A 110,729-nucleotide genomic window follows, 5' to 3' on the forward strand; every position below is an offset into this window, starting at 1 on the left:
AGATCGAGATCCGAGATCTTCATGCCGCTGTCCTTCAGGATCTTTTCGGTCACCGGAACCGGGCCGGTCAGCATGATCGTGGGGTCGGTGCCGATCTTGGCGGTGGCGCGGATGCGGGCGCGGGGTTTCAGCCCGTGCGCCGCGCCGAATTCCTTGTTGCCGATCAGCACGGCGGCCGCGCCATCCACGATGCCCGAGCTGTTGCCGGCATGGTGGATGTGCTCGATGGCCGACAGGTGCGGGTATTTCAGCATCGCCACCTTGTCGAAGCCGGGCATCACCTCGCCCATGTCCTTGAAGCTGGCCTTGAGCGCGCCAAGCCCCTCGACCGTGGTGCCGGGGCGCATGTATTCGTCGCGCTCCAGGATCACCACGCCGTTCTGGTCGACCACCGGCACGATGGATTTCGCAAAGCGGTTCTCGGCCCAGGCCGCGGCGGCGCGGTTCTGGCTTTCGACCGCAAGCGCGTCGGCCTGTTCGCGGCTGAAGCCGTATTCGGTGGCGATGATATCGGCCGAGATCCCCTGCGGCACGAAATAGGTCTTCATCGCAAGGCTCGGGTCCACAGCGATGGCGGCCCCGTCCGAGCCCATCGCCACGCGGCCCATCATCTCGACCCCGCCGGCGATATAGGCCTGCCCGGCGCCGCCCTTCACCTGGTTGGCGGCAAGGTTCACCGCCTCCATTCCGCTGGCGCAGAAACGGTTGATGGCAAGGCCGGGGATGCGTTCGTCCAGGTCCGACAGCAGCACGGCCGAGCGCGCAAGGCAGCCGCCCTGTTCGCCCACCTGCGTGACATTGCCCCAGATCACGTCCTCGACGGCGTGGCCCTCAAGGCCGTTGCGCGCCTTCACGGCATTGAGCAGCCGGGCCGACAGCGCGACCGAGGTCACTTCGTGCAGCGCCCCGTCCGGGCGCCCCTTGCCGCGCGGCGTGCGGCAGGCGTCATAGATATAGGCTTCGGTCATCTTTCCTCCTCAGGCCCGGTCGGCAGGGCTGCCGGGCATCATGTCGTAGGGATGTTTCCAGCCGGGCAGGGCCGCGATCCGGTCCAGCCAGCGGTCGATATTGGGCAGCGCCTTGCGCTCGAAGGTGAAGGGCTCGGGGTAGAACAGGTATCCGCAGCACGCCGTATCGGCGAGCGTCGGCCCGTTGCCCACGATCCAGTCGCGCCCTTCAAGGTGGCGCTCCAGCGTCTTCAGCGCGACGGTCAGCCGGCCCGAAAGCCAGGCGATCACCTCCATCGGGCGCTTTTCCTCGGGCAGGAAGTTCATCAGGAACCGCAGCGTTCCGGCCTGGGCCGACATCTTGTGATTGTCCCAGAACAACCAGCGCAGCACCTCGTCCCGCTCGTCGGGCGCGCCCAGAAGGCGGCCGGTCTTCTGCGCGACATGCAGCTGGATCACGCCCGATTGCGTCAGCCTCAGATCGCCCTCTTCGAAAACCGGTGCCTCGCCCATCTCGTTCAGCGCAAGGAATTCCGGGCTGCGGGTCGCGCCGTGGAAAAAGTCGACATAGATGGGCTCCCACGCATAGCCGGCCAGCGACATTGTCAGCGCCGCCTTGTAGGCATTGCCGCTTTCGCCGAAGCAATGGAGTCTGGCGGTCATCCGGTTCCCTCCCTGAATCCTGGTCCGGCGCGGCAGGCGCGCGGGATCGTCATGGCTGTGATCTTGCCACAAAGTGACCTTCGCGTAAGGCCCTTCGCCCCGGAATTGCGCAACGTCACAAACGCGCTGACCACACGTCGCGCCCCGGATCAGGCCTTGCGCTCGCCCAGTTCGGCCTTGAACAGCCGCAGCCGGTGGTTGAGGTTCTCGTGATGCGTGACCGAGCCGAAATGCTCGAACAGGAAGGTCAGCGCCTCGTCCGGGGTGATCCCGGCCTCTTCGGCAAAGCGGTGCAGGCTGCGATAGGCATCGTTGGTCATCGCCACGGGAAAGCGGCGCGTCAGGCGCAGGCGTTTGGGCATCAGTCTTCCTTCGATTGGTGCGAGACCACGACGGCCAGCAGCTCTGGCCGGGTGGTATGGGCGGGCAGGGCGGACAGCGCGTCAAGCCAGCCCATGCGCGATTCCATCCCGCCCTGATCCTGTGGTGCGAAGGGGAAATCGGGGCTCAGGCATCCGGCCATGAATTCGAACGTGTCCCCGGTGCGCAGGTAAAGGGGCGTGCCGCAGGTGGCGCAGAACCCCCGGACCGAGATGTTCGAGCTTGCCCATTCCGCGGGTTGCCCCGTTATCGTGACGCGCGCGCCCGGCACCTCGTAAAGCGGGGCGAAGGCGTTGCCGGTGGCACGCTGGCACATCCGGCAATGGCAGACCCCGGCGCTGCCCGGACCGGGGGCGACGGCAAAGCGCACCGCGCCGCACTGGCAGCCGCCGCGGGCCTCGGGGAAATCGCGTTCGGGGCTGGTGGGCATGGGCGTGCTCCTGCATGTGCATCGGGCGCAGCGTAGTGGGGCGCGATCCCTCTGGCCAGTGGAAAGCGGTCATCTTGCCCTTGAACCCAATGGGGCCGAGGGCCTATGTCGGTCTGGCAACGGGCGACACCTTCCGGGAGGCAGACAGAATGCGCAACGCGGCATTGGTGCTTGGGATCATTGGCGGATTGATCGCCATGCTCGTGGGCTTTTTCAGCTTCGGCTATACCGAGGTCGTGCGGGTCCATGCCGAGGTCGGCCGGGTCTTCGGCGAGGTCGAGAATACCGGCCTTGTGCGCATGGCAAGCTTTCTTGCCCCGCTGATGGCGATCGCCGGGGGGGCGATGGCGAAGATCCGGGCACTTTGGGGCGGCGTGCTGATGCTGCTGGCCGGCGTGTTGATGTATTATGCGTTCGGCTTCGGGGTGTTCACGATGTTCCCGATCGGGTTTTGCCTTCTGGGCGGCGTTCTGGCCATTGCGGCCGGCCGGCCGGACGCCCCGAAGACCCATTTCTGAGCCCTGCTACGGCATGAAAAAAAGGCGCGGGTTTTCCCCCGCGCCCTTCGTGCGTTCCTGTCACCGCGTGATCAGAACTGATCGGCGGTCAGTGCCATGACCGGCTCGGCGCCGCTTTCGATGCGGGCCAAGTGCATCCCCGTCGCGGGAAGCTGGCGCGCCATGTAGAAGCGGCCCGTGGCGATCTTGGCGTCATAGAAGGCCGTGTCCGACGCGCCGCCATCCAGCGCGGCAAAGGCCGCGCGGGCCATGCGCACCCACATCAGGCCAAGGCAGACATGGCCCATCAGATGCATGAAGTCATAGCTGCCCGACAGCGCGGCATTCGGGTTCTTCATGCCGTTCTGCATGAAGAACATCCCCGCCGCCTGCATGTGCTTCGAGGCGGTCTTCAGCGCATCGGTGAAGGGCTTCATGCGCGGGTCGTCGTCATGGGCCATGCACTCGGCCTTGACCATCTCGAAGAAGGCCATCACATGCTTGCCGCCATCCGCCGTCAGCTTGCGGCCCACAAGATCGAGCGCCTGGACGCCGTTCGCGCCCTCATAGATCATGGCGATGCGGGCATCGCGCACGAATTGCGACACGCCGGTTTCCTCGATGTAGCCGTGCCCGCCGAAGACCTGCTGGGCGGCCACCGTCATGTCGAAGCCCTTGTCGGTCAGGAAGCCCTTGATGACCGGCGTCAGCAGCGACACAAGGCCCTCTGCGGCGGCGTCATCGGCCCTGTGGCTGCGGTCGATCAGATGCGCGCCCCAGAAGGTGAAGGCCCGCGCGCCCTCGACGAAGCTTTTCTGCTCCATCAGGTTGCGGCGGATGTCGGGATGCACGATCAGCGGATCGGCCGGTCCGTCGGGGTTTTCCGTTCCGGTCACGGCGCGGCCCTGCAGGCGTTCCGTCGCATAGGCAAGCGCGTTCTGATAGGCGGCCTCGGCCACCGCATACCCCTGAAGCCCGACGCCCAGACGGGCCTCGTTCATCATGGTGAACATGGCCTTCATGCCCTTGTGCAGCTCTCCCAGAAGGAAGCCGGTCGCGCCGTCATAGTTCATCACGCAGGTGGCATTGCCGTGAATGCCCATCTTCTCTTCGATCTTGCCGCAAGAGACCGCGTTGCGCTCCCCAAGCGTGCCATCGGCATTGACCATGAATTTCGGCACGATGAACAGGCTGATGCCCTTGGTGCCCTCGCCGCCGCCGGGGGCCTTGGCGAGAACCAGATGTATGATGTTCTCGGCCAGGTCGTGTTCGCCAGCCGAGATGAAGATCTTCTGGCCGGTGATCCTGTAGCTGCCATCCTGTTGCGGCTCGGCCTTGGTGCGCAGCATGCCCAGATCGGTGCCGGCATGCGGCTCGGTCAGGTTCATGGTGCCGGTCCAGTCACAGCTGACCATCTTCGGCAGATAGGTTGCCTTCTGTTCGTCCGTGCCATGGGCATGGATCGCCGAATAGGCGCCATGCGTGAGGCCCTGATACATGTTGAATGCCATGTTGGCCGAAACGAACATCTCGCCCACGGCGGTCGCCAGGACATAGGGCATGCCCTGTCCGCCATAGTCGGGATCGCAGTCCAGTGCGGTCCAGCCGCCTTCCTTCATTGCTGCAAAGGCCGCGTCAAAGCCCTTGGGGGTGCGCACGACGCCGTTTTCCAGCACGCAGCCCTCGGCATCGCCGCTGGCGTTGATCGGGGCCAGAACCTCGGTGCTGACCTTGCCCGCCGCATCCAGAACGGCTTCGGTAAAGTCGCGTTCCAGTTCTTCGTAGCCGGGAATGCCGGTTTCGGTCACCTTGAGGAGTTCCTGCAGGACAAATTGCATGTCCTTGGCGGGGGCGGCATAGATCGGCATTGTCTTCTCCCTTCTGACAAGCGGTCAGGCGGCAGGGACCGTTGCCTTCTTGTCGGCCAGTTCCCGTTCGCCCCAGGCTATTTGTTCGCTCAGCTCGGCAATCGCCTGACCAAGCTCTTCGCGCTGGCGCTGCATCTCGGCCAGTCTTTCCCGGGCAACCTCCAGCGTCTTGGCGATCTGCGCCTTCTGCTGGTCGCCCATCGAATACATATCCAGAAGCTGCCGGATATCCTCGAGGCTGAACCCGAAGCGCTTGCCGCGCAGGATCAGCTTCAACCGCGCCCGGTCGCGCCGCGTGAACAGGCGCTTTTGTCCAAGGCGGATCGGAAACAGCAACTCCTTCGACTCGTAAAACCGGAGCGTGCGGGGCGTTACATCGAATGCATCGCACATCTCGCGGATCGTCATTACATCATCACTCATACCCTTCACCTTTCGAGTGTCTGTCCTTGCGTCACCCAGAGGCAAATCGGTATCTGCCACGAGTTTACAAGGGAAGTTGACGTTCACGTCACTGTAACGTGACGTCACGAAATCGCTGACGTAATGTCAGGAAAAGTTGACCTAACGGTAAAGAAATAAAATGACCCGTGATCCGTGGCGGATTGTCACGGTTCCGGCCGTTTCAGGGGGCTTCGCCGGGAAGCGAATCTGCCACCTGATCGCGCAGCGCGCGCAGATCGTCGATGGTCACGTCCAGTTCTGCGCGCTGCTGCCTGAGCACTTCGAGCTGACGGTCGGCCAGCTCGATCCAGACGCGATTTTGCTCTTTCGTGCCCTTCTGGTCGTAGATCAGCAGCCACTGGCGCAGTTCCTCGAGGCTGAAGCCGAAACGCCGCCCCCGCAGGATCAGCGTCATGCGCGCAATCTCGCGCGGGCCGTAGAACCGTGCGCGGCCTTCCTTCTGCGGGGAAAGCAACTCGATATACTCGTAATAGCGCAGCGTGCGCGGTGTGACGTCAAAGCGCGCGCACATTTCCTTGAAACTGAGCGTATCGGACATTCGGGCCTCCATGCCGCGCAACGCTAGCGCGTGCGCGACGCGATCTCAACACGCTAGATGGGGTGATCGTGGCGGCGATGCCGGGACCGGGCGTCGCAAGGGGGGCTTGCAGTGCGCCCGGCTTGACGGAATAGTCGGGGCGCAGGCCGGCGATGTCCGGCCCCGACCCAGGCGGAGAGTGACGATGCAGGATGGCGACGGCAAGGCCGGCCAAAGCGACAAGCAGATGCGCCAGTTCGCGCGTCAGTTCATCGAGGCGATCCCGCATTCGCGCGCGCTCGACATGCAGCTCGATGAAATCGGCCAGGGCGAGGCGGCGATCTCGATGCCCTATGACCTGCGCCTGATCGGCGATCCGCGCACCGGCGTGATCCATGGCGGCGCCGTCTCGGCGCTGATGGATACCTGTTGCGGCGCGGCGGTGCTGTGCCACCCCAGCGCCCCCTCCGGCACGGCGACGATCGACCTGCGCATCGACTACATGCGCGCCGCGACGCCGGGGCAGCGGATCTCGGCGCGGGCGGTCTGCTACCACGCCACCCGCACCGTCGCCTTCGTGCGCGCCACCGCCCATGACGAGGAAGAGGGGGCGCCGCCCGTGGCCACCGCGACGGGCGCCTTCACCCTGGAACGGCCGGAAGGAAAGCAGGCATGAAGCGCGCGCGCCCCGAACCCGTCCAGGTGGTCAAGCAGCGCCGCGACGCGGCCCTGCGCGCGCTCGTCTCGGGTGTGCCCTTCATCCAGTTCCTCGGCATCGAGTTCGAGCGTCGCGGGGATGAGCTCACAGCCGTCCTGCCCTTCGATGAAAAGCTGATCGGCAATCCGATCCTGCCCGCCCTGCATGGCGGCGTGACGGCGGGGTTCCTTGAGGTCACGGCGATCATCGAGCTGAGCTGGAGCATGCTGTGGGAAGATATCGAGCAGGGCCGGATCGACTTGACCACGCTTGACCCGCTGCACCTGCCGCGCCTGCCCAAGACCATCGACTTCACCACCGACTACCTGCGCTCGGGCCTGCCGCGCGACGCCTATGCGCGCGCGCGCGTCAATCGCTCGGGGCGGCGCTATGCCAGCGTGCATGTCGAGGCATGGCAGGACAACCGCAGCCGCCTGTTCGCCCAGGGGACGGGGCATTTCCTGATGCCGCCGCCACCCGGCAGCGATGGCTGAGGCCAGCCACCGCCGCGTCATCGCCATCGCCCTGCCGATCGTCATCTCGAATGCGACGGTGCCGATCCTGGGGGCGGTGGATACCGGCGTCGTTGGCCAGATGGGCGAGGCCGCCCCGATCGGCGCGGTCGGAATCGGCGCAATCATCCTCGCCTCGCTCTACTGGATCTTCGGCTTCCTGCGCATGGGCACATCGGGGCTGGTCGCGCAGGCCCACGGGGCCAGGGACCGGGCCGAGGTCTCTGCCGGGCTGATCCGCGCGCTCCTGATCGCCATGGCGGCGGGGTTGGCACTGATCGTGCTGCAAATCCCGCTTTTTGCCGCCGCATTCCGCATCGCGCCCGCATCGGCGGCGGTCGAGGCGCTTGCGCGCGACTACATGGCGCTCCGCATCTGGGGCGCCCCGGCCACCATCGCGCTCTACGCGCTGACCGGATGGCTGATCGCGCTGGAACGGACGCGGGCGGTTCTGGTGATCCAGCTCTGGATGAACGGCCTGAACGTGGGGCTGGACCTGTGGTTCGTGCTGGGGCTGGGACTGGGGGTCAAGGGCGTCGCCTCGGCCACGCTGATCGCGGAATGGACGGGCGTGGTGCTGGCGCTCTGGCTTGCGCGCGATGCCTTCGCCGACGGCTACTGGCGCAGCGCCGCGCTGGTGCTCGACAAACGGCGCCTGCTTCAGATGGCGCGGGTGAATACCGACATCATGATCCGCTCGGTCCTGCTCCAGGCCAGCTTCACCACCTTTCTCTTCCTGGGGGCGGGGCAGGGCGACGTGCGCCTTGCGGCCAATCAGATCCTTCTGCAATTCCTCGAGATCACGGCCTATGCGCTCGACGGCTTCGCCTTCGCGGCCGAGGCGCTCGTGGGCCAGGCGGTGGGCGCGCGCTCGGCCTCGGGCGTGCGACGCGCGTCGCTGATCACCTCGCAATGGGGCGCGGGCGGGGCGCTGCTTCTGGGCGTGGCCTTCCTGCTGGCCGGGCCGCAGATCATCGACCTGATGACCACCGCCCCAGAGGTCCGCGAAACCGCACGCCACTACCTGCCATGGCTGGCGATCGCGCCCCTGATCGGCGTGGCCAGCTGGATGTTCGACGGCATCTTCATCGGCGCCACCCTTACGCGCGAAATGCGCAACGCCATGTTCGTCTCGGTCACCATCTACATCGCCGCACTCGGCATCCTCGTGCCGGCCTTCGGCAATCACGGGCTCTGGGCCGCGCTCATGGTCCTCAACGCCACGCGCGGGCTGACCATGGCCCGCCTCTATCCCGAAGCGGAAGCCCGCGCCCGCGCCTGAGCGCCCTTCATCTTCGCGGAAATATCCTGCGGGGGTGCGGGGGTGCAAAACCCCCGCTGCCCGCCCCTACCGCGAGCGCACCATCCCCATGATCTCATAGGTCTTCTCAAGGATCGGCCGCGCGATCGCGTCGGCCCGTGCCGCCCCCGCACCCAGGATCCGGTCGATCTCGGCCGGGTCGGCCATCAGCCGCTTCATCTCGGTGCTGATCGGCTCCAGCTTGGCCACCGCAAGATCCGCAAGCGCGGGCTTGAACGTGCCGAACTGGGCGCCCGCGAAATCGCGGACCACCTGGGCGGGCGTGTGCCCGGCAAGGGCCGCGTAGATGTTCACAAGGTTGCGCGCCTCGGGGCGGTCCTGCAACCCCTCGACGGTATCGGGCAGCGGCTCGGGATCGGTCTTGGCCTTGCGGATCTTCTTTGCGATCGTATCGGCATCGTCGGTCAGGTTGATGCGGCTGGCATCGGAGGGATCGGATTTCGACATCTTCTTCGTCCCGTCGCGCAGCGACATCACGCGCGTCGCCGCGCCCTCGATCAGGGGCTCGGTGATCGGGAAGAAATCCGTTCTGTAGTCGTGGTTGAACTTCGCCGCGATATCGCGCGTCAGCTCAAGGTGCTGCTTCTGATCCTCGCCCACCGGGACCATCGTGGCGTGATACAGCAGGATGTCCGCCGCCATCAGCGAAGGATAGGCCAGAAGCCCGAGCGAGGAGTTCTCGGCGTTCTTGCCCGCCGTCTTGTCCTTGAACTGGGTCATGCGATACATCCAGCCGATCCGCGCCACGCAGTTCAGCAGCCAGGCCAGTTCGGCATGCGCGCCGACCTGGCTCTGGTTGAACAGGATCGAGCGCGCCGGATCCACGCCCGAGGCGATGAAGCCCGCCGCCGCCTCGCGGGTCTGGCGGCGCAGCGCCTCGGGGTCCTGCCAGACGGTGATCGCATGCAGGTCGACCAGGCAATAGATCGTCTCGATCCCCTCGTCCTGCTTTTCGGCAAAGCGCTTGAGTGCGCCCAGATAGTTGCCAAGCGTCAGCCCGCCCGAGGGCTGGATTCCCGAAAAGATCCGCGGCTTGAAGGCGGCATTGGGCGTGGGGGTGGCGTCGGTCATCGTCTTGCTCCGCTTGGCAGGCTGGAAATCTGCGTCCCGCTCGCTTATCGCTAAAGCGCGCGGGGCGTCAACCGGACCCCGCAGGACCCCGGGGGCAAGATGCGCGAAGGCTTCGACGAACATCCGATCAATCCGCTGCCGCCGGTGGTGTGGCTTCTGGCGCTGCCGGTCATCCTGGGCGAGCTGGCCTTCGGCCTTGGCCAGGCGGGCTTCGCCGGAGAGCTGGCGCGGGGCTGGCGGCTGGATGCGTTGCAGCGCTATGCCTTCGCCCCCGACATCTTCCGCGCGATGCTGGATCAGAACATCTGGCCCTGGCATCATGTGCTGCGGATCGTCAGCTATCCCTTCGTGCATGGCAGTTTCACCCATGCGCTGATGGTGCTGGTCTTCATCCTCGCGCTTGGCAAGATGGTGGGAGAGCTGTTTTCCCTGCCCGCCGTGCTGGCGGTGTTCTTCGGATCGGCGATCGCGGGGGCGGTGGTCTATGCGCTGGTTCCGGGCACGCAGGCGGCGATCTATGGCGGCTATCCGGCGGTTTACGGGCTGGTCGGGGCCTTCACATGGATCCTGTGGACGCGGCTCGGCATGGCCCATGCCAACCGCGCGCGGGCCTTCACGCTGATCGGGTTCCTTCTGGGGATCCAGCTTGTCTTCGGCCTGCTTTTCGGGGCGCGGCCCGACTGGATCGCGGATGTGACGGGGGCGGGGGCGGGCTTTGCGATCTGCTTTCTGGTCGCGCCCGGCGGCTGGCGCCGCGCGCTGGAGCGGTTGCGCCAGCGTTAGGGTGCGCGCGGCCTACCGGCGCCGCAGCATCCGGCCCAGATCGCCCGGCCGGAAGGCGCCGATCAGGGCGCCCAGCCCGAAATAGACCGCGATCCCGCCGCCGCACATCAGGGCAAGCGCCCCGAAGCGGGCATGCCGCTCGGCCAGCATCCCGGCCAGTGCCCCGTTCAGGAACCACAGCGCCGCCCCCATCGCGGCCGAGGCCGCAAGGATCCGCCACAGCCGGCGCCAGAAGCGCGCATCCGGCCGCGCGGCCGCCCCCATGGTGCGCGCGCCGAACCAAAGCTGCGCCACCATGACCCATCCCGAGACCGAGGTTGCAAGGGCGGCGGCCATGAACCCCATGATGGGCATCATCCCCACGGCGAAGCCCGCGTTCACGATCATCGAGACGACGGCATAGAAGAAGGGCCTGCGCGTATCCTCGCGCGCGTAGAACAGCGGCTGAAGCACCTTTTGCAGCACGAAGGCCGGAAGGCCCAGCCCATAGGCCGCAAGGGCAAGCGCCGTGGCGTCGGTGTCGCCCGCCGTCCAGGCGCCGCGCCCGTAGAGAACCGAGATCAGCGGCTCGGCGATCACCACCAAGGCCACCGCCGCGGGCACGGTCAGAAAGAGCGCGAATTCCGCCCCGCGCGAAAAGCTTTCGCGCCCGGCCTCCGCGTCGCCCGCGCGCAGCTGGCGCGACAGGGCGGGCAGCAGCACCGTGCCGATGGCGATGCCCACCACCCCCAACGGCAACTGATAAAGCCGGTCGGCATAGGACAGCCAGGCCACGGCGCCCTCGGTGAACGAGGCGACCTGCCGCCCGACCAGAAGGTTGATCTGCACCACCCCGCCCGCCAGCACCGCCGGCCCCGCGATGATCAGAAGGCGCTTGAGGTCGGGCGTCATCCTGGGCCAGCCGGGGCGCAGGCTGTAGCCAAGCCTGCGGGCCGCGAACCAGGTGAAGGCCAGTTGCGCGATCCCGGTCAGCGGCACGGTCCAGGCCAGCGTCAGCCCCATGTCCCAACCTGCCCGCGCCGCGATCCACATCGCGGCAATGAACATCAGGTTCATCAGCACCGGCACGAACGAGGCTTCGGTAAAGCGCCCGAAGGCGTTCAGCACCCCCGACAGCAGCGCCACCAGCGAGATGAACAGGATGTAGGAAAACGAGATCCGCCCGAACAGCACCGCCATGTCGAAGCGCGCATCGCCCACGAACCCCGAGGCCATCAGCCAGACCAGCCCCGGCATCGCCAATGTGCCGATCAGGGTGAAGGCCACCAGCACCGACGACAGGCCCGCGAATGCGTCCTGGGCGAAGCCGCGCGCGTCCTCGCCCGATTCCAGCTTTTTCGAGAAGATCGGCACGAAGGCCATGTTGAACGCGCCCTCGGCGAAGAAGCGGCGGAACATGTTGGGCAGCGAGAACGCGATCAGGAAGGCCTCGGCCACCGGGCCCGCGCCCAGATAGGCCGCCATCATCACATCGCGCGCAAATCCCACGACCCGGCTGACCAGCGTCCAGCTGCCCACCGTCAGGAACCCCCGCATCAGCCGGATCGGTGCCATCAGCGTCCGGCCCTTGCCGCGCCGGCCGAGATCGCCTCGCGCAGCTTCTTCTCCAGCGCCTCCTGCTTGGGCCGGGAATGCATCTTCAGCCCGAACATGTCCTTGACGTAGAAGGCGTCGACGACCTGCGCGCCGAAGGTGGCGATCACGGCCGAGGCGATGTAGATGTTGTTGGCCGCCAAAGTCCGGGTCAGATCGTAAAGCAGGCCGGGGCGGTCGCGGGTATCGACCTCGATGATCGTGTAGATCTCGGAGCCTTCGTTGTCGAAGGTGATATGCGTGGGAAAGCGGAATTCGCGCTCGCGTTTCTTGACCTTGTCACGGTCCTTCAGCGCATCGCGCGCGACGACCTCGCCGCGCAGCGTCTTCTCGATCATCTTGCGCAGGCGCGGCAGCTTGTCGGATTCGTAGGGGTGCCCTTCGGCGTCCTGCACCCAGAAGACGGCGGTCGCGTAGCCGTCCTTCGAGGTATAGGTGCGTGCGTCGACCACATTGGCCCCCACCAGCGCAAGCGCGCCCGCCAGCCGCGAGAAGATGCCCGGATGATCGGCAAGCGCGAAGGCCGCGCGGGTTGCGTCATGGTCGGCATCGGGATGCAGGTCGATGCGGATCTCGTCATTGGAAAGCCCGCGCAGAAGATGCGCGAAGATGCGCTGGGTCGCGGTGGAAAGGCCCTGCCAGTAGGGCGCGTAATGGCGCCCCAGCTCGGTGCGGATCTCTTTCTGGTCCCATCCGGCAAGCGCTTCGCGCAGGGCCTTCTTGGCCTCGCTTTCGCGCTTGGCGCGGTTGACGGCCTCGGCCCCGTTTTCCAGGAAATCGGCGGTTTCGGCATGCAGCCGGCGCAGCAGCATGGCCTTCCAGTTGTTCCAGGTGCCCGGCCCCACGCCGCGAATGTCGCACACCGTCAGCACCGTCAGCAGATCGAGCCGCTTGCGCGTCTTCACCGCCTTGGCGAAATCGCGCAGCGTGCGCGGGTCGGCCAGGTCGCGTTTCTGGGCCACGTCGGACATCAGCAGGTGATAGCGCACCAGCCATTCGACCGTATCGCATTCCTCCGCGCTCAGCCCCAGCCGGGGGGCGACCTTGCGGGCGATCTGCGCGCCGAGGATCGAATGGTCCTCGGGGCGGCCCTTGCCGATATCGTGCAGCAGCAGCGCCACATAAAGCACGCGCCGGTTCACGCCGTCCTTGAGGATGCGCGAGCTGATCGGCAATTCCTCGATCAGTTCTTCGCGCTCGATCTGCGCCAGCGTCGAGATGCACTGGATCGTGTGCTCGTCCACCGTGTAGTGGTGATAGACGTTGAACTGCATCATCGCCACGATCGGCTCGAATTCGGGGATGAAGGCGGACAGGACGCCCAGCTCGTTCATCCGGCGCAGTGCGCGTTCAGGGTTGCCGTGCTTGAGAAGCAGATCAAGGAAGATGCGCGTGGCTTCGCGGTCTTCGCGCATGTCCTCGTCGATCAGGTCGAGATGGGCGGTGACCACGCGCATCGCATTGGGGTGGATCAGCATGCCGGTGCGCAGCGCTTCCTCGAACAGACGCAGAAGGTTCAGCGGATCGGCCAGGAAGGTGGCCTGGTCGGTGATGTTGATGCGCCCGTTATCGTCGTGCCACGGCCCCTTCAGCTTGCGCCGGCGGCGGAAGATGCGCTGCAACATGGGCGCGCGCTTGACGTGGCGGGCCTCAAGCTCGGTCAGGAAGATGCGGGTCACCTCGCCCACGCGGGTGGCGTGGCGGAAATATTCCTGCATGAAGATCTCGACCCCGCGCCGCCCGGCGGTGTCCTCATAGCCCATGCGCCGGGCCACTTCGACCTGCATGTCGAAGGTCAGCTGATCCGAGGCGCGGCGCGCGATCAGATGCAGATGGCAGCGCACCGCCCACAGGAAATCCTCGGCGCCGCGGAAATGCTCGTATTCCTCGCGCGAGAAGACGCCAAGCGCCACCAGTTCCGCGGCCCGGTCGACCTGGTGGATGTATTTCGCAATCCAGTAAAGCGCCTGAAGGTCGCGCAGGCCGCCCTTGCCTTCCTTCACGTTGGGTTCCAGCACATAGCGCTGGCCGCCCTGGCGTTCGTGGCGCAGATCGCGCTCGGCCAGCTTGGCCTCGATGAATTCGGCGCCGGTGCCGCGGAAAAGATCGTTGCGCAGGCGGTCGCGCAGGTCTTCGGCAAGGGGCTCGTATCCGCCGATATAGCGATGTTCGAGAAGGGCGGTGCGGATCGTGTAATCCTCGCGTCCCAGGCGCAGGCAATCCTCGATCGTGCGCGAGGAATGCCCGACCTTCAGCTTCAGGTCCCACAGCATGTAGAGCATGCTTTCGATCACGCTTTCGGCCCATGGCGTGACCTTCCAGGGCGTCAGGAACAGAAGATCGACATCCGATGCCGGCGCCATCTCGGCGCGGCCATAGCCACCTACGGCGAGAACCGCGATCCGCTCTGCCTCGGTGGGGGTGGGCAGCGGGTGCAACACGTCTGTGGCGATCCGAAGCACGCTTTGGACGATGCCGTCGGTCATCGTGGAATAGCTGCGCACCGTGTCACGCGCGGCGCGGGGGTGGGTGGCGAAATCGCCTTCGATCGCGCCCGCGGCCTCGTCGCGCGCGCGGGCCAGGAACTGCACGGTGGCGCTTCGGATTTCGCGCCCGTCGCTCAGCCCTTCGATGGCCTTGTCAAGCGCGGCATCCAGCCCGGTCCTGTCCAGAAGCAAGGGCGCCCCGGCTTCGGCCGGGGCGGATGGGGTGTTATCGTCCACGGTGTTCTCTTGCCCCGTCGGTGAAAGTGCTGGCCATGTCGCAAAGCGGGATCAGAAGCCGGCGCCCCCGAAGCCGCGCGGCGCGGCATCGACCACGACAACCTGCGAGTTGCGCACCTCGGCCACGGCGAGGCCGCGTTCGTTGGTGCCGTCGGGGCGCAGCCGGAACACGCCGTTGACGCCCACGAAGCCCGAGGATTGCGTCAGCCCCGAACGGGTCAGCGCGTCGGGGCGCCCGGCCCGGACCAGCGCGCCGACCGCGGCGATCCCGTCATAGGCAAGCCCTGCGATCGGGTGCGGCGGCTCGCCGAAGGCGGCCTGATAGCGCGCGCGGAACTGCTGGCTCAGCGCCGGATCAGGCAGCGCGAACCAGCCGCCCTGCACGCCCGGCAACGCCAGCGTGGCGGGCGGAATGTCCCAACGGGTCAGGCCGATGAACTTGGTCGCCGAGGTGTCCACGCCCTGTTCGGGCAGCATCTGCGCCAGAAGCGGCAGCGCCCCGGCGGTATCGGCCGTCAGGAACAGCGCATCCACATCGCCCGACCTGGCGCGCGCCGCGATCGAGGGCACCGCCTCGATCACGCCTTGCTGCGAGAACGGGAACGAGGCCTTGCCCACCAGCGTCGCGTTGGAGCGGCGCGCCGCAGTCTCGATGGCGCGCGCGCCGGTCTCGCCCGCGGGGGTCTGCTCATGCACCAGAAGGATGCGCCGCTTGCCCTGCGAGGCGGCATAGGACATCAGCCGGTTCGCGGTATTCGGGAAGGTCGGGCCCAGCACGAAGACGTTGCCGCCCGCGATGTCGGTGTTGTTCGAGAAGGACAGCACGTTCACATTGCTTGACGCGACCGCAAGGCCCGCCGCATTCGCGGCCTCGGCAAAGACCGGCCCGAGGATGATCTTGGCCCCTTCGTCCACCGCCTGCCGCGCGACATTGGCCGCCTGGGACGCATTGCCGTTGGTGTTGTAGACGCGCAGGTCGATATTCGCGCCCTGCAGGTCCGAGATCGCAAGCTCGGCCGCCTGCCGCAGCGAGCGCGCCAGCGTTTCATCCCCCGAGGCGCCCGATCCGCCCGGAACCAGCAGCGCGACCTGCACCGCGGCGCCGGGGTCGATGCGCTGTCCGCTGTTGCCGCCGGCCATTCCGACGGGCTCGCACGCGGCAAGCCAGAGCGCCGAGAAGACGGCGCCGATTCGAAGCAATGGGTTGCGGGAGCTACGGAAAGAAGCAAACATAACGGCATCCTCTGGTCATGGCGCAGGGGGTCAATACGGGCAGACACTATGCGTTTCCCGATGCGAAGTAAACTTTGCTGCGGCAGGGAAGGGCGAACATGGCGGAAGATGCGCGGCGATCCGGCGGAACCTTGCCGGGACGGTTGGCACCGGGGTTGCACTTCGTGTCGACCCCGATCGGGGCGGCGCGTGATATCACCCTGCGGGGGCTGGATATTCTGGCCACGGCCGATGTCATCGCGGCCGAGGACACGCGCACGCTGCGCCACCTGATGGAGATCCACGGCATCGCGCTGAACGGCCGCCCGGTGATCGCCTATCACGACCATAACGGAGAGGCCGCGCGTCCGCGCCTGCTGCGCGCGCTGGATGAGGGGAAAAGCCTGGCCTACGCCTCCGAGGCGGGAACGCCGCTTGTCGCCGATCCGGGGTTTCAGCTGGGCCGCGCGGCCATCGCGGCGGGGCATCCGGTCTTTGCCGCGCCCGGCCCCTCGGCGGTGCTGGCCGCGCTGACCGTGTCGGGCCTGCCGACCGACCGATTCCTGTTCGCGGGCTTCCCCCCCAATACCGACACCGCGCGGCGCAAATGGCTGCGCGAATTCGCCACCGTGCCCGCAACGCTGATCTTCTACGAATCCCCCAAGCGTGTTGGCGATTTGTTAACGGCCATGGTGGATGAATTCGGAGCCGGGCGGCAGGCGGTGGTCTGCCGCGAACTTACCAAACGATTCGAGGAGGTCAGGCGCGGAATGCTCGGCGATCTGGCGCAGGATTATGCCGGCCAGCCGGTCAAGGGCGAGATCGTGGTTCTTGTCGATCGCCCCCATGGCCGTCAGGCAAGCGCCGAAGATGTCGCGCAGGCGCTGCGCGAACGGCTCGGGCACATGCGCGTCAAGGAAGCCGCCGCCGAGGTGGCCGAGATGTTCGGCCTGCCCCGGCGCGAGGTGTATCAGGCCGCCCTGACGATCGGGCGGGACGAATGAGCGGGGCCGCCTCGTATCACGGCGGGCTGGCCGCCGAGGCGCAGGTGGCGCTTGCCTATGAACGCGCGGGCCATCCGATCATCGCGCGCCGCTGGCGGGGCCGATATGGCGGAGAGATCGACCTGATCGCGCGTGACGGCGCGGGCGTGATCGTCATCGAGGTGAAACACTCCGCCACCCATGCCCGCGCGGCCGAGCGCCTGTCACCGCGCCAGATGCAGCGCATCCATGCCGCCGCCGCCGAGTTCATCGGCGCGCAGCCGCATGGCCAGCTGACCGAGCTGCGCTTCGATCTGGCGCTGGTGGATCGGGACGGGCGCATCGAAATCCGCGAAAACGCCTTCGCCCCGGACTGAGGGGTAATTGCATCGCGCCGCGCTCTGCGCCATCAAGAGGGCAACGAAAGGGGGCAAGCATGGCCTTGAAAGTTGCGATCCAGATGGACCCGATCGACGCGGTCAACATTGACGCCGACAGCACGTTCCGGCTTGCCGAAGAGGCGCAGAAACGCGGGCATGAGCTGTTCTACTACACGCCCGACAAGCTGATCTACCGCGAAGGGCATGTCTATGCACGCGGCTGGCCGCTGCATGTGCGGCGCGAGAAGGGCAACCACTTCACCCTGGGCGACGAGGCCGAGATCGACCTGTCCGACTGGGACGTGGTCTGGCTGCGCCAGGATCCGCCCTTCGACATGGGCTATATCACGACGACGCATATCCTTGACCGGATCCACCCGCAGACCCTTGTCGTGAACGATCCGTTCTGGGTGCGCAACTCGCCCGAAAAGCTTCTGGTGCTGGATTTTCCGGACCTTACGCCGCCCACGCTGGTCGCGCGGGACCTGGCCACGATCCGCGAATTCAAGGCGCGGCACGGCGACATCATCCTCAAGCCGCTTTACGGCAATGGCGGGGCGGGGGTGTTCCGGCTGGACCCGAACGACCGCAACCTCGCCTCGCTGCACGAGCTGTTCTCGGGCATCAACCGCGAGCCGCTGATCGCGCAGAAATACCTGCCCGCCGTGACGCAGGGCGACAAGCGCATCATCCTTGTGAACGGCGATCCGGTGGGTGCGATCAACCGCGTTCCGGCGGCGGGCGAGACGCGCTCGAACATGCATGTGGGCGGGCGCCCCGAGAAGGTGGGGCTGAGCGCGCGGGACCACGAGATCTGCGCGGCCATCGGCCCGATGCTGCGCGAGAAGGGCCAGATCTTCGTGGGAATCGACGTGATCGGCGACTGGCTGACCGAGATCAACGTGACCTCACCCACGGGCATCCAGGAACTGGAACGCTTCGACGGCACCAACGTGGCCGAGAAGATCTGGCAGGTGATCGAGGCGAAATGCGCCGCGCTGCACGCCTGAGCTAGCGCCCCGGCGCAAGGCGGTATCCGATCGCCTCGGCCACATGGGGCGCGCGCACGTCCTGCGATCCGTCCAGATCGGCAATGGTGCGCGCGACCCGCAGAACCCGGTGATAGCCGCGCGCGGACAGGCCGAACCGCTCGGCCACCTTGCCAAGCAGCGCGCGCCCTTCGGCATCGGGGGTGGCGATGGCTTCCAGAAGCGCGCCCTCGGCCTCGGCATTGACGCGCAGGCGGGGCGTGTCGGCGAAACGCGCGGCCTGCCGCGCGCGCGCCTGCGCCACGCGGGCCGCAACCGTGGCCGAGCTTTCGCCCCCCGCGGGCATGTCGAGATCGGCATAGCTGACGGGCGGCACGTCGATGCGCAGATCGAAGCGGTCCATCAGCGGGCCCGAGATCCTGCCCAGGTAATCCTCGGCGCAGCTGGGGGCGCGGGCACAGGCGCGCCCGGCATCGCCCAGATGGCCGCAGCGGCAGGGATTGGCGGCCGCGACCAGAAGGAAGCGGCAGGGATAGCGCACATGGGCATTGGCGCGCGCGACCACGACCTCGCCGGTCTCGATGGGCTGGCGCAGGGTTTCCAGGACGGCGCGGGGAAATTCGGGCAGCTCGTCCAGAAACAGCACGCCGTTATGCGCCAGGCTGACCTGACCGGGCTTTGCCCCGCGCCCGCCCCCCACGATCGCGGCCATCGAGGCGGTATGATGCGGCTCGCAGAACGGCCGCGCGCGAGAGATGCCGCCATCGCTCAGCAAACCGGCAAGCGAGTGGATCATCGAGGTTTCCAGCGCCTCGGCCGGGGAAAGCGGCGGCAGGATGCCCGGCAGGCGCGCGGCCAGCATCGACTTGCCCGATCCGGGCGCGCCGATCATCAGCAGGTGGTGGCGCCCGGCGGCGGCGATTTCCAGCGCGCGTTTGGCCCGTTCCTGCCCCTTCACGTCGATCAGGTCGCGCGTGAAGGGTGCGGCCAGCACCTCGCCCGGTGTTGCGGGCGCAAGCGGTGCCTGACCGCTCAGATGCCGGATCGCCTGGTTCAGCGAGGCGGGGGCAAAGACGGTGGCCGCCCCCACCCAGGCCGCCTCGGCGCCGCAGGCCTCGGGGCAGATCAGCGCATGGCCCGCCTCGGCGGCGGCCATCGCGGCGGGCAGCGCGCCCGCGACGCCCACAAGCCTGCCGTCAAGCGAAAGCTCGCCGACCGAGACGGTCGCCCCGACCTCTTCGCGCGGCAGGATGTCGATCGCCGCCAAGAGCGCAAGGGCGATGGGCAGATCGAAATGCAACCCCTCCTTGGGAAGGTCCGCGGGCGACAGGTTCACCGTCACCTTGCGGGACGGCAGGGCGATCGACAGCGCGCCAAGCGCCGCGCGCACCCTTTCGCGCGCCTCGGAGACGGCCTTGTCCGGCAGGCCCACGATGGAAAAACCGGGCATTCCGGCGGTGGTCGAGCATTGCACCTCGACAAGGCGCGCCTCGACCCCCTCGAACGCCACTGAATAGGCCCGTGCCACCATCTCAACCTGCCCTGCCGTTTCCGGAAGGGGTAGGCGGTCATGGTTTAGGAAAGGTTAATGCGCGAAGCCGCCCTGTTCCTCGACCATCGACAGGAAGGCCGGCCATGCCTCGGGGTCGGCCATGGTCTTGTCGCGGCAGAAGGGATTGCAAAACCCCCAGACGCGCCCGCCGCATTCCATGAAATCGGTGACCGGATCGCCGGAATAGGGGCAGGCGGCGTTGACCGAGGGGCCATCGGCCGGGCTGGCGGGCCGCGGCGCGGGGCCGGGCCATGGCCGCGTCGGCCAGTCGCGGCGATAGAATTCCTGATCGTAGTTCTGCGCCTTGCCCATCGCGCGCCAGCGGCGGAACGAGGGATCGGCAAGCTGCGCCGCGACATAGGCGGCAGCCTCGGGGCCGGTGGGCAGGTTGTAGCCCGCGATGCGGCCCGCGACGGGGGCAAAGAAGGCGTCGGCGATGCTCCATCCCCCGAAAAGCCACGGGCCGCCCGCGCCGAAACGGTCCCGCGCCATCGCCCACAATTCCTCGATGCGGGCGACATCGGCCAGCACCGCGCGATCCGGCCCGCAATCGGTATAGCTGACGCCAAGGTTCATCGGGCAATGGGTGCGCAGGGCGGAAAAGCCCGCATGCATTTCGGCGCAAAGCCAGCGGGCCATTGCACGGGCCGAGGGATCTGCGGGCCAGAGCCCGGCCTCGGGGTGGCGTTCGGCCAGGGTTTCCGCGATGGCCATGGTTTCGGCAATGACGGTGCCGTCGGGCAATCGCAGCGCGGGAACCAGCCGCGCGGGCGCGAAATCACGCAGGAGGCGCGCGAAATCGTCGGTGTAAAGCCGCCCGGTCTCGACCTTCACGGGGATTCCCGCGTGATCGAACAGCAGCCAGGCGCGCAACGACCAGCTTGAATAGGTGCGGTCCGCAATGGCGAGTCGGTAGCCCAAGTCCATCTCCTGACGTGAGGCCGCGGCAAATCCGCGGGGCCATGGCATAAAAGACGAGTCCACGATTGAACAATTCTGTGAGCGGACGGGGATCCGCAAGACAATTTGCACGTTATCATGCATAGTTGTCCAGCAGAGCACGCCGTCAGATGGGTGGGAGACCCGGGGAGACTTCGAATGGCTCTCGATGGAATGACAGATGAGACGCTGCCGCGCCGGGCGATGCGCGCGGAGCTTCTGGATGCCCAGACCGAGGTCGAGCTGGCCCGTGCCTGGCGCGACCGGCGCGACGAGGCCGCGATGCACCGCCTTGTGCAGGCCTATATGCGGCTGGCGATCTCGATGGCGTCGAAGTTTCGCCGCTACGGTGCCCCGATGAACGATCTGATCCAGGAGGCGAGCCTGGGCCTTCTGAAAGCCGCCGACCGGTTCGACCCTGAGCGCGGCGTGCGGTTCTCGACCTATGCGGTCTGGTGGATCAAGGCGAGCATTCAGGACTTCGTGATGCGCAACTGGTCGCTTGTGCGCACCGGATCGACCTCGTCGCAGAAGGCGTTGTTCTTCAATCTGCGGCGGGTTCAGGCGCGGCTGGAGCGCGAGGCCGAGGTCGAGGGCCGGCATCTGGACGGCGCCGAGATGCGCGCCCGCATCGCCGAGGTGATCGGCGTGCCGCTGAACGATGTGGAGATGATGCTGGGCCGGCTTTCGGGCTCGGACTATTCGCTGAACGCGATGCAATCCTCGGAGGACGAGGGGCGCGAATGGATCGAGTCGCTGGAGGATGACGCGGCCGGGCCCGAGGATGTCGTGGCGGATCGTCACGACACGGTCCTTCTGCGCGGCTGGCTGGGCGAGGCGATGGGCCGGCTGACCCCGCGCGAGCGTTTCATCGTGACCGAGCGGCGCCTGCGCGATGCCCCCCGCACGCTTGCCTCTTTGGGCGAAGAGCTGGGCCTGTCGAAGGAACGGATCCGCCAGCTTGAGGCGCAGGCCTTCCTCAAGCTGCGCAAGAACCTTGAAAGTCACGGGGCGGAAGTGCATCACTTCCTGTCATGAAGATCCGTCTTGCCGCGCTGTTGTGTTTCGCGCTTCCCGTTCAGGCCGTCGAGGTCGATCCGGAGGCGCTTGATACGCTGCGCGCCGATATCGTGATCCTGGGCGAGGTGCATGACAATCCCGCGCATCATCTGAACCAGGCGCGCGCTGTGGCCGCCATCGCGCCGAAGGCGCTGGTGTTCGAGATGCTTACCCCCGAACAGGCCGCGCGTGCCACGCCCGGATTGCGGGCCGACCCGGCCGGGCTGGGGCAGGCGCTGGAATGGGAGGCCTCGGGCTGGCCCGATTTCGCGCTTTATGCGCCGGTATTCGCCGCGGCCCCCGAGGCCGCGATCCATGGTGCCGCGCTGCCCCGCGCCGAGGTGCGCCGCGCCATGACGGACGGCGCGGCCGCCGTCTTTGGCGCCGAGGCCGGGGCTTACGGGCTGGCCGAGGCCCCCGCCCCGGACGAACAGGCGGCGCTTGAGGCCGAGCAGATGGAGGCCCATTGCAACGCGCTTCCGCCCGAACTTGTGCCGGGCATGGTGGCCGCGCAACGCCTGCGCGATGCCGCCTTCGCCCGCGCCACGTTGCGGGCGCTGGAAGAGACCGGCGGCCCGGTCGTGCTGATTACCGGGTCGGGCCATGCGCGCACCGATCGTGGCGTGCCGGCCGTGCTGGCCCGCGTGCAGCCCGGCGTGTCGGTGATTTCGGTCGGCCAGCTTGAACGCCCGGCGGGGCCGGAGCAGCCCTTCGACCACTGGCTGGTGACCGATCCGGCGCCGCGCGAAGATCCCTGCGCGACGCTGCGCTAGCTTGCACTGTGCGGCCCTCGTGCCTAAAGCTTGGCCAGGCGCAGAGGAGTCCGGAATGCTGGCGGGAAAGAAGATACTTCTGATCATCGGGGGCGGGATCGCGGCCTACAAGACGCTTGAGCTGATCCGCCGCCTGCGCGAGCGGGGCGCCGAGGTGACCCCGGTGCTGACCCGCGCGGCCGAGGAATTCGTGACCCCGCTGAGCGTGTCGGCCCTGGCCGGGCAGAAGGTCTACCGCGATCTGTTCGATCTGACCGACGAGGCCGAGATGGGCCATATCCAGCTGAGCCGCGCCGCCGATCTGGTGGTGGTGGCACCCGCGACGGCCGATCTGATGGGCAAGATGGCCGCGGGGCTTGCCAACGATCTGGCCTCGACGCTGCTGATGGCGACGGACAAGCGCGTGCTGCTGGCGCCCGCGATGAATGTGCGGATGTGGATCCATCCCGCCACGCGCCGCAATCGTGACCGGCTGGCCGGTGACGGGGTTCTGTTTGCGGGGCCCAACGATGGCGACATGGCCTGCGGCGAATTCGGCCCCGGCCGGATGTCCGAGCCGCTGGAGATCGTGGCCGCGATCGGGACCGCCTTCGGTGCGGGGCCGCTGGCGGGGCGTCATGTCGTGGTGACCTCGGGTCCCACGCATGAGCCGATCGACCCGGTGCGCTATATCGCGAACCGCTCGTCCGGGGCGCAGGGAAGTGCGCTTGCCGCGGCGCTGCGCGATCTGGGCGCGCGGGTGACCTTCGTGACCGGACCGGCCAGCGTGCCCGCCCCGCAGGGGGTGGAGGTGGTGGCGATCGAGACCGCCGCGCAGATGCTGGCGGCGGTCGAGGCCGCGCTGCCCGCCGATGCGGCCGTCTTCGCCGCCGCGGTGGCCGATTGGCGGGTGGCCAATGCGGCGCAGCAGAAGATGAAGAAGGATGGCTCGGGTCAGGCGCCGGCGCTGGTATTCGCCGAAAATCCCGACATCCTGGCCCGGATCAGCGCAATGAAGACCGGGCGCCCGGAACTTGTGGTGGGATTTGCCGCCGAAACCCATGACGTGATCGCCCATGCGAGTGCCAAGCGGGCGCGCAAGGGCTGCGACTGGATCGTGGCCAATGATGTCAGCCCGGCAACGGGGATCATGGGCGGGGCCGAGAACGCGGTGACGCTGATCGACGGAAATGGCGCGGAAAGCTGGCCGCGCATGGGCAAGGACGAAGTTGCGCGGCGGCTGGCCGCGCGCATTGCCGAAGCGCTGCGCGCGCGGTGAGGGCGGAAGCCTCCGGCGGGGATATTTGGGCGAAGCTGAAAGGGTTGTCGTGGTCTTGATCAAGGTGATGCGCGAGGAGTGGGCCGACCCGGACGTGGCCCTGCCCGCCTATGAGACGGCGGGCGCGGCGGGGGCCGACCTGCGGGCCAATCTGCGCCCGGAGGATCGCGCGCGGGGGCTGGTGCTGGCGCCGATGGAGCGGGTTCTGGTGCCGACCGGGCTGCGCGTGGAGATCCCCGAAGGCTATGAGATGCAGGTGCGGCCGCGGTCGGGGCTGGCCTTCAAGAACGGGATCGGGCTGCCCAATGGTCCGGGCACGATCGACAGCGATTATCGTGGTCCGCTTGGGGTCTTGCTGATCAATTTCGGTCAGGAGCCTTTTGTCGTCCTGCATGGCGAGCGTATCGCCCAGGCCGTGATCGCGCCGGTGGTGCAGGCGCGTTTCGCGCCTTTCGCAGAGCTTGAGGAGACCGCGCGGGGGGCGGGTGGGTTCGGCTCGACCGGGCGCGGATAGGGCGGGGCGATGGTCTTTCTGATCGCGGCGGTTCTGGTGGGATTGGGGCTGGTGCTTCGGGTGCCTGTGCGCGGGATCGGCGCGATGCTGGCGGTGCTTTGGGCGGCGGTGTTGCTGGTGCATCTTCTGTTGCCCGTGGACAGCGCCTTGCCGCGCGCGATTGGCGGGCGCGCGGTGCACTGGGTGCTTCTGGGGGCGGTGGTGGCGATCGTCCTGGGCTATCGCGCGGTGCTGCGGCACCTGCGGGCGCGGGCCGTTCCGGCGGCGCCCAAGGCCCCTGCGGACACGTTTTCGGGGGCGGAGCTGGAACGCTATGCCCGCCATATCGTTTTGCGCGAGATCGGCGGGCCGGGGCAGAAAAAGCTTCGTCAGGCGCGGGTCCTGGTGATCGGGGCGGGGGGGCTTGGCTCTCCGGTGCTGTTGTATCTGGCGGCGGCCGGGGTCGGCTCGGTCGGGATCGTGGATGACGACGTGGTGTCGAATTCGAACCTGCAACGCCAGGTGATCCATACGGATGCGCGGATCGGGATGCCCAAGGTGTTTTCCGCGCAGGCCGCGATGCTGGCGCTGAATCCCTACATCACGGTGCGGCCCTATCACCGGCGGCTGGCGGCGGAAGACGCGCCTGCGCTGTTTGCCGATTACGATCTGATCCTGGACGGGACCGACAATTTCGCTACGCGCTACATGGTGAATGCGGCGGCCGTGGCGGCGGGCAAGCCGCTGATCGCGGGTGCGATCGCGCAGTGGGAGGGGCAGCTGTCGCTTTATGACCCGGCGCGCGGGGCCCCCTGTTTCGCCTGTGTCTTTCCCGAGCAGCCCGCCGAGGGGCTTGCCCCGTCCTGTGCCGAAGCGGGGGTTGTGGGGGCGCTGCCCGGGATCGTGGGGGCGATGATGGCCGCCGAGGCGATCAAGGAGATCACCGGCGCGGGCCAGACGGCGCGCGGGCGGCTGATGATCCATGATGCGCTTTGGGGGGAAAGCCGCCAGATCGCCGTGAAGCGTCGGCCGGGCTGTGCGGTATGCGGAAAGGCGGGCTGAACCGGCGGTCTGCCTCCGGCGGGGATATTTCTGCGAAGCTGAAACAGGGGCTGGCGATCCCTTTCGTGCCATTCTAGCTTTGCGCCAAAGGAGAGCCGTGATGACCAACCCGCTTTTGCAAGACTGGACCGGGCCGTTTGCCCTGCCGCCCTTCGCGGCGATTTCGGATGCGGATTTCGCGCCGGCCTTCGAGGCGGCCCTGGCCGAGGCGCGGGCGCGGATCGCCGCGATTGCGGCCGATCCCGCAGCGCCGGGTTTTGCCAATACCATTGCGGCGATGGAGCAGGCGGAGGGGTTGCTCGACCGGGTTGCGGGGGTGTTCTACAACCTTTCGGGGGCGGACAGCACGCCCGCGCGCGAGGCGCTGATGCGGGATCTTGCGCCGAAGATGGCGGCGTTTTCCTCGGAAGTGACGATGAACACGGCGCTTTTCGCGCGGATCAATGCACTTTGGGAGGCGCGCGACAGTTTTGGGCTGGCCCCAGAGGAGGCGCGGGTTCTGGAGTTGTATCATCAGATGTTCCTGCGTGCGGGGGCAGCGCTCAGCGGGGATCAGGCGGCGCGGATGGCCGCGATCAAGGAGCGCCTGGCGGTTCTGTCGACCGCGTTTTCGCAAAACCTTCTGGCGGATGAGCGGGACTGGTTCCGCCCGCTGGCCGAGGAGGAGCTTGAGGGCCTGCCCGAATTCGTGGTGCAGGCCGCGCGTGCGGCCGGGCAGGAGCGCGGCGCGGAGGGGCCCGTTCTGACGCTGAACCGTTCGCTGATCGTGCCGTTTTTGCAATTCTCGCCCCGGCGGGAATTGCGCCGGATCGCCTATGAGGCCTGGGTCGCGCGCGGTGCGAATGGCGGCGAGACCGACAACCGTGCGCTTGCCGCCGAGATCCTCGCGCTGCGCGAGGAACGCGCAAAGCTTCTGGGCTATGAGAGTTTTGCGGCCTTCAAGCTTGAGCCGGAAATGGCGGGCGGCCCCGACAAGGTGCGCGATCTTCTGATGCGGGTGTGGGTGCCCGCCAGGGCGCGCGCCCTGGCCGATGCCGAGGTGCTGACGCGAATGATGCGCGACGACGGGATCAACGGCGATCTGGAGGCATGGGACTGGCGCTATTATTCCGAAAAGCGCCGCATGGCCGAGCATGATCTCGATGAGGCGGCGTTGAAGCCCTATCTGTCACTCGATGCGATGATCGGGGCGATGTTCGATGTGGCGGGGCGGCTTTTCGGGCTGGAGTTCCGGCCTATCGAGGGGCCGTTCTACCACCCCGACGTGCGCGGCTGGGAAGTGCTGCGCAAGGGCCGCCATCTGGCCGTGTTCCTTGGGGATTATTTTGCACGCGCCTCGAAGCGGTCGGGCGCGTGGTGTTCGGCCATGCGTTCGCAGCGCAAGCTGGGGGGCGACGTGCGCCCTGTCGTCGTCAATGTGTGCAACTTTGCCAAGGGCGATCCGGCCCTGCTGAGTTGGGATGACGCGCGCACGCTGTTTCACGAATTCGGCCATGCGCTGCACCAGATGCTGTCGGATGTGACCTATCAGTTCATCTCGGGCACCAGCGTGGCGCGTGATTTCGTGGAACTGCCAAGCCAGCTTTACGAGCACTGGCTTGAAGTGCCGCAGGTGCTGGAGAAACACGCCCGCCACTGGAAGACCGGAGAGCCGATGCCCGCCGGTCTGCGCGATCGCCTGCTGGCGGCGGCGACCTATGACCAGGGCTTTGCGACGGTGGAATATGTCGCCTCGGCGCTGGTCGATCTGGCGTTTCACGAAGGCGCGGCGCCGGCCGATCCTATGGCGCGGCAGGATGAGGTATTGGCCGGGATCGGCATGCCGCGCGCGATCCGCATGCGCCACGCCACGCCGCATTTCGCACACGTCTTCTCGGGCGACGGGTATTCGGCAGGGTATTACAGCTACATGTGGTCGGAGGTGATGGATGCCGACGCCTTCGCCGCGTTCGAGGAAGCGGGCGATGTGTTCGACCCGGTCACCGCCGAAAAGCTGGAGCGGTTCATCCTGTCGGCGGGCGGATCGCGCCCCGCGGAAGAGCTTTACCTGGCCTTCCGCGGCCGGATGCCCGGCGTCGAGGCGCTGCTGAAGGGGCGCGGGCTGCTGGACGCGGCCTAGCCTGGACCCGTGCCGGACCCGTGCCAGACATCCTTGTGGATGATGACATCGGCCAGCGGATAGCGTTGCGTAATCGCGCGCTTGAGGCTGGCGCCGATGGCATGGGCCTCTTGCAGGGATTGCGCGCCGTCCAGCTCGATATGCAGGTTGACGAAGATCCGTGATCCGGCGGTGCGCGTCTGAAGGTCGTGAAAGCCGTGCACGCCGGGCCAGCCTGCGGCAATCCCTGCGATGCCCTCGACGATCTCGGGGTCGGCGGCGCGGTCCATCAGGGCATGCCACGCGCCAAGCCCGATATTGAGGGCCGCGCGCAGCATGAAGGCGGCGGCGATCAATGCAAGGATGCTGTCGGCCTGCCCGATGCCGTATTGCGCCGAAAGCCCAAGGGCGATGATCGCGCCAAGGGTCGGAAGCAGGTCGCCCAAATAATGCACCATGTCCGCCGCGACGACGCGGTTTCCGGTCAGCCGCGCAACGCGCCGTTGCCACAGCACCAGCGCGCCGGTCAGCACGGCCGAGGCCAGCATGATGGCGATCCCGGTGCCTTCGTCGGCAAGCTGCCGCGGTGCGGGGGAGATCAGCCGGTGCACGGCGCCGTAGCCGATGGCAAGCGCCGATCCGGTCACGAAGATCGCCTGCGCGAGCGAGACCAGATCCTCCACCGATGTATGGCCGAAGGTGTGATCCTCATCCGCGGGGCGTGCGGCATAGACGATGGCGGCAAGGCCCGCGCCCGAGATCAGCATGTCGACCGCACTGTCGGCAAGTGCTGCGGCGATTGTTAGCGATCCGGTTTGCACGAAGGCCCAAAGCTTCAGCACGACAAGCGTGGCCGCGACCGCGACAGCCGCGATGCCCGCGGATCTGTTCAGGCGTTGCGAATGTTCCATCGGAGCTGCCGTTCCTTGCCATTCCGCATCGGTCGGGCAGGGTTAGTCGCGGATCTCGTCGGGATCAACCCCCCAAAGCGCGGCCTTGGGCACCCAGCCCTTTTCGCCGCCCGCGGTGATCTGGCACCAGTCGATCTGGCACGCGCCAAGGCGGGCGATCGCGCCGGCCTCGGCCACGGCGGCCACGGTCGCCTTGGTATCGGGGCGCACCTTCAGCTCGGTCATGTCGGTCTGCACGATCACGCTGCGCACCCCGGACAAAAGCGCGTAATGCACCCAGCCCCCCGCGCCGTCGCGGTCCTCGACGCGCCGCCAGTGGCCGAACTCGGCCGTGATGCGCAGAGGCATGCCGCTGTGCCGGAAGACCCAGTCGATGCGGTGCGACAGCGAGGGGCCGCGCCGCGCGTTGCCTTCGGAGCCCTTGAGGGAAACGTAGCGCGGCAGGGGCAGGTTGGTTACAGGCCCGCGCCCCGCGGGGGCGGCCGGGCGGGCCGCAACGGATTCGGGCGCGGGGTCGGGGGCGTTCTGCGCGGCCGCCCCGCCCGGCGACAGGCCCACAGACAGCGCAACCCCAAGGATTACCGACCGTATCATCATGCCGTGTTCCATCCGCCTGTCCACTCGCCGCATCGGCTGCGCAAGAAAATTGCGCGAATATGCCGTTTACGGTGCTTTCTGCTCTTGCGGGGCCTTGTCCCTCGGCCCGTTGCAGGTCACTTTGCACCTAACATGAGGCATTTGGAAGATAGGAGACCCCCGCCATGCCCGCACCGCGGCTGAGTGTTGTCGTGACGCGACGGTTGCCCGAGGCCGTCGAGACCCGGATGAAAGAGCTGTTCGATGTCGAACTGAACGAATCCGACACCCGGATGAGTCGCGAAGAGATCGTGGCGGCGATGCAGCGCGCCGATGTTCTGGTGCCCTGCGTCACCGATCATATCGATGCGAACATGCTGGCCTCGGCAGGCGAGAAACTGAAGCTGGTGGCCAATTACGGCGCCGGGGTGGACCATATCGACGTGGCTTCGGCACGCCAACGCGGGGTTCTGGTGTCCAACACGCCGGGCGTCGTGACCGAGGATACCGCCGACATGGCGATGGCGCTGATCCTTGCGGTGACGCGCCGCATCCCCGAGGGGCTTGCCGTCATGCAGGCGGGCGACTGGCACGGCTGGTCGCCGACGGCGTTCATGGGCGGGCGCGTGGGCGGCAAGCGCCTTGGCATCCTTGGCATGGGCCGTATCGGGCAGGCGCTTGCCCGGCGCGCCCAGGCCTTCGGGATGCAGATCCATTACCACAACCGCAAGCGCCTGCGCCCCGAAGTCGAGGCGGATCTTGAGGCGACCTGGTGGGAAAGCCTCGATCAGATGGTGGCGCGCATGGACGTGATCTCGGTCAACTGCCCGCATACCCCCTCGACGTTCCACCTGCTCAATGCGCGGCGCCTGAAGATGCTCAAGCCCTCGGCGGTGGTGGTCAATACCTCGCGCGGCGAGGTGATCGACGAAAACGCCCTGACGCGAATGCTGCGCGCCGGAGAGATCGCGGGCGCGGGGCTTGATGTGTTCGAGCATGGCCACGAGATCAATCCCCGCCTGCGTGAACTGCCCAATGTCGTTCTGTTGCCGCATATGGGCTCGGCCACGGTCGAGGGCCGCGTCGAGATGGGCGAGAAAGTGATCATCAACATCAAGACCTTTGCCGATGGCCACAGGCCACCGGATCTGGTGGTGCCTGGGATGTTGTGACGCGGGCTGCCGCACCATATTGCCCGAACGGGACCACATTTTTGTCGAGTTTTGCCGCCAGATCGTCGTTGTACGAAGATGAGGTGTTCTGGTGGCCAAGCCAACGGGGATGTTCAGAAAAGTCGCTATTCTCATTGTGGCGATCTGCCTGGGTATCGTGGCGTTCGATTATGCGCAGCACGCGCGCACGCCTGATGGCGAGCTTGTTGATATCTCGCAATATGTCGGCGGCGTATCGGACCGTTTCATGGCGCAGAAGCAGGCGATGGAGATGACCAGCCGGCGCAGTGAGCTTCTGGCGATGAGAGAGCGCGACCACCTTCCCGCCGCGCCGCAGGGATGGAAGCGGCGCGACTGGAGCGACGGGGACAGGGCGCTCTTGTTTCCGCCTTCGGACCCCTTGCTGTCGCTTCCCGAAGACCTGCGTGACCGCCCGCAGATCAAGGCGCTCAAGACGCTGGAAGAAACGGCACGCCTCGCCGGGCAGAAATCCGAGGTCTATGTCTACGAGAACCGCGACAACGTGATCGCGATCCGGTTGCAGATCCGGCGCGAAGATACCGAAGGCATTCAGGGCATGGCCAAGGCCGTGATCGAAAGCAACCTTGAATCCCTGAGCGAGAAGGAAGGCTTCGCCGTTGTGCGCGGCGTGACCTACCGTCACGAAATTCCGGCAGGAGAAAGCGCGGATAGCCCCTCGGGCTATCGTGTGTTCAGCGCGCGCCTGGGCGATACGATCACCATCGGGGTGCGGGCGCGGGCGTCCGATGAGGCGCTTTATGCGCTGCTCGATTCGATCGACTATGACAGCCTGAACATGCTGCTGCCCCAACCGCTTCCCCGGATCGGCAGCGCCGCCCCCGAGATTGCCTTCGAGGATCAGAAAGAAATCGCGGATGCGCGCGTCAAGGCCGAAGTGGCCGAGCAGGCCGCGCAGGCCCGCGCGGCCAGCCTGCGGCTGCAATACTGGGCGGACAAGGTAAACCGCCTTAACGGTCAGGACATGCCGGACGGGCCGGGCTTCTTCGACCCGGCCGCCGCCGTCGCCACGGCCGAGGCCATTGCAGTTGCCGCCGCCGCCGCTGCGGCCGAGGCCGCTGCCGTGGCCCGCGCAGCTGGCGTCGATCCGAAGGATGTGGTCTTGCCCGGCCTTGGTGCACCGATCCGACCCGGCCGAGCTTCCGAGCAGAAGTCGGCCTCACTGTTCTCCTCTTTCTGGGATGTCATGAAGAACGGGGCAGGGCTTGCCGAAGGCGGCTTTGGCAGCGACACCGCCGGCAAGGAGGCTGGGCCTGTCATCTTCACCTGCTCGACCAAGAGCGGCTTCAAGCGTTGCATCGCGGGCAGCGACTGACCTGCCTTTCCGCCTGTGAAAAGGCGGCTGGCGGGGCCATGTCGCTTTTCCGCGTTTATTGGTCGGGCTGACCCCCACGCCGCCGTCCCGATCTGGCAGATATGAATCCAGATCACGGGACAGGAGTCAGCCGATGAAAACGCATGTGAAAGCCCTTGTTGTCGGCGGCGGGGCCGTCGGTTGCGGTATCGCCTATCACCTGGCCAAGGCGGGCTGGGATACGATGCTGGTCGAACGCGACGAGCTGACCTCCGGCTCCACCTGGCATGCCGCCGGGCTCTTGCCGCTGTTCAACATGTCCTACGCGACGACCCATATCCACAAATACTCGGTCGATTTCTACAAGTCGCTCGAGGCGGAAACCGGCCTCAATGCGGGCTTTGCGGTCGTGGGCAACCTGCGCATGGCGCAGACGCAGGACCGGATGGACGAATACATGCTGTATTCCTCGGTGGCCGAAACCGCCGGCGTCTATCACGAATTCCTGACCCCCGCGCAGATGAAAGAGCGTTGGCCGCTGATGCGCACCGAGGATCTGAAGGGCGCGCTGTTCCATCCGCAGGACGGCTATATCAACCCCGCCGACGTGACCCAGGCCATGGCCAAGGGCGCGCGTCAGCGCGGCGTCGAGATCGTGCGCAAGCTTCAGGTCAACAGCTACAAGTGGACGGGTTCCGAATGGATCGTGACGCTTGAGAAGATGATCGAGAAGGGCGGGAATCTTGTCGGCTCGGGCGAGCTGGTCGAGGTGCGCGCCGAGCATGTCGTCACCGCCACGGGCAACCATGCGCAGCGCACCGCGCGCCTTCTGGGCGTCAAGATCCCCGCGATCCCGGTCGAGCATCAGTTCATCGTGACCGAGCCCGACCCGGCCTTGCAGGCATGGCGTGCGGCCGGCAACCCCGAGCATCCGGTGCTGCGCGATGCCGATGCCAAATGGTATGTGCGCGAAGAGCGCGGCGGCTGGATCCTTGGCCCCTATGAACGCAATGCCCCCGCGCGCTTCCTTTACGACGTGCCCGAAACCTTCCGTGCCGATCTTTTCCCGCTGGATCTGGAGCGCATCGAAGAGGAATACATGTCGATGATCCACCGCCTTCCCAGCTCGGAGACGGTGGGGCTGAAGGACGATTTCAACGGCCCGATCTGCTACACGCCCGACGGCAACCCCCTAGTCGGCCCGGTGCCGGGGCTGCGCAACATGTGGCTGGCCGAAGGCTTCTCGTTCGGGATCACCGCGGCGGGGGGCACGGGCTATTACCTTGCCCAGATGATGACCGAGGGCGAGGCCGAGATCGACATGGCAAGCCTTGACCCCAAGCGCTACGGCAGCTGGATGACCACCGAATATGCCGCGCGCAAGAACGAGGAATGCTACGAGCACGTCTTCATCCTGCACCACCCGGATGAAGAGCGCGAAGCCTGCCGCCCGCTGCGCACCTCGCCCGCCTATGACCGCCAGAAGAAACACGGCGCGCAATTCGGGCAGGTGAACGGATGGGAGCGGCCGAACTATTATGGCCCGCTCGACGCGCCGGCCAGCTTCGACCATGACTCGCGCAGCTTCCGCCGGGGCGCCTGGTGGCAATATGCCGAGGCCGAGGCCCGCGCGATCCGCGAGACCGCCGGCCTGATCGACGCCACCGCCTTCACCAAGCATGTGGTGCGCGGCCCCGGCGCGACGGAGTTCCTTGACTGGTTCACCACCAACAAGCTGCCCAAGGTCGGCCGGATCAACCTGACCTATGCCCTGACCCCGGCGGGCACAACGCGCACCGAATACACGATCGTGCGTTTGTCGGAAAATGAATACTACCTGATCTCGGCCGGGGCATGGACGGCCTATGATGCCGACTACCTTCGCAAATGCGCCGAAGACAAGATGTCCGATTTCGGCTGGATCGACATTCACGACATCACCACGCAATGGGGTGTCTTCGCGCTTGCCGGGCCGAACAGCCGCGCCATCCTGCAAGAGATCGTGAAGGATGCGCAGCCCGATACCGTGCTGTCCAACAAGCGCTTCCCGTGGCTGAGCTACCGCGATATCGAGCTGGGCATGTGCCCCGTGCGCGCCGTCCGCGTTGCCTATACCGGCGAGCTGGGCTGGGAGCTGCATCACCCGATCGAGATGCAGAACTACCTGTGGGATCTGTTGCAGGAAGCGGGCGCGAAACACGGCATGAAGCTGGTGGGCGCACGGGCGCAGAACTGGCTGCGCCAAGAGAAAAGCTACCGCGCCTTCGGCACCGAGCTTGGCCGCGACGCGACGCCGCTCGAGGCCGGCCTCGACCGCTTCGTCGACCTGGAAAAGGACTTCCAGGGCAAGCAGGCGATGCTTGATACCGGGATCCGGGCGAAATGCGTCACGCTGCTGATCGACGGGCCGGCCGATACCGACCCCTGGGGCAAGGAGGCGCTGCTGCTGGACGGCGAAAAGATCGGCCGCCTGACCTCGGGCGGGTATTCGGTGGCGTTCGGCAAGCAGATCGGCATGGGCTATGTGCGCCCCGATCTGGCCGAGGTGGGCCAGAAGCTCAAGGTCAGGATGCTGCTTGGGGAATGGGATGCCGTCGTCGCCGAGGACAGCCCGCATGACCCGACCAACCTGCGCATCCGCCAGGACGGCTGAGCGACCCCCCGTCAGGCCCGCTATTGCTTGCGGGCCTGATACCAGGCCGCCCAGCCCTTGGCCGAGCCTGCAAAGACATTGATGTCGACCTTGCCCCGCACGCCGGGCACCAGCCCCGTTCCGGTATATTGCCAGAAGCTCCAGTCGGCGCCGGGATAGGTGCTGGCGGGGTGTCCGGCGACCGAGCGCAGCCAGAACTCGTAGCCCTGCAACTGCCGCAGATCGTTGTCGCGCCAGAAATCGACCGTGGTGTAGATGATCGGCCGCTGCCCGTAATGCGCGGTCAGCATGCGCAGGAAGGTGCGCGCCTCGGCGCGGACATGCGCGGCATCGGGGCGATGGCGGCAGGTGCGCGACAGGTGGTTCCATTCCAGATCCAGAACCGGGGGCAGCGCGCCCGGCGCGCGCGGCACATTGGCGATATACCAGCGCGCCTGTTCTTCGGCGGTGCGGCAGAAGTAATAGTAGTGATAGGCGCCGACCGGCATGCCCGCGGCGAGGGCGCGGCGCCAGTTGGTGGCAAACATCTCGTCCTTGTGATCCGCCCCTTCGGTGGCCTTCAGGAAGGTGAAGGCCACGCCCGCCGCTTCCGCCTGGCGAAAGTCGATCTCTCCCTGATAGCGGGCGGCGTCGATGCCGTGGACCGGATAATGCACAGGCGCGCGCCCCGACCAGCTGTGCGGATCGGCGTCGCCGAAGGCGGCCGGAAGGCCCGGCGCGCCGCGATGCGGTGCCCTGCCGCCGCAGGCCGCAAGGCTGGCCAGCATCAGGGTGACAAGCACGAGAGAGGTTGAGAATCGCATCGGCCGCTCCTTCCGGACTGGGGCAGTCTGTCGGGAATCGGCCAGGGTGTCATCCGCATGCCGGAAGGGTCGGTGGGTTTCCGCCCGTCAAAGGAACACCGCGCGGGTGGCGGGCAATCTTGATGCAGGTCAATGCCTTGGCGCCCCCGTCATGCGATGGGGCTGGCAAGGGATGCAACAGGAGATACCCATGAGCTATCAGGAAAAGATCGACGAGATGCGCGCCGAGCTGCGTGTTCTGAACAAGACCGCGCCCGAGGCGATGAAAGGGTTCGGCGCGCTGTCCAAGGCCGTCAAGGACAATGGCGTGCTTTCCGTAAAGGAAAAGGAATTCGTGGCGCTTGGCATGGCCGTCGTGCTGCGCTGCGAGCCCTGCATCATGTTCCATGTCGAGGCGCTGATGAAAGCGGGTGCCAGCCGCGAAGAGCTGAGTGATGTTCTGGCCATGGCGATCCAGATGGGCGGCGGACCCGGCGTCATGTATGCCGGTCACGCGCTTGCCTGCTGGGATGAGCTTGCAGCCAAGGCCTGAGTGCCGCCGACATGCGACAGATTGTCCGGCCCGCGACGGAAGTTGCGGGCCTTCGCGTTTCATGGATGAACAAGCGGATGAAAGGAGCTTTTCATGCAACGCTTCCTGCCTTTCTGCGCAGCCCTGATCCTTGCGGCCGGCGCCGCGCAGGCCCAGACGCAGCCTCCGCGCGGTGCGGAGTTCGTTCCGGGTGAGAACTTTCTGGCAATGTGGGATCAGAACGAAGACGGCCGTGTGACGCTGGACGAGGCGCATGCGCGCCGGGCCGATATCTTCGACATGTTCGATTCCGATGGCGACGGACGGCTTTCTGATGACGAGTTGCGCGGCATTGACGAACACAAGGCCTTGCAACGCGAGGCGGGCATGGGGCCCGGCCGGAACCGGCCGCAAGGCATGCCCGGCGGCAAAGGGGCGGGTGGGGGAGCGCGCGATTTCAACCGCTCTGCATTCGCGGGCATGGCGCGGTTCGATGCCGATGACGACGGCCGTGTCGACAGGGCGGAATTCGTCGCCGGAACGGATAGCTGGTTCCGGCAACGCGACCGGGATGGCGACGGTGTGCTGACCTCTGGTGACTTCGGCCGCCGCTAGGCGGGGAGGCCCGCTTCAGGCCTGAAGCGGGCGCACGCCGATCTCACCTTCCGCGCGGCTTTTCATGGCCGCCACGGCGGCGACGCTGGCAGCGGCGGTGGTGAAATAGGGGATCTTGTCGTAAAGCGCGACCGCGCGGATATCGCGGCTGTCCGAGATCGCCTGGCTGCCATCGGTGGTGTTCATCACCAGGTGGATGTCGCCGTTCTTCAGCCGGTCCACGATGTTCGGGCGGCCCTCATAGACCTTCAGCACCTCTTCGGCGGCCACGCCGTTTTCCTTCAGCCAGGCCGCCGTGCCGCGCGTGGCCACCAGTGCAAAGCCCATGGCCAGAAGGTCATGCGCGGCCTGCGCCAAATCGGCGCTTTTGTCGGCGTCCTTGATCGACATGAACACCCGTCCGCCGTCGGGCAGGTTCTGGCCGGCCCCCAGCTGCGCCTTCAGGAACGCCCGCGGGAAGTTGCGGTCCCAGCCCATGACCTCGCCGGTCGAGCGCATCTCGGGCCCCAGCAGCGTGTCGACGCCGGGGAAGCGGGCGAAGGGCAGGACCGCCTCTTTCACCGAATACCAGGGCGTGTTCGGATCGGCCAGCGTCAGCGGGTCGGCGAAGGGCAGGTCGTCCTCGGGGCCGACGCCTTCGGGGTAGGGCGCGCGATGGGGGAAGTTCTCCATCGGCTCGCCCGCCATCAGGCGCGCCGCAATCGAGGCGATGGCGCTGTCGGTCGCCTTGGCGACGAAAGGCACCGTGCGCGAGGCGCGGGGGTTGACCTCTAGCACATAGATCGTGCCGTCCTTGATGGCGAATTGCACGTTCATCAGCCCCACAACCCCAAGCGCAAGGGCCATCTTCTCGGTCTGTTCCTTCAGCGCGGCAATGGTTTCGGGCGACAGCGAATAGGGCGGCAGCGAACAGGCCGAGTCGCCAGAATGGACGCCTGCCTCCTCGATATGCTGCATGATGCCCGCGACATGGACGGTCTTGCCGTCCGACAGCGCATCCACGTCGACCTCGATCGCGCCTGAAAGGTAGCTGTCCAGCAGCACCGGGCTGTCGCCCGAGACCGTCACCGCGGTGGCAATGTAGCGTTTCAGGTGATCCATGTCGCGCACGATCTCCATCGCGCGCCCGCCCAGCACATAGGAGGGGCGGATCACCAGCGGGAAGCCGACATTGCCCGCGATCTCGATCGCCTGCGCCTCGGACGAGGCGATGCCGTTCACCGGCTGTTTCAGGCCTAGATCGTTCAGCAGTTTCTGGAACCGCTCGCGGTCTTCGGCAAGGTCGATGGCGTCGGGCGTGGTGCCGAGGATCGGAATCCCCTCGGCCTCGAGCGCATTGGCAAGCTTCAGCGGCGTCTGGCCGCCGAACTGCACGATCACGCCGTGCAGCGTGCCGTTTTCCTGCTCGACCCGCAGGATCTCCATCACATGTTCAAGCGTCAGCGGCTCGAAATAGAGCCGGTCCGAGGTGTCGTAATCGGTCGAGACCGTCTCGGGGTTGCAGTTGATCATGATCGTCTCGTAGCCCGCATCGGTCAGCGCGAAACAGGCATGGCAGCAGCAATAGTCGAACTCGATCCCCTGGCCGATCCGGTTTGGGCCGCCGCCCAGGATCACCACCTTCTTGCGGTCCGAGGGGCGCGCCTCGCATTCCACGTCGCCCATCGCGGGGGCCTCGTAGGTGGAATACATGTAGGGGGTCTGGGCCTCGAACTCGGCCGCGCAGGTGTCGATGCGCTTGAATACCGCCTTGACGCCCAGATTGCGCCGGGCGCGGCGCACCTGTGCCTCGTCGCGGCCGGTCAGCACGGCCAGGCGGGCATCGGCGAAGCCCATCATCTTGAGCTTGCGCAGCCCGCTTTCGGTGACCGGAAGGCCGGCGGCACGGATTTCCGCCTCTTGTTCGATAATCTCACGGATGCGGGCCAAGAACCACGGATCGAACGCCGTCGCATGTTGGATTTCGTCATTGCTCAGCCCTTCGCGCATCGCCTGCGCGATCAGCCGCAGCCGGTCGGGCGTCTGGCGCGAGATCGCCTTGATGACGGCGGCCTTGTCCGAAGCGCCCTCGATCTCGATCTCGTCAAAGCCTGAAAGGCCCGTTTCCATCGAGGCAAGCGCCTTTTGCAGGCTTTCGTGGAAGGTGCGCCCGATGGCCATGGCCTCGCCCACCGATTTCATCGCGGTGGTCAGTTCGGGCTTGGAGCCGGGGAATTTCTCGAAGGCGAAGCGCGGGATCTTCGTCACGACATAGTCGATGGTCGGCTCGAAGCTGGCGGGCGTGACCTTGGTGATGTCGTTGTCCAGCTCATCCAGCGTGTAGCCCACGGCAAGTTTCGCCGCGATTTTCGCAATCGGGAACCCGGTGGCCTTCGAGGCAAGCGCGGAGGAGCGCGACACGCGCGGGTTCATCTCGATCACCACCATGCGGCCGTCGGCGGGGTTGATCGCCCATTGCACGTTCGAGCCGCCCGTTTCGACCCCGATCTCGCGCAGAACGGCGATCGAGCCGTTGCGCATGATCTGGTATTCCTTGTCGGTCAGCGTCAGCGCGGGGGCGACAGTGATGGAATCGCCGGTATGCACGCCCATCGGATCGACGTTCTCGATGGAACAGACGATGATGGCGTTGTCGGCCTTGTCGCGCACGACCTCCATCTCGTATTCCTTCCAGCCCAGAAGCGATTCATCGACCAGGATCTGGGCCATCGGCGATGCATCGAGGCCCGAGCGGCAGATCGCCTCGTAATCGTCGCGGTTATAGGCGACGCCGCCGCCGGTGCCGCCAAGGGTGAAGGCGGGGCGGATGATCGCGGGCAGGCCGATCGTCTCAAGCTCGGCCATGGCTTGCGCGACGCCGGCGTTGATGTCGTATTTGCCGTTGGGCAGCTTGGGGGCCGCGATGATGGTAGCTTTCGGGTTTTCGATGCCCAGACGGTCCATCGCCTCGCGGAACAGCTTGCGGTCCTCGGCCATCTCGATGGCCTCGCGCTTGGCGCCGATCATCTCGACGCCGAATTTCTCCAGCACGCCCATATCGGCAAGCGCGAGGCTGGTGTTCAGCCCGGTCTGCCCGCCCATCGTGGGCAAAAGCGCGTCGGGGCGTTCCTTTTCGATGATCTTGGCGACGACCTCGGGGGTGATCGGCTCGATATAGGTGGCGTCGGCCATCTCCGGGTCGGTCATGATCGTGGCGGGGTTCGAGTTCACCAGAATCACCCGGTATCCCTCTTCGCGCAGCGCCTTGCAGGCCTGGGCGCCGGAATAGTCGAACTCGCAGGCCTGGCCGATGACAATGGGCCCCGCACCGATAATGAGAATGGATTTGATATCGGTTCTCTTCGGCATGGTGATCCCCTCGGTCAGCGTTGGCAGCGCGCAAATTGACGGCGTTATAGTCCGCTGTCGCAGAGGTGCAAGGGCTGATGGATGCGAAGTGTTCAGTCTTCTTGTCGTGCGGCGTAAAGACAGGCGACAAGATACAGGACCATTGCCCCTGTCCCGAGGTATTGCATGGTGAAGTTGTGGCTTGGCCAATCGAAGGTCAGCCGGTGTGCGATGACCGAGATCGGCAATGCGACAAGTCCCAGCAACAGCACGCCGATGTGCCCGAGCCGTTGCGGAAGCAGGGCGGCAAATGCCAGGGGCGCGATATAGTAATACGTCCAGGATATTGGGCCCAGCAGGGGCAGTGCGGTCAGCGCTGCGGCCCATATGGCTGGCTCTGCAAGAGAACCCCGAGCCTTTTTCAGCATCAACCCGAAACCCGCAAGAGCAGCCAGCAGGGCAAGAGCCTCGATCAGGCTGTGGGTATCGCCCTTGGTCATCACGAGCCAGCCGCTGACGGGCGTGCCGTCGATCGCGCCCGGGCGGGACGCCACAAAGCTCAGGTCATCGGGCCAGAAGAATTGCGCCAGTGATGCGCTGATCGTGAAGCTGTGCTTGGTTACCAAAATACTGTCGGATATCTGGCCCGCCAGAAGCAGGAACGTCTGGTGCAATGGCCAGCCTGCCAGCAGAACGGATCCGGCGGCAAGCGCTGCGCCGACGATGACAAAGCCGATCAGCGCCCGCCATTGGCCAGTTGCCAACCACAACACAGCCAGAAGCGCGGGCGAAAGCTTCAGCGCGGCGGCCAACGCAAGTGCCGCGCCGCCCGTAAGTTCATGCCCTTTGCTTGCACGCTCGATTGCGAGAACCGTAAGGAAGGCAACAAGGATCTGCGGTTGGTTTTCAAGCAGGGCGACGGTGCCTGGCGTCGTGAACAAGAGCACTGTAAAGCCCGTCACAAACCAGACCGGCCGGCGCGAGGGTTGCGCGGCCATGCGACCAGCGACCAATATGGTTCCCGCAAGCAACCCGCCGTTGATCAGTGTAGCGACCTTCGACACCGACGCGAAATCGGTAGCATTCGTCAAGGGTGCCATCACCCACGCCCAAAGTGGGGGGTAGATGAAGGGATAAATATCGCCCGAGCGGCCCTCTTCCGCCGCCCATTCACCCCAGATGTCGGGTGCCTTCATCGTGAAGACGGCGCTTTCGGGCGGATAGATCATCCAGGGCATGTCGCGTGCAACCGCCTTGCCCGCCATCCACAATGCAAAAAGGTCATTTGAGGGGGCCGATGAAAACAGCAGATAGGCCATGGCGGCGGAAATGACTAAAGCCGCAACGGGCAGGCAGGATTTCAAATTCAGCATGTGAAGGGTGGTTTTCCATTTGAACGGCGCGAGCCTAGCTGTTCGACGCGGTATTGCAAGACAGACAGTCGCCTGGCCTGATGCCACGGGCCTCGCAAGTGCGCCGGCGCGACGGCGAGAACGCGGCGAACATGTCGCCAACAATCACCACAAGAAACCCTGCGCCGGTAAATTGATGCGCAACAGTATCGTGTGACGCAGCCATCCCGGCGCGCGAGTCTTGCGCTTGACTTCGCCGCCCGCGCGCGGTTGAAGGCGCGGATACGATCCAAGCCTCGGGAAGGGGAGCCTCATGCACGCCTATCGCAGCCATACCTGTGCGGACCTCAACAAGGACCATGCCGGCAAAGACGTCCGCCTTTCGGGCTGGGTCCATCGGGTGCGCGATCACGGGGGTGTGCTGTTCATCGACCTGCGCGACCATTACGGCATGACGCAGGTGCTGTGCGATGGCGACTCGGCGGCGTTCCACGCGCTTGAGAAGGTGCGCGCGGAATTCGTCATCCGCATCGACGGCACGGTGAAGCTGCGCGACGAAAGCCTTGTGAATCCCAAGATCCCGACCGGCGAGATCGAGGTCTATGTCCGCGGGGTCGAAGTGCTCGGCCCGGCCGAGGAACTGCCGCTTCCGGTCTTCGGGGAACAGGACTACCCCGAGGAAACCCGCCTGACCTATCGCTTCCTCGACCTGCGCCGCGAGGGGCTGCACAACAACATGATGCTGCGCTCGAACGTGGTGCGCTCGTTGCGCAACCGCATGTGGGACGTGGGCTTCAACGAGTTCCAGACGCCGATCATCACCGCCTCCTCACCCGAGGGCGCGCGCGACTTCCTTGTGCCGTCGCGGCTGCATCCGGGCAAGTTCTACGCGCTGCCGCAGGCGCCGCAGCAGTTCAAGCAGCTGATCATGGTGGCGGGCTTCGACCGCTACTTCCAGATCGCGCCCTGCTTCCGCGACGAGGACCCGCGCGCCGACCGCTCGCCCACCGATTTCTACCAGCTCGACCTCGAGATGAGCTTCGTCACGCAAGAGGATGTCTTCGCCGCGATCCAGCCGGTGATCCAGGGCATCTTCGAGGAATTCGGCGGCGGGCGCCGGGTCGATGCCGACTGGCCGCTGATTTCGTTCAAGGACGCGCTTCTGTGGTATGGCTCGGACAAGCCCGACCTTCGCAACCCGATCAGGATGCAGGTCGTGAGCGAGCATTTCGCCGGCTCGGGCTTTGCGATCTTTGCGAAACTGCTGGAGCAGGACGGCACCGAGATCCGCGCGATCCCCGCGCCCGGCGGCGGCAGTCGCAAGTTCTGCGACCGCATGAACGCCTTCGCGCAGGCGCAGGGCCTGCCCGGCATGGGCTATATCTTCTGGCGCAAGGGCGAAGACGGGGCGATGGAAGCCGCGGGCCCGCTGGCCAAGAATATCGGCCCCGAACGGACCGAGGCGATCCGGGTCCAGCTTGGGCTGGGCGAGGGCGACGCCGCCTTCTTCCTGGGCGGCCGGCCCGAGGCCTTCGAGGCCATCGCAGGCCGCGCGCGCAACGAGATCGGGCGCGAACTGGGCCTGACCGAAGAGGGCGTGTTCAAATTCGCCTGGATCGTCGATTTCCCGATGTATGAGAAGGATGACGAGGGCCGGATCGACTTCAGCCACAACCCCTTCTCGATGCCGCAGGGCGGGCTCGAGGCGCTGAACGGCGATCCGCTGGAGGTGCTGGGCTATCAGTATGACCTGGCCTGCAACGGCTATGAGCTGGTGTCGGGCGCGATCCGCAACCACAAGCCCGAGATCATGTTCAAGGCGTTCGAGCTTGCCGGCTATGGCCGCGACGAGGTCGAGAAGCGTTTCGGCGGCATGGTCAAGGCGTTCCGCTATGGCGCGCCGCCGCATGGCGGCTGTGCGGCGGGGATCGACCGGATCGTGATGCTGCTGGCGGACGAGGCCAATATCCGCGAGGTCATCATGTTCCCGATGAACCAGCGCGCTGAGGATCTGATGATGGGCGCCCCGTCGGAGCCCACGAACGAACAGCTGCGCGAGCTCAGCCTGCGGGTCATCCAGAAGGACTGATCCGCGGGGGGGCTTTTGGGGGCTTACAGCGTCAGGGCATTGACCGCAGTGGCCGCGATCGAGACCGTCAGGCTGAGCAGGCCGAGGCTGAAGACAGTCCAGTGCGTTGCCGCTTTCAGGCGCTGATTGGCAGTCAGGTGGAGCAGACGGTTTTTCATGGCGGTCGTTCCGTGGCAGCGGTTATGGTGTCAGGATGGCGGCAGATTGCGGCCGGATTGGGGAAGCATTGGCACGCTTTGCTGGCGGTTCGGTGACAGCCTGGAAAGGGACGGGGATGTCGAAGAAGATTTTCGGTGATCCGGTTCCGGGCTGGACGCCGCCGCCCGTTCCCGATGGCGCGCCCCTGCGCGGCCGCTACGCGATGCTGGAGCGGATGGACCCCTCTGCCCATGCGGAGGCGCTTTTTGCCGCCAATGCGGCCGATCCCGGCATCTGGGATTATCTGCCCTATGGCCCCTTTGCCGATCCCGCGGATTATGCGGGCTGGATGACCGGGATGGCCACCTGCGCGGATCCGTTCTTCTATACCGTGCATGATCTTGACGCGGGCGGGCGGGCCGGGGGCGTGCTGTCCTTCCTACGTATCGCGCCCGAGGTCGGGTCGATCGAGCTTGGCCATATCAACTTCGCCCCCCGGCTTCAGCGCACCCGCGCCGCGACCGAGGCGATGCTGCTGATGATCGGCTGGGCGTTTTCGGCGGGCTACCGGCGGTTCGAATGGAAATGCGATGCGCTGAACCTGCCGTCGCGCCGTGCCGCGCAGCGGCTTGGGCTGAGCTATGAGGGTGTGTTCCGCAAGGCCACCGTGGTGAAGGGGCGCAACCGCGATACCGCATGGTTCGCCGCAACCGACGATGACTGGCCCTCCCTGCGCGCCGCCTACGCAACCTGGCTGGCGCCATCGAATTTCGATGCGGAGGGGCGGCAAATCCAGCGTCTGGCCGATCTGACCCGCCCGGCCCTGGTCATGACGGACCCCGTTTGGGGCGATGCCGCCTGAGGGGCCGGCACGCGCCGCGTCGCGGCCAGAGGGCGCCCGAAATCCCCCCCCGAACCGGCCGACAAGGGGGGGCAGGGTCGTGGAACGCCCTTGCGCCCCCCGCCGGCTGAGCGCTAAAGCCAAGGCGCAACATCATCGGAGACCCACCATGATCGGTCGTTTGAACCATGTCGCCATCGCCGTGCCTGACCTTCAGGCCGCCTCGGCGCAGTATCGCAACACGCTTGGCGCCAAGGTCGGTGCGCCGCAGGACGAACCCGACCATGGCGTGACCGTGGTTTTCATCGAACTGCCCAACACCAAGATCGAGCTGCTTTACCCCCTGGGCGAGGCCTCTCCGATCGCAGGTTTCCTAGAAAAGAACCCCGCCGGCGGCATCCATCACATCTGCTACGAGGTGGATGACATCCTGGCCGCGCGCGACCGCCTAAAGGCAGAGGGCGCGCGCGTCCTGGGCAACGGAGAGCCGAAGATCGGCGCGCATGGCAAGCCGGTCCTGTTCCTGCATCCCAAGGATTTCAACGGCTGCCTGGTCGAGCTGGAGCAGGTCTGATGAACCTGACGGGGGGGATCGTCCTTTTCGCGGTGATCTGGTTCATGGTGCTGTTCGTGGTGCTGCCGATCCGGTTTCGCAGTCAGGAGGACGAGGGCGAGGTCGTGCCCGGCACGCCGCCCTCGGCCCCTGCGGATGCGCAGATCGGCCGCAAGGCGAAGATCACCACCATCGTAGCCGTGATCCTGTGGATCATCATCGCCACGATCATCTTGTCGGGCGTGGTGACGATTCAGGATCTTGACTGGTTCAACCGTCTGGGCTGAGGCGTTGATGCGTCCGGCGCAGGCGGTGGAACAGGTGCGTGAAGGTCGCCGCACCAAGCACCGGCACGAGGATGTTCAGAAGCGGTATCGCCAGCGGAACCGCCATCAGCGCGCCGGCGGCCCAGATCAGGAAGCGGTTCTCCTGATACAGGCGGCGCGCATCCGCGCGCTCCATCCGGCGCAGGGCGGCCATCTGGAAATACTCGCGCCCCAGCAGATAGCCGTTGAGCGAGAAAAACAGAAGCGGCGCGAAGGGGATCACGAAGGGATAGATCAGCAGGGCCAGCAGGTTCGCCCCCACGATCACCCCGACGAAATTGATCGCCTCGCGCAGGGTCTCGCCCAGGCCCAGACGTTGCACCGGCGGCAGGCCGGGATAATGCGCCTCCTCGACCATGTTGGCCACGTCCTCGAGGAAAAGCCCGCAAAAAGCCGAGGCGACGGGGATCATCAGGAACGTCGACAGGATCAGCATCGGCACGAGCGAGGCCCAGGACAGAAGGTCGTCGACCCATCCGATCTCTCCGATCCAGGGCAGGGTCAGCGTGTCGGGCACGAAAACGCCGATCAGCGTGACCAGCCCGGCATAAAGCGCGGCCAGCAGCGCAAGGGACAGCGCCACACCCAGCCCCAGAACCCTGAGCGCGCCGGGGCGGAACAGGTCGCCCCAAGCCATGGCGAAGGATGTCAGGATCATGCGGTCATCCAGGTGATGATCTGGTTCATGTCCGGGCGCGGCCGTTCGGGCGGGGCCACGGTTTCGGTTCCGATATGGACAAAGCCCGCCACCCATTCGCCCTCTGCAAGCGCCAGCCCCTTCTGGCAGAAGCCGGGGTCATGGGCGACCCATCCGCTCAGCCAGTTTGCGCCCCAGCCCGCGGCAAGCGCCGCATTGAGAAGCGACAGGCACACCGCTCCGGTCGAGAGCGTTTGTTCGATTTGTGGAATTTTCTCGGTTCCGCGAGGTACGTTCACCACCGCAACGGCCAGGTGACTGTCGGAAAACTGCGAGGCAGCCTTGGCGATGACATCATCCGCAAGGCCCAGTTCGCGCCCCCGTTCCCCGGTCAGGGCGGCCAGGCGTTCCAGCGCCGGGCGGGTCAGCACGACAAAGCGCCACGGCTCCAGCTTGCCGTGATCGGGGCTGCGCGCGGCGGCGGTCAGGATCGGGCGCAGTGCCTCGGCATCGGGGACGGGCGTGCGCAGCGTCTTGGCCGGGCGCGAGCGGCGCGTCAGCAGGAATTCGAGGGCTGCGGGGTTTGCGGGCATGACAGGCTCCTTCATGGTCGCCCCGATGTGTTGGCTCGGGGCGCGAATTGCAAGCTCTCAGAGGAAATTGCGCGCAAGGCGGTCGATATGCGCCGAGACATGGGCGATCCATTCCTTGCCGGGCTGGCGCGCCTCAAGCGTTGCGGCAAGGGGATCGGGGGCGCGGATCGCGCTGCCCGACAGCTCTTCCAGAACGGCATGGCCGCAGAAGGGGGCATGCACGTCCGAATATCCGCCTTCGTGGCACAGGACCAGCCGCCCGCCGCAAAGCCGGTCGCTGGCTTGCAGCATGGCGCGGGTCATGGCGCGGAAGGTCTCGGCCGTGGCCAGCATCCGGCCAAGGGGGTCCATCCCCGAGGCATCGTATCCGCAGGCCACGACGATCGCTTCGGGGCGAAAGGCGTCCAGCGCGGGCAGCACGATCCGCGCGACCGCCTCGAGATAGCTGGCATGGCCCGTGCCGGGCGGCAGCGGGATGTTGAGATTGGCCCCGAAGCCCGGCCCCTCGCCCCGTGTTTCGGCCCCGCCGGTATCCAGCGGATAGTTGTTTTCCTGATGCAGAGAGATGGTCAGGACATCCGGGTCGGACAGGAAGATCGCCTCGGTTCCGTTGCCGTGATGGACATCCCAGTCCACCACCGCCACGCGCCGCACCAGCCCCGCGGCCTGCGCCGCGCGGACCGCCACGGCGATATTGTTGAACAGGCAAAACCCGTTGGGAAAATCCGCAAGGCAGTGATGGCCGGGCGGGCGCGACAGCGCATAGGCGTTGCGCGCGCGCCCCGTCAGAACCGCCATCAGCGCCGCCTTGGACAAACCCGCTGAAAGGGCCGCGATCTCGTATCCGCCGGGGCCGAAGGGGCTGCGCAGGCCCAGCTCTCCGCCGCCGGCATCCGAGGCGGCCTTGAAGGCATCGAGATATTGCGCGGGATGGACACGCAGCAAATCCTCACGCGTGGCCTCGGGGGCGGAGCCCGCGTCGATCCCGGCCATCAGGCCCGACACGCGCAGAAGGTTGACCAGCCGGCGCTTGGTTTCCGGGTTCTCGGGCAGGCCGCCGCCGGGCTGGACAAGGCCGCCCACCGGAACGGTCAGGGCGTAATTGCCCCCGCCATGCCAAAGGCAGCGTTCGTCATGAAAAAAAGCGGTGCGCATCGCGGTTTCCTTTTCTGTGCCGATGCGTAGGCTAATGGCGGAAAACCCGAAGGGCCAGTGACGAAGGGCAGGTGAGCGCATGATGACAGACCTGACAGACCACGCCCGCCCCGGCGCCGAGATCGTGGTGCGCGTGACGCCCAAGGCCTCACGCAATGCGATCGTGGCCACGGATGAGGGGATACGGGTCTATGTCACCGTGGTGCCCGAAAGCGGCAAGGCCAATGCGGCGGTTCTCAAGCTGCTGGCAAAGGCGCTTGGGGTGCCCAAATCGCGCCTGAGCCTGGTCCGGGGGGCAACGGCGCGCGACAAGGTGTTCCGCGTCGAATGAGGCGGGCGGCTCAGCCCTTCTTCTCGACCGCCCGCAGCCGATAGACGCCCTCGGGCAGGTTGAGCGCGGCGGCCAGTTCGCGCAGCTGCGCATGCGAGAAGGTGATGCGCTGCACCGTCTCGGTCTGGTCGTCCAGCTGTTCGAGCGTCACGCAATCTTCGAAGGAATGGATCGTGACATCCTCTTGCAGATAGTCCTGCGGATCGTCCCCCTCGTCGACAAGGGTGATCACGGTGGCGTCGAATTCGTGCTCGATGGTAAACATGGCCCGATGGTAGCGCGGCCACGGGCATGCGCAAGGGTCAAACATTGGTGTGAAGGCGATGCGCCCCCTTTCCGATCGGGGCGGGGGCCGGTAAATTGCGCCAGTGACCTTTCCGGAGCCGTCGATGTTCAACCGCCCGTCCCTGCGCCTTCTTGTCCTGTTGCCCGCCCTGGCGGCGCTTGCGGCCTGCGAGGTGGCCCCGGCCCCCTCGGCGCCGCCCGCCGCTGCCCGCGTTCAGGCCGCGGCGCCGGGCGCGCTGCTGGAGCCGGAGGCCGCGGCGCAGAACTTCATCGCGGTGGTCCGCCGGATGGAGCCGCAGATCGAGGCGGCCTGCAACACCCGCGCGCGCGGGCAGAACTGCGATTATCAGATCGTGGTGGATGACCGGCCGGGCCAGTCGCCCAACGCCTTCCAGACGGTCGATGCCGGCGGCCGCCCCGTGATCGGCTTCAACCTTGCGCTGATCAGCGAGGCCCGCAATGCCGACGAACTGGCCTTCGTCATGGGGCATGAGGCCGCGCACCATATTGCCGGCCATATCCCGCGCAAGCAGCAGGATGCGATGGCCGGCGCCATGATCCTTGGCGCCCTTGCGGCGGCCTCGGGGGCCGATACAGGCGTGATCCGCAGCGCGCAGGATATCGGGGCCTCGGTCGGAAGCCGGGCCAAGGCCAAGGATTACGAGCTTGAAGCCGACCGCCTTGGCACCGTGCTGACATGGGAGGCGGGCTATGACCCGCTGCGTGGCGCGCAGTTCTTCGCGCGAATCCCCGATCCGGGCCGCACGGTTCTGGGCTCGCACCCCGCCAATGCGCTGCGCATCGACATCGTGCGCCAGACGGTGGCGGACCTGCGCGCGGGTCGGATCTAGGGCGCGACGGCCATCATGGCTTGCCCCGGCATCGCGCTTGGGGCAGCCTTCGGGCGGTCGGCCCCACAAGGGGCACGCCCGGTCAGGAGGGGGCCTCGTGGTTTCAAAGTTGCGTTTCCGGATACGGCGGCTTTTGCGCAAGGTCTGGGTGCCGGTCGTCGCCTATGGCCTTCTGGGGGTGGCGACATCGCTGGGTGCGGGCTTTCTCCGGCCGGTTCTGCCCGATGGCCTGGCCGCGCGGATCGGCGCCAATGCGGTCGAGGCGATCCTGACGATCATCGCCACCTCGATGCTCACGGTGACCACCTTCTCCTTGTCGATCATGGTCACGGCCTTCGGGGCGGCGACGACGGGCGCCACGCCCCGCGCCACCGCGCTTCTGAAAGGCGACACCACCACGCAGCGGGTTCTGGCCACCTTCATCGGCGCCTTCCTGTTCGCACTTGTTGGGATCATCGGCCTGCGCACCGGCATCTACGGAGACGAGGGGCGGGTGCTTCTGTTTCTGGTCACGCTGGCGGTGCTTGCGGTGATCGTGATCTCGCTAATGCGCTGGATCGCGCATCTGACCGATTTCGGGCGGCTGGACGACACGATCGCGCGGGTCGAGGAAGCGGCAAGCACCGCCCTGCGCGCACGCGTCGAGATGCCGTGGTTCGGTGGGCACAAGCTGACCATCGCACCATCGCAAACCGCCCATGCTGTGCCAGCGGCCACGATCGGATATGTCCAGCATGTCGATGCGGAACTGCTCAACGATATCGCCGAAGAGCTTGAGGCGCGGATCTGGCTACAGGCCCAGCCCGGCGCCTTCGTGCATCCCGCCGCGGATCTGCTGAAGATCGAGCCCTTTCCCGACGCCCCCGAAATGGCCGCCGCCACCGTCGAGCGGCTGCGCGAGGCGTTCACTGTGGCGCCCGGCCGCACCTTCGAACAGGATCCCCGCTTCGGCATCCTCGCCCTGGCCGAGATCGCCTCGCGCGCGCTGTCGCCGGCGGTAAACGATCCTGGCACGGGGATCGACATCCTTGGGCGGTTGGTGCGCGTGCTGTCGATCTGGGAAGAGCGGCCGCAGACGCATGTGAAATACCCCCGCCTCTGGGTGCCGCCGATCCGGGCCGAGGATCTTGTGGGCGATGCGTTCCACGCCATCGCGCGCGACGGGGCCGGGTTGGTCGAGGTTCAGATCCGGTTGCAGAAGTCCCTTGCCGCGGTGGCCGAGCTTGCCCCCGACATCTTCGCTGCGCCCGCGCTGGAACAGGCCCGCGCCGCCTCGGCGCTGGCGGCGGGGGCGCTGCCCCTGGCCGAGGACCGCGCCCGCGTCGCCGCCCTTGTCGAGGCGCTGGAGGACCGCCTTGCCTCGGGCAGATTGAAGCACGCGCTGCGCAGCGGCCAGGCGCGGGTCTGATTCCGCGCGCTTTCGGCGTTTGATCTGAATCATGGCGGGTGCGCCGTTGCTGACGGATTCTTCGAGGGTCTTTCGCAGGAGAAGGTGATGTCGGGGGCAAGAACGCTTAACTGCCACGCGGCCCTCATGGGGCGCATGGCCGCGGTGCTGGGGGTCGACCTGACCGAGGCGATCGCCACGGGACGCATGAGCAGCGAGGAATGGCGCGAGGCGGTGGTATCCTGCACCGCCTGTGCGGATCCGCGCGGCTGCGCCGAATGGCTGTCGCACCAGAATGAACGAGCCGACGCGAAAGCCCCGGCATATTGCTGCAATCAGGCCTTCATCCATGACATCGCCGCCAGAGGCACGGGGGCGGCCAAACGAATCGAGGAGGCGCTATGATGGGCGTTCAGGAGAATGTCGATCTGCATTACTGGATCACGCGCGGCCTTGCGCGCCGCCTGGGTGTGGATCTGATCGAGGCCGTGCATTGCGAAATTCTGACACGCGCGGATCTGGCGGAAATGCTTGGCCGCTGCCGCCAGTGCAGTTCTGTGCAGGGATGTCTGGCCTATCTTGCCGAGAACCCGGACCGCGCGCCGACGCCGCCCGACTGGTGCCGCAACGCGACCCTTCTGTCGGAGCTTTCGGCCCTGCATTAGCGGCACATTGCTTGCAACCGGGGCCGGGATAAGGCAACCGGGGGCATGCTTGTCGTTGAAGATATCCTGCGGGATCGCGGTTCGCGCTATGCCGTTTCGGGCGGGCCTGTTGCCGACCGCGCCGCGGCCGGGGCGTTTCTGGCCGCGCTGAAGACGCGCAAGCGCTTTGCCAAGGCCACGCATAACAGCTGGGCCGTCCTGTTTTCCAACCCCGAAGATGCGGCGCAGCCCGAACCCGTCAAGGCCGATGACGGAGAGGCCGGTGCAGGGGCGATCATCTTGCAGGAATTGCAGGCGGCGGGGCTGCATGATCACATCGTCGTCGTGTCGCGCTGGTTCGGCGGTGTCCATCTGGGCGGCGATCGCTTTCGCCATGTGCGAACGGCCGTGCGGCTTTATCTGGTGCGCCGCAACGGGCTGTCCTAGTGTTTTCGTCGGTGCGAGGGAGGCGGCATGATCGGTTGGCTGCGGGCGGAGGCCCTTCGTCTGGGCAGAACGGTGCTTTGGTCGTGGCAGGGCTGGCGCGCGGCCTGGGCCACGGAACGGACGCTGCGGCAATGGACGCTGGTGCATGCCGCGTCGGTGGCACTGGCCTTCGCGCTTGATCTGTCGGCGGGCGAACGTGCGCTGATTGTCGCGCTCGGGTTTCTGCTGCTGGCCGCAGAGCTGATGAATACCGCGATCGAAGAGGTCGTCGACCACCTGTCCCCGCAGCGCGATCCCCGCGCCCGGAAGGCGAAGGATTGCGGCTCGGCCGCGGTTGCGCTTGCGGCCCTTGGCGGGGGGGCGGCGTGGCTGGTGATCCTGCTGGGGTGACGTTTCCCTTGCCAGCGGCGGGGCATGGCCGCAAGCTGGGACGATGTTGCGCGCCCTTGTCGCCCTGTTTTTCATGGTAAGCACGCCTGCGCGGGGCTGCGATACGGCCCTGCTGCTGGCCATCGACGTGTCGGGCTCGATCGACGCGTCGGAATATGCGCTTCAGGTGCAGGGGCTGAGCGCGGCACTGCGCGACCCCGAGGTGGCGGGCGTTCTGGTGCAGGGTCGGGTCGCGCTTGCCGTCGTGCAATGGTCGGGTCCGGGGCGGCAGGCGCTGGTCGTGCCGTGGCGGCGGATGACCGATGCGGCGGCGGTTGCGTCCCTCGCCACAGATGCCGCACGGCTGCCGCGGGCGTTTGCGGCCTCGGATACCGCGGTGGGCGAGGCGATCTTCTTCGCGCTGGAGCAATTCGAGGCGGTGCCCGACTGCGCGCGCCATGTCATCGACATCTCGGGCGACGGGCCGGAAAACGCGGGCTTCACCGTGGGCCGGGCCCGCAGCGCGGCCGAGGCGGACGGGGTCGCCATCAACGCCATCGCCATCGAGGACCCCGGCCGTTCCAGCCCCATCACCGCCTTTTACGCGCGTTGGGCGATCACGCGGAACGGCTTCGTGATGACGGCGCGCGGCCTTGGCGACTATCCCGCCGCGATCCGCGCCAAGCTGATGCGCGAACTGGCCAAGCCCGTAGGTTGAGGCCCCTCAGACCGAGACCGATCCGCGCAGATCCTCGTAGGGCAGCGTTTCCCTGGTTCCGCTCAGGGCCACGTTGCCGCGCTTGAGCACGAAGAAGCGATCCCCGAGATTGTAGGCGAATTCGAAATACTGCTCGACCAGCACGATGGCGATGTCGCGCTCGGCCTTGAGCAGTTCGATGACGTGACCGATCTGCTGGATGATGTTGGGCTGGATGCCCTCGGTCGGCTCGTCCAGCAGCAACACCTTGGGCCGCATGATCAGCGCGCGCGCGATGGCCAGTTGCTGTTGCTGGCCGCCCGACAGGTCACCCCCGCGCCGGTGGCTCATGTCCTTCAGGATCGGGAACAGCGTGTAGATATGGTCGGGGATGCGGTGTTCGGACCGGGGCAGGACGGCGAAGGCGGTCTCGAGGTTTTCGCGCACGCTCAGCAGCGGAAAGATCATCCGCCCCTGCGGCACGACCGACAGCCCCTTGCGCGCGATCGCCTGCGCCGGAAGGCGGCCCAGTTCCTCGCCATCCAGCACCAGCCGCCCGCCCGAGCGCGGATGCGTGCCGGCAAGCGCCTTGAGAAAGCTGGTCTTGCCCACGCCATTCGTGCCGAGGATGCAGGTGACCTCTCCGGCTTTGGCCTCGAAATCAATGCCATACAGGATCTGCGAGCCGCCGTAATGCAATGTGAGCGCTTCGGTGCGCAGCATGCTCATCCCCTTCCCAGGTAGACGTCGATGACGTCGGGGTTTCTGGTGACATGATCCAGCGAGCCTTCGGCCAGAACCGCGCCCTCGTGCAGGACCGTGACCTTGCAGTTCAGCCGTTCGACGAAATCCATGTCATGCTCGACCACCACGACGGCGCGGGTCCTGGCCAGTTCGACCAGAAGCCGCGTGGTGTGTTCGCGTTCCGCCACGGTCATGCCCGCGGCGGGTTCGTCCACCAGCAACAGCCGCGGCTCCTGCGCCAGAAGCATCCCGATCTCGAGCCATTGCTTCTGGCCGTGCGACAGTTCCCCCGCCTTGCGCGCGATCTGATCGGCCAGCCCGACCTCTTCGGCCAGTTCGGCGACCCGCGCCATGTCGGCCGCGCCCGCGCGCCATTTCAGCACCGCAAAGGGGCCGCGCGCGGCCTTCAGCGCCATGATCAGGTTTTCCGTCACCGTCTGGTCTTCGAAGACGGTGGGGCGCTGGAACTTGCGGCCGATGCCGATCCGCGCGATCTGCGCCTCGGACAGGGACAGAAGCGAGGTGAACCTTTCGCCAAACAGGACGGTGCCGCTGTCGGGGCGGGTCTTGCCGGTAACGATATCCATGAAGGTCGTCTTGCCCGCGCCATTGGGGCCGATCACGGCGCGCAGCTCGGCCGGGCCGATCGAGAAGCTGAGATTGTTGATCGCGCGGAAGCCGTCGAAGCTGACGGTGACGCCGGATACTTCCAGAAGGGCGGTCATTCAAGCGCCTCCTTTTCCTGAAGGGCGCCGTCGTCGGGCCCAAGCGCGGCGCCGCAGCGCAATGGCGGGCGCAATCCCTGCGCCAGGTCGAACAGCCCCGCCAGCCCCTTGGGCGCAAACAGCGTCACCGCAACGAAGGACAGCCCCAGCAGCACCAGCCACCAGTCCACCCATTTCACCGTGTAGAAACCAAGGGAAAGGTCGGGCGCCCGCCCGCCGGTGAACCACGAGGACAGAAGCGACACGAACGCAGCCCCAAGCACCGCGCCGTAAAGCCGCCCGCGCCCGCCGATCGCCACCCAGACCGCAAGGTAGATCGAGGCGATGGGTGTCAGCTCGGCCGGGTTGATGATGCCCGCCTGCGGGTAGTAAAGCGCGCCCGCGATGGCCGCGATCACCGCCGTCAGGGTAAAGACGAACAGTTTGTAGCTTTCCACCGAATAGCCGAGGAAGCGCACGCGCTGTTCGTCATCGCGGATCGCGCGGATGATCGAGCCGAACTTGCCCGACACGATCCATGCCAGCAGCAGATAGCCAAGGCCAAGCGCCGCGGCCGAGGCCCACAGGAACCAGACCGACATCCGCGCCTGCGAAACGTCCCCCATTCCGGGCAGGTTCTGAAGGCCCGAAAGCCCGTTATTGCCGCGCAGCCCGCTGTCGTTCTGGAACAGGTAAAGCGCAAGCGCCAGCGTCATGGCCTGGGTCAGGATCGACAGGTAAACGCCTGTCACCCGCGAACGGAACGCAAGCCAGCCAAAGCCAAGCGCCAGAAGCCCCGGCACCAGCACCACCAGCGCAAGCTGGATCGGAAGCGAATGGGCAAGGCTCCAGATCGCGGGCAGCTCCGACCCGCCCACGACTCCGAAGACCTGCGTGGCGATGCCCTGCCGGATCTCGTCCGGGGTGGCCGGAAGCCCGCCCGAGGCAAGCGAGGCCACCACGATCTCTTCGGTGCGGGCATACATCAGCCACATGCCGATCATGTAGCCGCCAAGCGCGAAGAAGGCGAAATGGCCAAGCGACAGGATGCCGGTAAAGCCCCAGACCAGATCCATCGCAAGCGCGATCAGGCACAGGCACAGCGTCTTGCCAAGCGTCTTGACGACTGAGGTGGACAGGTAGGCAGTGCCATAGGCCTCGCTGGCAAGGGTCACGCCAAGGGTGAAAAGCGCAAGGATCGAGATGAAGACCAGAACCGAGGGGTTCTTGCTGAGAAAACCCTGTCTCATGATGCCTGCCTTTCGGTCGGGATGTGGTGAGGCGCGACGGGCCGTTGCATCGGATCAATCCCCCGCCGCGCGGCCGCGCAGGGCGATGATGCCCCTGGGCCGGAACTGGATGAACAGGATGATGAAGAGGATCATGTAGGTCTGCGCGGCCAGCGTGTTCGAAGGGTTCAGCCACTCGATCCCCTTTTGCAGCGTGCCGATCAGGAAGGCGCCTGCCAGCGTGCCCCAGATATTGCCCACGCCGCCCACGACCACGGTCATGAAGCTTTGCACGATATAGTCCGATCCCAGCTCGGACGTGACCTTGGCGAAAAGCCCGATCGCCACGCCCGCGATCCCCGCGATGCCCGATCCCAGCCCGAAGGTCAGCATGTTGATCCGGTCGGGATTGATCCCCATCGAGGCCGCCATGCCGGGATTTTGCGTGACCGCGCGCACCTCGAGCCCCAGCCGGGTGCGGTTCATCAGCCATAAGAAGAAGACAAGGAACAAAAGCGCCAGAACGAAGATCGCGATGCGGATATAGCTGATCGAGACCACGTCGTTCAGCACGAGTGCCCCGTCGAGCCAGCCCGGAGCGGTGAGCGGCCGGGCCTGCGTGCCGAAGATGTTCTTGGCAAGCTGCTGAAGCGCGATGGACACCCCGAAGGTCGCCAGAAGCGTCTCGAGCGGTCGTTTGTAGAGGTGCCGGATCACCAGCCGCTCCAGCGCGATCCCGGCAAGGAAGGTGACAAGGAAGGCCGCGGGCAGCGCGACAACCAGCGAGAGCGTGTAATCGGGGATGACCTGCTGCACGACATAGCCGGTATAGGCGCCCATCATGATGAACTCGCCATGTGCCATGTTGATCACGCCCATCACCCCGAAGGTGATGGCAAGCCCGATCGCCGCAAGGAAATAGATCGAGGCAAGCGAGAGCGCGTCCAGCGCAAGGTCGGCCGTCTGCATCGCGCCCACCTTGATGCCGATGCCCGATAGCGCGCTGCGCGCCGCATCGGTGACGGCGGCATCGGGCTCGCGGTAGATTTCGGCGAAGCTGGCGGCCGACAGGGCGGCGGCAACCTCGTCATCGGTGGCTGCTGCCGGCACCGCGCCCGAGGCCTCCAGCGCCGAATAGGCACGGTCGCGCGCGGCGCGGCTGTCCAGATCGATCAGCGGGATGCCCCCGACCGCGCTGTCCGAGATATTGGCCAGAAGGGCGGCCTTCTGCGCCTCGGGGGTCAGCCGGGGCTGGGCGGTGCCGGCGGCGACCAGAAGGTGATAGGCTTCCTCTTCGGGGATGTCCCGGCCGGGCCTGAGCACGCGCGCGACGTTCAGCCCCTCGGGGATTGCGCCGGGAAAGGCGCGGCGCTGGACCTCCAGCAGCGGGTTGAGCGCACCGCGCAGGTCCAGCCCCAGATCCGGGCCGAAGCTGTCGATGGCTGCCACGCGCGCGGCGCTGTCGGGATCGAAGCGCAGGGTCAGCAGCCGCTCAAGCCGCAGCTTTTGGGCCTTCAGGGCCGGGTCCGTCTCGTTCTCGATCGCGGCGCGCAGGGGGGCAAGATGTTCCGCCGTGGGGTCGCGTGCGATCGAGGTCAGCGCGGCGGCGCGGCGGGTGGGATCGGGATCGGAGAGCTGGAATTTCACGAGCGCCGTGGCGATCAGCCCGCGCACGCCCGAATTGGGGCGCAGCTCGGTGATCGCGGCCTTGTCGGCGGTGCCGGATTGCTGGCCGTCAAGCGATGTGAAGGCCCAGCCATCGGCGGTCTTCTCGATCAGCACGAAGGCGCCGTCCGGGGCGTGGATGCCCAGCCCCTTGTCCGCCCACGCGCTCAGCACCCTGGCTGCGGCGGGATCGTCCGATCCGGCAAGCGCGTCGATCACGGGGCCGATGGTCTGGCGCGAGGCCTTTTCCACAAGGGCGCGGTTGGCGGTGAGGATGTCCCCGGCGCTTTGCCCGTCCTGCGCCCGGACGGGCGTGGAAAGGCCAAGCGCCAGACAGGCGGCAAGGGTCAGGATAAGGGCGCGCATGGGGGTCCGATCTGGCTGGGATGGGCGAAAGGGGGGGGGAAGCCCCCCCTCTCGCGGGCCGGTCAGTAGTTCGACTGCATCTGGACGCAGGTCGCGGTCTCGGTGTTGTACATACCGCAGTTCAGGTCTTTCCAATTCGAGGTCAGCACCGCCGATTCCGGCAGGAAATCGGTCCAGGCATCGCCCGGCACCGGCTCGGTCTGGCTGATGATGTCGAACTGGCCGTCCGCCCGGATTTCGCCGATCAGGACGGGCTTGGTCAGGTGGTGGTTGGGCAGCATCGTTGCGGCCGAGCCGGTCAGGTTCGGGAATTCCTGCCCGATCATCGCGGCGGCCACCGGATCGGTGTCGGTGCTGCCCGCGGCCTCGACCGCCTGGACCCACATGTTGAAGCCGATATAGGTGGCCTCCATCGGATCGTTGGTCACGCGGTTTTCCCCCATGCGCGCCTTCCATGCGGCGACGAAGGCCTCGTTGGCCTCGCTTTCGGCGGTTTCGAAATAGTTCCAAGCCGCCAGGTGCCCCACGAGGTTCGAGGTATCGAGGCCCGACAGCTCTTCCTCGCCGACCGAGAAGGCCACAACGGGGATGTCGTCGGCGCTGATGCCGGCGGCGGCCAGTTCCTTGTAGAACCCGATATTGGCGTCGCCGTTGATGGTGGAGATCACGCCGACCTTCTTGCCGTCCGCGCCAAGGGCCACCACGTCGGCCACGATCTTGGACCAGTCGGAATGCCCGAAGGGCGTGTAGTTCACGAAGATGTCCCCGGCCGGGATGCCCTTGGACTTGAGGTAGGCTTCAAGGATGTTGTTGGTCGTGCGCGGATAGACATAATCGGTCCCCAGAAGCGCGAACTTCTCTACCCCCAGCTCGTCCAGGAAATAGTCGGTGGCCGGGATCGCCTGCTGGTTCGGCGCCGCGCCCGTGTAGAAGACGTTCTTCGAGCTTTCCTCGCCCTCGTACTGCACCGGGTAGAACAGCAGCCCGTTCAGCTCCTCGATGACCGGCAGCACCGATTTGCGGCTGACCGATGTCCAGCAGCCGAAGATCACGTCCACATCCGACACGGTGATCAGCTCGCGCGCCTTCTCGGCGAAAAGCGGCCAGTCCGATGCCGGGTCGACCACCACGGCCTCGAGCTGTTTGCCAAGCACGCCGCCCTTGGCGTTCTGCTCGTCGATCAGCATCAGGACGGTATCCTTCAGCGTGGTTTCCGAGATCGCCATGGTTCCGGACAAGGAGTGCAGCACACCGATCTTGATCGTGTCATCCGCGGCCCAGGCAGAGCCGGCGGCCAGTGCGCCCATCGCGCTGCTGAGCAGAAATGTCTTAAGTCGCGTCATCTGTGTCCCCTTCAAGAGCCGTCCGTATCTTTCCGGCAGCGGAAAATCGGCTTATCCTTGGACGGCAATGTTCATTGCACCCAGTGCGGTGGGGACGGAGTTGCAGGCCATTCTCCACCGCACACCCATTTGCCTGGCCCGATGCCCGGCGTGACGATGAAGCCGGTAATGCTGCAATGCGGCAATGGCGGGCTGGGGGATTCCGCAAGCAAAGGCGCCAGATCGCGGGTATTGCCCGAATTCTTGGCAGTTGCCGGGGGCGATGCAAAGGATGGTGGCAGAATGTGATCGCCCGGCGCCCCGGATTGCCGGGCGCAGGCGCGGTGCCTAACGGGTCAGGCTGTCCTCGGCGACTGCCGTGGCGATCTGTTGCAGGATGTCGGGATTGGCCGCCAGCACGCGGCTCCAGTTCGGGATGAAGGGCGTCTCCATCGGGTTTTCCAGAAAGACGTTGCCTGCCTCGACGATATTTGCCGCGAAAAGTTCAACCGCCTTTTCCTCGCCGTGGCGGTCGAGCGTCAGGCCGTTCATGCGTGCGTCGTTATAGTAAGCTTCCAGCAGGTCCAGCGCGATGCGGTAATAGGTGGCCTTGAGCGTCCGGAAATGCTCGTTCGAGAAGGTTACCCCGTCGGTGGCCAGCTTGCGGAAAAGCGATTTCGAGATGTCCATCGACATCCGCGACAGCCCGTTGGTCGCATCGTCTTCGGACAGGGGCTGGTGCTTGTGATCGTAGCGGTCCGAGATATCGGCCTGACAGATCGCGTGGCGCGACAGGTTGCGCCAGACCTCGGACAACACGCCGATCTCCAGCCCCCAGTCGGAGGGGATGCGCATGTCCGGCAGGATAGCGGTGCGCATGGCGAACTCTCCGGCCAGCGGGTAGCGAAAGCCCTTCAGGTATTCCAGGTAGTCATGCGCGCCGAAACATTTCTGAAGGGCCAGCAGAAGCGGCGTCACCAGAAGGCGCGTTACCCGGCCGCCAAGCCGCTGATCGGCGATGCGTGGATAATATCCCTTGCAGAATTGATAGGGAAATTCGGGATTGGCGACCGGGTAGACAAGGCGGGACAGCATCTCGCGCTTATAGGTGACGATGTCACAATCGTGCAGCGCGACCACGTCAGAATCGGCCGAGGCGAGCGCGTGGCCGATGCAATACCACACATTGCGTCCCTTGCCGGGTTCGGCCGGGGCAAGGCCGGCCCTTTGCAGGCCGTCATGGATCTGGCGCAGACGCGGGCCATCGTTCCAAAGGATGTCGTGGCGTTGCGGCAGGCGTGCGAAATAGTTGCGCGCAAAGGCGAACTGCTCGGCGTCGGCCCGGTCGAGGCCGATGACGATATGGTTGATATACGATGCGCCCTCCAACTCATCCAGGATGCCGGCAAGGGCAGGGGTTTCAAGCTCCGAGAACAAAGAGGGCAGGATCAACGTGATCTTGCGCTTTTCGGCAAAGATCTTCAGGTGGCGTTCCAGATCGTCGATCGGGCGCTGGTTGAGGCTGTGAAGCGTGGCGACGCTGCCTGTCTGGTGAAAATCGGACACTATACCTCCTGGTCGGTGCTTTGGTGCAACTCGTCGATAAGGGCCGATAGCGATGCGGCCCATCCCGCGGGTCCGGGAAGGCGGGCGCGGCGAATGCGGCCTGCGGCCTCGTTGCGCAGCATCGGCAGGGGCGCATGCGCGGGGTTGGGGATGACAATGCCGTAATCGGCAGTTTCCAGCATCGCTGTATCGTTGGGCGCATCACCGAGCGCCACGGTGATGCGGGGCAGGGGATATTGCGCGGCGATGCCCGCCATCTGGTCGGCTTTTGAAACCTTGCCGAGCGACAGGGTCAGGAAACGGCCGCCGGATTGTGCATGCACACCGGCCTTTTCAAGCGCGGAAAGGAAGCGCGCCCTTTCGGTATCGTCACCAGTAAACAGGCCCGGCTCCGAGAAGTCGCGCGCCCGGGCCCGCAGGGCAGCGTGCGGCGAAAGGCCGGTAAGTGCGGCAAGCTGTTCCACAGTCCAGTCGGAAAATCCGCTGAACTGCGCGCGCATCACCGCGGGCAGGGTATCGAGCGCCGCGCGCAGCCGCCGATGCGTGGCCGTATCTCCGGGGCGGCCTTGCCCGGCAGGCAGAAGCCCCGCACCGTTTTCCACGATCGCCGGGCAATCGGCAAAGCCCAGATCGGCGCGCAGCCCGGACATTTCGGTGGCGGTCTTGCTGGAGGCGAGGATGAGCGCAATTCCCTCGCGGCGCATCCGTTCCAGAACGGGGCGCGCGGGGGCATAGCTGTAGCTGTCATGATCTAGCAATGTGCCGTCAAGGTCCGTGAAGACGATGATCCGGGGTGCACGCTTCATCAAGCGGCCCCATTGGTGATCCAGCGCGACTGATAGGGCGCAAGGCGGATGGTGCCGCCTTTCTCGTCAACCGGCTCGTCTGTCAGAAGATCGAACCAGTTGTGCCCGTCGATCAGGTTGAGCGACAGCGCCGGAATCTCTTGCGGCTGGTCGGTGACGTTGTTGAGCACGAAGATGCTTTGGGCGCGATCGAGGCTTTGACGCCAGAAGCCGAAGATCTCATCGGGCAGTTGCAGCGTGAACTGGGTGGCATTGGGGTGGAAGGCTGCCTGTCGGCTACGCAGCCCGATCATGCGCTTGAGTGTGCCGAAAACCTGTGCGGTGGTGCTGTCCGGATCGGCCAACAGGTTCTGCAATTCCCGGTAATCCAAAGGGCGCCGGTTGATGGCGCGATTGTAGCCCAGTTTCTCGACGCCGTCGGTATCGTTGGGCGTGGCCAGAAGAGAATGGATGTAGAAGGCCGGAATTCCTTCAAGCGCCATGGCAATGGCCTGAGAGCAAAGGAACCGCTCCATGTTCAACTCGTCGCGCCCGTGCACCGTGCCGCCAAGCGCATCGTAAAGCGAGACGTTCATCTCATAGACCTTCTGGCCGCCATCGGGCGTGCCCCGCATCGACACGAGGCCACCAAACCCCTGCACGGCCGCGATCATGCCGGCGATGTCCTCTTCCGGGATCAGCCCCTCGGCCGGGCGCATCCCGATCCCGTCATGCGATGCGGTAAAGTTCAGGTAGGTGCATCCAAGCGGGGCCGGGGGCATTGCCATCTGCCAGTTGCGCAAATGGCGCGCGGTGCCATTGAGAAGCGCGTGCAACACAAGGGGCGGCAGCGGAAAGTTGTAGATGACATGCGCCTCGTTGCGATTGCCGAAGTAGCTCAGGTTCTCGGCATTGGGCACGTTGGTCTCGGTGACGATCACCACCGGCTTGTCATTGTAGTCCAGCAACAGCCGCATGAGGCGGATGACGGCGTGGGTCTGGGGCAGGTGGATGCAAGGGGTGCCGATCTCTTTCCACAGGAAGGCCACGGCATCCAGGCGCACGGTGCCGATACCGTGATCGACATGCGCGCGCAGGACTTCGAGGAACGCCAGCAAGACCTCAGGGTTGGAAAAGTCGAAATCCACCTGATCTTGGCTGAAGGTGCACCAGACATGCCGGGGGCCGTTCGCGGTTTCCACCCTGCGCAGAAGTGCGTGGGCGCGAGGGCGGACGACCTCGCTCAGATCCGCAGCGGGGTCGGCCTCGAAGAAGAAGCGGTCATAGGGGGCATGGCCCTGAAGATAGTCGCTGAACCACGGGCTCTGGCTGGAGCAGTGGTTGAGCACCAGATCCGACATCAGCCGGAACTCGGCACCGATGCGGCCGATGTCCTGCCACGATCCCAGCTGGCTGTTGACCGCGAAATAATCGGTGACCGCGAAACCGTCATCCGAGGTGAAGGGAAAGAAGGGCAGGATATGGATGCCGCGGATCGCGTCCGACAGGTAGCGGCTTGCGAAATCACGCAGCAGGTCCAGCGGGCGGTGTTCCCCGTCGGTGATCGAATTGCCATAGGTGATGACGTAATTGTCGGCCTGGCTCCAGAGCGTATTTCCCGCGTTGCGCGCCTTGCGCCGCAGCGCCCGCCCGTCGGGCCAGAAAGTGCTTGCGATCCGATCAACCAGCGCGCCTGCATCCGCGTCGGGGTAAAGCGTGCCGACAAGCTGGCGCAACCCCTCTCCGAGCTTGCCCGGCAGATGCGTGGCATCGCGCCTGTCTGCTGCTTCCGGCCGGGTCGGGGCAGTGTCCTCCGGCGGGCCGGCATCCGTGTGCCGCATCTCGGTATCCTTGGTCATTCGACCTCGCTTTGCAAAACCCGCGCGGGTTGCGTTGCGGATCTTCTCAGGCCCGCTCTGCCAGCGGTGCAAGCCCTCCGATCCGGGACAGGTGGTCCAGAATTTCATCCACGCCCTCGCCCTTGCGCAGGGATGCAAAAAGATAGGGCCGCGTCCCGCGCATCCGCGCCGCGTCCCGGTCCATGACCTCGAGCGAGGCGCCCACATGGGGCGCGAGGTCGGTCTTGTTGATGATCAGAAGATCGGATCTGGTGATTGCGGGGCCGCCCTTGCGGGGAATTTCCTCGCCTGCGGCCACGTCGATCACATAGACGGTCACATCGGCAAGCTCGGGGCTGAAGGTGGCCGACAGGTTGTCGCCGCCGCTTTCGATCAGCACCACCTCCAGTTCGGGGTGGCGGGCCTGCATCTCGGCCACGGCGGCAAGGTTGATCGAGGCATCCTCGCGGATCGCGGTATGCGGGCAGCCGCCGGTCTCCACGCCGATGATCCGGTCCGAGGGCAGGATCTGCATGCGCATCAGCGCCTCGGCATCCTCGCGGGTGTAGATGTCGTTGGTGATGACCCCGACCGAAATGGCCGGGTGCATCGCCTGGGCAAGCCGGGCGGTCAGCGTGGTCTTGCCGGCGCCGACCGGGCCGCCGATCCCGATGCGCAGGGGGCCGTTCATTCGGGTCATGAGCGGAAAAGCCTTGTGGTGAGGGTTTCGTGCCGCATCGCGGCAATATCGGAGAGGAAGGCGGTGCTTGTCATGTCCTCGGGCGTCAGCCCGGCGGTTTGCGCTGCCACACGCGCGCAAAGCGGCGACAGATGCGCAAGCACGGCCTGCCCCTCGGTCTGGCCAAGGGGCACAAGCCGGACGGCGGTGGATACAAGGTTCGACATCACGCCCTGCAGGAACATCGCCACCGTAGGTTCCAGCGGAAGCCCGGCCAGCCCCGCCGCCCGCCCGACTGCCACGGGATAGGTCGGCGCGGCGATGTCATGCCCGGTCAGGGCCGCCGTGGTGCGTGCGAAGGCCGCGCCCTGAAGCGCGCTTTCGCGCAGCCGCTCGGCCGAGGCAGCAAAGGCGCGCGCGGTGGCGTCGATCCTGTCGGTTTCGGCCTGTGAACGCGCCCGCCATGCCGCGCCCAGAAGGATCGCGTCATTGCGTCCGCTGCCATGCAGCAGCACATCCTCGAGCCATACCCGCAAGGCCGCCGCGCTGCGCAGGGTGCCGTCCTGCACGACGGTCTCCAGCCCGTGCGAATAGGCGAAGCCGCCCACCGGATAGGCCGGAGAGAACCATTGCGACAGGATCAGCGCGGCTTCAATGCGCATGGGCGGTGTGTCCGTGTTCATGCGCATGTGTGCGCCCGTGGCCATAGGCGCCACCTTCGGGGCGGAACGCTTCGCGCACGGGGGCGGTTTGCGCGCCCAGATGTTCCAGCATGTGGGCGATGACCGGATCGCGCTGGATCAGCAGGCGGTCGGGCCCGATTTGGCAGGGCGTGTGGCGGTTGCCGATATGCCAGGCCAGCCGGGGCAGGTCGCCGCGCACCTCCAGAAGGTCTTCGGCCGCCGCCCGGATCATCACGCCGCGCCCGTCGGACAGTACCAGCACGTCACCTTCGTCAAGCGAGGTGGTCTGCGCCAGATCGACCAGAAACGCCGTGCCGCAATCGCTTTCAAGGCGCTTGCGGCGCAGGAAGCGGGCGTCGTAATCCAGCGTACAGACCAGCGTGGGGCCGCCCCATTCCGAACGGGGCAGGACGCTTTGGGCGGTGGGAAGGGTGGACATCGGAAGACCTCAGAACAGGAAATAGCGTTGCGCCATGGGAAGCACCGTGGCGGGCTGGCAGGTAAGAAGCTCGCCGTCGGCGCGCACCTCGTAGGTTTCGGGATGGACCTCGATCCGGGGCAGGGCGGCGTTCAGGATCAGATCCTTCTTGCCGATCCCGCGCGTGTTCTTCACGGCAAGCACCTGCTTGGCGAGCCCCAGCCGCGCCCGGATGCCCGAGGCTTCCGCGGCCGCCGAGACGAAGGTCACGGCCGAGTGTTCGACCGCCCGCGCCATCGCCCCCCACATCGGGCGCGAATAGACCGGCTGCGGCGTCGGGATCGAGGCGTTGGGATCGCCCATCTGGGCGCAGACGATCATGCCGCCCATCAGCACCATTTCGGGCTTTACCCCGAAAAAGGCCGGGTTCCACAGCACCAGATCGGCGCGTTTTCCCACCTCGACCGAGCCGATGGCCTCTGACACGCCATGCGCGATGGCGGGGTTGATGGTGTATTTCGCAATGTAGCGGCGGACGCGGAAATTGTCGTTCCCGCCGCGTTCCTCGGCCAGCCGGCCACGCTGCTTCTTCATCTTGTCGGCGGTCTGCCAGGTGCGGATGATGACCTCGCCCACGCGCCCCATGGCCTGGCTGTCCGAGGCGATGATCGAGAACGCGCCCATGTCGTGCAGGATGTCCTCGGCCGCGATCGTCTCGCGCCGGATGCGGCTTTCGGCGAAGGCCACGTCCTCGGGGATCGACTTGTCGAGGTGGTGGCAGACCATGAGCATGTCGAGATGCTCTTCGAGCGTGTTCACCGTGAAGGGCCGCGTCGGATTGGTCGATGAGGGCAGGACGTTCGGATCGCCGCAGATCTTGATGATGTCGGGCGCATGGCCGCCGCCCGCGCCCTCGGTATGAAAGGCGTGGATCGTGCGGCCCTTCAGCGCCGCCACCGTTTGTTCCACAAAGCCGGATTCGTTCAGCGTGTCGGTATGGATCATCACCTGGACATCCATGGCGTCAGCCACCGACAGGCAGCAATCTATCGCGGCGGGCGTGGTGCCCCAGTCCTCGTGCAGCTTCATCGCGCAGGCGCCGCCGATCACCATCTCTTCCAGCGCGGCCGGCAGTGAGGCGTTGCCCTTGCCCGAGATGCCGATATTCATCGGCAGCCCGTCGACGGCCTGCAACATCCGCCCGATATGCCACGGGCCGGGCGTGCAGGTGGTGGCAAGCGTGCCATGCGCGGGGCCGGTGCCGCCGCCCAGCATCGTGGTCACGCCCGAATGCAGCGCATCCTCTACCTGCTGGGGGCAGATGAAATGGATATGGCTGTCGAAGCCGCCCGCCGTCAGGATCCTGCCTTCGCCCGCGATGACCTCGGTGCCGGGGCCGACGATGATGTCGACGCCGGGTTGGGTGTCGGGGTTTCCGGCCTTGCCGATCCGTGCGATCCGGCCGTCCTTCAGCCCGACATCGGCCTTGTAGATCCCGCTGTGATCGACGATCAGTGCATTGGTGATGACGGTGTCGACGGCCCCGGCTGCCCGCGTGACCTGGCTTTGGCCCATGCCGTCGCGGATCACCTTGCCGCCGCCGAACTTGACCTCTTCGCCATAGGTGGTCAGGTCGCGCTCGACCTCGATGATCAGGTCGGTGTCGGCCAGCCGCAGCCTGTCGCCCGTGGTGGGGCCGAACATCGAGGCGTAGTCTGCACGGGAAATCTCGCGGGGCATCTCAAAGCTCTCCCATGACCTTTTGATTGAAGCCGAAGACGCGCCGGGCGCCGCTGATCGGAATCAGTTGCACCTCGCGCCGCTGGCCCGGCTCGAAGCGCACGGCGGTGCCCGCGGCGATGTCAAGCCGGTGGCCATGCGCGGCCCCGCGGTCGAAGTCCAGCGCCGGGTTGGTTTCGGCGAAATGGTAGTGGCTGCCCACCTGCACCGGGCGGTCGCCGGTATTGGCAACCATCAGCGTGATCGCGGTGTGACCGGCATTCAGCGTCAGCAGGCCTTCGGCGGGGAAAAGCTCTCCGGGGATCATCGCGCGCGCCTCAGCCGGCCAGCACGAGCGCAGAGCCCGAAAGCGCCACCAGAACCCCCGCCGCGCGGGTCAGCATCGGGCCGCCGAACCGCGCCAGAAGCATCCCGCCCAGCACGCCGGCGGCATGCAGAAACGCCGTGGAAAGCGCAAAGCCCGCAAGATAGGAGAGGGCCGTGGCGCCGCCCATCTCGGCCCCGTGGGCATGGCCGTGAAACAGCGCAAGCGCCCCGGTGATCGTGGCCGCAACGCCAAGCGGCAGGGGCAGGGCAAGCGCGGTCAGAACCCCCAGAAGCAGCACCGAGGCAAGGATCATCGGCTCGACCATCGGCAGCGGCATGCCCGCAAGCGCAAGCGCGAAGCCCGCGCTCATCGTGCCGACAAAGGCCATGGGCAACACGAGGCGCGCCCGCCCGCCCATTACCGTGGCCCAAAGCCCCACCGCCACCATCGCAAGGATGTGGTCGGGGCCGAAGACCGGATGGCTGAAGCCCGCCGCGAACGATCCGTGCGCCGCGGGGTCGAGATGGGCGAAGGCGGGTGTCGCGGCGAAAAGGGCGGGAAGGATCAGCAGGCGTTTCATCGGGATCTCCTCAGCGGATCGGATTGTGGACGGTGACAAGCTTGGTGCCGTCGGGGAAGGTGGCCTCGACCTGCACCTCGGGGATCATCTCGGGGATGCCCTCCATGCATTGCGCGCGGGTAAGGACATGGGCGCCGGCCTCCATCATGTCGGCGACCGAACGGCCGTCGCGCGCGCCCTCGACAACCGCATCGGTGATCAGGGCGATCGCCTCGGGGTGGTTGAGCCTGACCCCGCGCGCGAGCCTTTTGCGCGCGATCTCGGCGGCCATCGCCACAAGCAGCTTGTCCTTTTCGCGCGGGGTCAGTTGCATGGTCAAAGCCTCCAGACGGTGGGCAGGGCGTTATCGGTCAGCCGCTCGAGGATCGGCACGAGCGTGCGGCGCAGAAGAAAGCTGTCGGGGGCAAGAAGGCGCAGCACCAGAATGTCTTCGCCCAGAAGCGAGGCGCCGCCCGTCGGGGGCAGTTCGACGCGCAGGGCATCAAGCTGCGCAGCGGCATCGGGGGCGACATAGACAAGACTGGCAAGCGTCCCGGCGCCCGCGCCCGTCGCGGGGCGCGCCATGCGGGCGGCGGCGTTCCCCTCAAGCGCGATCCCGTCAAGATAAAGCGGGTTCCCGTTGCGCCGGATCTCGACCCGGTCGTGAAAGCGGATATCGCTTAGCGTTTCGCCCATCGCCGCGCGCCCGAGGATCAGGGGTTCCGCCATCAGCAGGCGCGCATCCGTGGCCAGCTCGATCGTCAGCCGCCGCCGCAAGGCGCAGCGCTCGAAGAGGATGGTTTCCTGCGGCAGCCAGTTCAGCCGGCCCCCTTCGGCAACGGAAAGGGTCGTCGTGATCCGGGCGGTTTCGCCCGGCTGGGCGCGATAGATCCGCTCGGCCGCCTGGGTGGTGAGGGTCAGATGCGCGCCGGGGCCGGCCTCTGCGTGAAGGCCGAAGCGGTCGCCCCCGGTCACGCCGCCCGCGGTGTTGACCATGACGGCATCAAGGCCGCGGCCACGCGGGCGCGGAAAGACCAGCTTCAGCGCGCCCGCCTGGCGCAGCCGGTCAAGCCGGGTCGGCCCATCCCCCTGCACCCGGACCGAGACCAGGGCCTCGCCAAGGGCGCGCGGCTGGGCGCGATGTGCCTCCGGCACGAATATTTCGGACGGCGCGTTGATTTCTTCCCCCGTTGCAAGACCCGAGCTTTGTCCCACAGGCGCGGTTCGTCGGGCACTCTCTGGCCGCTCTGGTGTGCCTGGTTGGTGGTATTTGGCGAAATACTGGGCGAAATTGCGGGGGCGTGCCTGAAAACCGTGCAAAGGCGATATGCGGGTGCGGCATCATTCCGGCTTGATTTAATCAAACGATTGATTAAAAATTCCCGCATGACAATGAACGAACCCCAAACCGGAACGCGGGCGAAGCTGATCGCCGCAGGGCTGCACCTGTTCGGGCGCGGCGGGTTCGAGGGCACCTCGACCCGGGCGCTGGCAGAGCGCGCCGGCACGAATGTCGCCTCGATCGCCTATCATTTCGGCAGCAAGGCGGGGCTGCGGCAGGCCTGCGCCCTGCATGTGGTCGAGCGGCTGGAAAACGCCATCGTCATGCCCGACGCAGCCCCCGCGCCGCCCGACCCGCAGGCCGCCCTGCAAGAGATGGAGGCAGCCATGCGCGCCTTTGCCCGCATGCTGCTTGTTTCGGCCGAGGCGGGGGATTTCGTGCCTTTCGTGCTGCGCGAGCTGACCGATCCCGGCGATGTCGCCGAGCAGCTTTTCGCGCAGTTCTTCCAGCCCCGCCATGCGCGGTTCTGCACGCTCTGGTCGGCCGTCACCGGAAAGCCCGCCGAAGCCGCCGAGGTCAAGCTGGCGGTTTTCACCTTCATCGGCCAGATCCTGTATTTCCGCATCGCCCGGCCCTTCGTGGCCCGCCGCATGGAATGGGGCGCGATCGGGCCGTCCGAAGTGGATCAGATCGTCGACGCGGTGCTGGAAAACCTTCGCGCCGCCGCAGAAAGGGGCCGGACATGAGCCTGCTGTGCAGCCTTCCCGTGATTGCGTCGCTTTTTGCCGCCTGCGCGCCGCCCGCGCCGTTCGCCACCGGCTATGTCGAAGGCGAATATACGCTGGTCGCCCCGGTGGCGACGGCCCAGGTTGCCACGGTGGCGGTGCAGCGCGGGGACCGGGCCGCCGCGGGCGAGGTTCTGGTCACGATGGAACGGCAGGATGCCGAGATCGCCCTTGCCGAGGCCGGGGCCAATCTTGCGCAGGCCGAAAGCCAGCTCGCGGACCTGCTGGAAGGCGCGCGCCCCGAAGAGATCGACGTGATCGAGGCCACCCTTGCCTCGGCCCGGCTTCAGGCCGACGAGGCCCGGCGCGAGCGCGACCGGGTGATCCGCCTGTCGGAGCGCGGCGTCACGACCGAGGCGCAGCGCGAGGATGCGATCACGGGCGCCGATGTCGCGGATGCGCGGGTGGCGCAGGTGACGGCCGAACTGGCTGTGGCCCGGCTTCCGGCGCGCCCGCAGGCCATTGCGCGCGCCAAGGCCGCCGTTGCCGCCGCCAAGGCCGTTCGCGCGCGCATGGAATGGCAGCTTGAACAGCGCAGCTTGTCCCTGCCGCAGCCCGTGACCGTTGTCGATGTCATCCGCCAGAGCGGCGAGATCGCCGGCCCGGCCGCGCCGGTCCTGTCGGTTCTGGCCGATGGGGCGGTGAAGCTGCGGCTTTACATCCCCGAAGCGGCCTATGAGAAGGTCTCGGTCGGGGATCTGCTGGAGGTCGGCTGCGATGGCTGCGCGTCGGGCCTGCGCGCGCGGATCAGCTATGTCGCGGACCAGCCGGAATTCACGCCGCCGGTCATCTACTCGCTCGAAAGCCGCCAGAAACTGGTCTACCTGATCGAGGCCCGCCCGGAGGGAGAACATGCCCTCAAACCCGGCCAGATCGTGAACGTGGCCCTGCCATGAGCGAGGCCGCGATCAGCGTCACCGACCTGAGCAAGCGTTTCGGCGACAGGACCGTGGTGAACGGCATCAGCCTGTCGGTCAGGAAGGGCGAGATCATGGGGTTTCTGGGCCCCAACGGCTCGGGTAAGACCACGACGATCCGCATGATGTGCGGCCTGCTGGAGCCAAGCGGCGGCGAGGGGCAGGTGCTTGGCCTCGACATCCGCAAGGATCGCCGCGCCATCAAGCGCCGCGTCGGATACATGACGCAGCGCTTCTCGTTCTACGAGGATCTGACGATCCGCGAGAATCTGAGCTTCGTCGCGGGGCTTTACGGCATGCGCCCCGCGCGCCGGATCGTGCAGGACACGCTGGAGGATCTGGGCCTCGGGTCGCGCCGGAACCAGTTGGCGGGGTCGCTATCGGGCGGGTGGAAGCAGCGCCTCGCCCTGGCGGCCTGCATCATGCACAAGCCCGACCTTCTGATGCTGGACGAGCCGACGGCAGGCGTGGACCCCAAGGCGCGGCGCGACTTCTGGGACGAGATCCACCGCCTGGCCGATGGCGGGCTGACGGTTCTGGTTTCGACCCATTACATGGACGAGGCCGAGCGCTGCCATCGCATCGCCTATATCTCTTATGGCAACCTGATCGCCCGCGGGACGGTGCCGGAAGTGGTGCGCGATGCGGGCCTCAGCACCATGGTCGTGACCGGCGCGGATACCGCCGCCGCTGCGCGGGCGCTGAGCGGCGCGCCCGGGGTCGATCAGGTCGCGCATTTCGGGGCGACGCTGCATGTGGTGGGGCGGGATGGCGCGGCACTGCGCACAAGCGTGGCGCGGGTGGCGGCGCAAACCGGCTGCAAGACGGTCCCCTCCGAGACCAGCCTTGAGGATGTGTTCATCCAGCTCATGGGCAATGCCGAGGACAACATGTGATGGGCGGGCTTTTCTCACTCACCCGGTTGCGCGCCCTTCTGGCAAAGGAAACCATCCAGATGCGCCGCGACAGGGTGACCTTCGCGATGATGATCGGGGTGCCGCTGTTGCAGCTCATGCTGTTCGGTTTTGCGATCAATACCGACCCCAAGGAGCTGCCCGCGGCGCTTGTCGCGCCTACGCAGGACAGGTTCACCCGTGCCATGGTCAGTGCGCTGGAGCTGACCGGGTATTACCGCTTCATCGCCCCGGACGCGACGGCCCCCGAGGCCGAAGACATGATTACCCGCGGGGATGTGGCCTTCGTCGTCACCGTTCCGTCCGATTTCGGCCGCCGGATCGAGCGGGGCGACAATGCCGCGATCCTGATCGAGGCGGATGCGACGGACCCGGCGGTCGCCTCGGGCGCGATCTCGACGCTCAGCACGGTGGCGGGCCTGGCCCTGCGCCGCGAGGCCGGGATGGCGGCCACCGGCACCGCCCCCGCGCCCGAGATCGTGGTGCACCGCCGCTACAACCCCGAGGGGATCACCCAATACAACATCGTGCCCGGCCTTCTGGGGGTGATCCTGCAACTGACCATGGTGATGATGACCGCCATGGCGCTGACCCGCGAGACCGAGCGCGGCACGATGGAAAACCTGCTGTCCATGCCCGCGACCCCGTTCGAGATCATGCTGGGAAAGATCCTGCCCTATCTGGCCGTGGGGGCGGTGCAGGTCGTGGTGGTGCTGGTCTCGGCGCGCTTCGTCTTTGCGGTGCCCTTCGTGGGCGGATTGCATGTGGTGTTGGCGGGCATCTTCATCTTCGTACTGGCACTGGTCATCTTGGGATACCTGATCTCGACCATCGCGCGGACACAGATGCAGGCCATGCAGCTGACCTTCTTCTTCTTCCTGCCCTCGCTCATGCTGTCGGGGTTCATGTTTCCGTTTCGCGGCATGCCGCAATGGGCCCAGTATCTGGGCGAGATCTTCCCGCTGACGCATTTCCTGCGGCTGATCCGCGCCGTCATGCTGAAGGGCGCCGAGGTCGGAACCATCGCGGGACCCTTCCTTGCGCTGACGCTTTTCGTGCTGGGCTTTTCGCTGCTGGCGCAGCTGCGCTTCCGGCGTACGTTGGACTAGGCGGCGCGATGGCCCGATGGACCACTGGCACAGGTATGCGGCGCCCGAGGTCAAGCAGGCAGCACCACGCCCGATGTCGCAGCGATCCCTCGCGTCAACGGCTCATGCGGCCGACCCGCAACGCGGCAAATGACTTCAACAAGTATTTCAGTCAGTTGAAGGAGGGAAAAGTGGCAGCCCGTAGGGGAGTCGAACCCCTCTTTTCAGGTTGAAAACCTGACGTCCTAACCGATAGACGAACGGGCCACCGAAGGCCGCAGCGCTTTGTCGCGCGCGGCGTGGAGCGGTGTTTAGGCTAGCTGGGCGTGACTCGCAAGAGGCTTTTTTGCGTTTTTCGCAACTTTTCCAGCGCACCGAAACGGATGCAAAACCTTGGTTTTTCAGGCCTTCGCCGCGTCCTCAAGGCGCAGTTGCACCTTGGTTCTGCCAACCCATGTGTTGATCTCCAGCCTGCCGGCAAGGTGAAACCGGTCGGCGCCGGGGGTGCCGAGGGCGGGGCCGAGCGGGCCGTCGAAGGCGCCGAAGGCGATGGCCTCAAGGGTGGGGCCGGTGCCGTCGCCGAAACCGAAGCGCAGATGGGTCTCTCCGATCCGGCGTGGGGCGGTGATCCGGGCGGCGGGAAAGGCGAAGCGCGGGGCCGGGGCGCCCTGGCCGAAGGGGCCGGCGCGCTCGATCTCGTGCAGCAGGTCGGGGGTGGCGGCGGCGGGCATCAGCAGCCCGTCAAGGCGCAGATCGCGCGGTCCCCGGCTGCCCGCGCCCTGCCGGGCCAGCAGTTCGGACAGCCGCGCCATTGCGGGCTCCAGCATGTCGCGCGCGACGGTCAGGCCTGCGGCCATGCGGTGCCCGCCGCCCCTGAGCAGCAGCCCCTCGGCGGCGACGCGCTGCACCGCCGCGCCCAGGTCCACGCCATTGACCGACCGGGCCGAGCCCTTGCCCTGATCGCCGTCAAGGCCGATCACCACGGCGGGGCGGTTGGTCGCCTCTTTCAGCCGGGCGGCCACGATCCCGACCACGCCGGGGTGCCAGCCCTCGCCGGCGGCCCAGACCAGCGGCGCATCGAGGCCGCGCGCCTCGGCCTGGGCCAAGGCGGCCTCGCGCACGCGGTTCTCGATCTCGCGCCGCTCGGTGTTGAGCGCATCGAGGCGTTCGGCCAGGGCGCGGGCCTCGTGCGGGTCATCGCAGGCCAGCAGCCGCGCGCCCAGATCGGCCGCGCCGATCCGCCCGCCGGCATTGACGCGCGGGCCAAGAAGAAACCCCAGGTGATAGGTGTTGGGCGCCTGATCCATCCGCGCCAGATCCGAAAGCGCCACAAGCCCCGGCCGTTCGCGCCGCGCCATCACCTTCAGCCCCTGCCGCACCAGCGCCCGGTTCACCCCGGTCAGCGGGGCCACATCGGCCACAGTCGCAAGCGCCACAAGGTCAAGCATCGCCATGAGGTCGGGGCCGGCCAGATCCTCGGCACGTAATTGCCGGTTCGCCTCGACCAGCATCAGGAACACGACCGAGGCCGCACAAAGATGGCCAAGATCGCCCTCTTCGTCCTGCCGGTTGGGATTGACGACGGCCAGGGCGGGGGGCAGCGTTTCCCCGCCGAGATGGTGGTCGAGCACCACGACATCGGCGCCCTGAGCCGCCGCGATCGGTTCGTGCGAAAGCGTGCCGCAATCGACGCAGACGATCAGGCCGTGATCGCGCGCAAGGGCGGCCATCGCGGGGGCGTTGGGGCCATAGCCCTCGTCGATGCGGTCGGGGATATAAAGCGTTGCCTGCTGCCCCATGGCGCGCAGCCAGCCCAGAAGCAGTGCGGCCGAGGCGCCGCCGTCCACGTCGTAATCGGCAAAGACCGCGATCCGTTCCCTGTTGCGCAGCGCGGCCAGGAAGCGCGCCGCCGCGCGCTCCATGTCCTTCAGGCTGCGCGGGTCGGGCAGCAGGTCGCGCAGGGTGGGTTCCAGAAAGGCGGCGGCCTCGGCCGGGGGCACGCCGCGGGCCACAAGGATCCGCGCAAGCGGCAGTGGCAGCCGGGTTTCCTGTGCCATCGCCTCGGCCAGCCGGTCGGCTTCGGCGCCGGGGCCGATCCAGCGCCGCCCGGTCAGGGACTGATCCACTCCGAGAAAACTGTTCATCTGTCCTCGATAGCGAAAATGCGACTGCCCCGCCATGGGGCGGGGCAGGGAAGATGCGGAAATCCGCGACAGGCCCCGCCGGGGCGCGCCGTCAGCGGATCGGGTTGCGGTAGATCATCCGGCGCACCGAGCCCGTCTTGGAGCGCATCAGAAGGGTTTCGGTCTCGATGAAATGGGGTTCGCGCCGCACACCCTTGACGATCGAGCCGTTGGTGACGCCGGTCGCGGCGAAGATCACGTCGGCGGTCACCATTTCGTCGCGCGAATAGATCCGGTCGAAATCGGTGATGCCCGCCTTGCGCGCGCGGCCACGTTCGTCATCGTTGCGGAAGGTCAGCCGGCCCCACATCTGGCCGCCCATGCATTTGAGCGCGGAAGCCGCCAGCACGCCCTCGGGCGCGCCGCCCGACCCCATATACATGTCGATGCCGGTGATGTCGGCCTCGGCGCAATGGATCACGCCGGCCACGTCGCCATCGGTGATCAGGCGGATCGCGGCGCCCGTGTCGCGGACCTCGGCAATAAGGTCTTCGTGGCGCGGACGTTCGAGGATGCAGCAGGTGATGTCCGCAGGCTTCACGCCGCCCGCCTTCGCAAGCGCCAGAACCCGTTCCGAGGGGCTCATGTCCAGCGAGACGACATCCTTGGGATAGCCCGGCCCGATGGCCAGCTTGTCCATGTAGACATCGGGCGCGTGCAGCAGCGTGCCGCGCGGCGCCATGGCGATCACGGTCAGCGCGTTGGGCATGTCCTTCGCGGTCAGGGTCGTGCCTTCCAGCGGGTCGAGCGCGATGTCGACGGCGGGGCCGGTGCCGGTGCCCACCTCCTCGCCGATGAACAGCATCGGGGCTTCGTCCCGCTCACCTTCACCGATGACGACGACGCCCTTGATCTCAAGCATGTTGAGCTGGTCGCGCATGGCGTTGACGGCGGCCTGATCGGCGGCCTTTTCGTCGCCCCGCCCAATCAGGCGCGCCGAGGCATGGGCGGCCGCTTCGGACACGCGGGCAAGGCCCAGTGACAACATACGGTCGTTGAAATCGGAAAGCGGGGTCATGAACATTTCCTATCAGCAGGGGCAATCGCGCCCGGTTGCGCATGGGATGGTGCCACCTAATCCCTTCGGGGGGCGAACTACAAGCCTGAGAACGCTAACGATCCGGCCGGCCCGGCGCTAGACTTCCTCGATGCGGATGGCGACGGGGGCGCCCTCGACGACATTGGTCGCCGGGATCCCGGCGATCGCGTGGTCGATGGCGTCGCGGGTCGTCTTGTGGGTGACGATCAGCACCGGCGCCGAGGCGCTTTCATGCCCGTATTGCCGCATGCGGGAAATCGAGACGCCGGAATCGCCCAGAACCGTGGCCACCTTGGCCAGGGCGCCGGGCTTGTCCAGCAGGTGCAGCCGCAGATAGTAGGGGGCGGGCGCGTTGGCCCGTGCGGGCGTCGGCATCGCAAGGCTGGTGGCCGGCTGGCCGAAGGTGGGCAGGCGCAGGCCGCGCGCGATATCGACCACATCGCCCATCACCGCGCTTGCGGTGGGCCCTTCGCCCGCACCGGGGCCGCGCAGCACGATCTGGCCCACGCTGTCGCCTTCCAGCACCACCATGTTGGTGCCGCCCTGCAACTGCCCCAGGGGCGAGCTGGCGGGCACGAGGCAGGGCGTCATCCGCTGTTCCAGCCCGCGGCCGGTCATCTGCGCCACGCCCAGAAGCTTGATGCGATAGCCCATGTCGCCCGCGCGGCGGATATCGTCGATCGAGATGCGGCCGATGCCCTCCAGCTCGACCGTGTCGAAGCTGACCTGCGTGCCGAAGGCGATCGCGGCCAGGATGCTCAGCTTGTGGCCCGCGTCGATCCCGCCCACGTCAAGGTTGGGATCGGCCTCGAGATAGCCAAGCTGGCGCGCCTCTTCGAAGACCGTGTCATAGGGCAGGCCCGCGCTTTCCATCCGCGTCAGGATATAGTTGCAGGTGCCGTTCATCACGCCCATCACGCGGCGGATCGCGTTGCCTGCAAGCCCCTCGGTCAGGGCCTTGATCACCGGGATGCCGCCCGCCACGGCGGCCTCGAAACGGATGACGCGGCCGGCGGCCTCGGCGGCCTCGGCAAGGGCCTGGCCGTGATGGGCCAGAAGCGCCTTGTTGGCGGTGACCACGTCCTTGCCGGCTGCGATCGCGGCTTCGGTGGCGGCGCGGGCGGGGCCTTCATGGCCCCCCATCAGTTCGATGAACACATCCACATCGTCGCGCCGGGCAAGGGCGACGGGATCGGTTTCCCAGGCATATCCGGAAAGATCCGCATCGCGGTTCTTGGTGCGGTCGCGCGCCGATACGGCGGTGATCGCCACCGGGCGGCCGCCGCGGGCCTGCAACAGGTCCGCATGGCGTTGCACGATCTTCACCACGCCGATGCCCACGGTGCCAAGTCCGGCAATGCCAAGGCGAAGGACGGGGCCGGGCTGGCTGGACATGGTGAACTCCTGCAAGATCGCTATCCCCGTCCTGTTACAGCGAAGGTCCGGGGCTTGCAACGCGCGAGCGTTCAGGGCGCAGCGGTTCCTGCGGGCTGTGGCGGGGGCTCGTCGATCACGGGCGCGCGCAGCCGGTTTGCGCGGGCCCGAAGTGCCGCGGCGCGGGCCGCAAGCGCGGCGGCGGGATCGCCCTCGGCCTGCGTCTCGGGGGGTAGGATGTCTTCCAGCGGCAGCAGGCGGGGATATGCGCCGTTGGTCGGCGGGGGGTCGGTCTGCGCGCAGGCGCCCAGGAGGCAAATGGCAAGAAGGGCGGCAAGGGGGCGCATCGGATCTCCGCAGCTTGGGTGCGGGCGCAGGATAAGGGCAGGGCGGGATCTGCGCCAGAGGGGGTTTGATAATGAACACTCGTTCAGTTAACCTGCCCGCATGGCACGCAAGACAGGCTCCCATTCCGAAATTACCGGCCCGCGCATCCGCGCCGCTGCGCAGCAGCTTTTTGCGCGCCACGGCTTTGCCGCGGTCTCGATGCGCCAGATCGCGGCGGCGGTCGGGGTGCAGGCCGGTGCGCTTTATCTTTATACCTCCGACAAGGAGGCGCTGCTGTTCGACCTTCTCAAGACGCATATGGAGGATCTGCTGGCCGCCTGGGCGCAGGCGCCGCGCGGCGATACCCCCCTTGAGGCGCTGGAGCATTTCGTGCGCTTCCATATCCGCTTCAACCTTGAACGCGCCGAGGCGGTGTTCCTGTCCTATATGGAGTTGCGCAACCTCGGCCCCGAGAATTTCGCCCGGATCGAGGCGCTGCGGCGAAGCTACGAGAACGAGCTGGAGCTGATCCTGAAGGCGGGGCAGGCGGATGGCAGTCTGTCGTTGCCCGACACGAAGCTGGCGACGCTGGCGATCATCGCCATGCTGACCGGCGTCAATACCTGGTTCCGCGAGGGGGGGCGGCTGGACCGCCCCACGGTCGAGGGCATCTATTGGGACATGGTGCGCAAGGCGGCCGGCGCCTGAGGGGCGCCGGGCCGGGCATCAGTGTTCGGGCCGGATGAAGGTGCCGTTGCGCAGCTCTGCCATCGCCTGAAGGATTTCCTCGCGGGTGTTCATCACGATGGGGCCGTGCCAGGCCACCGGCTCCGCGATCGGCGCGCCCGAGATCAGCAGGAACCGCACGCCTTCCTCGCCCGCCTGGACCACGATTTCGTCGCCCGTGCCGAACCGCACGAGCGTGCGGTTGCCAGACATGTCGCGGATGTTGACCTCTTGGCCCATCACCTCTTTCTCCAGCAGCACGCCCGAGGGCCGGGAGGCATCGGCGAAAGCGGCGGCCCCTTCGAAGACATAGGCGAAGGCGCGGCGATAGGTGTCGATGCGGAAGCGCTTCTTCACCCCGGCCGGGATGAAGATGTCGAGGTATTGCGGCTCGGCGGCAATGCCGTCGACAGGGCCGCGCTGCCCCCAGAACTCGCCCACGATGATCTTCACGCGGGTGCCGTCATCGTCGATCACCTCGGGGATTTCGGCGCCCGTCACGTCCTGATAGCGCGGCGCGGTCATCTTCAGGTCCGACGGCAGGTTGGCCCAAAGCTGAAAGCCGTGCATCTGACCCGCGGCGTTTCCGGTGGGCATTTCCTGATGCAGGATGCCGCGCCCGGCGGTCATCCACTGCACATCGCCGGCCCCCAGGGTGCCGCGATTGCCCAGGCTGTCGCCGTGATCGACGGACCCGGCCAGCACATAGGTGATGGTTTCGATGCCGCGATGCGGATGCCAGGGAAAGCCCGCCTGGTAATCCGCCGGGCGTTCTCCGCGGAAATCGTCGAACAGCAGGAACGGATCGGCCTCGGCCGGATCGCCAAAGCCGAAGGCGCGGCGAAGATGCACGCCTGCGCCTTCCAGCGTGGGTTGCGACAGGCGGGTTTCGATGACGGGGCGGAGAGACATGGTTCAGCTCCTCATATAGGGCAGAAGCTGAAGATAGGGCGTGAGGTCATAAGCGGAAAGAGCGACGACGACACAACGTCTGTGCCTCGCCGCACAATGCCGCACAATACGGTCAGGTCAGTATCTGTCGTCCCATGCCACGCGCGGGCCGCGCGGGCGGGTCACCACGAAATTGGAGAAGCGCAGCTTCGAATGCAGCCCGATCCGGGTAAACATCGTATTCCCGCCGGTACGGAATTCACGTTCGCCAATCCCGAGGAACGGGTTGTAGAAATACGAGGTCTCGACGACCACCGCAGTATCGCCGACAGGCATTTTCGGAATGCGGAAGGCTTCCTGATTGATCGTGGTCTTGGTGTGCTTTGCCTTGCCATCCGTTGCATAGGAATTCTCGAGCGAGAATTCTTTTGAAACGCCGTCGCAGGGGCGATTGTCATAGGCATCACAATAGATCAGCGTTACGCGAATCCAGGTCTGCTTCGCCGCGTTCGAATTGGTGATGTAGTTGAAGACCTTTTGCAGCCCGGCCACGTATTTCGGCCCGACAAGGTCAGATTCGCGCGAAATCAGGTCCGCAACCGTGTATGAGGCGCGGGTATTGATCGCCTTGGTGCGGAAAGCGTCGTAGAACTGGAACGAAACCGCGAACCAGCCGATCAGCAGCAACATGCCCATCATGCCTTCGACGGGCATCGAGCCGCGCGTGCTGGAAAGCCACTGGCGTGCGTATTGGCGAAGATGACGAAGCGTTTTCATCAGCTGCCTCCGCCAGAAGAGCTGCTGGCCACGTTATTTGCGCGTGGCTCGTTGACGAATGCGGTCGTAGTGACCATTGCGAACTGGCCAGCGGCATCCTTTCTCAGCGCGGCGCCGAAGCCGACGCCCGGCATCATCGGATAGGCCTTGAGGCAGGCGCGCAGCAGCATCAACTGGTTGCTCTGACCGCGCTGAAGCACCACGTCGGGTGGATCGGCCAGCGTCTTGTCGGTGCAGGTCGCGCTTCTGCCCGATCCGCTGGAGGTCCAGTCCGCCTTGTCGACCTCGAAAATGTCGATGGCAAGGTTCTGGGTGCAGTTCGGGATGAAGGCGATGTTGTTGCAGATCGATTTCTTCAGAAGATCGTGCGAGGGCATGGGTTCGATCCCAAGGCGCAGGATGCGCACAGAAAGATCCACACCGCGTTCGAACAGCGTCTGACGCAGGATCATCACCCCCAGCTCGACGCTGGAGAACATGATCGTCAGGAAGACGGGAAGCATCATGACCGCCGGGATCGACGCTGCCCCCGTCTCCGAGCGCAGGAAGCGCCGGGGCCGCAAGAGAGTGGATATCCTGGTCAACGACGATGGGGACGACCTTGATGTGTGAAAGCCCGCTCTTGGCGAAATAGTCCTTCACCACTTCGGCGGAGTCGAGCGACTGGTTGAGATCGGCCGCAGCCAGCATCGCGCGGTCCAGCGTGGCCTGGATCAGGGTCCGGCGTTCTTCCTGGCGGACGATGTCGATGGCGATGCCGGTCGTGATCATCATGATCAGGAAGATCTGCAACGACAGGATGATGAGCGAGCCTTCCTCGTCGCGCGCAAAGCGAGCGACGCGGTCACGCAGTCCGAGGAACTGCACACCTTTGCTGCTGGCATCAAACATGGCCATCTTCATACCCTTTCACCACCTTCGCATGGCGTTCTTTGTCGCCATTGCCGCGCCGCCGGAATCACTGACGGAGGCGCACCCTCAGTCTCTAGCCCAAATCATGGGGCGAAATTGAGGCGATTTATAGCGCAGCGTGCCGCGATTGGTGCCGGAACGGGGACACTGGGTCAAGGTTACGTTGCGTTGTTGCGGGAATGGCTGCGATCTGCACCGCTTTGGGGCGGAAAATGAAGGGCTCCAGTAAGATTCGTTTAATGTATGTGGGCCCGATGCGTTCGAAATGTGTTTCCCGGCAGGGATGATTCGGTCCCTAGGCAAGTGCCGGTTGTCTTTCGCCGTGAGGGGGACGAAGAAAAGCGGCCCGCCAGGAAAGCTGCGGAAAGGCGATCCGAGCGGCGCGGAAAACCTGCCTTTGCGCCGTGGTGCCCCCTCGACTCTTGTCTTGCGCGGGCCAATATAGATGGCATGTCGCTGCCCCCCGGATTCCTGGACGAACTTCGCAATCGCGTCTCCATCAGTCAGGTGGTGGGGCGCAAGGTCGTCTGGGACATGCGCAAGTCCAATCAGGCCAAGGGCGACATGTGGGCGCCGTGCCCCTTCCACCAGGAAAAATCCGCGAGCTTTCACGTCGACGACCGCAAGGGCTATTACTATTGCTTCGGCTGCCATGCGAAGGGCGACGCGCTGTCCTTCGTACGCGAGACCGAGAACGTCGGCTTCATGGAAGCGGTCGAGATTCTGGCGCGCGAGGCCGGCATGCAGATGCCCGCCCGCGATCCGGTGGCCGCGCAAAAGGCCGACCGGCGCAGCGAGCTGGCGGCCGTCATGGAAGAGGCGGTGAAGTTCTTCCGCATGAACCTGTCCACGCAGGGCGGCGCGGCGGCGCGCGACTATCTTGCCCGGCGCAGGCTGTCGCCGGACGCGCTTGCCCGCTTCGAGATCGGCTTTGCGCCCGACGGCTGGCAGGGGCTGTGGGACGCGCTGCGTGCCAAGGGCATCGCCGAGGATCTGATCCTGGGCGCGGGGCTGGCGAAACCCTCCACCAAGGGCCGCGCGCCCTATGATGTCTTTCGCAACCGGATCATGTTCCCGATCCGCGATGCGCGGGGCCGCTGCATCGCCTTCGGCGGGCGGGCGATGGACCCCAATGACAATGCCAAATATCTGAACTCGCCCGAGACCGAACTGTTCGACAAGGGGCGCAACCTTTACAACCACGGCCCCGCGCGCGAGGCCTGCGGCAAGGGTGCGGCCCTGATCGTGGCCGAGGGCTACATGGATGTGATCGCGCTGGCCGAGGCGGGCTTCGGCGGCGCGGTGGCGCCCCTCGGCACGGCGGTGACCGAGGACCAGTTGCGCCTGTTGTGGCGCATCCATGATGAGCCGGTGATCGCGCTGGATGGCGATGCGGCGGGCCTGCGCGCCGCGCTGCGGGTGATCGACCTTGCGCTGCCGCTGCTCGAGGCGGGCAAGGGGCTGCGCTTTGCCGTCCTGCCCGGCGGGCAGGACCCCGACGATCTGATCCGCGCGCAGGGGCGCGAGGCGATGGCCAAGGTGATCGCCGAGGCGCGACCGATGGTCGACCTGCTCTGGCAGCGTGAAACCGAGGGCAAGCTTTTCGACAGCCCCGAGCGCAAGGCCGCCCTGGACAAGAGTCTGCGCGCCGCGATCCGGCGCGTGGCGGACCCGTCGATCCGCGCCCATTACGGCGAAGAGATCAAGCGCCTGCGGTGGGAGCTGTTCGGCAATGGCCGCAAGCGCGACGTTGCGGCCCCGGCCGCAGGCGGGCAGGGCGCCTGGCGGGGTGGCGGCAAGCGCCAGGGCTGGCCCCTGCCGAACCTGCATCCGCTGCCCGCGACGAAATCCACGCTTCTGGCCGCGACCGGAAACGACGCCGTGGCCGAGTATCTGCGCGAGGCGATGATCCTGGCGATCTGCACCACCCATCCCGCGCTGATCGCCGGTTTCGAAAGCCAGCTCGACGCCGTGCACATGGCCGACCCCGATCACGAACGGCTGCGCCACCTGATGCTGATGCACGCCCACGACCCGGCCCCCGCAATCCGTGAACGCATTCTGAGCGATGCGCGCGGTGAGGTTGAAAAGCTGATGTCGCTGCCCCATGTCCGCATTGCGCCCCCCGTGACGAATACGGAGGAAACGGATCTTGCGCGGATGTGCCTGGCGGAAGAGCTTGCCAAGCTGGATGCCGCCCGCGCCGTGCGTGCCGAGATCGAGGATGCGATGGAGGATCTGAGCGGACTTGCCGATGAAGGCGTGACCTGGCGGCTTACGCAGGCGGCGACGGCCTACCACCGCGCCGAGCGGTCCCGGCTGGACGACAATTCCGACATGGGAGAGGACCGCGCCGCGCTGTCCGCCCAGTTGCAGGCCCTCATCGACGGCGAGGTCTGGCGCAAGAAGAAGCAGTAATGACCGCGGGGGCGGCAGGGGGAATCGGCCCTGTGATTCGCCCCGGTGATTCGATAAATACAGGAAAACCGATTCGCACTGTGCCACGCCGCCGGCCGCCCCGGCCCGGCACATCGACCCGAGGAGCGCCCATGGCCGCAAAAGACATCGACGACAACAAGCAGGAAGAACGGGATTCCGAAGATACCTCGTTCGACATGAGCCAGGCTGCCGTCAAGCGCATGATCGCCGAGGCGCGCGAGCGCGGATATATCACCTACGACCAGCTCAATTCCGTGATGCCGCCCGATCAGGTTTCGGGCGACCAGATCGAGGACGTGATGTCCATGCTTTCGGAAATGGGCATCAACGTCATCGAAAGCGAAGAGGCCGAAGAGGGCGAAAGCGGCGGGCAGGTCGTGCCCGCGGGCGAAGGCTCGCGCGAGGTTGCCGTTGCCACGACCACCTCGGAAACGCTGGATCGCACCGACGACCCGGTGCGGATGTATCTGCGCGAGATGGGCTCGGTCGAGCTTCTGTCGCGCGAGGGCGAGATTGCCATCGCCAAGCGCATCGAGGCCGGGCGCAACACGATGATCGCGGGCCTGTGCGAAAGCCCGCTGACCTTTCAGGCCATCACCATCTGGCGCGACGAGCTTCTGAACGAAGACATCCTGCTGCGCGACGTGATCGACCTTGAAACCACCTTCGGGCGCTCGCTGGACGATGACGGCGATCTGGAAGAGCCGGTGGTGGAAAGCGGCGCCACGGATGGCGAAGCCAAGCGCGCGGCGGGGCGGGACGAGCCCGAGCTTGACGCCGACGGCAACCCCATCGCGGCAAGCGACGATGACGAGGATGACGACGAAGGCGCGAACATGAGCCTTGCGGCGATGGAAGCCGCGCTGAAGCCGAAAGTCCTCGAGACGCTGGAACTTATCGCGCGCGACTATGCCGACCTTGCCGAGATGCAGGATCAGCGCATGTCCGCCACGCTGAACGAGGACGGGACCTTCTCGGTTGCCGAAGAGGCCGCCTATCAGAAGCTGCGCTCCGAGATCGTGGAACTGGTGAATTCGCTTCACCTGCACAACAACCGGATCGAGGCGCTGATCGACCAGCTTTACGGAATCAACCGCAAGATCATGTCGATCGACAGCGGCATGGTGCGGCTGGCCGATGCCGCGCGCATCAACCGGCGCGAGTTCATCGAGGAATATCGCGGATACGAGCTTGATCCGACCTGGCTTGAGCGTATGGCCGAAAAGTCGGGCCGCGGCTGGCAGATGCTGATCGAGAAATCGACCGACAAGGTCGAGGAACTGCGCGCCGACATGGCGCAGGTCGGCCAGTATGTCGGCGTCGACATCCAGGAATTCCGCCGCATCGTGAACCAGGTCCAGAAGGGCGAGAAAGAGGCCCGTCAGGCCAAGAAGGAAATGGTCGAGGCGAACCTGCGCCTGGTGATCTCGATCGCCAAGAAATACACCAACCGGGGCCTGCAATTCCTTGATCTCATTCAGGAAGGCAATATCGGGTTGATGAAGGCGGTCGACAAGTTCGAATACCGCCGCGGCTACAAGTTCTCGACCTATGCGACATGGTGGATCCGGCAGGCGATCACCCGCTCTATCGCCGATCAGGCGCGCACGATCCGCATTCCGGTGCACATGATCGAAACGATCAACAAGCTGGTGCGCACCGGCCGCCAGATGCTGCACGAGATCGGCCGGGAACCCACGCCCGAGGAACTGGCCGAGAAGCTGCAAATGCCGCTGGAAAAGGTTCGCAAGGTGATGAAGATCGCCAAGGAACCGATCAGCCTCGAAACCCCGATCGGGGACGAAGAGGACAGCCAGCTTGGCGATTTCATCGAGGACAAGAACGCCGTCCTGCCGCTCGACAGTGCGATTCAGGAAAACCTGAAAGAGACGACGACGCGGGTTCTGGCCAGCCTGACCCCGCGCGAGGAACGGGTTCTGCGGATGCGCTTCGGCATCGGCATGAACACCGATCACACGCTGGAAGAGGTGGGCCAGCAGTTCAGCGTCACCCGCGAACGGATCCGCCAGATCGAGGCCAAGGCGCTGAGGAAGCTGAAACATCCAAGCCGCTCGCGCAAGCTGCGCTCGTTCCTGGATCAATGAGGAAAGCGCCCCCGGAAGGGGGCGTTTTTCATTGTGCGGGATATCGGCAACGGGTCTTGCGCAACCTGGACAAGTCCCGCTAACTGCGGCCATTGATGCAGGAATTCAGACGGGCTTTCGCGCCGCTCAGCGCCGGTCCGGGGAGTATGGGTGTTGGAAGCGTTGCTCGTTCTTGCCGTTCTGGCTGTGCTTGCCTTGCCCGTTCTGCTCGTCGTGCTTTTCATTCAGCTGGCCGGGGTGAAACGCCGCCTGGCGCGTCTCGAGACAGGGCTGACATCCGCCCCCGTCCCGGCGCAGCGTGTTGTTGCCGAACGGGTGCAGGCCCCGGTAGCCGACGCAAGCGTATCCCCCGTCAGGGAGAAACCCGAACCCCTCCAGCCCGACCCCTCTCCATGGGAGCGCGTGAAACAAGAGGCACAGGCGCCCGGCCAGACCGGCGGCGCACCGTCCTTGCCGGTTCGGGCACCTGACCCGGCTCCGGCCGATCAAAACCGCCCCATCGTCATGCGTCCGGACCGTTTCGCGGCGCTGGGGCGCTGGCTGGTTGCCAACTGGGTCTATGCGGTTTCGGCTCTGTCGCTGATGCTGGCGGGCGTTTTCTTCGTGCAATACGGGATCGAGAACGGCCTTCTGCCGCCCCGGCTGCGGGTGCTTGCGGGGCTGGCCTTCGGGGCGGCACTGATCGGCGCGGGCGAGTGGATCCGCCGCCGCTATGGCGACCGTGGCGTGCCCGAATACCTGCCCCAGGTCTTTTCGGGGGCGGGCGTGGTGTCGGCCTTTGCCGCGATCATGGCCGCGCGCCAGATGTATGGCCTGATCGGGGCCGAGACGGCCTTTGCGGGCCATCTGATCGTGGCGCTGGTCGCGGTGGTGCTGGGCTGGGTCAACGGGCCGTTTCTGGTTGCCGCCGGGCTTCTGGGGGCCGGCGTGACACCGATGATCGTGGCCGGCGGGGCCGGGCCCGAGCCCTGGCTCTACGGGTATTATGGCCTGATCGCGGCCATGGGGCTGGCGGTCGACGGGGCGCGGCGCTGGGCGTGGATCTCGGTTCTGGCGCTGGTGCTGGGCTATGGCGGGGGCTGGCTGATGCTGGCGGGTGGGGCCGGGGTGCCCGGCTGGATCGTCCTGCTGGCGGGCCTGCCGGTGGCCGCGACGATCCTGCCGCTTTTCGCCCTGGTGCCGCGCCACGATGGCCCTTGCGTTTCCGAGGTCGTGCTGCGGCGCGGCGCCGCGCGCGAATGGCCGATCTTCCCCGCGCGCCTTGTCTTCGGCGCGCTTGCCGCCAGCAGCCTCGCGCTTTTCGAAAGCACCGGGGCCGCCTCGGCCGAGGCGATGCTGGCGCTTGCGGTGCTGGGCGGGCTGGCCATCCTCTACCTGATTTGGGCCGAAAACGCGCCGGGGCTGGACGACGTGGCGGGCCTTCCGGTGGTTGCCTTCTGGCTTTCCGTCTTGCTGGCCGGGCTGGAGCGCTGGCCCCTGATGCGCGACTTCGCCGCCAGGGCCATCGCGCAGCGCCCGCCGGAGACCGCGGCGCCCTTTACCGTCAGCCTGATCCTTGGGCTTGCGGCGCTCGTCTCGCTCGCGCTGGCCTATCGCGCCTTCCGCCCTGGCACCAGGGGCAAGGGTTTTGCCATGGTGGCGGCGCTGGCCGCCCCGGTGACGGCCGCGCTGCTGGAACTGGGCTGGGCGCCGGCGCGGGTTTTGGGGGCCTACCCCTGGGCCCTGCACGTCATCGCGCTTGCGGGGTTCATGACCGCGCTTGCGGTGCGTTTCGCACGCATCGACGGCGCCGATCACCGGCGCATGGCCTATGCCACGCTTTCGGCGCTGTCGCTGGTGGCGCTGTCGCTTTTCGTGCTGACAAGCGCCACGGCGCTGACGCTGGCGCTTGCAGTTCTGGTGCTTGTGGCGGCGGCGCTGGATCGCCGGTTCCGCCTGCCCGAGATGGGAATTTTCATCCAGATCGCCGTTGTCGTCCTTGGCTGGCGCCTGCTGGCCGATCCGGGGCTGTTCTGGGCCTATGAGGCACCGCTGTTGCAGGTTCTTGCGGCCTTTGTCGGCAGCATCGCCGCCCTTGCCGCGGCCTATTGGTTGCTGCGCCCGCTGGCGCGCAAGCTGCCGCAGGCGGTGCTGGAATCGGCGATTGCGGGGTATGCGGTGGTGCTTGTGGACCTGCTTTTGCTGCGCTGGCTGACGCGGGATCTGAGCGACGATCTGCTGACCCATTGGGGCGCGACGCTTCTGGCGCTGCCCTGGCTTTTGATGATGCTGATGCAGTGGCACCGTGCCGCGGCGTCGAAGGGCTGGATGCACAAGCTGCGCCGCGGCCTTGGCTATATCGCGGCCGTTCCGGCATTTTCCGGCCTTCTGGTTGCGGCCACCCAGCTGAATCCCGTGACCCGCTGGTCCGGCGAGGTGCATGGCCCGCTGGTTCTGGATACGCTGTTCCTGGCCTATGCGGTGCCGGGCCTGATCCTGCTTGCGGCCCTGCGTTGGGGGCGGGGGATCACCTCGTGGCATCGGCCGTTTTTCCTGATTTTCGGGGCCGCGATGGCCGCACTTTATGTCGCGCTTGAGATCCGGCGCTTCTGGCAGGGGGATGATCTGAGCGTGCCGGGCGTGAAACAGGGAGAGCTTTACACCTATACGCTCGCGCTTCTGCTCTTGGGGGCCGCGCTTCTCTATCAGGCGATCGCGCGGCGCTCGCCGGGGCTGCGCCGGTTGGCGATGGCGGTGATCGGGCTGACGGTGGCGAAGGTCTTCCTGATCGACATATCGGGCCTGACAGGGCTGATGCGCGTGGCCAGTTTCCTTGGGCTGGGCCTGTCGCTGGCGGGGCTGGCGCTGCTCAACCGTTGGGCGGTGGCGCGGGACGATGCCGGGGGCAACCCGCCGGGTGCCGCCTGACGCACCGTTTCGCTTTGATCGCGGGCGGCTTCCTGCTATCCCTGATCCGGCCTGCAACCGGAGACATGTTCATGCCGCGCCTTCCCGTCGCCCTGTGCGCCCTTGCCCTTTGTGCCTGCACGATGGAGGGGATGCCCGCCGATCCCAAGGCACCGCGCATGAATCAGGCGGGCACCTGCTTTGCCTTCGTCACCGCCGAGGGCGATGGCCGCTACACGATCACCCGCGGCGTGGGCGACGGCACCGCCACCCCGATGGGGGTGCAGCGCCGCGGGCTGAGCGCCGCGCAGGTCGACGCCGCCATCGCCAAGGAGCGCGAGATCGCCGCGGTCAATCCCGAATGCCTCGGGGTGCGGATCGCCGGGCGCGCCGAGGTCGGGGACACGCCCGAAAGCTGATCCGCAACTTGCACTTTTACGATGTTTGGTGCCCGTTGCCGGCCCCGGCAAGGGCCTTTCTTTCCCTTTCCCGACAGAAAGGCCCTTGGCCGCGCCTTTCGCGCTGAGTCCGCGGGGCCACACCTTGCCCCTACCGCATCTGGTAGGGCAAGATTTCCCCTACCCAAAAAATTGGTGCCTGCCTATAGTCTTGGGATAAGCGGGGCGAAAAGCCCCCGATAAGAGGCGGGAACAGAAAGAAAAGGGGGAGGCCATGCGCTGCCCGTTCTGCGGTAATGTCGATACACAGGTGAAGGACTCGCGCCCGGCCGAGGATCACGTTGCGATCCGGCGGCGGCGCTTCTGCCCGGCCTGCGGGGGCCGTTTCACCACCTATGAGCGGGTTCAGCTGCGCGACCTCGTGGTCATCAAATCCTCGGGCAAGCGCGAAGATTTCGACCGCGACAAGCTGGAACGCTCGATCCGCATCTCGATGCAGAAACGCCCGATCGAGCCGGAGCGGATCGACCAGATGATTTCCGGCATCGTGCGCCGGCTGGAATCCCTGGGCGAAACCGACATCCCCTCCAAGACCATAGGCGAGATCGTGATGGAAACGCTCGCCCGGATCGACACCGTAGCCTATGTGCGTTTTGCAAGCGTTTACAAGAACTTCCAGGCTGCGGACGATTTCGACAAATTCGTGAGCGAGCTGCGCCCAAACGCCGGTGAGACCGAGTGAACGAGGCCGACCAGCGCTTCATGGCGCTGGCTTTGGGGCTGGCGTCGCGGGGCTTGGGCAATGTCTGGCCGAACCCCGCTGTCGGCTGCGTGATCGTTCGGGACGGGCGCGTTCTGGGCCGCGGCTGGACACAGCCCGGCGGCCGTCCGCATGCCGAGCGCCGCGCGCTGGACCAGGCCGGTTCCGCCGCATGCGGAGCCACCGCCTATGTGACGCTGGAGCCCTGTGCCCATCACGGCCGGACCCCGCCCTGCGCCGAGGCGCTGGTGGCGGCGGGCATCGCGCGGGTCGTGACCGCGCTGACGGACCCCGATCCGCGCGTCTCGGGGCGTGGCCATGCCATCCTGCAATCCGCCGGGGTCGAGGTGGAAACCGGCGTTCTGTCCTCCGAGGCCGCCGCACTTCAGGCGGGGTTCCTGATGCGCATCCGGGCCGGGCGGCCGTGGCTGACGCTGAAGCTGGCCACGAGTTTCGATGGCCGCATCGCCACCGCAACGGGGGAAAGCCAGTGGATCACCGGGCCGCAGGCGCGCGCCCGGGTTCATCATCTGCGCGCGCGCCACGATGCGGTGATGGTGGGCGGCGGCACGGCGCGGGCGGATGACCCGCTGCTGACGGTGCGCAACTTTACCCCCTTGCGCGCGCCGGTGCGGGTGATTGCCTCTTCGGGGCTGGACCTGCCGCAAGGGGGCAGGCTGGCGGGGTCGGTGGCGCAGGCGCCGCTCTGGCTGTTGCACGGTCGGGCGGCGAAGGCCGCGGCGCGGGACCATTGGCAGGGGCTTGGTGCGCGGCTGATCGAGCTGCCGGGCGGCACGGCCGGGCTGGACCCCGCCGCGCTGATGGCGGCGCTTGGCGATGCGGGCCTGACCCGCGTGTTTTGCGAAGGGGGCGGCGCCTTCGCCGCAAGCCTTCTTGCCGCCGGTCTGGTGGATGAGTTGATCGGGTTTACCGCCGGCATGGTTCTTGGCGGTGACGCGCGCGCCGCCCTTGGTCCGCTTGGCCTTGCCCGGCTGGATGCCGCGCCGCGCTATCGCCTGGTAGAGGCTGTGCCCATCGGCGGCGACATCATGCACCGCTGGCTGCGCGCCTAACGCCAGATCCAGGCCTGGCTGGCAAGAAGCCCCTGGCATTTCGCAAGCAGGCGGTTGCCCGGACCGGGCCGCGGAACATCGCCCCGTGCAAGGCGCTCCACGATGAGTTCGGGCGGGCAGGGCAGATGCGTGACCGGGTCGAGATAGCGCGGATAGGCGATCAGCGCGGCATGCACCAGTTGCGCAAGGCTGACCTGCCCGCCGCGGCGCGCCGGGATGCGGCCCAGATCGCGCGTCAGCCCCCATCCGGCATAGAACGGCGCCCCGGTCGTGGTGACGCGCTTGCCGCGCAACAGCGCCTCGAACCCCAGAAGCGAGGTCATCGTCCAGACCTCCTCGCATTGATCCAGAAGGGCAGTTATGTCGGATTTCTGTAAAACGGCATCGGCGTGGCGCAGGGCCTCGTCCTGGGGGACATGACCCTTGCGCAGGCCGGCCTCCACATCGGGGTGGGGTTTGAAAAGGATAACAGCACCGGGGTTTTCCGCGCGTGCACGCCGTAGCAGCGCCAGGTTTGTGCAGATCTCACCCGCCCCAAGACGGATCGAGGCATCATCCTCGACCTGCCCCGCGACAAGGATGCGGCGCCCTTCGCGCAGGGGCGGGTTCTGGCCCGCAAGGTTGTATTTGGTCAATCGCGCGTCGCGGATTCCTGCCAGAAGGCGGGTGGCGCGCGCCTCCTGCCACGCGGTCAGCGGGCGGGCGATCAGGTCTTCGAGGTCAGAGTGGTGCGCGGGGTCGTAATAGATCCCCTGCCGGTCCGTCACCAGTGAAAGCGGCGGCACCAGATCGGCCCCCAGCCCGCGTGAGCGCAGGAACCCGTCCTCGATGCGCAGGACGGCCAGATCCGGGGGCAGGGTCCGGGGCAGGCGCCCGGCCCAGGCCAGAATGCTGCGGCCCTCTTTGCGCGCCGTGGCCTCGGCCTTTGCCAAACTGGCGGCAAAGCGCACCGGCCGCACGGTGCCGAAGAACTGCTGGATGGTCCGGCGCTTCCACAGCCGGATGCCAAGCCCGACATGCCCGCCCCGATCCTCGCGGAAGGCGCGCAGGCTGGCCTCAAGCTGATCCACGGCCTCCTCGAAGCTGCACAGCCGTTTGCGGCACGGATCGAACCATGTCGGCGCAAGGATGTAGCTGGCCGCGAACAACTGGGCGCGTGTCAGCCGCCGTTCACGGCGCGCGACGGGGTTTTCGTCCTGCGTCAGCCCCCATCCGGCATAGAAGGGCTGGCCGAAGACCCGTGGTCTGTGCCCGGCGAAGATCGCCTCGAGGCCGAGCTGCGAGCTGACGGTATAGACCGCGATCGCGCCCTCGAGCAGGCGCCAGGGGGAATGCGGCGCGGTCAGGATCTCGGTCCGGTCGTCGCAATCCTCGGGGCCGTAATATCCACCATGCGCGCCGGCAAGCGCGTCGGGATGCGCCTTGATCACGATCCGTGCGCCCGGGTTTTCGATCCGGGCATAGGCGAGCATCTCGCGGAAGGTGGCCGCGGTGGCATTGCCATGCGTGACCGAGGCGTCGCCTCGCCTTTGATCCACCACGAGGACATAGCCCGGCGCGGGGGCTGGCAGGGCGGGATCGAAGCCGTTGTATTTCGACAGATCGAGCGCCTGAAGGCGGGCCATCCCGTCGCGCGCGCGTTGCAGGACGGCATGGTCGTCCAGGGGGGCGCGGGCCAGTATCCGTTCCAGCAGCGAAGGGGCGGAACTGTCGAAATGCACGCCATATGGGTCTATCAGCAGGCCCAGGGGCGGCTCGCCCCAACGGCCGGGATGGACCGAGCGCAGGAAGGCGTCCTCGATCCGCACAAGGCCCACGCCTCGGCGCGTGGCGACATGCTCGCCGCGATGCGCGGTCGGGCTGCGGCCCCAGACCGCCACGCGGTCCTTCGGGCCGGGCAGGCCAAGATGCAGCGACCATCCGGCGGCGCGCAGGATCTCGCGCAGGCGGGGCTGGCGCAGGAAGCCGCCGTTGTAGAAGAACAGCCGCCGCGAAAGGTCTTCGGCGGCCGTTTCCTCATGCGGGTCCGGCATCAGCCGCCCGAAAGGCTGTTGATCGTATCCACCGTGCCAAGCGAACCGGTCAGTGCCGACAGCGTCTTTTGCCACTGCACATAGGGCGCCTCGGTCACATAGACGGTGTCGCCGTCGCGGATTGCGAAATCGCGCGCCATGAAGACGCCGTTTGGCTCGGTCAGGTCCAGCACATAGACCATGCGCTGTTCCCCCACGAGGTCCGAGCGTGCGAGCACCGTGTTGGCGATCTCGGCGGGTTCGTTGCGGAACACGAAGACCCCAGTCGGATCGGCCACGCTGGAGCGCAGGCCGCCCACCGAGGCAATCGCCTCAAGCGCGGAAAGGGTGGGGGCCTCGAACGGCACGCGGGCCTGCGATCCCATCGCGCCAAGCGAGGTGAAGGCGCGCGTATCCTCGTTCACGAGGATGACATCGCCGGGGCGCAGCGCGATGTCCATCCGGGGGTTTTCGTAAAGATCGCGCAACCAGATCTTGCCGGAATGGCCGTTGCGCTTGACGGTGATCTGGGCGACCTCGGGCTTGATCGCCACGCCGCCCGCCTTGGCCAGCATCGCCGAGAGCGTGCGCGTGGGCCGTTCGATCGGATAGACACCTTGGCCCGAAATCTCGCCCATGATCGACACGGTCGATCCATCGCCCGCAAGGCGCGTGACGCTGACCTGGGGATCGGGGGTTTGCGCATCGAGCTTTTCGGTGATGATCCGCCGCAGCTCCTCGGGCGAGTTTCCGGCCGCGCGGATGCGCCCGGCATAGGGCACGAAAATGTTGCCCGCGCCGTCGACCTGAAGCTCTGTCAGTTGGGTGGCGTTTGCGCCGCGATTGCTCAGCAGCCCGTCGTCGACGTTTTCCCAGACGGTCAGGCCAAGCGTGTCGCCCGGCGCGATGGTGTCCGATCCGACGATGCCCGCGTTCTGGAATGCCGCCGAAAAACCCAATGCCGGCTGGACCGCTGTCGCGCGCGCGACATGATCGTTGACCGCGATTACGAAGGCATCCCCCTGCTTTTGCACCGCACCTGCATAGATTTCGCTTTTATTGGGTCCGGGCCGGGGCAATCCACAGGCTGCCACGCCAACCACAAGCACCGAAAGGGCCGCGATACGGGCCCCATGGGATGCCAATTCTCTCACTGCTCGCGCTCCTCTTTGCGGGATGCTGCCTCGATTTTGTCTGCAACCCTACAAAAACGCCCGTAAAAAAGCCAGTCCGATCACCGCACCAGGCGCAACTGTTGCCTTGGTGCCGCGTTGCCGCCGATAAGCGCCTCGTAGGGGTCTTCGGGGGCAAGGATCAGGTCCACCACCTGCCGCAGCAACGCGCGCCGCGACCGGGCCGAATAGAAGCCGCCCGGCACCTGGCTGGTTTCCAGAAGAAAGTGGCGATAATCGCGGTAGGCCCGGCTGTCGGGGCGTGCGGGATTGGCGAAGAATTCCGCGATCGGCTGGGACGAGACGAATTCGGGCTTGGCATAGACCGCCTGGCCGAAGGCGCGCAGGGGCAGGCCGCGCCAAAGCGCCTGTTGCGCCGCGGTCGAATTGACCGTGACGGCCGTGCGCGCCGCGGCCAGAAGGGCCGCCAGCTTGCCGCCGCGCACGAAATGCACCCTGCCGGAAAGGCCGTGGCGGCGGGCGGCCGCGTGGATCGCCCTGCGGATCGGCGCGCGGCCGTCTTCCAGCGGATGGGCCTTGAAGACAAGGTGATGGTGGCCCGCCGCGCCCTCGGCAAAACCCTCCATCACCAGGTCGATGAATTCGGTCTGCGAGGCGAAGGGCGAGTGCATCCGGAAGCTTGCGTCATGTTCAAGCTGCAACAGCACGAGATGATAGGGAAAACCGCCCGCCTTGATTCGAAAGGTGGCGATCCGGCGCTCGATCTTGTGCAGGGGCATGAACAGCAGCCTGCGCAGGTAAAGGCGGAACTCCTGCAACACCGTCACCCCGCGATGCGGGCGAAAGCGGCGGTAGCGTCCGTTCAGCGCCATCACGAAGAAATGGTAGAGCGCGCCGTAGAACACATGCTGGCGCATGTCGCCCCAGCGGGCGGGGGCCTCGGGCCAATCGATCTCGGATTGCGCAAGCGCGTGGCGCATGTCGGCCAGGCCCAGATCCATCAGGCGCGAATGGCCGTTCGATCCGCCGCGTTCATAGGTGGCCCAGTAGGGGCGCAGGTAGCCCTCTTCGAAGACATGCACCCTGATCCCGGCCTGTCGGGCGGCGGCGATGGCCTGCGCGTGGATCGGGCGCGTGTCGCCGTAAAGGACCAGATCGGTGATGCCCTTTTCGGCCAGAAGCGCCGCGATGCGGCCGGGCCAGTCTGCGGCCTCTCCGTTGAAGGGGATGAACGAGGACTTGTGCGGCCAGAACACCTCGTCCCCGCGGTTGAAGCCGACGCGCCAGACCGTGCCCCCCGCGGCCCGCAGCATGCGCCCGAGCTGGTGGAAGAACGGGCCGTGCGGCCCCTGAAGCAGCAGGAACCGGCGGTCGGCATATCGGTTCGGCATGCATATCCCTGGCGGTTGTCGTTTCCTGCTTCCGTCCTGAAACGATTTGCGCGCGAAGTCACGGGTTTTCTGGACGCAGCGGGCTGCGGGCTTGCGCGGTGCGGCGGGTCGGGCTAGGCAGGGGCGAAACGGACAGGGGATTGGGATGTTCACCGGGATCATCACCGATATCGGAGAGATCGTGACGCTTGAACAGGCGGGCGATCTGCGCGCGCGCATTGCAACGGGATATGACGTGGCGGGGGTCGATATCGGCGCCTCGATCGCCTGTGACGGGGTTTGCCTGACGGTGATCGCCAAGGGCACCAGCCCGCGCAACTGGTTCGACGTGCAGATCTCGGCCGAGTCGGTGGCGCGCACCACGATCGGGGGCTGGAAGGTCGGGGGCAGGCTCAACCTTGAGCGCGCGCTGAAGGTCGGGGACGAGCTTGGCGGGCATATCGTCTCGGGCCATGTCGATGGCGTGGCCGAGATCGTCGCCATGCGGGACGAGGGTGACAGCACCCGCTTTACCTTTCGCGCGCCCGAAGCCCTTGCGGGCTATATCGCGCCCAAGGGCTCGGTCGCGCTGAACGGCACATCGCTGACCGTGAACGAGGTGGTCGGCACCGAATTTGGGGTCAACATCATCCCCCATACCAAGACGGTCACGACCTGGGGCGGGGTGAAGGTCGGCGATCGCGTGAATCTGGAAATCGACACGCTGGCGCGCTATGTCGCGCGCCTGCAGGACTGGGCGCTGAGGTGAGTCTGCCCCCGGTGTCTGCGCTTGACAGCGCCGCGCCAAGGGCCGATCCACCTGTCCGAACCACGCCGCGGACCGCTGCTCCGGTTGCCCCCTGTCGGGGCGGGCCGGTCCCCAAGGAGAACTGAGATGGCCGAAGCCGAACGCACCGATTACACCGACGCGATCTCTTCCACCGAAGAGATCATCGAGGATGCCCGCAACGGCAAGATGTTCATCCTTGTCGATCACGAAGACCGCGAGAACGAGGGCGACCTGGTGATCCCGGCGCAGATGTGCACGCCCAACGCGATCAACTTCATGGCCAAGCACGGGCGCGGCCTGATCTGCCTGACGCTGACGGGCGCGCGGCTGGATGCACTTGGCCTGCCGCTGATGGCGACCTCGAATTCCTCGCGCCATGAAACGGCCTTCACCGTGTCGATCGAGGCGCGCGAAGGCGTGTCCACCGGCATTTCGGCCCATGACCGGGCGCTGACGGTGGCGGTGGCGATTGACCCGTCCAAGGGTGCCGCCGATATTGCGACGCCGGGCCATATCTTCCCGCTGCGCGCGCGCGAAGGCGGGGTTCTGGTGCGTGCGGGCCATACCGAGGCGGCCGTCGATGTCGCGCGCCTGGCCGGGCTCAACCCCTCGGGCGTGATCTGCGAGATCATGAACGAGGACGGCACCATGTCGCGCCTGCCTGACCTGGTCTCCTTCGCGCAGAAGCACGGGCTCAAGATCGGGACGATTTCGGATCTGATTGCCTATCGGCGCCGTCACGACAACCTGATCCGCGAAACCCTGCGCAGGACGGTGACCTCCGCGCATGGCGGCGATTGGGTCATGCGCGTCTTCAACGACCAGACCGAAGGGGTGGAGCATGTGGTCCTGACCAAGGGCGACATCACCACGCCCGAGCCGGTGCTGGTGCGCACCCATTCGCTGAACGTGATCGAGGATGTGCTGGCGCTTGGCCCTTCGCCCGAGGGCGAATTCGCCCGCGCGATGCGGATCGTGGCCAAGGAAGGGCGCGGCGCGGTCTGCCTGTTCCGCGATCCGCGCGCCAAGCTAGTCACCGAGGAAGAGGCCGGCCCCCGCACCGTCAAGCAGATCGGGCTGGGCGCGCAGATCCTGTCGACGCTGGGGCTCAAGAAGCTGATCCTGCTGACGAATTCGCCGCGCACGCGCTATGTCGGGCTTGAGGCCTTCGATCTGGAAATCGTGGGCACGCGCCCCATCGTCGAGGAAGTGATCATGGCCGGACACGAACAGCACTACACGCTTGACCTGCCCGCGTTCGACAAGCCGGTGCGCCTGCTGATCGTGGTGGCGCCCTATTACAAGGACATCGCCGACAATCTGGTGGCGGGCGCGCGCGGGGTTGCCGAACAGGCGGGCGCCGTGGCCGATCTGGTCGAGGTTCCCGGCGCGCTCGAGATCCCGACGGCGATCGCCATGGCCGCGCGGATGGCCGATTACGACGGGTTCGTCGCCCTTGGCTGCGTGATCCGGGGCGAGACCACGCATTACGAAACGGTCTGCAATGACAGCTCGCGCGCGATCACCCTGCTGGGGCTGGAGGGCGTGTGCTGCGGCAACGGCATCCTGACCGTCGAGAACCGCCCCCAGGCCGAGGTCCGGGCCGATCCGGCGGGGCAGAACAAGGGCGGCGGTGCCGCTGCGGCGGCCTTGCATCTGATCGCGTTGTCGCGCAAATGGGCGGGCCGGAAAAAAGGCATCGGCTTCCGCCCCGCGGATGAGTCGTTCCGCATCGCCGGCGACGCAAAAGGACCAGAGCGCGCATGACCACCGAAGCCCCCCGCAAGATGACCCCTGAAGAAAAGCGGCAACGGAAATCCGCCGCCCGGCTTTATGCCGTGCAGGCACTGTTTCAGATGGAGGCCTCGGGGCAGGGGGTGGATCGCGTGCGTCAGGAATTCGAGACGCATCGTTTCGGCGCCGTTTATGACGAGGACGAGATGGCCGAGGGCGATCCCGGTCTTTTCCGCCGCACGCTGGACGACGCGGTGACATGGCAGGCCCGCATCGACCAGGCGACCGACCGCGCGCTGGTGGCGAAATGGCCCATCGACCGGATCGACCCGGTGCTGCGCGCGCTGTTTCGCGCGGCCGGGGCCGAGCTTTTGAACCCCACGACCCCGCCGAAGGTCGTCATCAACGAGTTCGTCGACGTGGCCCGCGCCTTCTTTCCCGACGGCAAGGAGCCGAAATTCGTGAATGCCGTTCTGGACCACATGGCCCGCGATTTCCGCCCCGAGGCCTTCTGAATCCGGCGAAACCTGGCCGATCCGGCTGCGCTGCGGCATGATGGTTGTTTGCATTCGTCGAATTTGCGTTACATTGAAGACATCAACAGGAGATGTCCGATGCCCGAGCTTGTGCGCCTTTACATCCGCAACGTATTTGCCGGGCTTGGCCTTTCGCTGGTGTTCGTGGGGCTCTTGCTGTGGTTCAACGTCGCCAACCTGTGGCACCTGATCTCGACCTCGGATGTCGGCTATATCGCGGTTGCGCTGCTGATCGTATTCAACACGGTTGTCTTTTCGGCGGTGCAGTTCTCGATCGTGATCATGCGCATGGCGGACAAGCCGGAAGACGATTCCAGCGGCGGGCGGCGCGATGCCATTCCGGCGTTGCAGCCGATCGCTGTTCCTGCGGTGGCGAACAAGGCACGCCCGCGCCGCTGAGCGCGCACTACGGATCTTGACCCGAAGGGCCGTTTGCACCGCGAACGGCCTTTTCGTTTTGCGGGGGGGGGGGGAGGTGGCGGGAACCGCAGCATCCGTGAAGGCGTGAATTTCCCGAGAGCCTGACTAAATCAGGTGGGAGCCAGATACCGGGACCACGATCCCGGCAGAGCCAGCCCCCTCGGAAATGCTTATCGGCCACTGGAAAAGGGCCTTGCACGCAAAGAGCAGAAACCCGCCACGCCAACAAATAGGCGGCGGCATGCCGTTCGGCAAGGGGCCTGTCGGGGGCAGCGGACGATCCCCGGCGATCTGGACAGATGTTCCCGCTTCGTTCATAAAGTTTCCATGCCACAGGATCTGATGCCCGGTCAGTTGCTTGCGCGCGGTGTCTGCCGGCATCTGCGTGCCCTGGGCTTTGTCACGGTCGAAGAGCTGGTGCCAGGGCCGGGATTGCGCGTCGACGTGATGGCGCTTGGGATGAAGGGCGAAATCTGGGTCGTGGAATGCAAATCCAGCCGGGTCGACTTCATCTCGGATCAGAAGTGGCAGGGATACCTGGAATGGGCGGATCGCTTCTTCTGGGCGGTGGATGCTGATTTCCCGACTGAGATCCTTCCGGAAGGGACCGGGTTGATCCTGGCAGACCGCTTCGGCGCCGAGGTCGTGCGGATGGGGCCGGAAAGCCGGCTGGCGGGTGCGCGCCGCAAGGCCGTGACCCAGAAGTTCGCGCGCCACGCGGCCAGCCGGTTGCAGGCGCTGCGCGATCCGGGCGTGCCGCTTTTGCCGGAATAGTTACTTCTTGCGGCCCTTCGGAGCGTTCATGGCGCGGGCGGCCTCGGCCGCGGCCAGAAGCTCCTCGGCGATCTCTTCGGCCTCTTCGGGGTCGAAATCCAGAGGAAGCTCGACCTTGTCGGCCTCGATATAGATCCGCACCATGCCAACGGATGTCGGCCCGATCTGCAGATTCGCCGCGATGTCGCTTTGCTTGTCGATACCCATGATCCGGCCTCCGTGCGGGACAAGATGGTTGCAGATCCGGGGTTAGCGCGTCCCCGCGCGCCGGGCAAGGGCCACGGCGATATGAAAGCGGGGCGCGAATGTGCTCTTGCAATCGTGCGGCACAGGGGCTAAATCCGCGCGCAGTGCCGCCTTAGCTCAGTTGGTTAGAGCACCAGATTGTGGATCTGGGGGTCCCCCGTTCGAGCCGGGGAGGCGGTACCACTCTTCCTCTTTCATGGTTTTGCGCCCCCGCCCCGCCCTCAGGGCAGGGGAGAGACGCCGATGACCGGTGCATGCAGGTGCCACAGCGCCGCCCAGGCCAGCACCGCCACCCCCAGCCGGATCAGCGACGGGCCTGATGAGGGGCGCCACCGCCCCGCCAGAAGCGCCGCGAAGGGGATGGTCGAGCTGTGCGCGGCGAGGCGGCGGAATTCGTCGTCGCCCCATTGGCGCCGCTTGCGGCGTTCCAGCATCGCCATGCCGATCAGGGCAAAGGCGGCAAAGCTGCCGAACAGGATGACATGCGCCAGATCGCCATTGACCAGAAGATGCGCCCCCGCCCAAAGCAGCAGCGCCCAAAGCAGCGGTTGCCGCACAAGCCCGACGATTCCGGGGCGCCGGGGGTCATAGCCCGTGTCGCGGCCCTCGAAGGCGAAGGGGTTCGGCGCGCCGATTCCGAATGTGCCAAGCATGATCGCCAGCGGAACGGCAAGGTTCACGAACCAGCGTTGCCAGGGCGCCTGATCCCATAGCGGCACGAAAGGCGCGCGCCCGGCCGCGAAGATCAGCCAGAACAGAAGCGCCGTGGACAGCGTGCTGAAGACCGCGACATAGCCCGCCCGGCCCATGCGGGCGATCAGCCATCCGCGCAGCCGGGGGCGCGCGGGGATCGCGTGCGAGCCGAGAAATGCCGCGAAGGCCAGGATAAACTCCGTCCAGCCCGTCATGTCGTGCCCCTTTCCGATTGTATTGGCCGGTGCGGCAAAGCCTAGGCGCCGCGCCGTCATGGGGCAAGTATCGGGCCGCAGCGCCATCGGGGCGTTGAGAAAAGTCAAGGTTGAGCGCGGGTTGACGCGCAAACGCCCGCCCGTGGATTGGGGGCGGGCGCGTAAGATGCGTGCAGGGCGGGCTACTTGCCCAGAACCGCGGTGACGGCATCTTGCGTGGCCGCGACGATCGTGTCGGCCTCGGCCCCGGTCAGGCAGAGCGGCGGGGCGAAGCCAAGGATGTCGCCCTGCGGCATGGCGCGCCCGATCACGCCGCGCTCCAGCAGCGCCGCGGCGATCGCGGGGCCGACCTTGCGCGCGGGATCGAAGAAGCGGCGGGCATCGCGATCCTCGACGAATTCCACCGCCGCCATCAGCCCGTCGCCGCGCACCTCTCCGACATGGGCGTGACCGGCAAGCGCATCGCCCAGGGCCTTGCGGAAATGCGCGCCGACACGGGCCGCGTTCTCCACCAGCCCCAGATCGTCGATCAGCTTGAGGTTGGCCACCCCCGCGGCGGCGCAGATCGGGTGGGCGGAATAGGTCCAGCCATGGCCGATCGGGCCCAGCTCGTCCGAGCCCTGCACCAGGACCTGCCACATCCGGTCCGAAACGATCGAGCCCGAAAGCGGCGCATAGGCCGAGGTCAGGCCCTTGGCGATGGTGATCAGGTCGGGCTTCATCCCGTAATGGTCCGAGCCGAACATGCTGCCCAGGCGCCCGAAGCCGGTGACGACCTCATCGGCGACAAGCAGGATGTCGTATTTCTCAAGAACCGCCTGGATCGCCGCCCAGTAGCCCTTCGGCGGGGGCACGATGCCGCCCGTGCCCAGGATCGGCTCTCCGATGAAGGCGGCGATGGTGTCGGGGCCTTCGGCAAGGATCATCTCTTCCAGCCTGGCCGCGCAATGGGCGCTGAACTGCTCTTCGCTCTGGCTGCGATCCTCGCGGCGGAAGTAATAGGGGGCTTCGGTGTGCAGGATCGGCGCGCGCGGCAGGTCGAAGGCGTTGTGGAACAGGTGCAGCCCCGTCAGGCTGCCCGTCATCACGCCCGATCCGTGATAGCCGCGCCAGCGGCTGATGATCTTCTTCTTCTCGGGGCGGCCGAGGATGTTGTTGTAATACCAGATCAGCTTGATGTTGGTCTCGTTCGCGTCCGAGCCGGACAGGCCGAAATAGACGCGGCTCATATGCGCGGGCGCGCGCTCCATGATCATGTGGGCCAGCGTGATCGAGGCCTCGGTCCCATGGCCGACATAGGCGTGGTAATAGGCCAGTTCCTTCGCCTGTGCGGCGATGGCCTCGGCGATCTCGGTCCGGCCATAGCCCACGTTCACGCAGTAAAGCCCGGCAAAGGCGTCAAGGCTGCGCTTGCCGGCCGTGTCGGTGATATAGGCGCCTTCGCCGCCCGCGATCACCCGGCGCGGGCTTTCGCCGCGGGCATGCTGGCCCATATGGGTCGAGGGGTGGAAGAAGTGGTCCCGGTCCCAGGCGTTCAGGTCGTTGTCGCGCTCAAGCATATGCGGTCCTTTCAGGCGGCGGTGTCGATGCAAAGATATTTCAGTTCGGTGAAGGCTTCGAGCCCGTGGCGCGAGCCTTCGCGGCCAAGGCCCGACTGCTTCCAGCCGCCGAAGGGGATGGGGCCTCCGGTGATCTTGACGCGGTTCACGGCAATCATGCCGAAGGCAAGCGCGCGGGCAAGGCGCAACTGGCGCGCGCCGTTTTCGGTGACGACATAGGCCACAAGGCCGTATTCGGTGGCATTGGCGCGCGCGATCACCTCGTCCTCGGTGTCGAAGGTGGCGACGGCGGCGACGGGGCCGAAGGTTTCCTCGGCCATGATGGCGGCGGTCTCGGGCACGTCGGTCAGAAGCGTGGGGGTGAAGAACAGCGGGCCCGCGGGATGGCCGCCGCCGCCGGTGACAAGGCGGGCGCCTTTGGCCACCGCGTCCTGCACCTGTGCGGCCACCTTGGCCACCGCGCGGGCATGCATCAGGGGGCCGATCCGGGTGTGGGGCCTCAGCCCCGGCCCCACGGTCAGCCCGGCGATCCGGCGGGCGAAGGCCTTGACGAAGCGGTCGTGAATGCCGCGCTGCACGAAGATGCGGTTGGCGGCCAGGCAATCCTGCCCGGATGTTGCAAATTTCGCATCCATGGCGATGTCCACGGCCTTTTCCACATCGCAATCGTCGAAAATGATCAAGGGGGCGTGGCCGCCAAGCTCCATCACAAGGCGTTTCATCGTGGCGGCGCACTGGCCCGCGATCAACTGGCCCACCCCGGTCGAGCCGGTGAAGGACATGCCGCGCAGCCGGGGATCGGCGCACATCGTGCCGACGATGGTGGCGGCATCCCCCGGCACGATGTTCAACACGCCCGCCGGAACGCCCGCCCGCTCGGCCAGCTCCGCAAGCGCAAGCGCGGAGAGCGGCGTTTCCGAGGCCGGATGCACCACCGCCGTGCAGCCCGCGGCCAGGGCCGCCGCGACCTTGCGGGTGATCATCGCCGAGGGGAAGTTCCACGGTGTCACCACGCCTATGGGGCCAAGCGCCTCGCGCCGCACGATCATCTCGGCGCCCGGCAGGTGGCTTGTGACGCTTTCGGCATTCACTCGCTCGGCCTCGCCCGCGAACCAGTCGAGGAACGAGGCGGCATAGTCGATCTCTCCGCGCGCCTCGGCCAGCGGCTTGCCCTGTTCCAGCGTCATGATCAGTGCCAGATCCGCGCGCGCGTCGCGCATCCGCCTGCCCCAGTCGCGCAGGATGGCGGCGCGGTCCTGCGGCAGCCGGTCCCGCCAGGGCGCGAAGGCGGCGGTGGCGGCGGCGATCGCGGCCTCGGTCTCGGTTCGCCCAAGGCCGGCCACCCGCGCCACAAGTGCGCCGCTGGCCGGATCGGTCACCGCGAAATCGGCGGCATCCCCGGCCGCACACCAGCGACCGTCCAGATAGGCAAGGCTGCGCAGCAGGCTGCGGTCGGCCAGATCGCTCAGCGCGGCGTGGCAGGTGGGGTGGGGGATCTCGGCGTTCATCTGGTGGCTCTCCCTTGTCGTTGGGATCAGCCTGCCACCGGGGCGGAAGAGAAGGGGGCCAAAGATGGGCTGCGGGGCGCGGTGTTCGGGCTATGGCGGCGGGGTTGGATAGAGACTCTCTCTAGCCGCCCAGCAGCGCCACCGGCACGGGGGCGTCGTCCTTCACCGTGCGGGTGACGATATAGGTGAAGTAGCGGTCGATCCCGATATCCTCGGCCAGCATCTCGTCGACCAGGCGCTGATAGCTGTCGATGTCGCGCGCGAGGATCTTGAGGAAATAGTCCACGCCGCCGCCGACCGACCAGCAGGCCTGCACCTCGGGGCGGGCGTTCGCCGCGCGCTCGAAGCGTTCGAAATCGGTCTGGCGGTGATTGGCCAGCGTCACCTCCATGATCACGGTTGCGATCGGCGCGACGCGGCGGGGCGCAAGGCGCGCGTGATAGCCCGCGATGATGCCCGCCTGTTCCAGCTTGCGCAGCCGCAGCCAGCACGGCGTGGGCGAAAGCCCCGCCAGTTCGGCCAGCCGGAGTTTCGTGATCCGGCCGTCACGCTGCACAGCCTCGAGGATGCGCAGGTCGATGGAGTCGAGTTTCATGGATGCCCGTCCGATCGGCATTGCGGCAAATTGGTAATTGTAAAATGACCTGATATTGAGCAGATTTGCAATCATGACAAATTGGCGTCCAGATCCAGCGCTTCTCAACCGTCCGGCCTATCTGTCGCTGGCCGAGCAATTCGCGCGCGGAATCGAATCGGGCGCGCTTGGGGCGGGCGCGCGCCTGCCGCCGCATCGCAGGCTTGCCGACGATCTGGGCCTGTCGGTGCAAACCGTCAGCCGCGCCTATGAAGAGCTGATTCGCCGCGGCCTGGTCAGCGGAGAGATCGGGCGCGGCTCTTTCGTGCTGGGTTCGGGGCAGGAGGCGCGCCAGCCCTACCTGCCCGAGCGCCCCGGCGAGGTGATCGACCTGTCGATCCTGAAGCCCGCCGTGGGGCCCCTGCACACCGCCCGGATGCGCGAGGGGTTTGCCTGGCTGGCCGAGAACCTGTCGCCCGCCGCGGCGCTGTCCTTCCGGCCGAATACGGTCATGCCGCGCCACCGCGCCGTCGCGGCCGAATGGCTGGCCCGTGGCGGGATCGCGGCAGAGCCGTCGGCCATTGCCATCACCAACGGCGCCACCCCCGCGATCACCGCCGCCCTGATGAGCGTGGTGCCGCCCGGTTCGGGCCTTGCGGCCGAGGCGCTGACCCATCACATGCTGATGCCGCTTTGCGGCTATCTGGGGATCCATCTTGAGGGTATCGCCATCGACGACCAGGGAATGCGGCCCGAGGCGTTGGATGAGGTTGCGCGCAAGGGCATGATAAGATGCGTTTATTTGCAGCCCTCGGTGATCAATCCGCTGGCCTCCCTGATGGGGGGCGAACGCCGCGCGGCGCTGGTCGAGGTGGCGCGGCGCCATGACCTTGCGATCATCGAGAACGATATCCTGAACGAGCTGATCGAAGACCGCCCCGCACCGATCGCGGCCCTCGCGCCCGAACGGACGCTGCATATCAACGGTTTCACCAAGATTACCGTGCCGGGGCTGCGGCTGGCCTATCTTTCGGCGCCCGCGCGCCATGCCACGGCGGTGGCCAACCGTCACCTCGTGGCGAACTGGATGGCGACCGCGCCGATGGTCGAACTTCTGGATCACTGGATCGCGGATGGCACGGTGGACCAGCTGATCGCCGTGCAGCGCGCGGCCCTTGCCGAACGCCATGCGATCTGCCGCGAGATCCTGCCCGGCGCCACGCAGGGCCTTCATCCGCAGGCCCTGCACATGTGGTTGCGCCTGCCCGAGAACTGGAGCGAAGAGGCCTTCGTCGCCCAGGCGCGCCGGCGCGGCGTGGCCATCGCCGCCGGAAGCGCCTTCCGCGCAACCGAAAAGGGGCGGCACGAGGCGGTGCGGATCTCGCTTGGCTCTACGTCGTCGGAAGAGCTGCGCCACGGATTGCGGATCGTGGCGGGGGTTCTGCACGAGGAACCCGAGGTCCTGCTGCCCGCGATCTGACTTGCTTTCAGAAAAATTGTCATGATATTATTTACCAAATTGACATGATTTGTCGCCCGGTCAATTCTGTGCCCGTCCAGCCTTGGGGGAACGAAATTGACCGCGCCGATCATCCGCATCGATAATCTCGACAAGTCATTCGGAACGCTGAAGGTCCTGAACGGGCTCAGCTTCGATGTGATGCCGGGCGAGAAGCTGGCGCTGATCGGGCCGTCGGGCTCGGGCAAGACCACGATCCTGCGCATCCTGATGACGCTGGAAACCATCAGCGGCGGGCATATCGAGGTCTGCGGAGAGCAGCTTTACCACATGCAGAAGGGCGGGCGCGAAGTGCCTGCGGACGAAGCCCACCTGCACAAGATGCGCGCCCATATCGGCATGGTGTTTCAGCACTTCAACCTGTTTCCCCACAAAACGGTGCTCGACAACATCACGCTGGCGCCGATCCTGACCAAGGGTGAGCCGAGGGCCAAGGCCGAGGCGCGCGGCATGGAACTGCTTGAGATGGTCGGGCTGGCAGACAAGGCCCGCGCGATGCCGTCGCAGCTTTCGGGCGGGCAAAAGCAGCGCGTGGCGATCGCGCGGGCGCTTGCCTTGCAGCCGCGCATCATGCTGTTCGACGAGGTGACCTCGGCGCTGGACCCCGAGCTTGTCGAAGAGGTGCTTTTGGTGATGAAGCGCCTTGCCAGCGAGACCGACATGACGATGCTTCTGGTGACGCATGAGATGGGCTTTGCCCATGAATTCGCCGACCGGGTGCTGTTCTTCGACAAGGGCCATATCGTCGAGCAGGGCCCGCCGGGGCAGATCTTCACCAACCCCACGCATGAACGCACCCAGACCTTCCTGCGCAAGATCATCGCAGCCGGTCACCGCGTCTGAACAACCAACACAACAACAGCGAGGAACCCATGAAAAAACTTCTTCTTACCGTGGCCATCCTGGCGGCGCCGCTGCCCGCCCTGGCCGACAAGCTCGAAGACCTCAAGGCGCAGGGCTTTGCCCGGATCGCCATCGCCAACGAGCCGCCCTTTACCGCGGTTGCCGCCGATGGCACCGTGTCGGGCGCGGCCCCCGATGTCGCGCGCGAGATCTTCAAGCGCCTCGGCGTACCGGAAGTCGTGGCCTCGATCTCGGAATATGGCGCGATGATCCCCGGCCTTCAGGCCCGCCGCCACGACGTGATCACCGCGGGGCTGTTCATGAAGCCCGAGCGTTGCGCCGCCGTGGCCTATTCCGAGCCGGTTCTTTGCGATGCCGAGGCCTTCCTGCTGCCCAAGGGCAACCCCAAGGGGTTCCAGTCCTATGCCGATATCGCGGCCGATCCCGAGGCGACGATCGGCGCACCCGGCGGCGGCACCGAAGAGAAACTGGCCCTTGAGGCCGGCGTGCCGCGCGACCGGGTGATTGTCGTGCCGGATGGCCAGTCGGGGCTGAAGATGGTGCAGGACGGCCGGATCGACGTCTATTCGCTGCCGGTGCTGTCGATCTCGGACCTGCTGGCGAAGGCGGGCGATGACAACCTCGAGATGGTCGCCCCCGTGGTCGGCGCGCCGGTCTATTGCGATGGCGCGGCCTTCAACAAGGACGATACCGCCCTGCGCGACGCCTTCGACGTGGAACTGGCCAAGATGAAGGAATCGGGCGAGTTCGCCGCCATCGTCGAGCCTTATGGCTTCTCGGCCGCGGCGGCCATGTCCACCTCGCGCGCGGCGCTTTGCGGCGAGTGATCTGACGGGGCGGCCCGGCCGGACCGGGCCGCCTTTTCACAAATCGAACGGAAAAGCAGAAGAACATGGGCGACTGGGGCGGCTATCTTTCCCTTATCCTGCAAGGTGCGCTGGTCACGATAAAGCTGACCGTGCTCGGCTCGGCCCTTGCGCTGGTCATGGCCTTTGTCGCGGGGCTGGGCCGTGTGTCCCGGTTCGCGGTGCTGCGCGCCCTGGCCACGACCTATATCGAGTTCTTCCGCGGCACCTCGATCTTCGTGCAGCTGTTCTGGGTCTATTTCGTGCTGCCCTTCGCGGGCTTCACGCTGACGCCGTTGCAGGCGGGGGTGATGGCGCTGGGGCTGAACGTGGGCGCCTATGGTGCCGAGGTGGTGCGCGGCGCGATCCTGTCGGTGCCGCGCGATCAGTATGAGGCCTGCATCGCCGTCAACCTGACCCGGTTCCAGCGCATGCGCCATGTGATCCTGCCGCAGGCGCTGCCCCTGATGCTGCCGACTTTCGGCAACAACGCGATCGAGCTTTTGAAGGCCACCGCGGTGGTTTCGCTGATCTCGCTCAGCGACATGACGTTTCAGGCGCAGGTGGTAAGGGCGCAGACCGGCAGCACGATGGTGCCCTTCGTCACGATCCTGGTGCTGTATTTCCTGATGTCTCTGGCAATCTCGCGGGGGATCCGGGCGCTTGAGGCGCGTGTGACCCGTGGTCTGGATGGGGTGAGGTAAGCCATGGAATGGGATTGGGCTTTCGTCTGGCAGATCATGCCGACCCTGCTTCAGGGGCTGAAGCTGACGCTGATCATCACGCTTCTCGCCTCGGTCGTGGCGATGGTGCTGGGCCTTGTCTTTGCGATCCTGCGCCGGTCGTCGGTGCCTGCCGTGTCGCGCACGACCGGCGCGGTGGTCGAGTTCATTCGCGGCACCCCGCTTCTGGTGCAGCTCTATTTCATCTTCTACGTCCTGCCCGATATCGGTATCCGCCTGCCCGCGCTTGTGGCCGGGGTGATCGGCATGGGGCTGCACTATGCCACCTATACCGCCGAGGTCTATCGCGGCGGGATCGAGAATGTCGCCAAGGGCCAGTGGGAGGCCGCGCGCGCCACCAACCTGACCATGCGCCAGACCTGGGTGCATGTGATCATCCCGCAGGCCGTGCCGCCGATGATCCCCGCCTTGGCCAACTACCTCATCGCCATGTTCAAGGAAACGCCGCTTCTGTCGGCCATCACCGTGCTTGAGCTGATGAACCAGGCCAAGTCGGTCGCCAATTCCTCTTACCGCTATATCGAGCCGATGACGCTGGTGGGCGTGTTCTTCCTGATCATGAGCCTGATCTCGGTGGTGCTTCTGCGCGGCCTCGAGGCCCGTTTCGGGAGGCTTGGAAAATGAGTCCGCTGCGGATTTCGCCGGTTGCACCGCGCCTTGAGGCGCGCCCTGTCTGCCATCGCATCGGCCTTGTGGCGCTTGCCACCGATCACACGACCGAGCCCGATTTCGCGCGCATCCTGTCGCCGCGCGGGATCGGCGTCTATGTCAACCGCGTGCCCTATGCCAACCCCGTCACGCCCGAGACCCTGCGCGCGATGGAGCCCGCCCTGGCCGAGGGCGCGCGCCTGATCCTGCCCGATGAGGCGCTGGACGCCGTGGTTTACGGCTGCACCTCGGCCTCGGTGGTGATCGGTGAGGGCGCGGTGCGCGATGCGATCCGGCGCGGCAAGCCGGGGGTGCATGTCATCACGCCGGTCTCGGCCACGCTTGCGGGGCTGCGCGCGATGGGCGCGCGGCGGATCTCGGTGCTGACGCCCTATACGCGGGCCACGTCCGAGCCGATGGCGCGGCTATTCGAGGAAGCGGGGTTCGAGCTGGCCCGCTTCACCTGCCTCGACATGCAGGACGACCGGGAGATGGCGCGGATCGCCCCGGACTCGATCGTGGAGCTTGCGCGGGAAGCCATGGCGCCGGGATCGGAGGCGCTGTTCATTTCATGCACGGCGGTGCGCGCGGCGGGCGTGATCGACCGGATCGAGGCGGCAACCGGCGCGCCCGCGATCAGCTCGAACTATGCGGCCGCATGGGCGGTGCTGCGCCATCTGGGCGACCGGGGGGCGGGCGCGCCCGGCCATCTGATGACCCTTCCGGCAGCAGGCGCGGCATGAGCGCGGGCGTCGATCTTGCCGCGATCCGTGCGGCGGCGGCGCGGATCGCGCCCCATATCCGGATCACGCCGGCCATGCCCGACCCGGTGCTGAGCGGTCGGCTGGGCCAGCCTGTCACGCTCAAGCTTGAGCACCGGCAGGAAACCGGCGCGTTCAAGCTGCGAGGCGCCACCAACGCGGTGCTGAGCCTGCCCGAAAAGGTGCTTGCGCGCGGGGTGGTGACGGCCTCGACCGGCAATCACGGGCGGGCCATGGCCCATGCGGCGCGGGCGCGGGGCGCGCGCGCGGTGGTGTGCCTGTCGCGCCTGGTGCCCGCCAACAAGGTCGCCGCGATCCGCGCGCTTGGCGCCGAGGTGCGGATCGTCGGCGAAAGCCAGGACGCGGCGATGGAAGAGGTCGCCCGCGCGGTCGCGCATGACGGCATGGCCGAGATCCCGCCCTTCGATCATCCGGACGTGGTGGCGGGGCAGGGCACGCTCGGGCTGGAAATCGTGGGCCGGTGCCCTGTGGTGGAAACCGTTCTGGTGCCGCTTTCGGGGGGCGGTCTGGCCGCCGGTGTCGCGGCCGCCGTCAAGGCGCTGCGCCCCGGCGTCCGGGTGATCGGCATCAGCATGGAGCGTGGCGCGGCCATGGCCGCAAGCCTTGCCGCGGGCCATCCCGTCGCCCTGCGCGAGATGCCGACGCTGGCCGACAGCCTTGGCGGCGGGATCGGCGCCCGGAACGCGCTGACCTTCGCCATGTGCCGCGCGCTTCTGGACGATGTGGTGCTTCTGAGCGAGGCCGAGATCGCCGAGGGGATCCGCCACATGCACCGCGTCACGGGCGATGCCGTCGAAGGGGCCGCCGCGGTGGGCGCGGGCGCGCTTCTGGCGGGCAAGGTCGTGCCGGTGGGCGAAACCGTCGTCATCTCGTCGGGCTGCAATATCGAGCCCGCCTTGCACGCGCGCATCATGGCAGGTGCCGACAGCCTTGAGGATGCCCCATGAGACCGCCGATCACCGTTCTGACCGAGACCGACCTGCGCGCGCTGATGCCACTTGACGCTGCGGCGGTCGACTATATCGAGGATGCCTTCCGCGCCCTTGCGACCAAGCCCGTGGCGATGCCGCCGGTCCTGCGGCTCGATATTCCCGAGCACCGCGGAGAGGTGGATGTGAAAACGGCCTATATTCCGGGGCTCGACAGTTTTGCGATCAAGATCAGCCCCGGCTTTTTCGGCAACCCCGCGATCGGCCTGCCCTCGACCAATGGCATGATGGTGGTGCTGTCGGCGCAGACCGGGCTGGTGCAGGCGCTGCTTCTGGACAATGGCTATCTGACCGATCTGCGCACCGCCGCGGCGGGGGCCGTCGCGGCGCGCCATCTGGCCCGCCCCGATGCGGCGGTGGCCGCCATCCTGGGCGGCGGCATGCAGGCCGAGATGCAGTTGCGCGCGCTGATGCTGGTGCGTCCGCTGCGCGCTGCGCGGATCTGGGCGCGCGATACGGGGCGGGCGGGGCGGCTTGCGGCGCGGCTTGATCTTGGGATCCCCGTCATCGCCACGGCCAGCATCGCCGAGGCGGTGCGCGGCGCCGATGTGATCGTGACCACGACGCCCGCCGAAAAGCCGATCCTGCATGCCGATCTGGTCGCGCCGGGCCAGCATGTCACCGCCATGGGCTCGGATGCCGAGCACAAGAACGAGATCGACCCCGCCCTTGTCGCCCGCGCCACCTATGTCGCCGACCGCCTGTCGCAGACCCGCCGCCTGGGCGAGCTGCACCACGCCATCGCCGCGGGGCTTGTGGCGCCGGATGCGGTTTTCCCCGAACTGGGCCAGATCGTGGCCGGGCAGGTGCCGGGGCGCCCGGATGCCCGCGCCATCACGCTGGCCGACCTGACCGGGACGGGCATTCAGGATACCGCCATTGCGGCACTGGCGCTTGCGCGCGCGCAGGCCGCAGGGGCGGGGCAAACGTTCAACATGTGACGGGCATCGCCCCCAGGAGGCATCGGAAATGTCTGAAGTGGAACTGAAATTCAGCCGGGCGGAATATGACGCCCGGCTGGAGAAGACGCGCAAGGCGATGGAGGCGAAGGGGGTCGATCTGCTGATCGTCACCGACCCGTCCAACATGAACTGGCTGACCGGCTATGACGGCTGGTCCTTCTATGTGCATCAATGCGTGGTCGTCCCCCCGACCGGAGAGCCGATCTGGTATGGCCGCGGGCAGGATGCGAACGGGGCCAGGCTGACCGCCTATCTGAAGCACGAGAGCATCATCGGCTATCCCGACCATTATGTGCAATCGACCGAGCGGCACCCGATGGACCTGCTCGCGCAGATCCTGGCCGACAAGGGCTTCGGCACCGCCCGCATCGGCGTCGAGATGGACAATTACTGGTTCACCGCCGCCGCCTTTGCCAGCCTTGTCAAGCACCTGCCGGATGCGCGCTTTTCGGATTGCACCGCGCTGGTGA

The 110,729-nt window shown here is 66.5% G+C and carries 111 protein-coding genes, 2 tRNA genes and 1 pseudogene (2 of these 114 only partly in view); 59 read left to right on the plus strand and 55 right to left on the minus strand.

Annotated elements, in window-relative coordinates; translation table 11 throughout:
• The 4 genes from AC4PTO_RS02900 to AC4PTO_RS02915 all read right to left on the minus strand — a co-directional run.
• Positions 1-968, minus strand: partial view of an acetyl-CoA C-acetyltransferase gene (locus tag AC4PTO_RS02900; protein WP_492731688.1) — the 5' portion only. It extends 244 nt beyond the left edge of the window; only the first 968 of its 1,212 coding nucleotides appear in the window; the start codon lies at positions 966-968; its stop codon lies beyond the left edge, outside the window.
• A gap of 9 nt (positions 969-977) precedes the next feature.
• Entirely contained in the window at positions 978-1,610 is a 633-nt protein-coding gene (locus AC4PTO_RS02905) for a glutathione S-transferase family protein (RefSeq protein WP_492731690.1), read from the minus strand.
• Between the two features lie 149 nt (positions 1,611-1,759).
• Complete coding sequence (locus AC4PTO_RS02910; RefSeq protein ID WP_492731692.1) at positions 1,760-1,972, minus strand: hypothetical protein; 213 nt, start codon at positions 1,970-1,972, stop codon at positions 1,760-1,762.
• Positions 1,972-2,421: a GFA family protein gene (locus AC4PTO_RS02915; protein WP_492731694.1), complete on the minus strand. Its 450-nt coding sequence runs from the start codon at positions 2,419-2,421 to the stop codon at positions 1,972-1,974. Before AC4PTO_RS02915 ends, AC4PTO_RS02910 begins: the two co-directional genes overlap by 1 nt.
• Positions 2,422-2,570: 149 nt before the next feature.
• Here AC4PTO_RS02915 and AC4PTO_RS02920 point away from each other — a divergent pair, with 149 nt between their 5' ends.
• The gene (locus AC4PTO_RS02920; RefSeq protein WP_492731696.1) at positions 2,571-2,939 is read left to right on the plus strand and encodes a hypothetical protein; all 369 of its coding nucleotides are present in this window, start codon (positions 2,571-2,573) and stop codon (positions 2,937-2,939) included.
• 71 nt (positions 2,940-3,010) lie between these two features.
• Here the strand turns inward: AC4PTO_RS02920 and AC4PTO_RS02925 are convergent, their stop codons facing one another.
• The 3 genes from AC4PTO_RS02925 to AC4PTO_RS02935 form a co-directional block, all read right to left on the minus strand.
• A complete protein-coding gene (locus AC4PTO_RS02925; RefSeq protein ID WP_492731698.1) occupies positions 3,011-4,786 on the minus strand; it encodes an acyl-CoA dehydrogenase C-terminal domain-containing protein in 1,776 nt (591 codons plus the stop codon).
• A 24-nt stretch (positions 4,787-4,810) separates the two neighbouring features.
• Complete coding sequence (locus AC4PTO_RS02930; RefSeq protein ID WP_492731700.1) at positions 4,811-5,209, minus strand: MerR family transcriptional regulator; 399 nt, start codon at positions 5,207-5,209, stop codon at positions 4,811-4,813.
• A 202-nt stretch (positions 5,210-5,411) separates the two neighbouring features.
• Positions 5,412-5,789, minus strand: coding sequence for a MerR family transcriptional regulator (locus AC4PTO_RS02935; protein WP_492731702.1), 378 nt, complete (start codon positions 5,787-5,789; stop codon positions 5,412-5,414).
• A gap of 184 nt (positions 5,790-5,973) precedes the next feature.
• Between AC4PTO_RS02935 and AC4PTO_RS02940 the strand changes: the two genes are divergently transcribed.
• The 3 genes from AC4PTO_RS02940 to AC4PTO_RS02950 are packed head-to-tail and all read left to right on the plus strand — an operon-like array spanning position 5,974 to position 8,259.
• Positions 5,974-6,444 carry a PaaI family thioesterase gene (locus AC4PTO_RS02940; RefSeq protein WP_492731704.1) on the plus strand — a complete coding sequence of 157 codons (471 nt, stop codon included), beginning with the start codon at positions 5,974-5,976 and terminating at the stop codon, positions 6,442-6,444.
• Positions 6,441-6,959, plus strand: coding sequence for a PaaI family thioesterase (locus AC4PTO_RS02945; protein WP_492731706.1), 519 nt, complete (start codon positions 6,441-6,443; stop codon positions 6,957-6,959). The genes AC4PTO_RS02940 and AC4PTO_RS02945 overlap by 4 nt, the downstream gene beginning before the upstream one ends.
• A complete protein-coding gene (locus AC4PTO_RS02950; RefSeq protein WP_492731708.1) occupies positions 6,952-8,259 on the plus strand; it encodes an MATE family efflux transporter in 1,308 nt (435 codons plus the stop codon). The genes AC4PTO_RS02945 and AC4PTO_RS02950 overlap by 8 nt, the downstream gene beginning before the upstream one ends.
• A 66-nt stretch (positions 8,260-8,325) precedes the next feature.
• On the opposite strand, the gene trpS is transcribed toward AC4PTO_RS02950, so the two are convergent.
• The gene (trpS, locus tag AC4PTO_RS02955) at positions 8,326-9,369 is read right to left on the minus strand and encodes a tryptophan--tRNA ligase (protein ID WP_492731710.1); all 1,044 of its coding nucleotides are present in this window, start codon (positions 9,367-9,369) and stop codon (positions 8,326-8,328) included.
• Positions 9,370-9,468: 99 nt separating this feature from the next.
• Here trpS and AC4PTO_RS02960 point away from each other — a divergent pair, with 99 nt between their 5' ends.
• The gene (locus AC4PTO_RS02960; protein ID WP_492731712.1) at positions 9,469-10,152 is read left to right on the plus strand and encodes a rhomboid family intramembrane serine protease; all 684 of its coding nucleotides are present in this window, start codon (positions 9,469-9,471) and stop codon (positions 10,150-10,152) included.
• A gap of 12 nt (positions 10,153-10,164) precedes the next feature.
• Here AC4PTO_RS02960 and murJ read toward each other — a convergent pair whose 3' ends face one another.
• Genes murJ through AC4PTO_RS02975 form a run of 3 tightly spaced genes read right to left on the minus strand, consistent with a single transcriptional unit; the run spans position 10,165 to position 15,701 of the window.
• Entirely contained in the window at positions 10,165-11,706 is a 1,542-nt protein-coding gene (gene murJ / locus AC4PTO_RS02965; RefSeq protein WP_492731714.1) for a murein biosynthesis integral membrane protein MurJ, read from the minus strand.
• Positions 11,706-14,468: a [protein-PII] uridylyltransferase gene (locus AC4PTO_RS02970; protein ID WP_492731716.1), complete on the minus strand. Its 2,763-nt coding sequence runs from the start codon at positions 14,466-14,468 to the stop codon at positions 11,706-11,708. The genes murJ and AC4PTO_RS02970 overlap by 1 nt, the downstream gene beginning before the upstream one ends.
• 51 nt (positions 14,469-14,519) lie before the next feature.
• Entirely contained in the window at positions 14,520-15,701 is a 1,182-nt protein-coding gene (locus tag AC4PTO_RS02975; protein ID WP_492731718.1) for a penicillin-binding protein activator, read from the minus strand.
• 98 nt (positions 15,702-15,799) lie between these two features.
• On the opposite strand from AC4PTO_RS02975, the gene rsmI reads away from it, so the two are divergent.
• The 3 genes from rsmI to gshB are packed head-to-tail and all read left to right on the plus strand — an operon-like array spanning position 15,800 to position 18,053.
• Positions 15,800-16,684: a 16S rRNA (cytidine(1402)-2'-O)-methyltransferase gene (gene rsmI / locus AC4PTO_RS02980; RefSeq protein ID WP_492731720.1), complete on the plus strand. Its 885-nt coding sequence runs from the start codon at positions 15,800-15,802 to the stop codon at positions 16,682-16,684.
• Positions 16,681-17,040: a YraN family protein gene (locus AC4PTO_RS02985; protein WP_492731723.1), complete on the plus strand. Its 360-nt coding sequence runs from the start codon at positions 16,681-16,683 to the stop codon at positions 17,038-17,040. Before rsmI ends, AC4PTO_RS02985 begins: the two co-directional genes overlap by 4 nt.
• Before the next feature lie 59 nt (positions 17,041-17,099).
• Entirely contained in the window at positions 17,100-18,053 is a 954-nt protein-coding gene (gene gshB, locus AC4PTO_RS02990) for a glutathione synthase (protein ID WP_492731725.1), read from the plus strand.
• Position 18,054: 1 nt separating this feature from the next.
• On the opposite strand, the gene AC4PTO_RS02995 is transcribed toward gshB, so the two are convergent.
• Both AC4PTO_RS02995 and AC4PTO_RS03000 read right to left on the minus strand, forming a co-directional pair.
• Positions 18,055-19,563: a YifB family Mg chelatase-like AAA ATPase gene (locus tag AC4PTO_RS02995; RefSeq protein ID WP_492731728.1), complete on the minus strand. Its 1,509-nt coding sequence runs from the start codon at positions 19,561-19,563 to the stop codon at positions 18,055-18,057.
• A 54-nt stretch (positions 19,564-19,617) separates the two neighbouring features.
• On the minus strand, positions 19,618-20,505 hold the full coding sequence (locus AC4PTO_RS03000) for a glutathione S-transferase (protein ID WP_492731730.1): 888 nt from the start codon (positions 20,503-20,505) through the stop codon (positions 19,618-19,620).
• A 177-nt stretch (positions 20,506-20,682) separates the two neighbouring features.
• On the opposite strand from AC4PTO_RS03000, the gene AC4PTO_RS03005 reads away from it, so the two are divergent.
• The 6 genes from AC4PTO_RS03005 to AC4PTO_RS03030 all read left to right on the plus strand — a co-directional run bounded on the left by AC4PTO_RS03005 (position 20,683) and on the right by AC4PTO_RS03030 (position 27,287).
• Positions 20,683-21,561: an RNA polymerase factor sigma-32 gene (locus tag AC4PTO_RS03005; protein ID WP_492731732.1), complete on the plus strand. Its 879-nt coding sequence runs from the start codon at positions 20,683-20,685 to the stop codon at positions 21,559-21,561.
• Positions 21,558-22,355, plus strand: coding sequence for a ChaN family lipoprotein (locus tag AC4PTO_RS03010; protein ID WP_492731734.1), 798 nt, complete (start codon positions 21,558-21,560; stop codon positions 22,353-22,355). The genes AC4PTO_RS03005 and AC4PTO_RS03010 overlap by 4 nt, the downstream gene beginning before the upstream one ends.
• A gap of 55 nt (positions 22,356-22,410) precedes the next feature.
• Entirely contained in the window at positions 22,411-23,613 is a 1,203-nt protein-coding gene (gene coaBC, locus AC4PTO_RS03015; RefSeq protein WP_492731736.1) for a bifunctional phosphopantothenoylcysteine decarboxylase/phosphopantothenate--cysteine ligase CoaBC, read from the plus strand.
• A 67-nt stretch (positions 23,614-23,680) separates the two neighbouring features.
• The gene (gene dut / locus AC4PTO_RS03020) at positions 23,681-24,127 is read left to right on the plus strand and encodes a dUTP diphosphatase (protein ID WP_492733514.1); all 447 of its coding nucleotides are present in this window, start codon (positions 23,681-23,683) and stop codon (positions 24,125-24,127) included.
• A gap of 9 nt (positions 24,128-24,136) precedes the next feature.
• A complete protein-coding gene (locus AC4PTO_RS03025) occupies positions 24,137-25,168 on the plus strand; it encodes a HesA/MoeB/ThiF family protein (protein WP_492731739.1) in 1,032 nt (343 codons plus the stop codon).
• 100 nt (positions 25,169-25,268) lie between these two features.
• Positions 25,269-27,287 carry a M3 family metallopeptidase gene (locus tag AC4PTO_RS03030; protein WP_492731741.1) on the plus strand — a complete coding sequence of 673 codons (2,019 nt, stop codon included), beginning with the start codon at positions 25,269-25,271 and terminating at the stop codon, positions 27,285-27,287.
• On the opposite strand, the gene AC4PTO_RS03035 is transcribed toward AC4PTO_RS03030, so the two are convergent.
• Complete coding sequence (locus AC4PTO_RS03035) at positions 27,284-28,177, minus strand: cation diffusion facilitator family transporter (RefSeq protein WP_492731743.1); 894 nt, start codon at positions 28,175-28,177, stop codon at positions 27,284-27,286. The genes AC4PTO_RS03030 and AC4PTO_RS03035 overlap by 4 nt on opposite strands.
• A gap of 42 nt (positions 28,178-28,219) precedes the next feature.
• Positions 28,220-28,774: an SH3 domain-containing protein gene (locus AC4PTO_RS03040; protein WP_492731745.1), complete on the minus strand. Its 555-nt coding sequence runs from the start codon at positions 28,772-28,774 to the stop codon at positions 28,220-28,222.
• Positions 28,775-28,938: 164 nt separating this feature from the next.
• On the opposite strand from AC4PTO_RS03040, the gene AC4PTO_RS03045 reads away from it, so the two are divergent.
• From AC4PTO_RS03045 to AC4PTO_RS03055, 3 genes are all read left to right on the plus strand, one after another.
• Positions 28,939-29,925 carry a 2-hydroxyacid dehydrogenase gene (locus AC4PTO_RS03045; RefSeq protein ID WP_492731747.1) on the plus strand — a complete coding sequence of 329 codons (987 nt, stop codon included), beginning with the start codon at positions 28,939-28,941 and terminating at the stop codon, positions 29,923-29,925.
• Between the two features lie 109 nt (positions 29,926-30,034).
• A complete protein-coding gene (locus AC4PTO_RS03050) occupies positions 30,035-31,279 on the plus strand; it encodes a hypothetical protein (protein WP_492731749.1) in 1,245 nt (414 codons plus the stop codon).
• Between the two features lie 133 nt (positions 31,280-31,412).
• Positions 31,413-33,911: a GcvT family protein gene (locus tag AC4PTO_RS03055; protein ID WP_492731751.1), complete on the plus strand. Its 2,499-nt coding sequence runs from the start codon at positions 31,413-31,415 to the stop codon at positions 33,909-33,911.
• Positions 33,912-33,931: 20 nt separating this feature from the next.
• Here AC4PTO_RS03055 and AC4PTO_RS03060 read toward each other — a convergent pair whose 3' ends face one another.
• The gene (locus AC4PTO_RS03060; RefSeq protein WP_492731753.1) at positions 33,932-34,714 is read right to left on the minus strand and encodes a glycoside hydrolase family 25 protein; all 783 of its coding nucleotides are present in this window, start codon (positions 34,712-34,714) and stop codon (positions 33,932-33,934) included.
• Positions 34,715-34,904: 190 nt separating this feature from the next.
• On the opposite strand from AC4PTO_RS03060, the gene AC4PTO_RS03065 reads away from it, so the two are divergent.
• Together AC4PTO_RS03065 and AC4PTO_RS03070 are read left to right on the plus strand one after the other, a co-directional pair.
• A complete protein-coding gene (locus AC4PTO_RS03065) occupies positions 34,905-35,246 on the plus strand; it encodes a carboxymuconolactone decarboxylase family protein (protein WP_492731755.1) in 342 nt (113 codons plus the stop codon).
• A gap of 93 nt (positions 35,247-35,339) precedes the next feature.
• On the plus strand, positions 35,340-35,840 hold the full coding sequence (locus AC4PTO_RS03070; RefSeq protein WP_492731757.1) for an EF-hand domain-containing protein: 501 nt from the start codon (positions 35,340-35,342) through the stop codon (positions 35,838-35,840).
• Between the two features lie 15 nt (positions 35,841-35,855).
• Here the strand turns inward: AC4PTO_RS03070 and carB are convergent, their stop codons facing one another.
• Both carB and AC4PTO_RS03080 read right to left on the minus strand, forming a co-directional pair.
• A complete protein-coding gene (carB, locus tag AC4PTO_RS03075; RefSeq protein WP_492731759.1) occupies positions 35,856-39,188 on the minus strand; it encodes a carbamoyl-phosphate synthase large subunit in 3,333 nt (1,110 codons plus the stop codon).
• Positions 39,189-39,280: 92 nt separating this feature from the next.
• A complete protein-coding gene (locus AC4PTO_RS03080; RefSeq protein WP_492731761.1) occupies positions 39,281-40,627 on the minus strand; it encodes a glycosyltransferase family 87 protein in 1,347 nt (448 codons plus the stop codon).
• Positions 40,628-40,832: 205 nt separating this feature from the next.
• On the opposite strand from AC4PTO_RS03080, the gene aspS reads away from it, so the two are divergent.
• Entirely contained in the window at positions 40,833-42,608 is a 1,776-nt protein-coding gene (gene aspS / locus AC4PTO_RS03085; RefSeq protein ID WP_492731763.1) for an aspartate--tRNA ligase, read from the plus strand.
• Positions 42,609-42,631: 23 nt separating this feature from the next.
• On the opposite strand, the gene AC4PTO_RS03090 is transcribed toward aspS, so the two are convergent.
• On the minus strand, positions 42,632-42,766 hold the full coding sequence (locus AC4PTO_RS03090) for a hypothetical protein (RefSeq protein WP_492731765.1): 135 nt from the start codon (positions 42,764-42,766) through the stop codon (positions 42,632-42,634).
• Positions 42,767-42,882: 116 nt separating this feature from the next.
• Here AC4PTO_RS03090 and AC4PTO_RS03095 point away from each other — a divergent pair, with 116 nt between their 5' ends.
• From AC4PTO_RS03095 to AC4PTO_RS03105, 3 genes are all read left to right on the plus strand, one after another.
• Positions 42,883-43,608: a GNAT family N-acetyltransferase gene (locus AC4PTO_RS03095; RefSeq protein ID WP_492731767.1), complete on the plus strand. Its 726-nt coding sequence runs from the start codon at positions 42,883-42,885 to the stop codon at positions 43,606-43,608.
• 148 nt (positions 43,609-43,756) lie between these two features.
• On the plus strand, positions 43,757-44,161 hold the full coding sequence (gene mce / locus AC4PTO_RS03100; RefSeq protein ID WP_492731769.1) for a methylmalonyl-CoA epimerase: 405 nt from the start codon (positions 43,757-43,759) through the stop codon (positions 44,159-44,161).
• A complete protein-coding gene (locus AC4PTO_RS03105) occupies positions 44,161-44,427 on the plus strand; it encodes a DUF1467 family protein (RefSeq protein WP_492731772.1) in 267 nt (88 codons plus the stop codon). Before mce ends, AC4PTO_RS03105 begins: the two co-directional genes overlap by 1 nt.
• On the opposite strand, the gene AC4PTO_RS03110 is transcribed toward AC4PTO_RS03105, so the two are convergent.
• The 3 genes from AC4PTO_RS03110 to AC4PTO_RS03120 are packed head-to-tail and all read right to left on the minus strand — an operon-like array spanning position 44,411 to position 46,851.
• Positions 44,411-45,124 (minus strand): EI24 domain-containing protein, encoded by a 714-nt coding sequence (locus tag AC4PTO_RS03110; protein WP_492731774.1) that lies wholly within the window; start codon positions 45,122-45,124, stop codon positions 44,411-44,413. The genes AC4PTO_RS03105 and AC4PTO_RS03110 overlap by 17 nt on opposite strands.
• Entirely contained in the window at positions 45,121-45,696 is a 576-nt protein-coding gene (locus AC4PTO_RS03115) for a nitroreductase family protein (protein ID WP_492731777.1), read from the minus strand. Before AC4PTO_RS03115 ends, AC4PTO_RS03110 begins: the two co-directional genes overlap by 4 nt.
• Positions 45,697-45,753: 57 nt before the next feature.
• Entirely contained in the window at positions 45,754-46,851 is a 1,098-nt protein-coding gene (locus tag AC4PTO_RS03120; protein WP_492731780.1) for a class II histone deacetylase, read from the minus strand.
• Positions 46,852-46,933: 82 nt separating this feature from the next.
• Here AC4PTO_RS03120 and AC4PTO_RS03125 point away from each other — a divergent pair, with 82 nt between their 5' ends.
• Complete coding sequence (locus AC4PTO_RS03125) at positions 46,934-47,182, plus strand: DUF167 domain-containing protein (RefSeq protein WP_492733516.1); 249 nt, start codon at positions 46,934-46,936, stop codon at positions 47,180-47,182.
• Positions 47,183-47,192: 10 nt separating this feature from the next.
• Here the strand turns inward: AC4PTO_RS03125 and AC4PTO_RS03130 are convergent, their stop codons facing one another.
• Positions 47,193-47,447 (minus strand): DUF8831 family protein, encoded by a 255-nt coding sequence (locus tag AC4PTO_RS03130; protein ID WP_492731781.1) that lies wholly within the window; start codon positions 47,445-47,447, stop codon positions 47,193-47,195.
• Between the two features lie 124 nt (positions 47,448-47,571).
• On the opposite strand from AC4PTO_RS03130, the gene AC4PTO_RS03135 reads away from it, so the two are divergent.
• The 7 genes from AC4PTO_RS03135 (at position 47,572) to AC4PTO_RS03165 (ending at position 51,883) form a co-directional block, all read left to right on the plus strand.
• A complete protein-coding gene (locus tag AC4PTO_RS03135; protein WP_492731784.1) occupies positions 47,572-48,318 on the plus strand; it encodes a M48 family metallopeptidase in 747 nt (248 codons plus the stop codon).
• Positions 48,319-48,415: 97 nt separating this feature from the next.
• Positions 48,416-49,726, plus strand: a complete 1,311-nt coding sequence (locus tag AC4PTO_RS03140; RefSeq protein WP_492731787.1) for a DUF2254 domain-containing protein — start codon at positions 48,416-48,418, stop codon at positions 49,724-49,726.
• An 87-nt stretch (positions 49,727-49,813) separates the two neighbouring features.
• Entirely contained in the window at positions 49,814-50,110 is a 297-nt protein-coding gene (locus AC4PTO_RS03145; RefSeq protein WP_492731789.1) for a DUF6455 family protein, read from the plus strand.
• Positions 50,107-50,370, plus strand: coding sequence for a DUF6455 family protein (locus tag AC4PTO_RS03150; RefSeq protein WP_492731792.1), 264 nt, complete (start codon positions 50,107-50,109; stop codon positions 50,368-50,370). The genes AC4PTO_RS03145 and AC4PTO_RS03150 overlap by 4 nt, the downstream gene beginning before the upstream one ends.
• A 45-nt stretch (positions 50,371-50,415) precedes the next feature.
• The gene (locus AC4PTO_RS03155; protein WP_492731794.1) at positions 50,416-50,796 is read left to right on the plus strand and encodes a YigZ family protein; all 381 of its coding nucleotides are present in this window, start codon (positions 50,416-50,418) and stop codon (positions 50,794-50,796) included.
• Between the two features lie 27 nt (positions 50,797-50,823).
• Positions 50,824-51,186 carry a diacylglycerol kinase gene (locus tag AC4PTO_RS03160; RefSeq protein ID WP_492731796.1) on the plus strand — a complete coding sequence of 121 codons (363 nt, stop codon included), beginning with the start codon at positions 50,824-50,826 and terminating at the stop codon, positions 51,184-51,186.
• 43 nt (positions 51,187-51,229) lie between these two features.
• Positions 51,230-51,883 carry a DUF1194 domain-containing protein gene (locus tag AC4PTO_RS03165; RefSeq protein ID WP_492731799.1) on the plus strand — a complete coding sequence of 218 codons (654 nt, stop codon included), beginning with the start codon at positions 51,230-51,232 and terminating at the stop codon, positions 51,881-51,883.
• Between the two features lie 6 nt (positions 51,884-51,889).
• Here AC4PTO_RS03165 and urtE read toward each other — a convergent pair whose 3' ends face one another.
• From urtE to AC4PTO_RS03245, 16 genes are all read right to left on the minus strand, one after another.
• A complete protein-coding gene (gene urtE / locus AC4PTO_RS03170) occupies positions 51,890-52,585 on the minus strand; it encodes an urea ABC transporter ATP-binding subunit UrtE (RefSeq protein ID WP_492731802.1) in 696 nt (231 codons plus the stop codon).
• Between the two features lie 2 nt (positions 52,586-52,587).
• Positions 52,588-53,331, minus strand: coding sequence for an urea ABC transporter ATP-binding protein UrtD (urtD, locus tag AC4PTO_RS03175; RefSeq protein ID WP_492731804.1), 744 nt, complete (start codon positions 53,329-53,331; stop codon positions 52,588-52,590).
• Entirely contained in the window at positions 53,328-54,560 is a 1,233-nt protein-coding gene (gene urtC, locus AC4PTO_RS03180; RefSeq protein WP_492731806.1) for an urea ABC transporter permease subunit UrtC, read from the minus strand. Before urtC ends, urtD begins: the two co-directional genes overlap by 4 nt.
• A 54-nt stretch (positions 54,561-54,614) precedes the next feature.
• Complete coding sequence (gene urtB, locus AC4PTO_RS03185) at positions 54,615-56,570, minus strand: urea ABC transporter permease subunit UrtB (protein ID WP_492731807.1); 1,956 nt, start codon at positions 56,568-56,570, stop codon at positions 54,615-54,617.
• Between the two features lie 62 nt (positions 56,571-56,632).
• On the minus strand, positions 56,633-57,913 hold the full coding sequence (gene urtA / locus AC4PTO_RS03190) for an urea ABC transporter substrate-binding protein (protein WP_492731809.1): 1,281 nt from the start codon (positions 57,911-57,913) through the stop codon (positions 56,633-56,635).
• A gap of 327 nt (positions 57,914-58,240) precedes the next feature.
• A complete protein-coding gene (locus tag AC4PTO_RS03195) occupies positions 58,241-59,458 on the minus strand; it encodes a glycosyltransferase family protein (RefSeq protein ID WP_492731811.1) in 1,218 nt (405 codons plus the stop codon).
• Positions 59,458-60,264: an HAD-IIB family hydrolase gene (locus AC4PTO_RS03200; RefSeq protein ID WP_492731813.1), complete on the minus strand. Its 807-nt coding sequence runs from the start codon at positions 60,262-60,264 to the stop codon at positions 59,458-59,460. Before AC4PTO_RS03200 ends, AC4PTO_RS03195 begins: the two co-directional genes overlap by 1 nt.
• Positions 60,264-62,102, minus strand: a complete 1,839-nt coding sequence (locus AC4PTO_RS03205) for a sugar phosphorylase (RefSeq protein WP_492731815.1) — start codon at positions 62,100-62,102, stop codon at positions 60,264-60,266. Before AC4PTO_RS03205 ends, AC4PTO_RS03200 begins: the two co-directional genes overlap by 1 nt.
• A gap of 46 nt (positions 62,103-62,148) precedes the next feature.
• The gene (gene ureG, locus AC4PTO_RS03210; protein ID WP_492731817.1) at positions 62,149-62,781 is read right to left on the minus strand and encodes an urease accessory protein UreG; all 633 of its coding nucleotides are present in this window, start codon (positions 62,779-62,781) and stop codon (positions 62,149-62,151) included.
• Positions 62,778-63,422, minus strand: coding sequence for an urease accessory protein UreF (locus AC4PTO_RS03215; RefSeq protein ID WP_492731819.1), 645 nt, complete (start codon positions 63,420-63,422; stop codon positions 62,778-62,780). The genes ureG and AC4PTO_RS03215 overlap by 4 nt, the downstream gene beginning before the upstream one ends.
• Positions 63,412-63,882, minus strand: coding sequence for an urease accessory protein UreE (locus AC4PTO_RS03220; RefSeq protein WP_492731820.1), 471 nt, complete (start codon positions 63,880-63,882; stop codon positions 63,412-63,414). Before AC4PTO_RS03220 ends, AC4PTO_RS03215 begins: the two co-directional genes overlap by 11 nt.
• Positions 63,883-63,891: 9 nt before the next feature.
• Complete coding sequence (gene ureC, locus AC4PTO_RS03225) at positions 63,892-65,601, minus strand: urease subunit alpha (protein ID WP_492731822.1); 1,710 nt, start codon at positions 65,599-65,601, stop codon at positions 63,892-63,894.
• Position 65,602: 1 nt separating this feature from the next.
• The gene (locus tag AC4PTO_RS03230) at positions 65,603-65,908 is read right to left on the minus strand and encodes an urease subunit beta (protein ID WP_492731824.1); all 306 of its coding nucleotides are present in this window, start codon (positions 65,906-65,908) and stop codon (positions 65,603-65,605) included.
• A gap of 10 nt (positions 65,909-65,918) precedes the next feature.
• Positions 65,919-66,488 carry a HupE/UreJ family protein gene (locus AC4PTO_RS03235; protein ID WP_492731826.1) on the minus strand — a complete coding sequence of 190 codons (570 nt, stop codon included), beginning with the start codon at positions 66,486-66,488 and terminating at the stop codon, positions 65,919-65,921.
• A gap of 10 nt (positions 66,489-66,498) precedes the next feature.
• Positions 66,499-66,801: an urease subunit gamma gene (locus AC4PTO_RS03240; protein WP_492731828.1), complete on the minus strand. Its 303-nt coding sequence runs from the start codon at positions 66,799-66,801 to the stop codon at positions 66,499-66,501.
• 2 nt (positions 66,802-66,803) lie between these two features.
• Positions 66,804-67,622 carry an urease accessory protein UreD gene (locus AC4PTO_RS03245; protein ID WP_492731830.1) on the minus strand — a complete coding sequence of 273 codons (819 nt, stop codon included), beginning with the start codon at positions 67,620-67,622 and terminating at the stop codon, positions 66,804-66,806.
• A 231-nt stretch (positions 67,623-67,853) separates the two neighbouring features.
• Here AC4PTO_RS03245 and AC4PTO_RS03250 point away from each other — a divergent pair, with 231 nt between their 5' ends.
• From AC4PTO_RS03250 to AC4PTO_RS03265, 4 genes are read left to right on the plus strand one after another with little or no spacing between them, the layout of a single operon-like run.
• Complete coding sequence (locus tag AC4PTO_RS03250; RefSeq protein WP_492731832.1) at positions 67,854-68,495, plus strand: CerR family C-terminal domain-containing protein; 642 nt, start codon at positions 67,854-67,856, stop codon at positions 68,493-68,495.
• Complete coding sequence (locus tag AC4PTO_RS03255) at positions 68,492-69,430, plus strand: HlyD family secretion protein (protein ID WP_492731834.1); 939 nt, start codon at positions 68,492-68,494, stop codon at positions 69,428-69,430. Before AC4PTO_RS03250 ends, AC4PTO_RS03255 begins: the two co-directional genes overlap by 4 nt.
• Positions 69,427-70,347: an ABC transporter ATP-binding protein gene (locus tag AC4PTO_RS03260; protein WP_492731836.1), complete on the plus strand. Its 921-nt coding sequence runs from the start codon at positions 69,427-69,429 to the stop codon at positions 70,345-70,347. Before AC4PTO_RS03255 ends, AC4PTO_RS03260 begins: the two co-directional genes overlap by 4 nt.
• Complete coding sequence (locus AC4PTO_RS03265; RefSeq protein ID WP_492731838.1) at positions 70,347-71,474, plus strand: ABC transporter permease; 1,128 nt, start codon at positions 70,347-70,349, stop codon at positions 71,472-71,474. Before AC4PTO_RS03260 ends, AC4PTO_RS03265 begins: the two co-directional genes overlap by 1 nt.
• 171 nt (positions 71,475-71,645) lie before the next feature.
• On the opposite strand, the gene AC4PTO_RS03270 is transcribed toward AC4PTO_RS03265, so the two are convergent.
• The 5 genes from AC4PTO_RS03270 to AC4PTO_RS03290 form a co-directional block, all read right to left on the minus strand.
• Positions 71,646-71,720 (minus strand) — tRNA-Glu (locus AC4PTO_RS03270).
• Positions 71,721-71,854: 134 nt separating this feature from the next.
• Positions 71,855-73,597 (minus strand): single-stranded-DNA-specific exonuclease RecJ, encoded by a 1,743-nt coding sequence (gene recJ, locus AC4PTO_RS03275; RefSeq protein ID WP_492731840.1) that lies wholly within the window; start codon positions 73,595-73,597, stop codon positions 71,855-71,857.
• A 91-nt stretch (positions 73,598-73,688) separates the two neighbouring features.
• Positions 73,689-74,654 (minus strand): class II fructose-bisphosphatase, encoded by a 966-nt coding sequence (gene glpX / locus AC4PTO_RS03280; protein WP_492731842.1) that lies wholly within the window; start codon positions 74,652-74,654, stop codon positions 73,689-73,691.
• A 117-nt stretch (positions 74,655-74,771) separates the two neighbouring features.
• Positions 74,772-76,070 carry a homoserine dehydrogenase gene (locus tag AC4PTO_RS03285; RefSeq protein WP_492731844.1) on the minus strand — a complete coding sequence of 433 codons (1,299 nt, stop codon included), beginning with the start codon at positions 76,068-76,070 and terminating at the stop codon, positions 74,772-74,774.
• Positions 76,071-76,141: 71 nt separating this feature from the next.
• Positions 76,142-76,396 carry a hypothetical protein gene (locus AC4PTO_RS03290; RefSeq protein ID WP_492731846.1) on the minus strand — a complete coding sequence of 85 codons (255 nt, stop codon included), beginning with the start codon at positions 76,394-76,396 and terminating at the stop codon, positions 76,142-76,144.
• 100 nt (positions 76,397-76,496) lie between these two features.
• Between AC4PTO_RS03290 and AC4PTO_RS03295 the strand changes: the two genes are divergently transcribed.
• Entirely contained in the window at positions 76,497-77,084 is a 588-nt protein-coding gene (locus AC4PTO_RS03295; RefSeq protein WP_492731849.1) for a TetR-type transcription factor C-terminal domain-containing protein, read from the plus strand.
• Positions 77,085-77,102: 18 nt separating this feature from the next.
• On the opposite strand, the gene AC4PTO_RS03300 is transcribed toward AC4PTO_RS03295, so the two are convergent.
• The 3 genes from AC4PTO_RS03300 to AC4PTO_RS03310 all read right to left on the minus strand — a co-directional run bounded on the left by AC4PTO_RS03300 (position 77,103) and on the right by AC4PTO_RS03310 (position 79,276).
• Positions 77,103-78,014 carry a pirin family protein gene (locus AC4PTO_RS03300; protein WP_492731851.1) on the minus strand — a complete coding sequence of 304 codons (912 nt, stop codon included), beginning with the start codon at positions 78,012-78,014 and terminating at the stop codon, positions 77,103-77,105.
• A gap of 117 nt (positions 78,015-78,131) precedes the next feature.
• Positions 78,132-78,770, minus strand: coding sequence for a hypothetical protein (locus AC4PTO_RS03305; RefSeq protein WP_492731853.1), 639 nt, complete (start codon positions 78,768-78,770; stop codon positions 78,132-78,134).
• Positions 78,770-79,276, minus strand: coding sequence for a TadE/TadG family type IV pilus assembly protein (locus AC4PTO_RS03310; RefSeq protein WP_492731857.1), 507 nt, complete (start codon positions 79,274-79,276; stop codon positions 78,770-78,772). The genes AC4PTO_RS03305 and AC4PTO_RS03310 overlap by 1 nt, the downstream gene beginning before the upstream one ends.
• A 242-nt stretch (positions 79,277-79,518) precedes the next feature.
• Between AC4PTO_RS03310 and AC4PTO_RS03315 the strand changes: the two genes are divergently transcribed.
• From AC4PTO_RS03315 to ribD, 7 genes are all read left to right on the plus strand, one after another.
• Positions 79,519-79,782 (plus strand): hypothetical protein, encoded by a 264-nt coding sequence (locus AC4PTO_RS03315; protein ID WP_492731859.1) that lies wholly within the window; start codon positions 79,519-79,521, stop codon positions 79,780-79,782.
• A gap of 350 nt (positions 79,783-80,132) precedes the next feature.
• Entirely contained in the window at positions 80,133-82,100 is a 1,968-nt protein-coding gene (dnaG, locus tag AC4PTO_RS03320) for a DNA primase (protein ID WP_492731861.1), read from the plus strand.
• A gap of 131 nt (positions 82,101-82,231) precedes the next feature.
• Positions 82,232-84,226 carry an RNA polymerase sigma factor RpoD gene (gene rpoD, locus AC4PTO_RS03325; RefSeq protein ID WP_492731863.1) on the plus strand — a complete coding sequence of 665 codons (1,995 nt, stop codon included), beginning with the start codon at positions 82,232-82,234 and terminating at the stop codon, positions 84,224-84,226.
• Positions 84,227-84,379: 153 nt separating this feature from the next.
• Positions 84,380-87,133, plus strand: a complete 2,754-nt coding sequence (locus AC4PTO_RS03330; protein ID WP_492731864.1) for a DUF2339 domain-containing protein — start codon at positions 84,380-84,382, stop codon at positions 87,131-87,133.
• A gap of 71 nt (positions 87,134-87,204) precedes the next feature.
• Positions 87,205-87,531 carry a hypothetical protein gene (locus AC4PTO_RS03335; protein ID WP_492731866.1) on the plus strand — a complete coding sequence of 109 codons (327 nt, stop codon included), beginning with the start codon at positions 87,205-87,207 and terminating at the stop codon, positions 87,529-87,531.
• A 253-nt stretch (positions 87,532-87,784) separates the two neighbouring features.
• Positions 87,785-88,252, plus strand: a complete 468-nt coding sequence (gene nrdR / locus AC4PTO_RS03340) for a transcriptional regulator NrdR (protein WP_492731868.1) — start codon at positions 87,785-87,787, stop codon at positions 88,250-88,252.
• Positions 88,249-89,343, plus strand: a complete 1,095-nt coding sequence (gene ribD / locus AC4PTO_RS03345; RefSeq protein WP_492731869.1) for a bifunctional diaminohydroxyphosphoribosylaminopyrimidine deaminase/5-amino-6-(5-phosphoribosylamino)uracil reductase RibD — start codon at positions 88,249-88,251, stop codon at positions 89,341-89,343. Before nrdR ends, ribD begins: the two co-directional genes overlap by 4 nt.
• On the opposite strand, the gene AC4PTO_RS03350 is transcribed toward ribD, so the two are convergent.
• The 3 genes from AC4PTO_RS03350 to AC4PTO_RS03360 all read right to left on the minus strand — a co-directional run bounded on the left by AC4PTO_RS03350 (position 89,340) and on the right by AC4PTO_RS03360 (position 93,879).
• Positions 89,340-91,376, minus strand: coding sequence for a capsule polysaccharide biogenesis protein (locus AC4PTO_RS03350; protein WP_492731871.1), 2,037 nt, complete (start codon positions 91,374-91,376; stop codon positions 89,340-89,342). The two genes, ribD and AC4PTO_RS03350, sit on opposite strands and share 4 nt — an antisense overlap.
• Positions 91,376-92,500: a polysaccharide biosynthesis/export family protein gene (locus AC4PTO_RS03355; RefSeq protein WP_492731873.1), complete on the minus strand. Its 1,125-nt coding sequence runs from the start codon at positions 92,498-92,500 to the stop codon at positions 91,376-91,378. Before AC4PTO_RS03355 ends, AC4PTO_RS03350 begins: the two co-directional genes overlap by 1 nt.
• Before the next feature lie 89 nt (positions 92,501-92,589).
• The gene (locus AC4PTO_RS03360) at positions 92,590-93,879 is read right to left on the minus strand and encodes a capsule polysaccharide biogenesis protein (RefSeq protein WP_492731875.1); all 1,290 of its coding nucleotides are present in this window, start codon (positions 93,877-93,879) and stop codon (positions 92,590-92,592) included.
• A gap of 145 nt (positions 93,880-94,024) precedes the next feature.
• Here AC4PTO_RS03360 and AC4PTO_RS03365 point away from each other — a divergent pair, with 145 nt between their 5' ends.
• The 6 genes and pseudogenes from AC4PTO_RS03365 (at position 94,025) to AC4PTO_RS03390 (ending at position 98,112) form a co-directional block, all read left to right on the plus strand.
• On the plus strand, positions 94,025-94,627 hold the full coding sequence (locus AC4PTO_RS03365; protein WP_492731877.1) for a riboflavin synthase: 603 nt from the start codon (positions 94,025-94,027) through the stop codon (positions 94,625-94,627).
• 126 nt (positions 94,628-94,753) lie between these two features.
• Positions 94,754-95,854 (plus strand): annotated as a pseudogene (gene ribB, locus AC4PTO_RS03370) (3,4-dihydroxy-2-butanone-4-phosphate synthase); the annotation flags it as partial.
• A 9-nt stretch (positions 95,855-95,863) separates the two neighbouring features.
• Entirely contained in the window at positions 95,864-96,415 is a 552-nt protein-coding gene (locus AC4PTO_RS03375; protein ID WP_492733518.1) for a 6,7-dimethyl-8-ribityllumazine synthase, read from the plus strand.
• The gene (gene nusB / locus AC4PTO_RS03380) at positions 96,412-96,897 is read left to right on the plus strand and encodes a transcription antitermination factor NusB (RefSeq protein WP_492731879.1); all 486 of its coding nucleotides are present in this window, start codon (positions 96,412-96,414) and stop codon (positions 96,895-96,897) included. Before AC4PTO_RS03375 ends, nusB begins: the two co-directional genes overlap by 4 nt.
• Positions 96,898-96,996: 99 nt before the next feature.
• Positions 96,997-97,317 (plus strand): hypothetical protein, encoded by a 321-nt coding sequence (locus AC4PTO_RS03385; RefSeq protein WP_492731881.1) that lies wholly within the window; start codon positions 96,997-96,999, stop codon positions 97,315-97,317.
• A gap of 348 nt (positions 97,318-97,665) precedes the next feature.
• The gene (locus AC4PTO_RS03390; RefSeq protein ID WP_492731883.1) at positions 97,666-98,112 is read left to right on the plus strand and encodes an MmcB family DNA repair protein; all 447 of its coding nucleotides are present in this window, start codon (positions 97,666-97,668) and stop codon (positions 98,110-98,112) included.
• Here AC4PTO_RS03390 and AC4PTO_RS03395 read toward each other — a convergent pair whose 3' ends face one another.
• On the minus strand, positions 98,113-98,319 hold the full coding sequence (locus tag AC4PTO_RS03395; RefSeq protein WP_492731885.1) for a DUF6324 family protein: 207 nt from the start codon (positions 98,317-98,319) through the stop codon (positions 98,113-98,115). It abuts the gene before it with no gap.
• Between the two features lie 145 nt (positions 98,320-98,464).
• On the opposite strand from AC4PTO_RS03395, the gene AC4PTO_RS03400 reads away from it, so the two are divergent.
• Positions 98,465-98,541: transfer RNA gene (locus AC4PTO_RS03400), tRNA-His, on the plus strand.
• Positions 98,542-98,579: 38 nt separating this feature from the next.
• Here AC4PTO_RS03400 and AC4PTO_RS03405 read toward each other — a convergent pair.
• The 4 genes from AC4PTO_RS03405 to AC4PTO_RS03420 all read right to left on the minus strand — a co-directional run bounded on the left by AC4PTO_RS03405 (position 98,580) and on the right by AC4PTO_RS03420 (position 102,928).
• The gene (locus AC4PTO_RS03405; RefSeq protein ID WP_492731887.1) at positions 98,580-99,266 is read right to left on the minus strand and encodes an NnrU family protein; all 687 of its coding nucleotides are present in this window, start codon (positions 99,264-99,266) and stop codon (positions 98,580-98,582) included.
• Between the two features lie 182 nt (positions 99,267-99,448).
• Positions 99,449-100,825, minus strand: coding sequence for an aspartate aminotransferase family protein (locus tag AC4PTO_RS03410; RefSeq protein ID WP_492731889.1), 1,377 nt, complete (start codon positions 100,823-100,825; stop codon positions 99,449-99,451).
• A gap of 11 nt (positions 100,826-100,836) precedes the next feature.
• Positions 100,837-102,333: an NAD-dependent succinate-semialdehyde dehydrogenase gene (locus tag AC4PTO_RS03415; protein WP_492731891.1), complete on the minus strand. Its 1,497-nt coding sequence runs from the start codon at positions 102,331-102,333 to the stop codon at positions 100,837-100,839.
• Between the two features lie 121 nt (positions 102,334-102,454).
• Positions 102,455-102,928, minus strand: coding sequence for an Lrp/AsnC family transcriptional regulator (locus tag AC4PTO_RS03420; protein WP_492731892.1), 474 nt, complete (start codon positions 102,926-102,928; stop codon positions 102,455-102,457).
• Positions 102,929-103,001: 73 nt separating this feature from the next.
• On the opposite strand from AC4PTO_RS03420, the gene ehuR reads away from it, so the two are divergent.
• The 9 genes from ehuR to doeA form a co-directional block, all read left to right on the plus strand.
• A complete protein-coding gene (gene ehuR / locus AC4PTO_RS03425; protein ID WP_492731893.1) occupies positions 103,002-104,387 on the plus strand; it encodes a MocR-like ectoine utilization transcription factor EhuR in 1,386 nt (461 codons plus the stop codon).
• Between the two features lie 96 nt (positions 104,388-104,483).
• Positions 104,484-105,269 carry an ectoine/hydroxyectoine ABC transporter ATP-binding protein EhuA gene (ehuA, locus tag AC4PTO_RS03430; protein ID WP_492731894.1) on the plus strand — a complete coding sequence of 262 codons (786 nt, stop codon included), beginning with the start codon at positions 104,484-104,486 and terminating at the stop codon, positions 105,267-105,269.
• A gap of 29 nt (positions 105,270-105,298) precedes the next feature.
• Positions 105,299-106,117: an ectoine/hydroxyectoine ABC transporter substrate-binding protein EhuB gene (ehuB, locus tag AC4PTO_RS03435; RefSeq protein ID WP_492731896.1), complete on the plus strand. Its 819-nt coding sequence runs from the start codon at positions 105,299-105,301 to the stop codon at positions 106,115-106,117.
• 65 nt (positions 106,118-106,182) lie between these two features.
• Positions 106,183-106,839, plus strand: coding sequence for an ectoine/hydroxyectoine ABC transporter permease subunit EhuC (gene ehuC / locus AC4PTO_RS03440; protein WP_492731899.1), 657 nt, complete (start codon positions 106,183-106,185; stop codon positions 106,837-106,839).
• 3 nt (positions 106,840-106,842) lie between these two features.
• Entirely contained in the window at positions 106,843-107,502 is a 660-nt protein-coding gene (gene ehuD / locus AC4PTO_RS03445) for an ectoine/hydroxyectoine ABC transporter permease subunit EhuD (protein ID WP_492731901.1), read from the plus strand.
• Positions 107,499-108,269 (plus strand): ectoine utilization protein EutA, encoded by a 771-nt coding sequence (gene eutA / locus AC4PTO_RS03450; protein ID WP_492731903.1) that lies wholly within the window; start codon positions 107,499-107,501, stop codon positions 108,267-108,269. Before ehuD ends, eutA begins: the two co-directional genes overlap by 4 nt.
• Positions 108,266-109,255, plus strand: coding sequence for a hydroxyectoine utilization dehydratase EutB (eutB, locus tag AC4PTO_RS03455; protein WP_492731905.1), 990 nt, complete (start codon positions 108,266-108,268; stop codon positions 109,253-109,255). Before eutA ends, eutB begins: the two co-directional genes overlap by 4 nt.
• Positions 109,252-110,238, plus strand: a complete 987-nt coding sequence (gene eutC, locus AC4PTO_RS03460; protein WP_492731907.1) for an ectoine utilization protein EutC — start codon at positions 109,252-109,254, stop codon at positions 110,236-110,238. Before eutB ends, eutC begins: the two co-directional genes overlap by 4 nt.
• Positions 110,239-110,266: 28 nt before the next feature.
• On the plus strand, positions 110,267-110,729 hold the 5' end (the start) of the coding sequence (gene doeA, locus AC4PTO_RS03465) for an ectoine hydrolase DoeA (RefSeq protein WP_492731908.1). 719 nt of this gene lie beyond the right edge of the window; 463 of the gene's 1,182 nt are visible here — the first part of the coding sequence; its start codon is at positions 110,267-110,269; the stop codon falls past the right edge of the window.

The organism is Rhodobacter maritimus, from assembly GCF_058747975.1.

Coding starts and splice junctions, on each gene's coding strand:
- urtB (WP_492731807.1), bottom strand. CDS start 56,570: ATGCGCGCCCTTATCCTGACCCTTGCCGCCTGTCTGGCGCTTGGCCTT.
- AC4PTO_RS02945 (WP_492731706.1), top strand. CDS start 6,441: ATGAAGCGCGCGCGCCCCGAACCCGTCCAGGTGGTCAAGCAGCGCCGC.
- AC4PTO_RS03415 (WP_492731891.1), bottom strand. CDS start 102,333: ATGAACGCCGAGATCCCCCACCCCACCTGCCACGCCGCGCTGAGCGAT.
- AC4PTO_RS03090 (WP_492731765.1), bottom strand. CDS start 42,766: ATGAAAAACCGTCTGCTCCACCTGACTGCCAATCAGCGCCTGAAAGCG.
- AC4PTO_RS02975 (WP_492731718.1), bottom strand. CDS start 15,701: ATGTTTGCTTCTTTCCGTAGCTCCCGCAACCCATTGCTTCGAATCGGC.
- AC4PTO_RS03310 (WP_492731857.1), bottom strand. CDS start 79,276: ATGATGCTTCCCGTCTTCCTGACGATCATGTTCTCCAGCGTCGAGCTG.
- AC4PTO_RS03155 (WP_492731794.1), top strand. CDS start 50,416: ATGCTTGTCGTTGAAGATATCCTGCGGGATCGCGGTTCGCGCTATGCC.
- AC4PTO_RS03420 (WP_492731892.1), bottom strand. CDS start 102,928: ATGAAACTCGACTCCATCGACCTGCGCATCCTCGAGGCTGTGCAGCGT.
- AC4PTO_RS03050 (WP_492731749.1), top strand. CDS start 30,035: ATGTTCAGAAAAGTCGCTATTCTCATTGTGGCGATCTGCCTGGGTATC.
- AC4PTO_RS02995 (WP_492731728.1), bottom strand. CDS start 19,563: ATGGTGGCACGGGCCTATTCAGTGGCGTTCGAGGGGGTCGAGGCGCGC.
- AC4PTO_RS03105 (WP_492731772.1), top strand. CDS start 44,161: ATGAACCTGACGGGGGGGATCGTCCTTTTCGCGGTGATCTGGTTCATG.
- ehuB (WP_492731896.1), top strand. CDS start 105,299: ATGAAAAAACTTCTTCTTACCGTGGCCATCCTGGCGGCGCCGCTGCCC.
- urtE (WP_492731802.1), bottom strand. CDS start 52,585: ATGCTGCGCACCGAAGCGCTCACATTGCATTACGGCGGCTCGCAGATC.
- AC4PTO_RS03125 (WP_492733516.1), top strand. CDS start 46,934: ATGACAGACCTGACAGACCACGCCCGCCCCGGCGCCGAGATCGTGGTG.
- ehuD (WP_492731901.1), top strand. CDS start 106,843: ATGGAATGGGATTGGGCTTTCGTCTGGCAGATCATGCCGACCCTGCTT.
- glpX (WP_492731842.1), bottom strand. CDS start 74,654: ATGACCCCGCTTTCCGATTTCAACGACCGTATGTTGTCACTGGGCCTT.
- AC4PTO_RS03030 (WP_492731741.1), top strand. CDS start 25,269: ATGACCAACCCGCTTTTGCAAGACTGGACCGGGCCGTTTGCCCTGCCG.
- AC4PTO_RS03285 (WP_492731844.1), bottom strand. CDS start 76,070: ATGTCCAGCCAGCCCGGCCCCGTCCTTCGCCTTGGCATTGCCGGACTT.
- AC4PTO_RS03335 (WP_492731866.1), top strand. CDS start 87,205: ATGCCGCGCCTTCCCGTCGCCCTGTGCGCCCTTGCCCTTTGTGCCTGC.
- coaBC (WP_492731736.1), top strand. CDS start 22,411: ATGCTGGCGGGAAAGAAGATACTTCTGATCATCGGGGGCGGGATCGCG.
- AC4PTO_RS03255 (WP_492731834.1), top strand. CDS start 68,492: ATGAGCCTGCTGTGCAGCCTTCCCGTGATTGCGTCGCTTTTTGCCGCC.
- AC4PTO_RS02985 (WP_492731723.1), top strand. CDS start 16,681: ATGAGCGGGGCCGCCTCGTATCACGGCGGGCTGGCCGCCGAGGCGCAG.
- AC4PTO_RS03395 (WP_492731885.1), bottom strand. CDS start 98,319: ATGGGTATCGACAAGCAAAGCGACATCGCGGCGAATCTGCAGATCGGG.
- AC4PTO_RS02935 (WP_492731702.1), bottom strand. CDS start 5,789: ATGTCCGATACGCTCAGTTTCAAGGAAATGTGCGCGCGCTTTGACGTC.
- eutA (WP_492731903.1), top strand. CDS start 107,499: ATGAGTCCGCTGCGGATTTCGCCGGTTGCACCGCGCCTTGAGGCGCGC.
- AC4PTO_RS03130 (WP_492731781.1), bottom strand. CDS start 47,447: ATGTTTACCATCGAGCACGAATTCGACGCCACCGTGATCACCCTTGTC.
- AC4PTO_RS03045 (WP_492731747.1), top strand. CDS start 28,939: ATGCCCGCACCGCGGCTGAGTGTTGTCGTGACGCGACGGTTGCCCGAG.
- AC4PTO_RS03095 (WP_492731767.1), top strand. CDS start 42,883: ATGTCGAAGAAGATTTTCGGTGATCCGGTTCCGGGCTGGACGCCGCCG.
- eutB (WP_492731905.1), top strand. CDS start 108,266: ATGAGCGCGGGCGTCGATCTTGCCGCGATCCGTGCGGCGGCGGCGCGG.
- AC4PTO_RS03250 (WP_492731832.1), top strand. CDS start 67,854: ATGACAATGAACGAACCCCAAACCGGAACGCGGGCGAAGCTGATCGCC.
- AC4PTO_RS03115 (WP_492731777.1), bottom strand. CDS start 45,696: ATGCCCGCAAACCCCGCAGCCCTCGAATTCCTGCTGACGCGCCGCTCG.
- mce (WP_492731769.1), top strand. CDS start 43,757: ATGATCGGTCGTTTGAACCATGTCGCCATCGCCGTGCCTGACCTTCAG.
- AC4PTO_RS03150 (WP_492731792.1), top strand. CDS start 50,107: ATGATGGGCGTTCAGGAGAATGTCGATCTGCATTACTGGATCACGCGC.
- ureC (WP_492731822.1), bottom strand. CDS start 65,601: ATGCCCCGCGAGATTTCCCGTGCAGACTACGCCTCGATGTTCGGCCCC.
- AC4PTO_RS03305 (WP_492731853.1), bottom strand. CDS start 78,770: ATGAAAACGCTTCGTCATCTTCGCCAATACGCACGCCAGTGGCTTTCC.
- AC4PTO_RS03165 (WP_492731799.1), top strand. CDS start 51,230: ATGTTGCGCGCCCTTGTCGCCCTGTTTTTCATGGTAAGCACGCCTGCG.
- AC4PTO_RS03300 (WP_492731851.1), bottom strand. CDS start 78,014: ATGTCTCTCCGCCCCGTCATCGAAACCCGCCTGTCGCAACCCACGCTG.
- eutC (WP_492731907.1), top strand. CDS start 109,252: ATGAGACCGCCGATCACCGTTCTGACCGAGACCGACCTGCGCGCGCTG.
- AC4PTO_RS03060 (WP_492731753.1), bottom strand. CDS start 34,714: ATGCGATTCTCAACCTCTCTCGTGCTTGTCACCCTGATGCTGGCCAGC.
- dut (WP_492733514.1), top strand. CDS start 23,681: ATGCGCGAGGAGTGGGCCGACCCGGACGTGGCCCTGCCCGCCTATGAG.
- AC4PTO_RS03235 (WP_492731826.1), bottom strand. CDS start 66,488: ATGAAACGCCTGCTGATCCTTCCCGCCCTTTTCGCCGCGACACCCGCC.
- AC4PTO_RS03290 (WP_492731846.1), bottom strand. CDS start 76,396: ATGCGCCCCCTTGCCGCCCTTCTTGCCATTTGCCTCCTGGGCGCCTGC.
- AC4PTO_RS03385 (WP_492731881.1), top strand. CDS start 96,997: ATGCCCGAGCTTGTGCGCCTTTACATCCGCAACGTATTTGCCGGGCTT.
- rpoD (WP_492731863.1), top strand. CDS start 82,232: ATGGCCGCAAAAGACATCGACGACAACAAGCAGGAAGAACGGGATTCC.
- AC4PTO_RS03265 (WP_492731838.1), top strand. CDS start 70,347: ATGGGCGGGCTTTTCTCACTCACCCGGTTGCGCGCCCTTCTGGCAAAG.
- AC4PTO_RS03065 (WP_492731755.1), top strand. CDS start 34,905: ATGAGCTATCAGGAAAAGATCGACGAGATGCGCGCCGAGCTGCGTGTT.
- urtA (WP_492731809.1), bottom strand. CDS start 57,913: ATGACGCGACTTAAGACATTTCTGCTCAGCAGCGCGATGGGCGCACTG.
- ehuC (WP_492731899.1), top strand. CDS start 106,183: ATGGGCGACTGGGGCGGCTATCTTTCCCTTATCCTGCAAGGTGCGCTG.
- AC4PTO_RS03010 (WP_492731734.1), top strand. CDS start 21,558: ATGAAGATCCGTCTTGCCGCGCTGTTGTGTTTCGCGCTTCCCGTTCAG.
- AC4PTO_RS03145 (WP_492731789.1), top strand. CDS start 49,814: ATGTCGGGGGCAAGAACGCTTAACTGCCACGCGGCCCTCATGGGGCGC.
- AC4PTO_RS03005 (WP_492731732.1), top strand. CDS start 20,683: ATGGCTCTCGATGGAATGACAGATGAGACGCTGCCGCGCCGGGCGATG.
- AC4PTO_RS03070 (WP_492731757.1), top strand. CDS start 35,340: ATGCAACGCTTCCTGCCTTTCTGCGCAGCCCTGATCCTTGCGGCCGGC.
- AC4PTO_RS03365 (WP_492731877.1), top strand. CDS start 94,025: ATGTTCACCGGGATCATCACCGATATCGGAGAGATCGTGACGCTTGAA.
- AC4PTO_RS02960 (WP_492731712.1), top strand. CDS start 9,469: ATGCGCGAAGGCTTCGACGAACATCCGATCAATCCGCTGCCGCCGGTG.
- AC4PTO_RS03295 (WP_492731849.1), top strand. CDS start 76,497: ATGGCACGCAAGACAGGCTCCCATTCCGAAATTACCGGCCCGCGCATC.
- AC4PTO_RS02915 (WP_492731694.1), bottom strand. CDS start 2,421: ATGCCCACCAGCCCCGAACGCGATTTCCCCGAGGCCCGCGGCGGCTGC.
- AC4PTO_RS03315 (WP_492731859.1), top strand. CDS start 79,519: ATGGCGATGCCGGTCGTGATCATCATGATCAGGAAGATCTGCAACGAC.
- gshB (WP_492731725.1), top strand. CDS start 17,100: ATGGCCTTGAAAGTTGCGATCCAGATGGACCCGATCGACGCGGTCAAC.
- AC4PTO_RS03375 (WP_492733518.1), top strand. CDS start 95,864: ATGGCCGGACACGAACAGCACTACACGCTTGACCTGCCCGCGTTCGAC.
- trpS (WP_492731710.1), bottom strand. CDS start 9,369: ATGACCGACGCCACCCCCACGCCCAATGCCGCCTTCAAGCCGCGGATC.
- dnaG (WP_492731861.1), top strand. CDS start 80,133: ATGTCGCTGCCCCCCGGATTCCTGGACGAACTTCGCAATCGCGTCTCC.
- AC4PTO_RS03205 (WP_492731815.1), bottom strand. CDS start 62,102: ATGACCAAGGATACCGAGATGCGGCACACGGATGCCGGCCCGCCGGAG.
- murJ (WP_492731714.1), bottom strand. CDS start 11,706: ATGGCACCGATCCGGCTGATGCGGGGGTTCCTGACGGTGGGCAGCTGG.
- AC4PTO_RS03035 (WP_492731743.1), bottom strand. CDS start 28,177: ATGGAACATTCGCAACGCCTGAACAGATCCGCGGGCATCGCGGCTGTC.
- AC4PTO_RS03055 (WP_492731751.1), top strand. CDS start 31,413: ATGAAAACGCATGTGAAAGCCCTTGTTGTCGGCGGCGGGGCCGTCGGT.
- AC4PTO_RS03350 (WP_492731871.1), bottom strand. CDS start 91,376: ATGCCGGACCCGCATGAGGAAACGGCCGCCGAAGACCTTTCGCGGCGG.
- nrdR (WP_492731868.1), top strand. CDS start 87,785: ATGCGCTGCCCGTTCTGCGGTAATGTCGATACACAGGTGAAGGACTCG.
- AC4PTO_RS03120 (WP_492731780.1), bottom strand. CDS start 46,851: ATGCGCACCGCTTTTTTTCATGACGAACGCTGCCTTTGGCATGGCGGG.
- AC4PTO_RS02905 (WP_492731690.1), bottom strand. CDS start 1,610: ATGACCGCCAGACTCCATTGCTTCGGCGAAAGCGGCAATGCCTACAAG.
- AC4PTO_RS03025 (WP_492731739.1), top strand. CDS start 24,137: ATGGTCTTTCTGATCGCGGCGGTTCTGGTGGGATTGGGGCTGGTGCTT.
- carB (WP_492731759.1), bottom strand. CDS start 39,188: ATGCCGAAGAGAACCGATATCAAATCCATTCTCATTATCGGTGCGGGG.
- AC4PTO_RS03240 (WP_492731828.1), bottom strand. CDS start 66,801: ATGCAACTGACCCCGCGCGAAAAGGACAAGCTGCTTGTGGCGATGGCC.
- AC4PTO_RS03230 (WP_492731824.1), bottom strand. CDS start 65,908: ATGATCCCCGGAGAGCTTTTCCCCGCCGAAGGCCTGCTGACGCTGAAT.
- AC4PTO_RS03135 (WP_492731784.1), top strand. CDS start 47,572: ATGTTCAACCGCCCGTCCCTGCGCCTTCTTGTCCTGTTGCCCGCCCTG.
- AC4PTO_RS03215 (WP_492731819.1), bottom strand. CDS start 63,422: ATGCGCATTGAAGCCGCGCTGATCCTGTCGCAATGGTTCTCTCCGGCC.
- AC4PTO_RS03410 (WP_492731889.1), bottom strand. CDS start 100,825: ATGCTTGAGCGCGACAACGACCTGAACGCCTGGGACCGGGACCACTTC.
- rsmI (WP_492731720.1), top strand. CDS start 15,800: ATGGCGGAAGATGCGCGGCGATCCGGCGGAACCTTGCCGGGACGGTTG.
- AC4PTO_RS02950 (WP_492731708.1), top strand. CDS start 6,952: ATGGCTGAGGCCAGCCACCGCCGCGTCATCGCCATCGCCCTGCCGATC.
- AC4PTO_RS03260 (WP_492731836.1), top strand. CDS start 69,427: ATGAGCGAGGCCGCGATCAGCGTCACCGACCTGAGCAAGCGTTTCGGC.
- AC4PTO_RS03160 (WP_492731796.1), top strand. CDS start 50,824: ATGATCGGTTGGCTGCGGGCGGAGGCCCTTCGTCTGGGCAGAACGGTG.
- nusB (WP_492731879.1), top strand. CDS start 96,412: ATGACCACCGAAGCCCCCCGCAAGATGACCCCTGAAGAAAAGCGGCAA.
- AC4PTO_RS03200 (WP_492731813.1), bottom strand. CDS start 60,264: ATGAAGCGTGCACCCCGGATCATCGTCTTCACGGACCTTGACGGCACA.
- recJ (WP_492731840.1), bottom strand. CDS start 73,597: ATGAACAGTTTTCTCGGAGTGGATCAGTCCCTGACCGGGCGGCGCTGG.
- AC4PTO_RS03220 (WP_492731820.1), bottom strand. CDS start 63,882: ATGTCCACCCTTCCCACCGCCCAAAGCGTCCTGCCCCGTTCGGAATGG.
- AC4PTO_RS03405 (WP_492731887.1), bottom strand. CDS start 99,266: ATGACGGGCTGGACGGAGTTTATCCTGGCCTTCGCGGCATTTCTCGGC.
- AC4PTO_RS03110 (WP_492731774.1), bottom strand. CDS start 45,124: ATGATCCTGACATCCTTCGCCATGGCTTGGGGCGACCTGTTCCGCCCC.
- aspS (WP_492731763.1), top strand. CDS start 40,833: ATGCACGCCTATCGCAGCCATACCTGTGCGGACCTCAACAAGGACCAT.
- urtD (WP_492731804.1), bottom strand. CDS start 53,331: ATGACCGCCCTTCTGGAAGTATCCGGCGTCACCGTCAGCTTCGACGGC.
- ureG (WP_492731817.1), bottom strand. CDS start 62,781: ATGACCCGAATGAACGGCCCCCTGCGCATCGGGATCGGCGGCCCGGTC.
- AC4PTO_RS02930 (WP_492731700.1), bottom strand. CDS start 5,209: ATGAGTGATGATGTAATGACGATCCGCGAGATGTGCGATGCATTCGAT.
- AC4PTO_RS03360 (WP_492731875.1), bottom strand. CDS start 93,879: ATGCCGAACCGATATGCCGACCGCCGGTTCCTGCTGCTTCAGGGGCCG.
- AC4PTO_RS02940 (WP_492731704.1), top strand. CDS start 5,974: ATGCAGGATGGCGACGGCAAGGCCGGCCAAAGCGACAAGCAGATGCGC.
- urtC (WP_492731806.1), bottom strand. CDS start 54,560: ATGAGACAGGGTTTTCTCAGCAAGAACCCCTCGGTTCTGGTCTTCATC.
- AC4PTO_RS02910 (WP_492731692.1), bottom strand. CDS start 1,972: ATGCCCAAACGCCTGCGCCTGACGCGCCGCTTTCCCGTGGCGATGACC.
- AC4PTO_RS02925 (WP_492731698.1), bottom strand. CDS start 4,786: ATGCCGATCTATGCCGCCCCCGCCAAGGACATGCAATTTGTCCTGCAG.
- AC4PTO_RS03390 (WP_492731883.1), top strand. CDS start 97,666: ATGCCACAGGATCTGATGCCCGGTCAGTTGCTTGCGCGCGGTGTCTGC.
- ehuR (WP_492731893.1), top strand. CDS start 103,002: ATGACAAATTGGCGTCCAGATCCAGCGCTTCTCAACCGTCCGGCCTAT.
- AC4PTO_RS02920 (WP_492731696.1), top strand. CDS start 2,571: ATGCGCAACGCGGCATTGGTGCTTGGGATCATTGGCGGATTGATCGCC.
- AC4PTO_RS03040 (WP_492731745.1), bottom strand. CDS start 28,774: ATGATGATACGGTCGGTAATCCTTGGGGTTGCGCTGTCTGTGGGCCTG.